Annotated in this window: 97 protein-coding genes (2 of these 97 cut by a window edge); 50 read left to right on the top strand and 47 right to left on the bottom strand. The window is 67.5% G+C overall.

Annotation, left to right across the window (positions count from 1 at the left end; all coding sequences use genetic code 11):
* The 6 genes from LGM56_RS02215 to LGM56_RS02190 all read left to right on the top strand — a co-directional run.
* Nucleotides 1-998: the 3' portion of a polyamine aminopropyltransferase gene (locus LGM56_RS02215; protein ID WP_226202530.1), read on the top strand. Its footprint begins 517 nt before the window's first position; only the last 998 of its 1515 coding nucleotides appear in the window; its start codon lies beyond the left edge, outside the window; its stop codon occupies nucleotides 996-998.
* Nucleotides 998-2617 carry an NAD(P)-binding protein gene (locus tag LGM56_RS02210; RefSeq protein ID WP_226202528.1) on the top strand — a complete coding sequence of 540 codons (1620 nt, stop codon included), beginning with the start codon at nucleotides 998-1000 and terminating at the stop codon, nucleotides 2615-2617. The genes LGM56_RS02215 and LGM56_RS02210 overlap by 1 nt, the downstream gene beginning before the upstream one ends.
* A gap of 123 nt (nucleotides 2618-2740) precedes the next feature.
* The gene (locus tag LGM56_RS02205) at nucleotides 2741-3487 is read left to right on the top strand and encodes an N-acetylmuramoyl-L-alanine amidase family protein (RefSeq protein WP_226202526.1); all 747 of its coding nucleotides are present in this window, start codon (nucleotides 2741-2743) and stop codon (nucleotides 3485-3487) included.
* A 54-nt stretch (nucleotides 3488-3541) separates the two neighbouring features.
* Nucleotides 3542-3931, top strand: a complete 390-nt coding sequence (locus LGM56_RS02200) for a lysozyme inhibitor LprI family protein (protein ID WP_089427009.1) — start codon at nucleotides 3542-3544, stop codon at nucleotides 3929-3931.
* Between the two features lie 98 nt (nucleotides 3932-4029).
* The gene (locus LGM56_RS02195; protein ID WP_226202524.1) at nucleotides 4030-4608 is read left to right on the top strand and encodes a hypothetical protein; all 579 of its coding nucleotides are present in this window, start codon (nucleotides 4030-4032) and stop codon (nucleotides 4606-4608) included.
* 50 nt (nucleotides 4609-4658) lie between these two features.
* Nucleotides 4659-5198 carry a GNAT family N-acetyltransferase gene (locus LGM56_RS02190; RefSeq protein ID WP_226202522.1) on the top strand — a complete coding sequence of 180 codons (540 nt, stop codon included), beginning with the start codon at nucleotides 4659-4661 and terminating at the stop codon, nucleotides 5196-5198.
* On the opposite strand, the gene LGM56_RS02185 is transcribed toward LGM56_RS02190, so the two are convergent.
* Complete coding sequence (locus tag LGM56_RS02185; protein WP_226203228.1) at nucleotides 5193-6113, bottom strand: LysR family transcriptional regulator; 921 nt, start codon at nucleotides 6111-6113, stop codon at nucleotides 5193-5195. The genes LGM56_RS02190 and LGM56_RS02185 overlap by 6 nt on opposite strands.
* Before the next feature lie 153 nt (nucleotides 6114-6266).
* Between LGM56_RS02185 and LGM56_RS02180 the strand changes: the two genes are divergently transcribed.
* Nucleotides 6267-7442, top strand: coding sequence for an FAD-dependent oxidoreductase (locus tag LGM56_RS02180; RefSeq protein WP_226202520.1), 1176 nt, complete (start codon nucleotides 6267-6269; stop codon nucleotides 7440-7442).
* Nucleotides 7443-7468: 26 nt separating this feature from the next.
* On the opposite strand, the gene LGM56_RS02175 is transcribed toward LGM56_RS02180, so the two are convergent.
* From LGM56_RS02175 to LGM56_RS02165, 3 genes are all read right to left on the bottom strand, one after another.
* Complete coding sequence (locus LGM56_RS02175; protein WP_226202519.1) at nucleotides 7469-8815, bottom strand: glutamine synthetase family protein; 1347 nt, start codon at nucleotides 8813-8815, stop codon at nucleotides 7469-7471.
* 152 nt (nucleotides 8816-8967) lie between these two features.
* Nucleotides 8968-9525 (bottom strand): helix-turn-helix domain-containing protein, encoded by a 558-nt coding sequence (locus LGM56_RS02170; protein WP_089496487.1) that lies wholly within the window; start codon nucleotides 9523-9525, stop codon nucleotides 8968-8970.
* Nucleotides 9526-9542: 17 nt separating this feature from the next.
* Nucleotides 9543-10832, bottom strand: coding sequence for an NAD(P)/FAD-dependent oxidoreductase (locus tag LGM56_RS02165; RefSeq protein WP_226202517.1), 1290 nt, complete (start codon nucleotides 10830-10832; stop codon nucleotides 9543-9545).
* A gap of 284 nt (nucleotides 10833-11116) precedes the next feature.
* Here LGM56_RS02165 and codB point away from each other — a divergent pair, with 284 nt between their 5' ends.
* The 3 genes from codB to LGM56_RS02150 are packed head-to-tail and all read left to right on the top strand — an operon-like array spanning nucleotide 11117 to nucleotide 14427.
* Nucleotides 11117-12412 carry a cytosine permease gene (gene codB / locus LGM56_RS02160; protein ID WP_413226732.1) on the top strand — a complete coding sequence of 432 codons (1296 nt, stop codon included), beginning with the start codon at nucleotides 11117-11119 and terminating at the stop codon, nucleotides 12410-12412.
* A 43-nt stretch (nucleotides 12413-12455) separates the two neighbouring features.
* Nucleotides 12456-13709 carry a cytosine deaminase gene (gene codA / locus LGM56_RS02155; RefSeq protein ID WP_089496484.1) on the top strand — a complete coding sequence of 418 codons (1254 nt, stop codon included), beginning with the start codon at nucleotides 12456-12458 and terminating at the stop codon, nucleotides 13707-13709.
* A gap of 40 nt (nucleotides 13710-13749) precedes the next feature.
* A complete protein-coding gene (locus LGM56_RS02150; RefSeq protein ID WP_089496483.1) occupies nucleotides 13750-14427 on the top strand; it encodes a TetR/AcrR family transcriptional regulator in 678 nt (225 codons plus the stop codon).
* Between the two features lie 72 nt (nucleotides 14428-14499).
* On the opposite strand, the gene LGM56_RS02145 is transcribed toward LGM56_RS02150, so the two are convergent.
* Together LGM56_RS02145 and LGM56_RS02140 are read right to left on the bottom strand one after the other, a co-directional pair.
* Entirely contained in the window at nucleotides 14500-14928 is a 429-nt protein-coding gene (locus tag LGM56_RS02145; RefSeq protein ID WP_089496482.1) for a hypothetical protein, read from the bottom strand.
* Between the two features lie 120 nt (nucleotides 14929-15048).
* On the bottom strand, nucleotides 15049-15975 hold the full coding sequence (locus tag LGM56_RS02140; RefSeq protein WP_226202515.1) for a LysR family transcriptional regulator: 927 nt from the start codon (nucleotides 15973-15975) through the stop codon (nucleotides 15049-15051).
* A gap of 113 nt (nucleotides 15976-16088) precedes the next feature.
* Between LGM56_RS02140 and LGM56_RS02135 the strand changes: the two genes are divergently transcribed.
* From LGM56_RS02135 to LGM56_RS02125, 3 genes are all read left to right on the top strand, one after another.
* Nucleotides 16089-16754: a DsbA family oxidoreductase gene (locus LGM56_RS02135; protein ID WP_226202513.1), complete on the top strand. Its 666-nt coding sequence runs from the start codon at nucleotides 16089-16091 to the stop codon at nucleotides 16752-16754.
* A 96-nt stretch (nucleotides 16755-16850) separates the two neighbouring features.
* On the top strand, nucleotides 16851-18023 hold the full coding sequence (locus LGM56_RS02130) for an FAD binding domain-containing protein (protein WP_226202511.1): 1173 nt from the start codon (nucleotides 16851-16853) through the stop codon (nucleotides 18021-18023).
* A complete protein-coding gene (locus LGM56_RS02125) occupies nucleotides 18001-18351 on the top strand; it encodes a DUF488 family protein (protein WP_264170767.1) in 351 nt (116 codons plus the stop codon). Before LGM56_RS02130 ends, LGM56_RS02125 begins: the two co-directional genes overlap by 23 nt.
* A gap of 48 nt (nucleotides 18352-18399) precedes the next feature.
* Here LGM56_RS02125 and LGM56_RS02120 read toward each other — a convergent pair whose 3' ends face one another.
* Nucleotides 18400-19695 carry a nitrous oxide reductase family maturation protein NosD gene (locus LGM56_RS02120; protein ID WP_226202509.1) on the bottom strand — a complete coding sequence of 432 codons (1296 nt, stop codon included), beginning with the start codon at nucleotides 19693-19695 and terminating at the stop codon, nucleotides 18400-18402.
* A 623-nt stretch (nucleotides 19696-20318) separates the two neighbouring features.
* Between LGM56_RS02120 and LGM56_RS02115 the strand changes: the two genes are divergently transcribed.
* A complete protein-coding gene (locus LGM56_RS02115) occupies nucleotides 20319-21056 on the top strand; it encodes a sulfite exporter TauE/SafE family protein (protein WP_226202507.1) in 738 nt (245 codons plus the stop codon).
* Nucleotides 21057-21353: 297 nt separating this feature from the next.
* On the top strand, nucleotides 21354-22733 hold the full coding sequence (locus LGM56_RS02110) for an amino acid permease (protein WP_319000744.1): 1380 nt from the start codon (nucleotides 21354-21356) through the stop codon (nucleotides 22731-22733).
* An 83-nt stretch (nucleotides 22734-22816) separates the two neighbouring features.
* Here LGM56_RS02110 and LGM56_RS02105 read toward each other — a convergent pair whose 3' ends face one another.
* From LGM56_RS02105 to LGM56_RS02085, 5 genes are all read right to left on the bottom strand, one after another.
* Nucleotides 22817-23395: an NnrU family protein gene (locus tag LGM56_RS02105; protein ID WP_226202502.1), complete on the bottom strand. Its 579-nt coding sequence runs from the start codon at nucleotides 23393-23395 to the stop codon at nucleotides 22817-22819.
* A gap of 311 nt (nucleotides 23396-23706) precedes the next feature.
* Nucleotides 23707-24375, bottom strand: a complete 669-nt coding sequence (locus LGM56_RS02100) for a TfoX/Sxy family protein (RefSeq protein WP_226202500.1) — start codon at nucleotides 24373-24375, stop codon at nucleotides 23707-23709.
* Nucleotides 24372-25481: a malate/lactate/ureidoglycolate dehydrogenase gene (locus LGM56_RS02095; RefSeq protein WP_226202497.1), complete on the bottom strand. Its 1110-nt coding sequence runs from the start codon at nucleotides 25479-25481 to the stop codon at nucleotides 24372-24374. Before LGM56_RS02095 ends, LGM56_RS02100 begins: the two co-directional genes overlap by 4 nt.
* 55 nt (nucleotides 25482-25536) lie before the next feature.
* Complete coding sequence (locus LGM56_RS02090) at nucleotides 25537-26991, bottom strand: M20 family metallopeptidase (protein ID WP_089496473.1); 1455 nt, start codon at nucleotides 26989-26991, stop codon at nucleotides 25537-25539.
* Between the two features lie 80 nt (nucleotides 26992-27071).
* Entirely contained in the window at nucleotides 27072-28142 is a 1071-nt protein-coding gene (locus tag LGM56_RS02085) for an NAD(P)H-dependent flavin oxidoreductase (RefSeq protein WP_226202495.1), read from the bottom strand.
* Between the two features lie 433 nt (nucleotides 28143-28575).
* Between LGM56_RS02085 and adiC the strand changes: the two genes are divergently transcribed.
* Both adiC and LGM56_RS02075 read left to right on the top strand, forming a co-directional pair.
* Nucleotides 28576-30108 (top strand): arginine/agmatine antiporter, encoded by a 1533-nt coding sequence (gene adiC / locus LGM56_RS02080; protein ID WP_226202493.1) that lies wholly within the window; start codon nucleotides 28576-28578, stop codon nucleotides 30106-30108.
* A 3-nt stretch (nucleotides 30109-30111) separates the two neighbouring features.
* Nucleotides 30112-32451 (top strand): Orn/Lys/Arg decarboxylase N-terminal domain-containing protein, encoded by a 2340-nt coding sequence (locus LGM56_RS02075; protein ID WP_226202491.1) that lies wholly within the window; start codon nucleotides 30112-30114, stop codon nucleotides 32449-32451.
* 160 nt (nucleotides 32452-32611) lie between these two features.
* On the opposite strand, the gene ftrA is transcribed toward LGM56_RS02075, so the two are convergent.
* On the bottom strand, nucleotides 32612-33586 hold the full coding sequence (gene ftrA / locus LGM56_RS02070) for a transcriptional regulator FtrA (protein ID WP_089496469.1): 975 nt from the start codon (nucleotides 33584-33586) through the stop codon (nucleotides 32612-32614).
* Between the two features lie 110 nt (nucleotides 33587-33696).
* Here ftrA and LGM56_RS02065 point away from each other — a divergent pair, with 110 nt between their 5' ends.
* Together LGM56_RS02065 and LGM56_RS02060 are read left to right on the top strand one after the other, a co-directional pair.
* On the top strand, nucleotides 33697-34116 hold the full coding sequence (locus LGM56_RS02065) for a rhodanese-like domain-containing protein (protein WP_069252181.1): 420 nt from the start codon (nucleotides 33697-33699) through the stop codon (nucleotides 34114-34116).
* A 101-nt stretch (nucleotides 34117-34217) separates the two neighbouring features.
* Nucleotides 34218-34544, top strand: a complete 327-nt coding sequence (locus tag LGM56_RS02060; RefSeq protein ID WP_011354384.1) for a superinfection immunity protein — start codon at nucleotides 34218-34220, stop codon at nucleotides 34542-34544.
* A gap of 15 nt (nucleotides 34545-34559) precedes the next feature.
* Here LGM56_RS02060 and LGM56_RS02055 read toward each other — a convergent pair whose 3' ends face one another.
* The 7 genes from LGM56_RS02055 to LGM56_RS02025 form a co-directional block, all read right to left on the bottom strand.
* A complete protein-coding gene (locus LGM56_RS02055) occupies nucleotides 34560-35735 on the bottom strand; it encodes a cytochrome P450 (RefSeq protein ID WP_226202489.1) in 1176 nt (391 codons plus the stop codon).
* 101 nt (nucleotides 35736-35836) lie between these two features.
* On the bottom strand, nucleotides 35837-36103 hold the full coding sequence (locus LGM56_RS02050; protein WP_089426987.1) for a YodC family protein: 267 nt from the start codon (nucleotides 36101-36103) through the stop codon (nucleotides 35837-35839).
* Between the two features lie 338 nt (nucleotides 36104-36441).
* The gene (locus tag LGM56_RS02045) at nucleotides 36442-37302 is read right to left on the bottom strand and encodes an isocitrate lyase/PEP mutase family protein (RefSeq protein WP_226202487.1); all 861 of its coding nucleotides are present in this window, start codon (nucleotides 37300-37302) and stop codon (nucleotides 36442-36444) included.
* A 175-nt stretch (nucleotides 37303-37477) separates the two neighbouring features.
* Nucleotides 37478-39145: an ankyrin repeat domain-containing protein gene (locus LGM56_RS02040; RefSeq protein ID WP_226202485.1), complete on the bottom strand. Its 1668-nt coding sequence runs from the start codon at nucleotides 39143-39145 to the stop codon at nucleotides 37478-37480.
* 193 nt (nucleotides 39146-39338) lie between these two features.
* Nucleotides 39339-39764 (bottom strand): GNAT family N-acetyltransferase, encoded by a 426-nt coding sequence (locus LGM56_RS02035; protein ID WP_089496464.1) that lies wholly within the window; start codon nucleotides 39762-39764, stop codon nucleotides 39339-39341.
* Between the two features lie 55 nt (nucleotides 39765-39819).
* On the bottom strand, nucleotides 39820-40680 hold the full coding sequence (locus tag LGM56_RS02030; protein ID WP_089426983.1) for a MurR/RpiR family transcriptional regulator: 861 nt from the start codon (nucleotides 40678-40680) through the stop codon (nucleotides 39820-39822).
* Nucleotides 40681-40735: 55 nt separating this feature from the next.
* Entirely contained in the window at nucleotides 40736-41089 is a 354-nt protein-coding gene (locus LGM56_RS02025) for a YgiW/YdeI family stress tolerance OB fold protein (protein ID WP_089462255.1), read from the bottom strand.
* Nucleotides 41090-41321: 232 nt separating this feature from the next.
* On the opposite strand from LGM56_RS02025, the gene LGM56_RS02020 reads away from it, so the two are divergent.
* A complete protein-coding gene (locus tag LGM56_RS02020) occupies nucleotides 41322-41984 on the top strand; it encodes a response regulator (RefSeq protein ID WP_089441911.1) in 663 nt (220 codons plus the stop codon).
* On the top strand, nucleotides 41981-43357 hold the full coding sequence (locus LGM56_RS02015; RefSeq protein WP_226202483.1) for an ATP-binding protein: 1377 nt from the start codon (nucleotides 41981-41983) through the stop codon (nucleotides 43355-43357). Before LGM56_RS02020 ends, LGM56_RS02015 begins: the two co-directional genes overlap by 4 nt.
* A gap of 152 nt (nucleotides 43358-43509) precedes the next feature.
* Here the strand turns inward: LGM56_RS02015 and LGM56_RS02010 are convergent, their stop codons facing one another.
* Nucleotides 43510-43713: a hypothetical protein gene (locus tag LGM56_RS02010; RefSeq protein WP_226202481.1), complete on the bottom strand. Its 204-nt coding sequence runs from the start codon at nucleotides 43711-43713 to the stop codon at nucleotides 43510-43512.
* A 175-nt stretch (nucleotides 43714-43888) separates the two neighbouring features.
* On the opposite strand from LGM56_RS02010, the gene LGM56_RS02005 reads away from it, so the two are divergent.
* The 3 genes from LGM56_RS02005 to LGM56_RS01995 all read left to right on the top strand — a co-directional run bounded on the left by LGM56_RS02005 (nucleotide 43889) and on the right by LGM56_RS01995 (nucleotide 45505).
* Nucleotides 43889-44335, top strand: coding sequence for a MarR family winged helix-turn-helix transcriptional regulator (locus LGM56_RS02005; RefSeq protein ID WP_319000743.1), 447 nt, complete (start codon nucleotides 43889-43891; stop codon nucleotides 44333-44335).
* A 33-nt stretch (nucleotides 44336-44368) separates the two neighbouring features.
* Nucleotides 44369-44737: an antibiotic biosynthesis monooxygenase family protein gene (locus LGM56_RS02000; RefSeq protein WP_089441908.1), complete on the top strand. Its 369-nt coding sequence runs from the start codon at nucleotides 44369-44371 to the stop codon at nucleotides 44735-44737.
* A 567-nt stretch (nucleotides 44738-45304) separates the two neighbouring features.
* Nucleotides 45305-45505 carry a membrane protein gene (locus LGM56_RS01995; RefSeq protein ID WP_041493212.1) on the top strand — a complete coding sequence of 67 codons (201 nt, stop codon included), beginning with the start codon at nucleotides 45305-45307 and terminating at the stop codon, nucleotides 45503-45505.
* A gap of 479 nt (nucleotides 45506-45984) precedes the next feature.
* Here the strand turns inward: LGM56_RS01995 and blaPEN-bcc are convergent, their stop codons facing one another.
* Entirely contained in the window at nucleotides 45985-46923 is a 939-nt protein-coding gene (blaPEN-bcc, locus tag LGM56_RS01990) for a PEN family class A beta-lactamase, Bcc-type (RefSeq protein WP_226202477.1), read from the bottom strand.
* 128 nt (nucleotides 46924-47051) lie between these two features.
* Between blaPEN-bcc and penR the strand changes: the two genes are divergently transcribed.
* Nucleotides 47052-47942, top strand: coding sequence for a beta-lactamase transcriptional regulator PenR (gene penR, locus LGM56_RS01985; RefSeq protein WP_226202475.1), 891 nt, complete (start codon nucleotides 47052-47054; stop codon nucleotides 47940-47942).
* 502 nt (nucleotides 47943-48444) lie between these two features.
* Here penR and LGM56_RS01980 read toward each other — a convergent pair.
* From LGM56_RS01980 to LGM56_RS01955, 6 genes are all read right to left on the bottom strand, one after another.
* Nucleotides 48445-48696: a hypothetical protein gene (locus tag LGM56_RS01980; protein ID WP_011354368.1), complete on the bottom strand. Its 252-nt coding sequence runs from the start codon at nucleotides 48694-48696 to the stop codon at nucleotides 48445-48447.
* A 380-nt stretch (nucleotides 48697-49076) separates the two neighbouring features.
* Nucleotides 49077-51299 carry an amylo-alpha-1,6-glucosidase gene (locus LGM56_RS01975; protein ID WP_226202473.1) on the bottom strand — a complete coding sequence of 741 codons (2223 nt, stop codon included), beginning with the start codon at nucleotides 51297-51299 and terminating at the stop codon, nucleotides 49077-49079.
* A 155-nt stretch (nucleotides 51300-51454) separates the two neighbouring features.
* Nucleotides 51455-60061: an autotransporter-associated beta strand repeat-containing protein gene (locus LGM56_RS01970; protein ID WP_226202471.1), complete on the bottom strand. Its 8607-nt coding sequence runs from the start codon at nucleotides 60059-60061 to the stop codon at nucleotides 51455-51457.
* Nucleotides 60062-60377: 316 nt separating this feature from the next.
* Nucleotides 60378-60599 (bottom strand): hypothetical protein, encoded by a 222-nt coding sequence (locus LGM56_RS01965; RefSeq protein WP_144023086.1) that lies wholly within the window; start codon nucleotides 60597-60599, stop codon nucleotides 60378-60380.
* A gap of 51 nt (nucleotides 60600-60650) precedes the next feature.
* The gene (locus LGM56_RS01960; RefSeq protein ID WP_089496455.1) at nucleotides 60651-61310 is read right to left on the bottom strand and encodes a YdcF family protein; all 660 of its coding nucleotides are present in this window, start codon (nucleotides 61308-61310) and stop codon (nucleotides 60651-60653) included.
* A gap of 234 nt (nucleotides 61311-61544) precedes the next feature.
* Nucleotides 61545-62585: a rod shape-determining protein gene (locus tag LGM56_RS01955; protein ID WP_089496454.1), complete on the bottom strand. Its 1041-nt coding sequence runs from the start codon at nucleotides 62583-62585 to the stop codon at nucleotides 61545-61547.
* Between the two features lie 269 nt (nucleotides 62586-62854).
* Between LGM56_RS01955 and LGM56_RS01950 the strand changes: the two genes are divergently transcribed.
* Nucleotides 62855-65272 (top strand): patatin-like phospholipase family protein, encoded by a 2418-nt coding sequence (locus tag LGM56_RS01950; protein ID WP_226202469.1) that lies wholly within the window; start codon nucleotides 62855-62857, stop codon nucleotides 65270-65272.
* A gap of 59 nt (nucleotides 65273-65331) precedes the next feature.
* Here the strand turns inward: LGM56_RS01950 and LGM56_RS01945 are convergent, their stop codons facing one another.
* From LGM56_RS01945 to LGM56_RS01935, 3 genes are all read right to left on the bottom strand, one after another.
* Entirely contained in the window at nucleotides 65332-65955 is a 624-nt protein-coding gene (locus LGM56_RS01945; protein WP_226202467.1) for an FMN-dependent NADH-azoreductase, read from the bottom strand.
* A gap of 324 nt (nucleotides 65956-66279) precedes the next feature.
* Nucleotides 66280-67410: an ATP-binding protein gene (locus tag LGM56_RS01940; RefSeq protein WP_046548399.1), complete on the bottom strand. Its 1131-nt coding sequence runs from the start codon at nucleotides 67408-67410 to the stop codon at nucleotides 66280-66282.
* A 64-nt stretch (nucleotides 67411-67474) separates the two neighbouring features.
* Nucleotides 67475-68185, bottom strand: coding sequence for a response regulator (locus tag LGM56_RS01935; RefSeq protein WP_039366515.1), 711 nt, complete (start codon nucleotides 68183-68185; stop codon nucleotides 67475-67477).
* 222 nt (nucleotides 68186-68407) lie between these two features.
* Here LGM56_RS01935 and LGM56_RS01930 point away from each other — a divergent pair, with 222 nt between their 5' ends.
* The 7 genes from LGM56_RS01930 to LGM56_RS01900 all read left to right on the top strand — a co-directional run bounded on the left by LGM56_RS01930 (nucleotide 68408) and on the right by LGM56_RS01900 (nucleotide 77952).
* Nucleotides 68408-69322, top strand: a complete 915-nt coding sequence (locus LGM56_RS01930) for a glutaminase (protein WP_011354359.1) — start codon at nucleotides 68408-68410, stop codon at nucleotides 69320-69322.
* Nucleotides 69323-70127: 805 nt separating this feature from the next.
* The gene (locus LGM56_RS01925) at nucleotides 70128-70466 is read left to right on the top strand and encodes a hypothetical protein (protein WP_226202465.1); all 339 of its coding nucleotides are present in this window, start codon (nucleotides 70128-70130) and stop codon (nucleotides 70464-70466) included.
* 59 nt (nucleotides 70467-70525) lie between these two features.
* Entirely contained in the window at nucleotides 70526-70795 is a 270-nt protein-coding gene (locus LGM56_RS01920) for a hypothetical protein (RefSeq protein WP_226202463.1), read from the top strand.
* Nucleotides 70796-70856: 61 nt separating this feature from the next.
* Nucleotides 70857-73649 (top strand): type VI secretion system Vgr family protein, encoded by a 2793-nt coding sequence (locus LGM56_RS01915; protein WP_226202461.1) that lies wholly within the window; start codon nucleotides 70857-70859, stop codon nucleotides 73647-73649.
* A gap of 6 nt (nucleotides 73650-73655) precedes the next feature.
* Nucleotides 73656-76070, top strand: a complete 2415-nt coding sequence (locus tag LGM56_RS01910) for a DUF3274 domain-containing protein (protein ID WP_226202458.1) — start codon at nucleotides 73656-73658, stop codon at nucleotides 76068-76070.
* 5 nt (nucleotides 76071-76075) lie between these two features.
* On the top strand, nucleotides 76076-77692 hold the full coding sequence (locus LGM56_RS01905) for a DUF2875 family protein (protein WP_226202456.1): 1617 nt from the start codon (nucleotides 76076-76078) through the stop codon (nucleotides 77690-77692).
* Entirely contained in the window at nucleotides 77692-77952 is a 261-nt protein-coding gene (locus LGM56_RS01900; RefSeq protein ID WP_226202454.1) for a PAAR domain-containing protein, read from the top strand. The genes LGM56_RS01905 and LGM56_RS01900 overlap by 1 nt, the downstream gene beginning before the upstream one ends.
* Before the next feature lie 683 nt (nucleotides 77953-78635).
* On the opposite strand, the gene LGM56_RS01895 is transcribed toward LGM56_RS01900, so the two are convergent.
* The gene (locus LGM56_RS01895; protein WP_226202452.1) at nucleotides 78636-79649 is read right to left on the bottom strand and encodes a hypothetical protein; all 1014 of its coding nucleotides are present in this window, start codon (nucleotides 79647-79649) and stop codon (nucleotides 78636-78638) included.
* A gap of 375 nt (nucleotides 79650-80024) precedes the next feature.
* Between LGM56_RS01895 and LGM56_RS01890 the strand changes: the two genes are divergently transcribed.
* Together LGM56_RS01890 and LGM56_RS01885 are read left to right on the top strand one after the other, a co-directional pair.
* Nucleotides 80025-80660, top strand: a complete 636-nt coding sequence (locus LGM56_RS01890; RefSeq protein ID WP_226202450.1) for an isochorismatase family cysteine hydrolase — start codon at nucleotides 80025-80027, stop codon at nucleotides 80658-80660.
* Between the two features lie 252 nt (nucleotides 80661-80912).
* On the top strand, nucleotides 80913-81866 hold the full coding sequence (locus tag LGM56_RS01885) for a fatty acid desaturase family protein (protein ID WP_226202448.1): 954 nt from the start codon (nucleotides 80913-80915) through the stop codon (nucleotides 81864-81866).
* Between the two features lie 16 nt (nucleotides 81867-81882).
* Here the strand turns inward: LGM56_RS01885 and LGM56_RS01880 are convergent, their stop codons facing one another.
* From LGM56_RS01880 to LGM56_RS01870, 3 genes are read right to left on the bottom strand one after another with little or no spacing between them, the layout of a single operon-like run.
* Nucleotides 81883-83031, bottom strand: coding sequence for an aromatic ring-hydroxylating oxygenase subunit alpha (locus LGM56_RS01880; RefSeq protein WP_226202446.1), 1149 nt, complete (start codon nucleotides 83029-83031; stop codon nucleotides 81883-81885).
* Nucleotides 83024-84622, bottom strand: coding sequence for a GH3 auxin-responsive promoter family protein (locus LGM56_RS01875; protein WP_226202444.1), 1599 nt, complete (start codon nucleotides 84620-84622; stop codon nucleotides 83024-83026). The genes LGM56_RS01880 and LGM56_RS01875 overlap by 8 nt, the downstream gene beginning before the upstream one ends.
* Nucleotides 84622-85560, bottom strand: coding sequence for a fatty acid desaturase (locus LGM56_RS01870; RefSeq protein ID WP_226202442.1), 939 nt, complete (start codon nucleotides 85558-85560; stop codon nucleotides 84622-84624). Before LGM56_RS01870 ends, LGM56_RS01875 begins: the two co-directional genes overlap by 1 nt.
* Before the next feature lie 95 nt (nucleotides 85561-85655).
* On the opposite strand from LGM56_RS01870, the gene LGM56_RS01865 reads away from it, so the two are divergent.
* Both LGM56_RS01865 and LGM56_RS01860 read left to right on the top strand, forming a co-directional pair.
* Nucleotides 85656-86543, top strand: coding sequence for a metal-dependent hydrolase (locus LGM56_RS01865; protein WP_226202440.1), 888 nt, complete (start codon nucleotides 85656-85658; stop codon nucleotides 86541-86543).
* Complete coding sequence (locus LGM56_RS01860) at nucleotides 86540-87439, top strand: hypothetical protein (RefSeq protein WP_226202438.1); 900 nt, start codon at nucleotides 86540-86542, stop codon at nucleotides 87437-87439. The genes LGM56_RS01865 and LGM56_RS01860 overlap by 4 nt, the downstream gene beginning before the upstream one ends.
* Here LGM56_RS01860 and LGM56_RS01855 read toward each other — a convergent pair.
* Nucleotides 87427-88542, bottom strand: coding sequence for a hypothetical protein (locus LGM56_RS01855; protein ID WP_226202436.1), 1116 nt, complete (start codon nucleotides 88540-88542; stop codon nucleotides 87427-87429). The two genes, LGM56_RS01860 and LGM56_RS01855, sit on opposite strands and share 13 nt — an antisense overlap.
* Before the next feature lie 9 nt (nucleotides 88543-88551).
* Nucleotides 88552-89262, bottom strand: coding sequence for a hypothetical protein (locus LGM56_RS01850; protein WP_089496442.1), 711 nt, complete (start codon nucleotides 89260-89262; stop codon nucleotides 88552-88554).
* A gap of 61 nt (nucleotides 89263-89323) precedes the next feature.
* Between LGM56_RS01850 and LGM56_RS01845 the strand changes: the two genes are divergently transcribed.
* Nucleotides 89324-90784, top strand: a complete 1461-nt coding sequence (locus LGM56_RS01845) for a fatty acid desaturase family protein (protein WP_226202434.1) — start codon at nucleotides 89324-89326, stop codon at nucleotides 90782-90784.
* A gap of 48 nt (nucleotides 90785-90832) precedes the next feature.
* On the opposite strand, the gene LGM56_RS01840 is transcribed toward LGM56_RS01845, so the two are convergent.
* The 3 genes from LGM56_RS01840 to LGM56_RS01830 form a co-directional block, all read right to left on the bottom strand.
* Entirely contained in the window at nucleotides 90833-91564 is a 732-nt protein-coding gene (locus tag LGM56_RS01840) for a ribonuclease T2 (RefSeq protein WP_226202432.1), read from the bottom strand.
* 204 nt (nucleotides 91565-91768) lie between these two features.
* On the bottom strand, nucleotides 91769-92347 hold the full coding sequence (locus LGM56_RS01835; protein WP_226202430.1) for a hypothetical protein: 579 nt from the start codon (nucleotides 92345-92347) through the stop codon (nucleotides 91769-91771).
* A gap of 95 nt (nucleotides 92348-92442) precedes the next feature.
* The gene (locus LGM56_RS01830; RefSeq protein WP_089496439.1) at nucleotides 92443-93846 is read right to left on the bottom strand and encodes an HdeD family acid-resistance protein; all 1404 of its coding nucleotides are present in this window, start codon (nucleotides 93844-93846) and stop codon (nucleotides 92443-92445) included.
* A 339-nt stretch (nucleotides 93847-94185) separates the two neighbouring features.
* Here LGM56_RS01830 and LGM56_RS01825 point away from each other — a divergent pair, with 339 nt between their 5' ends.
* The 8 genes from LGM56_RS01825 (at nucleotide 94186) to LGM56_RS01790 (ending at nucleotide 102231) form a co-directional block, all read left to right on the top strand.
* Nucleotides 94186-94860: a hypothetical protein gene (locus LGM56_RS01825; protein ID WP_226202428.1), complete on the top strand. Its 675-nt coding sequence runs from the start codon at nucleotides 94186-94188 to the stop codon at nucleotides 94858-94860.
* Nucleotides 94861-94925: 65 nt separating this feature from the next.
* Nucleotides 94926-95492, top strand: coding sequence for a helix-turn-helix domain-containing protein (locus LGM56_RS01820; protein ID WP_226202426.1), 567 nt, complete (start codon nucleotides 94926-94928; stop codon nucleotides 95490-95492).
* Nucleotides 95493-95609: 117 nt separating this feature from the next.
* On the top strand, nucleotides 95610-95819 hold the full coding sequence (locus LGM56_RS01815; protein WP_226202424.1) for a hypothetical protein: 210 nt from the start codon (nucleotides 95610-95612) through the stop codon (nucleotides 95817-95819).
* Between the two features lie 97 nt (nucleotides 95820-95916).
* A complete protein-coding gene (locus LGM56_RS01810; protein ID WP_226202422.1) occupies nucleotides 95917-96498 on the top strand; it encodes an HD domain-containing protein in 582 nt (193 codons plus the stop codon).
* 55 nt (nucleotides 96499-96553) lie between these two features.
* Nucleotides 96554-97282, top strand: coding sequence for a class I SAM-dependent methyltransferase (locus LGM56_RS01805; RefSeq protein ID WP_226202420.1), 729 nt, complete (start codon nucleotides 96554-96556; stop codon nucleotides 97280-97282).
* Nucleotides 97283-97578: 296 nt separating this feature from the next.
* On the top strand, nucleotides 97579-98772 hold the full coding sequence (locus LGM56_RS01800) for an efflux RND transporter periplasmic adaptor subunit (RefSeq protein WP_226202418.1): 1194 nt from the start codon (nucleotides 97579-97581) through the stop codon (nucleotides 98770-98772).
* Between the two features lie 2 nt (nucleotides 98773-98774).
* Complete coding sequence (locus tag LGM56_RS01795; protein WP_226202416.1) at nucleotides 98775-100844, top strand: MacB family efflux pump subunit; 2070 nt, start codon at nucleotides 98775-98777, stop codon at nucleotides 100842-100844.
* 13 nt (nucleotides 100845-100857) lie between these two features.
* A complete protein-coding gene (locus tag LGM56_RS01790) occupies nucleotides 100858-102231 on the top strand; it encodes an efflux transporter outer membrane subunit (RefSeq protein WP_226202413.1) in 1374 nt (457 codons plus the stop codon).
* A 42-nt stretch (nucleotides 102232-102273) separates the two neighbouring features.
* Here the strand turns inward: LGM56_RS01790 and LGM56_RS01785 are convergent, their stop codons facing one another.
* Nucleotides 102274-103812: an MFS transporter gene (locus tag LGM56_RS01785; protein ID WP_226202411.1), complete on the bottom strand. Its 1539-nt coding sequence runs from the start codon at nucleotides 103810-103812 to the stop codon at nucleotides 102274-102276.
* Nucleotides 103813-103983: 171 nt separating this feature from the next.
* On the opposite strand from LGM56_RS01785, the gene LGM56_RS01780 reads away from it, so the two are divergent.
* Nucleotides 103984-104889: a LysR family transcriptional regulator gene (locus LGM56_RS01780; RefSeq protein WP_226202409.1), complete on the top strand. Its 906-nt coding sequence runs from the start codon at nucleotides 103984-103986 to the stop codon at nucleotides 104887-104889.
* Nucleotides 104890-104960: 71 nt separating this feature from the next.
* On the opposite strand, the gene LGM56_RS01775 is transcribed toward LGM56_RS01780, so the two are convergent.
* The 6 genes from LGM56_RS01775 to LGM56_RS01750 form a co-directional block, all read right to left on the bottom strand.
* Nucleotides 104961-106100 carry an enoyl-CoA hydratase/isomerase family protein gene (locus LGM56_RS01775; RefSeq protein ID WP_226202406.1) on the bottom strand — a complete coding sequence of 380 codons (1140 nt, stop codon included), beginning with the start codon at nucleotides 106098-106100 and terminating at the stop codon, nucleotides 104961-104963.
* Complete coding sequence (locus LGM56_RS01770; RefSeq protein WP_226202404.1) at nucleotides 106097-106888, bottom strand: enoyl-CoA hydratase; 792 nt, start codon at nucleotides 106886-106888, stop codon at nucleotides 106097-106099. Before LGM56_RS01770 ends, LGM56_RS01775 begins: the two co-directional genes overlap by 4 nt.
* Entirely contained in the window at nucleotides 106885-107787 is a 903-nt protein-coding gene (gene mmsB, locus LGM56_RS01765; RefSeq protein ID WP_226202402.1) for a 3-hydroxyisobutyrate dehydrogenase, read from the bottom strand. Before mmsB ends, LGM56_RS01770 begins: the two co-directional genes overlap by 4 nt.
* An 18-nt stretch (nucleotides 107788-107805) precedes the next feature.
* Nucleotides 107806-109320, bottom strand: coding sequence for a CoA-acylating methylmalonate-semialdehyde dehydrogenase (locus LGM56_RS01760; RefSeq protein ID WP_226202400.1), 1515 nt, complete (start codon nucleotides 109318-109320; stop codon nucleotides 107806-107808).
* A 110-nt stretch (nucleotides 109321-109430) separates the two neighbouring features.
* Nucleotides 109431-111137 carry an AMP-binding protein gene (locus LGM56_RS01755; RefSeq protein WP_226202398.1) on the bottom strand — a complete coding sequence of 569 codons (1707 nt, stop codon included), beginning with the start codon at nucleotides 111135-111137 and terminating at the stop codon, nucleotides 109431-109433.
* Nucleotides 111138-111291: 154 nt separating this feature from the next.
* Nucleotides 111292-112425 carry an acyl-CoA dehydrogenase family protein gene (locus tag LGM56_RS01750; protein ID WP_089429048.1) on the bottom strand — a complete coding sequence of 378 codons (1134 nt, stop codon included), beginning with the start codon at nucleotides 112423-112425 and terminating at the stop codon, nucleotides 111292-111294.
* A gap of 137 nt (nucleotides 112426-112562) precedes the next feature.
* Between LGM56_RS01750 and LGM56_RS01745 the strand changes: the two genes are divergently transcribed.
* The 3 genes from LGM56_RS01745 to LGM56_RS01735 form a co-directional block, all read left to right on the top strand.
* On the top strand, nucleotides 112563-113597 hold the full coding sequence (locus tag LGM56_RS01745) for an AraC family transcriptional regulator (RefSeq protein WP_226202396.1): 1035 nt from the start codon (nucleotides 112563-112565) through the stop codon (nucleotides 113595-113597).
* A gap of 121 nt (nucleotides 113598-113718) precedes the next feature.
* Complete coding sequence (locus tag LGM56_RS01740; RefSeq protein WP_226202394.1) at nucleotides 113719-115296, top strand: NfeD family protein; 1578 nt, start codon at nucleotides 113719-113721, stop codon at nucleotides 115294-115296.
* Nucleotides 115293-115343: the start of a slipin family protein gene (locus tag LGM56_RS01735; RefSeq protein ID WP_039366413.1), read on the top strand. The gene runs 723 nt beyond the window's last position; only the first 51 of its 774 coding nucleotides appear in the window; the start codon lies at nucleotides 115293-115295; its stop codon lies off the right edge, out of view. The genes LGM56_RS01740 and LGM56_RS01735 overlap by 4 nt, the downstream gene beginning before the upstream one ends.

The raw sequence follows: 115343 nt of genomic DNA, 5'->3' as shown, positions 1-115343 counted from the left end.
TCCTGAATGCGTTCGTCGCGCTGTGGACGACGCACCTGTTCCGCGACGAGATCCGCAACGTACGCGGCAAGCTGATGCGCGCGTCGCTCGTGATCGGGCTGCTCGTCGCCGGCTTCGCGCTGTCGGACCGCATCACGCACTGGGCCGAACACGGCGTGTACGGCGACGAGACGATCTATTCGGAAACGACGCCGTACCAGCGCATCGTGCTCACGCAGTGGCACGACGACATGCGGCTGTATCTGAACGGCAACCTGCAGTTCTCGTCGCGCGACGAGCACCGCTACCACGAGGCGCTGATCCATCCGACGATCGAGGCGCTGCCGTGGGCGAAGCGCGTGCTCGTGCTCGGCGGCGGCGACGGCCTCGCGGTGCGCGAGCTGCTGAAGCACCGCAACCTCGAACAGATCACGCTCGTCGATCTCGATCCCGCGATGACGAAGCTGTTCTCCACGTCCGCCCCGCTCGTCAAGCTGAACCAGGGTTCGCTGAAGGACCCGCGCGTGCACGTGATCAACGATGACGCGGTGCGCTGGCTCGAATCGAATGCCGACGTGTACGACGCGATCGTCGTCGACTTTCCCGACCCGACCAACTTCGGGCTCGGCCGGCTGTATTCGGTGCCCGTGTTCCGGTTGCTTGCACGACACCTGTCGGAGAACGGCTACGCGGTGATCCAGTCGACCTCGCCGTATTTCGCGCCGCACGCGTACTGGACCATCATCGCGACGCTGCACGAAGCCGGGCTCAACACGTGGCCGTACCACTGCTACGTGCCGTCGTTCGGCGACTGGGGTTTCGTGATCGCCGGCAAGCGCCGCGACTTCACGGTGCCGACGCACTACGCGGTGCCCACGCGCTGGCTCGACGCGCAGACGGCCGCCGAGATGTTCCACTTCCCGGCCGACATGCCGGCGCTGCCGATGTCGCCGAACGAACTCAACGACCAGCCGCTCGTGCGCCGTTTCGACGACGACTGGAAACACGTGCTGCGCTGATGGACCGCCGCACGTTCCTCGTCGCGTCGGCGGCCGCGTCGCTCGCCGCCTGCGGGCGCACCGGCTGGATCGAGACGACGCCGCAGGTCGGCTACCCCGGCATGCGCGAAGGCCACGCGCTGCGCGACCATGCGACGCTGCCGCCGCCGTCCGGCACGATCGAGACCGACGTCGCGATCCTCGGCGCGGGCGCGGCCGGTCTGTCGTGTGCATGGCAGCTCGCGCGCGCGGGGCACAAGCGCTTCACGGTGCTCGCCGGCCCCGAATTCGGCGGCAACGCGGCCGGCGGCCGCTTCGGCGATCTCGGCTATCCGAAAGGCGCGCACTACCTGCCGCTGCCGTCACTCGAATCCACGCATCTGCGCGACATGCTCGCCGATCTCGGCGTGATCGAATCCGCACCGTTCTCCGCGCGCCCGGTGTACGACGAGCGCGCGCTCGTTCATGCGCCCGACGAACGGCTCTTCATCGCCGGGCAATGGCAGGACGGCATCGTGCCGACGGCCGGCCTCGGCGCCGACGAACTCGCGCAGCAGGCACGCTTCTTCGCGTACACGGACGGGCTGCGCACCGCACGCGGCGCCGATGGCCGCAAGGTGTTCTGCATCCCGATCGCGGAATCGTCGCGCGACCCGCGCTGGCGTGCGCTGGATCGGCGCTCGTTCCGCCAGTGGCTGCTCGACGACGGCTACACCGCGAAGGCGCTGCACTGGTACCTGAATTACTGCTGCCGCGACGATTATGGCGCAGGCTACGAGCATGTTTCGGCATGGGCCGGCCTGCACTATTTCTCGTCGCGCGGCGGCCATGCGGGCGATGCAAGCGACGGCGCGGTGCTGACCTGGCCCGACGGACTGCACACGATGGTGACGAAGCTCGCCGATTCGATCACCGCGCGCACCGGCTCGACCGCATGGTCGCGCGACGGCTTCGCGGTGCGTGCGACCGAACGCGCGGGCGGCGTCGACGTGCTGTGCGCGCGCATCGGCAACGACGGCGCGCTGTCGACGTTCACGCTGAAGGCGCGGCGCGTCGTCTGCGCGATGCCGCTGTTCGTCGCGGCGCGCGTGTTTCCGCAGCTTGCCGCGTACGGCTTCGATCCCGCGCGCGACCTGCCGCCGCGTGCGCCGTGGCTCGTGTCCAACTTCCTGCTCGACGGCATGCCGGCCGAGGAAGCGGGCATGCCGCTCGCGTGGGACAACGTCGTCTACGACGGCGCGGCGCTCGGCTATGTCGTGTCGACGCACCAGATTATTCGCATGTCGCCGCCGACGCGCTCGGTGTTCTCCGCGTACCAGGCGTTGAGCACGCAAGCGCCGGACGACACGCGCCGCTGGCTCGCGCAGGCCCGACCCGACGCGTTGCGCGAACAGGCGGCGATCGACCTGCAGGCCGTCTATGGGCGCGAACTGTGGAAACATGCGACGGCGCTCGAGATCACCGTGCGTGGTCACGCGATGGCGACGCCCGACGTCGGCTTCCTGAGCCGGCCGGGGCTGCTCGCGCTGCGCGATGCCGACGGCCCCGTCGTGTTCGCGCATGCCGATCTGTCCGGGCTGTCGCTGTTCGAGGAAGCGTCGTACTGGGGCGTACTCGCCGCCCGGCGCGTGCTGGCCTGACGGCCGTCCTCCGTCATTGCGGCGCCGCCGCCAGCCGCTATAATCGCCCGACATTCCGACTGCATTGAGCAGGCCGACGTGCCGCGCCGTCCGACGCGCCGTATGCCCTCCTCGACAACAACAATGACGAACCGAACCATCCGACGCCTTCGCCCGTTCGTGCGCGCCGCCGCACGCGTGCTCGCCTGCGCCCCGCTGCTCGGCGCGCCGCTGGCGCTGCATGCGGCCGACTCCGCACCCGCCTCCGGGCGCTACATCGTCGTCGACACCGGCCATACGCCGGCGCGCCCGGGCTCCACCGGTGCGAGCGGCCGCGTCGAATACCTGTACAACCTCGACCTGTCCGCGGCGGTCGCCGAGAAACTCGCCGCGCATGGCGACCGCGTGCTGCGCACGTCGGCCGACGGCCGCGAGATCGCGCTCGATCAACGATCGACGCAGGCGCCCGACGCGAACCTGTTCGTGTCGATCCATCACGACTCGATGCAGCAGCAGTTCATCGACGCGGGCCGGCAGCGCGAATTCCGCGGCTTCTCGGTGTTCGTGTCGGCACGCAATCCGCACTATGCGGAAAGCCTGCGTTGCGCGAAGGCGATCGCCGAGCGACTGGTGGCGGCCGGCGAGCGGCCGTCGCTGTATCACGCGCAGCCGATCCGCGGCGAGAATCGCCCGCTGATCGACCCTCAACTCGGCATCCACCGCTTCGACGATCTCGTCGTGCTGCGCACCGCGCCGATTCCGGCGGTGCTCGTCGAAGCCGGCGTGATCGTCAATCCGGACGAGGAAGCGCGGCTGGCGCGTCGCGAGACGATCCAGAAGCTGTCCACCGCGATCGCGGGCGGCATCGACGCGTGCACGACACCGCAATAAGCAACGATAACGCCCGTCGGGCTCAACGGTTTTCACCCAGTCAGGAGCATCACCATGAAAATGAAGCATCTGCTCGCATCCTGCGCGCTGCTCGCGCTTGCCGTTCCGTTCACCGCCCATGCTGCCGGCTGCGGGAAGCCACGCAGTGCGTTCGACCAGGTGTACTGCACCAGCACGCAGTTCTCGCAGTCCGACCGCGATCTCAACGACGAATACGGCCGCCTGCGCAAGCAACTGAGCGGCGACCAGCAGGCGACGCTGAAGGCCGGCCAGCTCGCGTGGCTGAAGCAACGCGACGCGCAGTGCAGCGAGACGCGCAATAACAGCTACCTCGTGGATATCCAGTGCGCGAACGACATGACGCAGTCGCGGCTGTCGTTCCTGCGCGAGCGTGAGCGCGAATGCTCGAGCACGGGCTGCGTGACGTCGAAGCTCGGCGAGTAAGGGCCTCGCGCGTGCCGTGCCGCGCCGCGAGACGTTTCGCGACGCGGCGCCTCGTGCCCTTGCGAGCCCTGCGCATCGGCACCGAGAAAGGAGCGGCGATGCGACATGAATTCTCCGAAGTCCTCAACGATCTGGTCGACTATTTTCTCGTCGGCGATCTCCTGCTGCTCAAGCGCTTCAAGGAACGGCACGGTCTGCCGGACGACGTCGCATCTGCGTTCACCACGAGCGACAGCGGCGACCGCGCCGTGCTGGAAGGTGTCGTCGTTCCGCTCGCCGGCATCGAGAACCATCCGTACACGGTGATCTTCACGCTGGATGGCGATACACCCGAATTGCTGAGGACGGGAAGCCGCCTGCAGCATCGGCGCGGCGGGTACGTACTGCGCGTCGAACATCGTGCGGTCATGCTCTACACCTGGCGGATCCTCGAACGCTTCAACGACACGGCGGTCAACGCACTGCTCGCGCGTTACCGCGAACCGGGGCGACCCGTGATCGAGATCGACAACGGCTGGTATGAGGTCGAGATCCTTGACGGTGAAGTGCCGCGCGACGGCTGGTTCGAACCTGCGTTCGAATTCGTGCTGAAGAGAACCGACGTGCCGGGCGATGCATCGCAGGTGGATATCAACTACCGCTTTGCGATAGAAGGCACTCTGGATCCGGCGAATTGAATCCCGCGCGCGACGGCGCGACATACGGCAACCGATCAGGCGGCGTACACATGACACCGAACACGATGCACATCGACATCCGCCCTGCCACGCCCGCCGATGCCCCGGCCATCGCCGCCATCCACGTCGCATCGTGGCAGGCCACCTACCCGGGCATCATGCCGGCCGCGTTCCTCGCCGGCCTGTCGGTCGAAAAACGCATCGCTTCGTGGCGCCATGCGCTCGACGCCGGACGGCCGCGTGTCGCGCTTGCGTTCACGGAAGGCGGGCCGATCGGCTGGATCGCGTACGGCTCGACCCGTGACACCGACAAGAATCGCACCTGGGGCGAAATCGAAGCGATCTACCTGCATCCCGCGCATTGCGGGCAAGGCGTCGGCGCGGCGCTCGTCGACCATGCGTGCCGTGCGCTGCATGACACGGGCCATGAATGGGTGTCGCTCTGGGTGCTGTTCAAAAACCATCGCGCACGGGCGTTCTATGAACGCGAGGGCTTCGTCGCCGAAGACGACATCAAGACGTTCGAGATCGACGGCGCACCAATCGAAGAAGTGCGCTACTGGCGCCCATTGCCGAAACGATTGTCATGACGGCATCGCCACCCCTGCCGCCAGACGCGCCTGCATCAGCTGCAGCAACTCGCGGATCTTCGCGTTGACGGAATTGCGGCTCGAATAGGCGGCCAGCAGTTCCAGCGGCGCCGGCGTCATCTCCAGCGGCACACGCACCAGCCGCCCGGCGGCCAGCTCGGCCGCGCATCCGCGTTCGACGAGAATCGCGAAGCCGATCCCGTTCACCGCAGCCAGACCCGCCATCTCGCCGCTATTGACGCGGTACCGGCTCGCGACCGGAATCTTGTGAATCCGCCCGTCGCCGTCGGCGAACTGCCACGGTTGCCCTTTCAGCGTGCTCAGCGTCGTGATGCACGGCAACTGCCTGAGCTGCTCCGTCCGCGTCGGCATGCCGGTGCGCTCGATGAGCGACGGCGCGGCCACGACGACGCCCGGCAGGCTCACGAGCGGCCTGACGACGAACGCGCTGTCGTCCAGCTTGCCGCGATGGACGATGATCGACAGGTCGATATCGTCGCGCAACGTCGACACGCCTGCGAGGCTCGTATCGCAATCGATTTCGACACGCGGATGTCGGCTCGCGAATTCCGCAACGATCGGCCCGAGCATGCGCGGCCCGATTTCGCCGGGTACGCACAGCTTCAGCACGCCGCGCAGCTCCGTCTGCTGCGAGATCAGTTCGAATTCAGCAAGCGTCAGCGCATCGAGCATCGGCTTCGCGCGCTCGTGCAGCAGGCGCCCTGCCTCCGTCATGCGCAGGTGCCGCGTGCTGCGCTCCAGCAGACGCACGCCGAGCCTCGACTCCAGTTGCGCCACATGGCGGCTCACGTTGGAACCGGGTATCGACAGCGCGCGCGCGGCGCTGGCAAAGCTGCCTTCGTCGACGACCGACACGAACACGCGCACCGCGTTCAGATCCAGCTTGCTGCGCATCATTATCCCGTTTCAGGTATCAAAGCTCGCCGATTTTCACGGCTTATCCCGTTCGCGACCGTAATTTACGATGCGGATCCAGTCAAGGCGTGGCCGCCGACGCACGAACCCGCGCCGACGTGAGCACGCACACGAACCTACGGGAGCATCAACATGGATATCGCCATTCTCGGCGCCGGCGTGGCCGGCATGAGCACCGCGCTTGCGCTTGGCCGCCAGGGGCACCGGATACGGCTCTACGAACGCAGGCCGTCCGAGACGACGATGGGGGCAGGCGTCGTGCTCTGGCCGAATGCCGGCTTCGTGCTCGAGCAACTCGGCCTCCTGCCGGACATCGTCGCGGTCAGCGGCCACCTGCACGCGATGTGGTGCATGGACCGGCACGGCAACCCGTTCAAGCGCTTCGATATCGGCGAACTCGACCGCCACATGGGTTTCCCGACGCGCTCGATCTTGCGGCGCGACTTGCAGGCCGTGCTGGCGCGGCACGTCGCAGCGCACGACATCGAAGTCTGCTTCGGTCACAACGCGACAGCCATCGACACCGACACCGATGGCCGCGCGATCGTTCGCTTCGACAATGGCGCGACGATCGCCCCCGATCTCGTGATCGGCGCGGACGGCCGCATGAACTCCGTCGCGCGACGTCATGTGGTCGGCGACGCCACGCCCGTCTATCAGGGATTCGTCAACTGGATCGGCGTCGCGCATAGCGATGTGCCGCTGGTCGACGACGTGTCGATATTCGACTACTGGGGCCAGCGCGAACGATTCGGCATCGTCGCGCTGGACCGGCATCGCATGTACTGGGCAGCGGCCCGGGCCGAGGCTGAAATCGACGATAGCGACGATGCGGCACCGGACGATCCCGGCCCGCTGCTGGAACGGCTCTTCGACGGGTGGCCAGCGCCCATCGCGAACGTGATGCGTACAACACCGCCGGGCACGATCGCGAAGATCCGTGTGCACGATCTCGATCCGGTGGACGTGTGGCACCGCGGCAATGTGCTGTTGATCGGCGACGCCGCGCACGCACCACTCCCCACCTCCGGACAGGGCGCATGCCAGGCGCTCGAGGACGCATGGCACCTCGCCCGTTGTCTCGACGAGCATGGAAAAGGCAACGACCTCGACGCAGCGCTCGCGTCGTTCACGCTGAGACGCACCCGGAAAACCACGGCGATCACGCTACGTGCACGCGAGTTCGCTCACCGGCTATTCGGCAACGACACGCACGACGCTGCTCGACAGGTCGATCCGAGCGCCGAAATCGAAGCGCTCGCGAACGCGTGGGGAGCGGGCCTGCCGATGATGCCGGCGCGGGACTGACAAGACGCGCAAGCGATGGCATTCGATCACAAGAACCACCGATACTCCCGCGCCCCGATTTCATTGCGGAAATCCAGCTCCTCCTGCCGCTTGTTCTCGCAATACACCATCACGAACTCGCCGCCGAGCCCTTCGCGCACGGCCGCGTGCTCCTGCATCGACGCGACGGCCGACAGCATCTCCTTCGGGAAATCGATCCCGCTGCCGCGATCCTCGTTGAGCGGCGCGATCGGTTCGAGCTTCGCGTCGAGCCCGTGCTCCATCCCGGTGAGAATCGCCGCGAGCACGAGGTAAGGGTTCGCGTCCGCACTCGCGAGCCGGTGCTCGATCCGCAGGTTGCGCGCATCCGACTCGGGAATCCGGATGCACGCGTCGCGATCCTCGAAGCCCCAGCTCGCGCGGCTCGCCGCATTCACCATCGATCCGTAGCGCCGGAACGCATTGTGATTCGGCGCGAACACGGGCATGCAATGCGGCAGTAGCGCGAGGCAGCCGGCCACCGCGTGCCGCAGCGGCCGCTGCCCGTCCGCGGCGAGCAGGTTGCGCCCCGCATCGTCGTAGAGGCTCACGTGCACATGCATCCCGCTGCCCGGTGCATGCAGGTACGGCTTGCCCATGAAGCTCGCGCGATAGCCGTGCTGCAACGCGACGCCGCGCGTGCTGCGGCAGAACATCGCCGACCAGTCGGCCGCGCGCAGCCCGTCGTCGCAATGGCCGAAATTGATTTCGAACTGGCCCGGCCCGAGCTCGGCGGTGATCACGGTCGCGTCGATTCCCTGCACGCACGCGACGTCGACCATTTCGTGCAGCACGTCGGAGAAGCGCGACAGGCGCTCGATATGCATGTTCGGCTGATCGTCGCGATCGTCGGACAGGCGGTCGCGCGGATACTTCGGCATCCCCGCTTCGAGCTGCGCGGCGAACAGGTAGAACTCGAGCTCGAACGCGACGACCGGGCGGATACCGCGCCGCTCGAGCCGTTTCAGCACGCGCGCCAGCACCTCGCGCGGCTCGAACTCGACCGGCGCGTCGGTGCCGTCCGTCGTGATCAGCATCTGGCCGAGCGGCTGCTTCTCCCAGGTCACCGGCTTCAGCGTGCCGGGGATCAGCCGGCGCACGGCGTCCGGATCGCCGTCGTTGAAACAGTAGTCGCCGATCTTGTAGAGCCCGCCCTGCGTGCCGAGCAGGATGCAGTTCTGCGGCAGCTTCAGCAGCGAGCCGGCCGCCACCTTCTCGAGCGCATCGATCGGGTAGCGCTTGCCGTAGAAATGCCCGGGCAGGTCGAGGCAGATCAGGTCGACATAACGGATCTCGGGATGCGCCTGCCGGAATGCGCGGACCTCGGCGACCAGCGCGGGAACGACGTCAGCCATGTCTCATCCTTTCCATGTCTTGTATGGCGGTGCCGCGATGCGGCGAACCGGATTCATGCAGCACACTCGACAACAAACGCCGCATTTAAATCAGTACTGCAAACATGCTGCGTGCCGCGATGGCCCGCATCACCGCGCGCCCCGCCGACCACTCAGGTGAATACCCAGATCACGCGCGTCGGCACGTCGGTCAGATTGGCATAACGAAAGCGCTTGTGCGCGGGGAGCTGGAATGCGTCGTTAGGGCCGAGCGTGACGGGCGTATCGTCGCCGTCGACCCAGATCGTCAGTTCGCCTTCGAGCACGAAGCCGCCCTGCTCGTCGCTGTCGTCGACGGGCCGCTCGCCGCTGCTCGCGCCCGGCGCGAGATGGCTTTCGAGAATCGAGAAGCGCGAGCGCATGTTCGGCGAAACAAGGATGTCGGTAATGCCGGCCGCGTAATACACGGTGCGCCGCTCGTCGGGCCGCGTCACCCACGGCACGCTGCGCGGCTTGCTCAGGCTGTAGAAATAGGTGGTCGGCACGCCGAGCGCCTCGCCGATCGCGGTGAGATCCGCCACCGTCGGGCGCGACAGCCCGCGCTCGACCTGCGACAGAAAGCCGACCGAGCGGCCGATCCGTTCCGCGAGATCGTTGAGCGTGACCTTGCGATGCTTGCGCAGGTCGCGAATCAGGATCGCCAGGCTTTCTATCTCTTCCTGTTCATTCATGGTGGGTTCCGGTGCAGTCAGACGGTATCGCGCAGACGGTACCAGGCCTTGCCGATCGCTTCCAGCGGCGCGGCGAGCCGGTCGCCGCCGGGGAAGCGCGGGTTGCGGATGCGCTGGTACTGCGCGAGCAGGCGTTCGTCGCCGAGCACCGCGTCGGCCACCGCGCGCGCACCGGCGAGCGTCGGCAGCACGCCGTGCCCCGAGAACCCCTGCAGCCAGAAACGCTGCCCGCGGCGGCCGATGTCCGGCGTGCGGCGCATGCTGATGTCGATATGGCCGCCCCACGCGTAGTCGAGCGGCACGCCGGCCAGCTGCGGGAACACGCGTTCGAGGTGCGGGCGCGTGGCCGCCGCGATATCGGCCGGAATCCCGCCGAGATACGTGCAGCCGCCGCCGAACAGCAGCCGGTTGTCGGGGCTCAGCCGGAAATAGTCGGGCACGAACTGGTTGTCGATCACGCAACTGTTCTGCGGCAGCAGCGAACGGGCGACGTCGGGTGCGAGTGGCGCGGTGGCGACCTGGTACGTGCCGACCGGCAACAGCCGGCGCGCGAGATCGCGATCGAGCCGGTCGACGTACGCGTTGCAGGCCAGCACGAGCACGTCCGCACGCACTTCCCCGCGCGCCGTGCGGGCAACGTGGCCGCCGGCCGTCTCGCGGCAGTCGAGCACGCGGCTCTGCTCGAAGATGCGGCCGCCCGCGCGCTCGATCGTCTGCGCGAGGCCGAGCGCGAGTTTCAGCGGATTCAGGTGGCCGGCCTCGGGATCGTGCAGCGCCGCAAGGTAACGCGTGCCGCCGATCCATTCGGGCATCTCGTCATGGCCGATCACGCGCAGCCGGTCGTAGCCCCAGCGTTCGGCCGCTTCGTCGCGCGCCTGCTCGAGCATCGCGACACGCCGCGGCCGCACGGCCGCCCACAGGCTGCCGGGCCGGTAGTCGACGTCGAAGCCGTGCCGCGCGGGCAGTTCGCGCACCTCGGCCGCGGCCCAGCGCATGCTGTCCCACAGCAGGCGCGCGCCGTCGCGGCCGAGCGAATCCTCGAGCGGTTGCATGTCGCACGACCAGCCGAGCAGTGCCTGCCCGCCGTTGCGCCCCGACGCGGCCCACGCGACGCGGCTCGCTTCGAGCACGACGACGCGCTTGCCGGCGAGCGCCAGGCGCAACGCCGTATGCAGCCCGCTGAAACCCGCGCCGACGACGAGCACGTCGGCATCGATGCGTTCGTCCAGTTCCGGACGATACGGGATCGGCGCCGGGTAGGTGCCGGCGTAGTAGCTTGCGACGTGACGGTCGGACTGCACGAACATGCGGACTCCCGTGAAAATTACGCCGAGAAATTTCATGAAAAATTAGCACGGCAATTTCACGGAGGCAAGCGGGCAAAAAAACGCCGGATCGGCCGATACACCATACGCGTTGCGCATGAACCGCACTGCCCCGGTGAAGGTTCCTGCCATCCACCCGGACGACATTTTTACGGTTGTAAAAATTTTGGACTGAGAGAATGACGCGCTGAGACAGCGCGCTACCCATCCAAGCACGGCCCCCGCAACCCCTTTCAGACCCAACCCAATCGCTGACGGGAGACAAGATGCCCACGAACCGGGATGCAAGCCCGATGGCCGAATCGGATCACGGAGAATTCTCGCTGAGCGAAGTCCCGCTCGAGAAACGCACCGGATTCCTGTCCATCACGATGGTGTTGTTGAGTTTCACGTTCTTCACGGGAACGATGTTTGCCGGCGGCAAGATCGGTGTCGCCTTCGACTTCGTCAGCATGATCCAGATCGCCGTCATCGGAAACCTGTTGCTCGCCGCCTATGCGGCGTCGCTTGCGCTGATTGCCGCTCGCAGCGGCCTGAACGCGGTACTGATGGGGCGGTTCTGCTTCGGGGAAGTGGGCAGCAAGCTGTCCGATTTCCTGCTCGGCTTCGCCGAACTCGGCTGGTACGCATGGGGCACCGCGACGGTGGCGATCGTCCTGGTCAAGCTGCTGGGTTGGCCGCCCGCCGTGACTACGCCGCTGATGATCCTCTTCGGATTCGGATTTTCGATCACGGCCATCATCGGCTATCGCGGCATGGATGTGCTGTCGCGCGTCTCCGTGCCGCTGATGTTCGTGCTGCTGATGACGTCGATGTGGATCGCCACCCGCGATATCGGCGGCTGGGCCGGCCTCACGCATGTCGCGCCGTCCCAGCCGATGCCGTTCTCGGCCGCCGTGACCATGGTCATCGGCACCTTTGCCAGCGGCGCGACCCAGGCCACCAACTGGACCCGCCTCGCACGCAGTGCGCGCAGCGCCGTCTCGGCCAGCATGATCGGATTCTTCGCGGGCAACGGCCTGATGATCATCGCGGGCGCATACTGCGCGATCGTCTATCAGCAAGCCGACATCGTCGAGGTGATGATGCTGCAGGGCCTGTCGATCGCGGCGGTCGTGATGCTGTGCCTCAATCTCTGGACCATCCAGGGGCCGACGATGTACAACGTGGCGGCCGCCGGATGCCATCTGCTGCGCACCGAACGGCGCCGCACGCTCGTACTGGTGGGTGCGGCGATCGGCATCGTGCTCGCGGTCGGCGGGATGTACGCGTGGCTGATTCCGTTCCTGGTGCTGCTCGGCTCGATCATTCCGCCGGTCGGCGGCGTGATCATGGCGGACTACTGGTACCGCTATCGCGGGCAATACCCGTCGCTCGCCGCCGCCCGCCTTCCGCGCTTCAACCTGGTCGGCCTGGCCGCGTATGCCATCGGCGCCGGACTCGCCTATACCTCGCCGTGGATCGCGCCGATCGTCGGCATCGCGGCGTCCGCCGCCGCCTACATCGTGCTGCTGCAGATTGCCCGCGCGTTCGCGCGCGAGCCGTCCGTTCAGGGTGAATGATTCCGCTGCACACCCTCCCGCTCCCCGAACCACAGGAATCCTCATGAAAATCATCAACGCCAGATTGCGCGGCCGAAGCGGCCTCTTCACGATCGACATCGATGCGGGCACGATTCGCGGCATCGACCTCCAGCCGTCGCCGCTGGCGTCTCAAGGGGACGACGTCATCGATGCGGGCAGCCATCTCGTCATCCCGCCGCTGGTCGAGCCGCATATCCACCTCGATGCGACGCTGACCGCCGGCGAACCCGAGTGGAACATGAGCGGCACGCTGTTCGAAGGTATCGAGCGGTGGGGCCAGCGCAAGGCCACCATTACCCATGAGGATACGAAAGCCCGCGCCCACACCACGATCGGCATGTTGCGCGACAACGGCATCCAGCACGTGCGCACGCACGTGGACGTCACCGATCACACGCTTGCCGCGTTGAAGGCGATGCTCGAGGTCAGGGACGAAGCACGCGATCTCATCGATCTGCAGATCGTCGCCTTCCCTCAGGAAGGCATCGAGTCGTTCGACAACGGACGTGCACTGATGGAGCGCGCGATCGACATGGGGGCCGACGTCGTGGGCGGCATTCCGCATTTCGAGAACACGCGCGACCAGGGCGTGAGCTCCATCCAGTTCCTGATGGAACTCGCGGAGCGCAAGGACTGCCTGGTCGACGTTCATTGCGACGAAACCGACGATCCGCACTCGCGCTTCCTGGAAGTGCTTGCCGAGGAAGCGCGGGTTCGCGGGATGGGCCCGCGCGTCACCGCCAGCCACACGACCGCGATGGGTTCCTACGACAACGCCTACTGCTCGAAGCTGTTCCGGTTGCTGAAGCGCTCGGACATCCATTTTGTTTCGTGTCCGACCGAAAGCATCCACCTGCAGGGTCGTTTCGACACCTTCCCGAAACGACGCGGCATCACGCGTGTCGCGGAACTCGATCGCGCCGGCATCAACGTGTGCTTCGGACAGGATTCGATCAAGGATCCGTGGTATCCGATCGGCAACGGCAACATCCTGCGCATCCTCGACGTCGGCCTGCACGTGTGCCACATGCTCGGCTACGAAGACCTGCAGCGATGCCTCGACTTCGTGACGGAGCACAGCGCCCGTGCGATGTCCCTGGGCGATCGATATGGCATCGCCGTCGGGCGGCCGGCCAACCTGCTGATTCTCGACGCGGATTCCGACTATGAAGTGGTTCGCACGCAGGCCAAGGTGCGCGTGTCGCTCCGTGCCGGGAAGGTCATCATGCAGCGCGCGCCCGAACGCATCACCTATCCCGAAGCGGGCGCGCGTTGAGCGGGCGACGCCGCTGGTCCGACATGCAGGAGGAAGCATCGTGAGGCACCCGTCCGAGCCGACCGCGGGAACGCCCGGCCGGCCTCACGGCCGGCGCGAAGCGCTGCGCGACACGCTCGAGGCGGCCATTCTCGCCGCCGCCGAGGAATCGTTTGCCATTGACGGATTCGAGGGCAGTTCCGTTGCGACGATCGCAGCGGCCGCCGGCCTGTCGAAGCAGAACCTGATGTACTACTTCCCCACGAAGCTGGCGCTCTACCAACGCGTGCTGGACGACGTATTGCGAGACTGGCTCGGCAGGATGCGGGAGTTTGCGGCGCCCGATCGCGAGCCCGCGGAAGCCATGTCGGCCTATATCCGGGCCAAACTCGAATTCTCCAGAAATCGCCCGCATGGATCGCGGGTGTTTGCGCTGGAAATCATCGGCGGGGCCAGGACCTACGGAAAGGAAATTCGCAAACAACTGATTCCGGTGTTGCGCGACGACATCCGGGTGCTCGAACGCTGGATCGACGAAGGCAAGGTCAGGCAGGTCGATGCCGAGCACCTGTTCTTCCTGATCTGGGCAGCCACGCAGGCGTATGCGGATTTCGCTCCCCAGATGCTGCTGGTGCTCGGCAAGCGTGCGCTGGGAAACGACGATTTCGACGCGGCTTACCGCACGATCTCGGATCTGGTGCTCAACGCATTGATCACCGGCGACGGAAAGCCGGATTGACCGCTTGACCGCCTCCGTCGCCCTTCATGCACTGCACCCCGGCGCCGTCGACACGCGCCGGGGAACCGCCGGTCAGTCGTGCTTGTGGCGCTTCTTGTGCTTGTTGCCGTGGTAATGATCGTTGGAACGCGAGTTGTTGCGCGACACGTGGCCGCCCAGCGCCGCGCCCGCGCCGCCGCCCAAGCCGGCGCCGACGAGCCCGCCGGCCGTGCCGCCCATTGCGTTGCCCGCAGCGGCGCCTGCGCCGCCGCCCAGTGCGCCGCCGACGATCGCGCCCGTGCGTTCGCGTTTGTTCGACGTCACCGCACCGCCTGCGCCGCCGCCCACTGCCCCGCCGATCACGGTGCCCGTGCTGCCGCCAATCGCGTTGCCGACCGCCGCGCCGGCGACGCCACCCAGCGCGCCGCCCAGTGCGTTGTTCGTGTCGCCTGCCACGGCCGGCAGCGACACCACCGCCGCCGCACCGACCACCACGGCCATCCCCGCCAGTTTCTTCAACATCTGTCTGCCCTCTCCGCCTTGCGAAATATCGATGCGCAAATCTAGCACCTTTCCGGACAGCCCATCGTAATGAAGCGTTAAATCGGGCAGTGTCGTGACCGGAGCGCGCGAGATCGCGGCCTAGCTCGACGCATCCGAGAACGCGCCGGAGTGCGTGATGCGATGTCGAAGAAATTCAAGCAACGCATGCACTTTGCGCGAGTGGCGGCGATTCGGAAGATAGGCGGCATAAACGCAGACGGTCTGGTCGAGCGGGTTGACCGAGTAGTCTTCGAAAAGACGCGTGAGCCGCCCCGCCATCACATCCTCTTCGACGAGCCATTGGGGAAGCAGTGCGATGCCAAATCCGCTGATCACGGCCTCGCGCAGCACGTCCGAGTTGTTCACCGAAAGTCTGCCGTTGATCTCGACATGCTCGGTGCTGCCTGCGCGAGTGAACGACCAACGCTGCACGGCGGCCTGGTACGCAAAACGCAGGCATTGATGGTCTCCCAGATCGTCCGGAGAAGCGGGCATTCCGTTGCTTTCCAGATAGTCACGACTCGCGACGACATAGCGATGATGTTCCGCCAGGCGATTGACGATCAGATTCGGCTGGTTTGCAGGTGTGCCGATGCGCACCGCAACGTCAATGCGCTCGGTCGCCAGATCCAGATACGAATCCGACAGCACCAGATCCAGCGATACGCGGGGATGCTGCTGCAGGAAGCCGGCGATGTGCGGCCCCAGGCACAGGCGCCCGAAAGTCACGGGCATCGAAACACGCAGCGGTCCAACCGCGTCGACACCCGTGTCGGACACACTCCCGTCGGCTTCGTCGAGGTCCGACAGCACGCGCGTGATCTGCTCCAGATACGCGGAACCGGCATCCGTCAACGTGACATGACGCGTCGTGCGAGTCAGCAACGCGCTGCCAAGAGACTTCTCCAACGCGTCCATCAGGCGCGTCACCGACGAAGTGGCCACCCCCATGCGGCGAGCCGCCTTCGAAAAGCCGCCCGTTTCCGCGACGTCGATGAATGCCCGCAACGCAAGAAGCTTGTCCATGCCATGTCCTTTATCTTTGCGCGCACCGCAATGCTGGTTTGCGATCGGTTCATATTCTTTTACCCTGACGCAAAGCCTAAAGTGCTTGAACCGTCAACGCAAGGAGTCTCCAAATGAATCCGCTCGACATCCAGGTCACGTACGACTTCATCTGCCCGTGGTGCTGGATCGGCCACGCACATCTCAAGGCAGCGCTCCGGGAGGCCAACCTGGCCGTCGCACCGACCGTCAAGTACCTTCCGTATGAACTCAATCCGACCATGCCCAAGGACGGAATCGATCGAAAAGCCTATCGCAGCGCCAAATTCGGCAGTTGGGCACGTTCGCAGGCAATGGATGCCGACGTCACGCTGGCGGGCAAACGCGCAGGGGTCGAATTCAACTACGACCGCGTAGCGGTCACGCCCAACACGCGGCTTGCCCATCGCCTGATGTTCCTCGCTCAGTCCAACGGAGATGCGGCCAGGACCGAAGCACTGTTCGAGGCGGTTTTCTCTGCCTACTTTTCCGACGGACAGGACATCGGCATGGCCGAGGTTTTGGTCAGCCTCGCGGAAAGTACGGGTTTCGACGCTGACGAAGTGCGCAGTTTCCTGGCGACGAACGACGGCGAGCGCGAAGTCGTTGCCGACGAACTGCGGGCCGGGGCGGCCGGCATCCGGTCGGTGCCGACAATCCGTGTGGGCGGCGTTCCGGTTAGCGGTGCACAACCGGTTTCGGTACTCGCTGAAGTGCTTCGGCATGCCACCGGCGACACAACCGCCAAAGCCGCCGTCTGAATCGACACCTGCAGGTGAACGTAAGCGCGCACGCTCGATTCGCGGAATCGGGCATGCGCGCCAAGCACCACACACGCAACTCGTTTGGAGAGACTCATGGTCGCCACCGCAAAAGCCAGGCCGCGCGCACTGATCATCGGCGGCTCGCTCGGCGGGCTCTTTACTGCAACGACGCTGCAAGCCGCGGGGTGGGACGTCGACATCTTCGAGCGCTCCCCGAGTGAACTGGACAGCCGAGGGGGTGGAATCGTGTTGCAGGGTGACGTCCTGTCAGCGTTTCGTTTCGCCGGAATTCAGACCGGCGCCGCGCTCGGCGTGCGGTCGGGCGACCGCATCTACCTGGACCGTACCGATCGCGTCATTCAGCGCAGCTTCATGCCGCAGACCCAGACGTCCTGGAACATGCTCTACGGCACGATGAAGGCGCACCTGCCCGCGCAGGTCTTTCATCCGGGCGAGCGCTTCGTCCGCTTTGAACAGAACGGCGACCGGATCACCGCCTGCTTTGCCAGCGGCCGCATTGAAACCGGCGATCTGCTCGTCGGCGCGGACGGCGCACGCTCCACGGTCCGCGAACAAGTTTCTGCCGGCCTGGCACCCACCTACGCCGGATATGTCGCGTGGCGTGGGCTCGTTCCTGAAGCGGCGCTCCCGGCACGCGCCGCGGATGTTCTCAAGGGAACCTTTGCCTTCCAGCAAGGCCCCGGCCACCTGATGCTCGAATATCTCGTCCCGGGCGAAGACCTGTCGACGCAGGAAGGTCAGCGGCGCTGGAACTGGGTGTGGTACCGGAAGGTTGCCCACGGCGACGAACTCTCATCGTTGTTGACCGACCGCTCCGGGATACGCCACTCGTTTTCGCTGCCTCCGGGCGCATTGAAAGACGAAGCACTCGCCAGCCTGACGCAGGCGTCGAAGGCGCTTCTCGCGCCGACTTTCCAGACGTTGGTTGAAGCCACCCACGAACCGTTCGTCCAGGCCATCCTGGATCTGCAGGTGGAGCAGATGGTGTATGGCAGAGCGATCCTGCTGGGCGACGCCGCCTTCGTTCCGCGCCCTCATACCGCGGGCAGTACCGCCAAGGCAGCCGCCAACGCATTGACGTTGGCCACGGCGCTGCAATCCGCGGATGCCGACATCGATGCAGCCCTGTCGCGTTGGCAGGCTGAACAATTGAGTCAGGGCATCGACATGACCGAATGGGGAATGAACATCGGCGACCGGATCATGGGCATCCCGCGCAGCCATGTCGTCTCGACGAGCGCTTGAGCAACAACCGCCGCACATACCGGCGCGAACCCGTGTGGCGGCGGCAGCGGGCACACGTCGCGAAGCGAAAGCCGCTATCGTCGCGGAACACGGGCAGCGCTGCGCGATCATGTGCTCGGAAGCGGTGTGGTGGCGCTGCTACCGGCGCATCGTGTCCGACTACCTGATCGCGCGCGGCGAAACGGTGCTGCACATCATGGGCCCCCACCGCGTGGAACCCGCGCACCTGACGGCCGGCGCGGTGATCCGGCCTGACGGCACGATCGTCTATCCGGACGCCGGGGACGACGCCACGGCGCCGGGGGCAACCGCGCCCCCGAACGCATAGCGCGGCGCCCCGTTCGATGGCACGGCGGGCAGCGCATCGCGAACCTCGTCAGTTCCGCGCCGACGCAGGCGCGCCATTCGGCTGCATCAGGCTCGTGCGCACCGCCGGCATCCCGGACGTCACCGCGCCGCCGGCCGGAATCGTCCCGGACGGGGACGCGCCGACCGGCGTCGCCAGCGCCACGCCGCCCAGTGAATTGCCGTACGCGACGATATCGGCGGCCGGGCAGTTGTGCGTCAGCAGCGACACCGGCATGCCGGCGATCGACGCGAGCGTCGTGTCGGCCACCGCGAAATGGCAGACGTTCCCCAACGCCCGGAAACCGTCATAGCCCGAGCCCGACACGCGGTTGCCCTTCACGACGACGTACGACACCGTCCCCGACCAGGTATCGAGCTCGATCGCGGCCTGGTGGGTAGGCGGCAGGCCGTTGTTCGCATTCGTGCCGTCCTGGATCGCGCCGACGACGTTGTTCTCGATCACGACGTCCGACACACCGTAGGTCTTCCAGCTATCCTCCTGCGCGACCAGGATGCCGGCCGCCTTCTGCACGCCGCTGACGGTGTTGTTCGAAATCGTCACGGTCCGCCCGCCGACCACGGAGATGCCCCGCCCCCAGTAGTTGCCCGACACCGTATTCCCGTCGATCAGCACGTTGGCGCTGAGGCGGCCGTCACCCTGGTAGCTGACGACGGCGATCATGTCGTCCCCGGTGTTCTTCACCGTATTGCCGCGCACCAGCACGTTGGTCGAGCCGTACGTGGTGTGGATGCCGTCGGCCAGCGTCGCCTCCACGGTGTTGCCCACGATCGCCACGTTGCTGCCGCCGAACACGAAGATCCCGGCGCTGGCGCCACCCTGGATCGTCACGCCGAGCACCTGGACGCCGGTGCCCGTCACCTCGACCTTCGTCGAGGCGGGTGTCGTCAGCCGCGTCGTACCCGTGCCGACCAGCGTGACGCCGACGAGCGTCGAACCGCTGCCGCTCATCATGATGGTCTGATCAGTCGGGTTGGTCGCAACCAGCGTCGCGCCATAGCCGGAGATCACGACGTTCGCCCTGGAGACCGTCAGCGACCGGCCGACGGTGTAGCGTCCCGGCGCGAGCACGAGGCGCTGGCCCGGCTGCAATGCATCGAACGCAGCCTGCAGCGCATCGGCCTGGTCGCCGCCGTTCGCCGTCGGCTGGACGGTCACGGTCGAAAGCGCCGGTGCGCTGCGCGACGGATGCGCATGACGAGCACCGCCCGGCGTGTAGGCGGCCGCCGGCGATGCGGCGAAACAGGCGGTGCAGATCAGACAGACGGCCGTACTCGGACCGACCCCTCGAAACGACTTTTTCATGGTTGTTCTCTCACGCCCGTTCGCCCGCGACGACCGGCCAACGGCTGACGGTCGCGAGGCGTTCGAGCAACGGCGATCGCACGGCGCGTGGCACACGCGGCGCACCATCCCGACTGCGACATTCATTTGCTCCGCCGATGCGGCGGAGCAACGGCAACGAAGCGCCGTCGCGTGGCCGCGATCGACACCCGGTCGCCTGTTCGCCCGCCGGCGCGCATGCGTGTCCCCCGAGAAAAGGCGGCCCGATTCCGACGCGCCGGCACTGCGTGGCCGGAATCGAACCCGTCAACAGGAACTGCGTTCCCGAGCGCACCGGGCGCCGGCTGACCCCCAACCCTGCCGGTTCTTTCCCGCCGCTCATCAACCAGTCTATTTCACGCGCGTCGATCGGCAATCCGACATTGGCCGCGCGACGTCGTAAGACCGCCCGCCCGTCCGCCCGGGCCATCCTCGACCTTGGTCGCGGACGGTGCGGCATCGTCGCTTGCACCGGCCGGGAAGGCTCGCGACGACACTGCGATCGCAGCAGTTCACATCGTCAGCGGTCCTGCATTACCATCATGCGTTCGCCGCCTCTGCCCGCCTCCGGCAGGCGAGCCCCGTCACCTTTCGCTCCCGCTCCGATGCTCGCTCTCGTCATCCTCGCCGGCCTCTGGGCCGGACTGCAGAACACCCTCGCCGGGGGCGGCTCGTTCGTCACGCTGCCCGCGCTGATCGTGTCGGGCATGTCGCCGCTCGCGGCGAACATCACGTCGACGGTCGCGCTGTTTCCCGCGCAGGTCACGACCGGCTGGGCGAGCCGCAAGATGGTGCGCGGCGTCGGCAGGCTGTCGTTTCGCGCGATGTTCATCATCAGCGTGGTCGGCGGTGCGCTCGGCGGGCTGCTGTTGCTGAAGACCCCGTCGTCGATCTTCTCGCGCCTCGTGCCGTGGCTCGTGCTGTTCGCGACGATCGTGTTCGCGTGGGGCAGCTTTTTCCGCAAGCCGAGCGAAGGCACGGCCCACCTCGGCACCGTCCCCGCCGCGCTCTCGCAGTTCATGATCGCGATCTACGGCGGCTATTTCGGCGGCGGGATCGGCTTCCTGATGATGGCCGTACTGACGATGGCCGGCCTGTCGCCGCGCCATGCGATGTCGACGAAGAACGCGCTCGCGGGCGTGATGAACGCATCGGCCGTCGTGCTGTTCCTGACGTCGCCGCACCTGCACTGGGGCAAGGCGCTCGCGCTCGGCGGCGGCGCGATCGCCGGCGGCCTGCTCGGCACCTGGGCGCTGCATCGCGTGAACGAACGCGTGCTGCGGATCGGGATCGTCTGCATCGGCGCGGTGCTGACCGTCGGGTTGTTCGTCAAGCCGATCTGACGCGCGCCCACGCCTGCCGCCGTCGCGGCAATTGATGAGCAAACCGCAAGACGTCTTTCGCATATCTCGTTTGCCGTGACGACGGTGTCCGCCCACAATCCGGGGGTCGTCGTCATCGCCCTCTCGCGGGCACCGACCGGCACTTCGCGGCCGCCATTCCGATTCACCGCCGGCGGCCCGGCACATCGCGTCACACACGCTCCCTCGACATCGGCGCCCATGCGGCGGCAGCACGCTTGCCGCCGCGCGGCCCGATGCGCTCCCGGCCAACGGGCCAACAATAACTAGAGGTAGGAGATGCAGGACAACTCGTTGAGGCAAAGCCTCAAGCAACGGCACATCACGATGATCGCGCTTGGCGGCGTGATCGGCGCGGGCCTGTTCGTCGGCTCCGGCGCCATCATCGCGACCGCCGGCCCCGCGGCGATCCTGTCGTACCTGATCGGCGGCGTGATCGTCACGCTGGTCATGTTCATGCTCGGCGAAATGGCGTCCCGCAACCCCGACAGCGGGTCGTTCTCCACCTACGCCAGCAGCTATCTCGGCGAATGGGCCGGCTTCGCGGTCGGCTGGCTGTACTGGTTCAAGTCGATGATGACGATCACCGTCGAGGCGATCCTGCTCGGTGCGATCCTCCACGATTTCCTGCCGTGGCTGCCCGTGTGGGGCGGCGCGCTGTTCATGCTCGTCACGCTGATCGCGAGCAATGCGTATTCGGTGCGCTCGTTCGGCGAAGCGGAATACTGGCTGTCGTTCGCGAAGGTGACGACGATCATCATCTTCATGGCGCTCGGCGCATCGATCCTGCTCGGCTTCCAGCCGCGCATTCCCGCGCCGGGGCTCGTGAACCTCACGGATCACGGCGGCTTCATGCCGAACGGCATGTCGCCCGTGCTGGCCGGCGTGATGGTCGTGATCTTCTCGCTCGGCGGCAGCGAAATCGCGGCCGTCGCGGCGGGCGAATCCGAGAACCCGAGCAAGAACGTGATCCGGGCGATCAAGAGCGTGATCGTGCGCGTGATGGTGTTCTACGTCGGCTCGGTGTCGATCCTGATCCTGTGCATGCCGTGGACCGACAAGGCCAACCTGAAATCGCCGTACGTGTCGCTGTTCGGCATGGCCGGCTTCACGGGCGCGGCCGTCGCGATGAAGATCGTGCTGTTCGTGTCGTTCATGTCGGTGATGAACTCGTTCCTGTTCTCGAACTCGCGCATGCTGTTCTCGCTCAGCCAGCGCGGCCACGCGCCCGCGATGTTCGGCCGGACCAACGCGAAAGGCGTGCCGATGAACGCGCTCGTGCTGTGTCTCGCGATCTGCGTGTCGATCCTCGGCGTTCACTTCGTGAGCGGCGGCGACCTGTTCCTGATGCTCGCGAAGAGCAGCGGCGCGTTCGTGATGATCGTGTGGATCTTCATCATCGTCGCGCACTTCGCGATGCGCCGGCAGGACAAGCACGCGCCGCGCGATCCGCAGGCATTCCGCGCGTGGTTTTATCCAGTGTCGAACTGGATCGCGCTGCTGGCGCTGGTGGCCGTGCTCGGCTCGCAGGCGTTCAACCCGGATTCACGCTTCCAGTTCTGGTTCACGGTATTGACGGCGCTGGCGATCGTCGCGGCCTATTTCCTGCGCCGCAAGCCGGCACAACTCGGCGAGACGGCCGGCGCGAAGGCGCGCTGATTATTGCTCCAGGCGGACGAGCGGTGCGCCGGTCGGCCGCCGCTCGGTTGCTCGACGTCTCGGTTGCTCAATCTCCTGGCCGCTCAGCCGAACGGCCGTACGCCGATCAGCCAGCCGTGCAGGAACCGCACGAAGACGGCCCACACGACGAGCCCGGCCACGATCGCCACGACGTCGCCCGACAGCCTGCCTACCGGGTAGCGCACGCCATCGCGGCGATCCCGCGCGCGCCACACGACGAAATCGACCAGCGCCCATACGAAGAACGCGCCGAACAGCACGACAGCGTGCAGCGTGCCGTTCGCGAGCAGGTGCGCGATGGCCCACACCGCCACGCCGGCCACCATCGGATGGCCGACGAGCGTCTTGATGCGGTTGCCGGGCACGTAGGACGCGGCGATCAGCACGAAGGCGATCGCGGTCAGCATGCCGGTGAGGTGGCGCACGCCGACGGGCGACACCCACAGCAGCGTCGCGCCCTGGCGCGCGATGCCGTACCCCCAGATGATCAGCACGAAGCCGATGATCGACGCGATCGCATAGGGGCCCTTCCAGCGCTTCTCGCCGATCCGCTCGATCGTCGCCGACCGCCAGCCGTCCGCGACGATCCGGATCGAGTGCACACCGAGGAAGATCGCTAAACCGAGAATCAGGACGAGCATCGGCTGTCTCCGTCTGGAATGATGAGTGGGGGAAGCGCCCCGCGCGGCGTACGATGCGCCGTTCGCGGAGCCGGCGGCGCGGCCGGCGCGGGTCGCGCCAGGCACCGGTGCAACCCGCGCCGATCATAAACGCCGAGGCCGCCGTTGTGAAGCATGGGGGATGTGCGGTGCGGCACGCGCTTGACGCTTTCGTGACTGTGTCCCTCCCCGGCCGCCCTTGTGCCAGCCGGCGCATGTCGCGTGAATCACCGGGCGACGGCCGGGCCGACAAAAAAGAAAAGTCGCGCGGCTTTCGCTTCGCGCGGCCGGCACTATGTTTGCTTGCGCTTCGCCGGGGATTTCGCTGCCGGTTTCGACGTCGGCTTGATAGTTCGCTTCGTTGCCCGCTTGGCTTCCTGTGCAGGCGCTTTCGATGCCGGTTTGGCGGCTCGCTTCGACGCAGGCTTCGCCCCTTGAGCCGGCGCAGCTTTCGGCAGTCCTTTCGATGCCGGCTTGGCGGCTCGCCTCGATGCCGGCTTCGCTTCCTGCGCGGGCGCCGATTTCGATGACGCTTCCGATACCGGCTTGGCCGCCCGCTTCGACGCGGGCTTCGCTTCCTGCGCCGGCTTCGCTTTCGGCACCGCCCTGGCCTTGCGCTTCGGCGGCCCCGCCAGCAGCGCCGCGCGATACGCGCCGCGACACCAGTCGAACAGCGCGCCGGCATCCTCGAGCACGTCGGCCGGCGTTTCGTAATAGCCGTCGAGCGAAACCGTGCGCGTGGGCCGCTCGTACGAGAACGGCCCCATCCGCGCCGCGACGAACGCCGGACGGTTCACGTCATCCACACGCAGGAACAGCGACCCGCGCGACATGAAACCGAACATCACGCCGTCGAGCCGCAGCGCCGCACCGCTGAAGAAGCGCACGACCGTGACGTTGCCAAGCGGCGCGAGCCGATACGCGATCTCCTCGCCGTGCGCCTGTTCCGATTGCCAGCTCATGCGAATGCCCTGCAGCGCTGCGTCCACGCGTCGAGCTCGGCTTCGTCGAAGCCGACCGCCGCCGCGCTCTCGCGAATCTGCCGCCACGTCGCGCGGTCGACCGGTATGCCGCCGGCACCGCGCGCCGTGCGGCTCGCTTCCTCCGGCTCGCCCGGCACCTGCACCGGCGCATCGCCCGCCTGCGGCGACGCCTTCGCCCATGCGACGAACGCATCGGCTTCGCGCTGCGCGTCGGCCGCATCGAACGCGTTCGGGTCGATCAGCACCGACAGCATCCCGTTGACGATCGCGCTCGTCTTCTGCAGCGTGTCGCCGTAGGTCGTATGCCCGCCGACGAGCGCGCCGCCGAAAATCTCGCACATCGCCGCCAGCGCGTACCCCTTGTGCAGCCCGAACGGCAGCAGCGCGCCGAACGGCTGCTCGTGCATCACGGCCGGATCGTCGGTCGGCTGGCCGCGAGAATCGATCAACGACCCGGCTGGCACACGCTTGCCCTGGTTGTACGCGACGCGCGTCTTGCCGTATGCGATCGCGCTCGTCGCGAAATCGAGCAGCAGCGGCGGCCGGCCCGCACGCGGATACGCGGCGCAGAACGGGTTCGTGCCGAAGCGCGGATCGGTGCCGTGCAGCGGCGCGACCAGCAGGTCGCCCGGCACGTTGACGAAATGGAACGACACGAGCCCCGCGCGCGCGCACTGCTCGGCCCAGTGCCCGATGCGGCCGAGATGATGCACGTCGCGCAGCCCGATCGCGCAGATGCCCATGCGTCGCGCGCGGTCGATCCCCTCGACCATCGCCTCGAACGCGATTACCTGGCCGAAGCCGCGACCGCCGTCGATCGTCAGCACCGCGCCGCCGTCGCGCGCGATCGACGCGTGCCCGTTCAGCTGCAACTGCCCTTCCCGCCACGACGCGACGTAGTTCGGGATCATCCCGATCCCGTGCGAATCGTGGCCCGCGAGATTCGCGCCGACCAGGTGATCGGCGACGAGCCTTGCCTCGCGCTCGCTGCTGCCGGCCCGCTCCCAGAGTGCCGCGACGAATGCATGCAGCGGTTCGGCGCGCATGCGCAGCGGTTCGGTATCGGACGTCGGCAGTGCGGTCATCGGCAAGGTTCCGTGAGGGTGGGTCGGACAGTGGTCACTGCTGATCGTCAAGCGCTCAGCGCGCGGTCGCGATCACGTCCGCGACCGCCGCCGTCAGCTTCTTCGCATACGGCACGTGCAGGAATTCGTTCGGGCCATGTGCGTTCGACTTCGGCCCGAGCACGCCGCACACCATGAACTGTGCGGACGGGAACCCTTCCTGCAGCACGTTCATCAGCGGGATCGTGCCGCCAAGGCCCATGTACGCGCAGTCGGCGCCGAAGTGGCGGCGCGACGCGGCATCGAGCGACGACGCGAGCCACGGCGCGAGATCCGGTGCGCTCCAGCCCGTCGCGGCGCCCGCGTCCGGCTTGAACGTGACCTTCGCGTTGTACGGCGGATCGAGTTCGAGCAATTCCTTCAGCTGCTGCACGGCCTGCGCGGCATCGACGAGCGGCGGCAGGCGCAGCGACAGCTTGAACGCGGTGCGCGGACGCAGCACGTTGCCCGCATCGGCGAGCGCCGGCAAGCCGGCCGCGCCGGTGACCGACAGCGACGGACGCCACGTCGAATTCAGCAGCACCTCGCGCGGATCGGTCGTGGTCGGCAGCACCGGCTTGCCGTCCGCGCCGCAGGCCCACGGCAGCCCCTTCCATACGGCGTCGCCGAGAATCGACGCGGCCGCCTCGGCTTCGCGCACGCGGCTGTCGGGAATCTCGCAATGGAACACGCCCGGTAGCAGGTTGCCGTTCTTCGCATCCTCGAGGCGCTCGAACAGCTGGCGCATCACGCGGAAGCTCGACGGCGCGATGCCGCCGAACACGCCCGAGTGCACGCCTTCCTCGAGCACCTCGACCTGCAGGTCGCCGGACACGAGCCCGCGCAGCGACGTGGTGAGCCACATCTGGTCGTAGTTGCCGGCGCCCGAATCGAGGCACACGACGAGCGACACCTGGCCGAGCCGGTCGCGCAGCGCATCGACGTACGGCAGCAGGTCGTAGCTGCCCGATTCCTCGCAGGTCTCGATCAGGCCGACGCAGCGCGGCCGCTCGATGCCCTGCTCGTCGAGCGCGCCGAGCGCCGCGAGGCTCGCGTAGATCGCATAGCCGTCGTCCGCGCCGCCGCGGCCGTACAGCTTGCCGTTCTCGTACTTCGGCGTCCACGGGCCGAGGTCCGCGCGCCAGCCGTCGAATTCGGGCTGCTTGTCGAGGTGGCCGTACAGCAGGATCGTGTCGGTGCTGCCGGAACGCGTGGCGGGCGATTCGAAGAAGATCACCGGCGTGCGGCCGGGCAGGCGCACGATCTCGAGCTTCAGGCCTTTCACGGGCTGGCGCTCGGCCCACTGCGCGGCATCGGTGACGACGCGCTCGAGATAGCCGCGCTTCGCCCAGTCGGGGTCGAATGCGGGGCTCTTCGCGGGGATCGCGATGTAGTCGGTCAGGGCGTGGAGGATTTCATCGTTCCACTTGCGCTCGATGAAGGTAACGAGCTTGTCATGGTCGAGGACGGGGGTAGTGTCGACGGAGGTCATGGTGGGGGTGCCTGGATCGGGCTGACGAAAACCCAGATGATACGCCGATGCTCCCGCGCCGGCGCCCCCTTCCCGGTCGCTCAGACCGCCTGCGGAAACGCGTCGCGCAGCCCCGCCGCGCACGCGAGCGCGTCGCACCACAGGCGTTGCGTCAGTTCGCCCGCATCCGCTTCGCACGCGAGCGCCGCGGCCTCGCCCGACCACAGCAGCGAGAAGTCGTCGCGGCCCTGCCGCTCGAACGCGCCGCGCAGCGGATCGACCGCGGCCGTCGCGAGCGGGAACGCCGGCGCGAGCGCGCTCATCGGCCCCTGCTCGCGCATGAAGCGCGTCAGCAGCCCGCGCGCGGGGCGGCCCGTGTACAGGTTGGTCATGCGCGTGGCGTCGTCGCGCGCGGCGCGCACCGCCGCGCGATGCTGCGCCGAGCGGCCGGCTTGCGGCGTCAGCAGGTAGCCCGTGCCGATCTGCACCGCGCGTGCGCCGAGCGCGAACGCAGCCGCGATGCCGCGCCCGTCGGCGATCGCGCCGGCCGCGATCACCGGCACGCGCACCGCGTCGACGATCTGCGGCAGCAACGCGAACAGGCCCGGTTGCGCGTGGATGTCGTCGGTCAGGAACATCCCGCGATGGCCGCCGGCCTCCGCGCCCTGCGCGACGATCGCGTCGACGCCGCGCGCATCGAGCCAGCGCGCTTCCTCGACGGTCGTCGCGGACGACACCACCCATGCACCCGTGCGCCGCACGCGCTCGAGCAGCGCATCGTCCGGCAACCCGAAATGGAAGCTGACGACGGCCGGGCGCAGTTCCTCGACGACCGCGCACATCGCGTCGTCGAACGGCGCGCGGCCGGGGCCGCCCTTCACGTCGGCCGGATCGAGACCGGCCTCCGCGTAATAACCGGCGAGCGCCGCACGCCAGCGTGCCTCGACTTCGGCGTCGGGCGCCGGCGGCGTATGGCAGAAGAAGTTCACGTTGAACGGCGCGCTTGTGCGCGCCCGGATCGCCGCGATTTCGTCGCGCAGTTGCTGCGGGCCGAGCGCCGCGCACGCGAGCGAGCCAAGCCCGCCGGCTTCGCACACCGCGATCGCGAGCGGGCTCAGCGAACCGACCATCGGCGCCTGGATCAGCGGCAAACGGGAAGGCAGCGTCGTCATCGGAATCGTCCTCGGGGAAGAAGCGGTGGTCGCGTGCGCCGACGGCACGCGTTTAATGCGCCCGATATTAACCGACAAACCCTAACCCCGTTTGCGACGCCATTTACGTCACGAATTGATTTAACCGATTCGGGAAAAATGGATTATCCACATCGGCTTCAGCAGCGTGATCCCACCATCCATGGCCGAGACTAACAAAAACGCCCGCATCCTTGCTGAACGGCCCACCCACACCCAAATTCAAACACCGATTCACTGGTTTCAATGACATTCATCAATATTCAAGTTATTAAATACCGGCGTTTACCCTTATTAAAAACCACCAAGGCGATAACATAAAAACGTTAAATAAAACGACGATTCATGCCGGAATCGTCAACCGGCGCCACCCCGCGCCACCTCAACCGCAACTCGTCTCGTCAAGGAGCGTCGCATGTCCGATGCCAGCTCGTCCTCCTCCCGCGCCGCCGCCCCGTCGGCCGCGGCTTCCGCGCCGAAAATCGGCGTCATTCCCGCCACGCTGATGGTCGCGGGCAACATGATGGGCTCCGGCGTCTTCATGCTGCCCGCGAACCTCGCCGCCACCGGCGGCATCGCGATCTTCGGCTGGCTGATCACCGTCGTCGGCGCCGTGTCGCTCGCGCTCGTGTTCGCGAAGCTCGCGGCGATCGACCCGGCCGCCGGCGGCCCGTACGCGTATGCGCGCAAGTCGTTCGGCCCGTACATGGGCTACCAGACCAACCTGATCTACTGGCTCGCGAACGTGCTCGGCAACGTCGGCCTCGCGGTCGCCGGCCTCGGCTACCTCACGCATTTCTTCCCGGTCCTGAAGGACCCGCTCGTGTTCGCGCTCGCGCAGATCTTCGTGATCTGGCTGTTCACGTACGCGAACATCCTCGGGCCGAACGTCGTCGGCCGCGTGCAGTCGGTCACGACGATCTTCGCGCTCGTGCCGATCCTCGGGATGGCCGTGTTCGGCTGGTTCTGGTTCAGCAAGGACGTGTACTTCGCCGGCTGGAACGTGTCGGGCGCGAGCAGCTTCAGCGCGATCGGCGCGACGCTGAACTTCACGCTGTGGGCGTTCATCGGCGTCGAGAGTGCGTCGGTATCGGCCGGCGTCGTCGAGAACCCGTCGCGCAACGTGCCGATCGCAACCGTCGGCGGCGTCGTGCTCGCGGCCGTCTGCTACGTGCTCAGCTCGACCGTGATCATGGGGATGATTCCGAACAAGGCGCTGCTCGCCTCGAGCGCGCCGTTCGCGGATGCCGCGCGCCTCGCGCTCGGCAATACGGCCGCGAACGCGGTCGCGATCTGCGCGGCGCTCGGCTGCCTCGGCTCGCTCGCGGGGTGGACGCTGCTGGTCGGCCAGACCGCGAAGGCGGCCGCCGACGACGGCCTGTTCGCCGGCGTGTTCGCCCGCGTGAACTCGAAGAACGTGCCGTCCGCCGGCCTCGCGATCGTCGCGCTGATCATGTCGGTGCAGGTGCTCGCGACGATGTCGCCGAGCGCGAGCGAACAGTTCGGCAAGATCGCGTCGATCGCCGTGATCATGACGCTCTTGCCGTACATCTACTCGTGCATCGCGATCAAGGTGCTCGGCTACGGCAAGATGCCGTCGCACCAGTTCACGTTCTATACGATCGTCGGCCTGATCGGCGCCGTCTACGCGTTGTGGGCGATGGTCGGCTCCGATGGCCAGCAGACGCGCTGGTCGCTGATCTTCGTCGTCGCGACGATCGTCTTCTACGAGCTGTCGATCAACCGCCAGCGCGAGATCGAGGAAACCCATATCCATCCGGGCGGCCGCTCGCCGCGCTGGGTGCGCTATCTCGCGCTCGGCGTGACCATTGCCGCGCTCGCCGCCACCTTCTGGATCTCCGTGGGCCGTCACCAGGCCGACACCCTTCACGCGCGCTCGCCGGCCGTTGCCGCGAGCGTCCAGGCAACCCAGCAAACGGGGGATTAAACAATGACTGCTTCCTTGACCCAACCGGCCTTCCGCCGCCTCGGCATGAAGGCGCTGCTCGTGCAGCACGACATCGACGAACGCACGGCCACCGGGCGCGCCGCGACGGCGCTTGCCGAGGAGCTGCGCGCGCGGCTCGTCGACGTCGTGATCGCGACGTCCGCCGACGATGCGTGCGCGGTGGTCGCCGCCGATCCGGCGATCCAGTGCCTGCTGCTCAACTGGGAACTCGGCAACGACGCCGACCATGTGCCCGCGCGGGCCGTGCTCGACGCGATGCGCGCCCGCAACGCGACCGTGCCCGTATTCCTGCTCGCGAGCCGCGCGAGCGCGTCCGCGATTCCGGTCGACGCGATGCGCAAGGCCGACGATTTCATCTGGATGCTGGAGGACACCACCGCGTTCATCGGCGGCCGGATCGTCGCCGCGATCGAGCGCTACCGCGAAACCGTGCTGCCGCCGATGTTCCGCGCGCTCGCGCAGTTTTCCCGCGTGTACGAATACTCGTGGCACACGCCCGGCCACACGGGCGGCACCGCGTTCCTGAAATCGCCGGTCGGTCGTGCGTACTTCGAATTTTTCGGCGAATCGCTGTTCCGCTCCGACCTGTCGATCTCGGTCGGCGAACTCGGCTCGCTGCTCGATCACTCGGGCCCGATCGGTGAAAGCGAACGCTATGCGGCGCGCGTGTTCGGCGCGCATCGCACGTATCACGTGACGAACGGCTCGTCGATGTCGAACCGCGTGATCCTGATGGCGAGCGTGACGCGCAACCAGGTCGCGCTGTGCGACCGCAACTGCCACAAGTCGGCCGAGCACGCGATGACGATGTCGGGCGCGATTCCGACCTACCTGATTCCGTCGCGCAACCACTACGGGATCATCGGGCCGATCATGCCCGAGCGGCTGACGGCCGCTGCCGTGCGCCTCGCGATCGACGCGAACCCGCTCGTGCGCGGCCGCGACGGCATCGACCCGACGCCCGTGCATGCACTGATCACGAACTCGACGTACGACGGCCTCTGTTACAACGTCGCGCGCGTCGAGGCGCTTCTCGGCCAGAGCGTCGATCGATTGCATTTCGACGAGGCATGGTACGGCTACGCGCGCTTCAACCCGATCTATCGCGACCGTCATGCGATGCATGGCGATCCGTCGCAACACGACGCGAGCAAGCCGACCGTGTTCGCGACGCAATCGACGCACAAGCTGCTCGCCGCGCTGTCGCAGGCATCGTTCATTCATGTTCGCGACGGCCGCAACCCGATCGAGCACGCCCGCTTCAACGAGGCGTACATGATGCATGCGTCGACGTCGCCGAACTACGCGATCATCGCGTCGAACGACGTGAGCGCCGCGATGATGGACGGCCCCGGCGGCGAAGCGCTGACCACGGACGCGATCCGCGAGGCCGTCGCGTTCCGCCAGATGCTGGCGCGCCTGCATACGGAATGCGCGGAGAACAACGACTGGTTCTTCAACGGCTGGCAGCCCGATAGCGTCGTCGATCGCAAGACGGGCCGGCGCGTGCGCTTCCACGAAGCGGACGAGACGCTGCTCGCCACCGATCCGTCGTGCTGGGTGCTGCATCCGGGCGATACGTGGCACGGCTTCGGCGATATCGAGGACGACTACTGCATGCTCGACCCGATCAAGGTGTCGATCGTCACGCCGGGTGTCGCGGCGCACGGCGGGCTGATGCCGGTCGGCATTCCGGCGTCGGTCGTCACCGCGTATCTCGACCGGCACGGGATCGTCGTCGAGAAGACGACCGACTTCACGATCCTGTTCCTGTTCTCGCTCGGCGTGACGAAAGGCAAGTGGGGCACGCTCGTCAACACGCTGCTCGACTTCAAGCGCGACTACGACGCGAACGCGCCGCTCGAACAGGCGCTGCCCGAACTCGTCGCGCGTTATCCGGAACGCTACGGCAAGCTCGGCCTGCGCGACCTGTGCGACCTGATGTTCAGCGCGATGAGCGACCTGAAGACGACCGAGATGATGTCGCGCGGCTTCTCGACGCTGCCGAAGCCCGACTACAGCCCGGCCGAGGCGTTCGAGCATCTGGTGCACAACGACATCGAGATGCTGGAGCTCGCGGAGATGGAAGGCCGCACCGTCGCGACGGGCGTCGTGCCCTATCCGCCCGGCATTCCGCTGCTGATGCCCGGCGAGAACGCGGGGCCGGCCGACGGCCCGCTGCTCGGCTACCTGAAGGCGCTCGAGCAGTACGACCTGCGCTTCCCCGGCTTCACGCACGACACACACGGTGTCGAGGTCGAGGATGGCGTGTATCGCATCGCGTGCATCAAGCAGAAGGCGCGCGATACCCGCACACGCTGAGTACGCAATGCAACGCGACGCCGTGCCGCCGCCCGGCGGCGCGCGTCGCCACTTGCAGCCGGCGTCGGCCGCTCAGGCGGCCGGCCTCTCGCGGTGATGCGCGATCTTGCGCCACTGCGGTGTCATCCGAAGAAAAAGTCGACAGGAATCGGTACGGTGCTCAGGCGTCCCGTGCGCTTTCGCCGCGACTCATCCCGCGCCGGTACGCGGCCGGACTCGTCGCCGCGACGCGCCGGAAATGCCGGCGCAGCGACTCCTCGGAACCGAACCCCGCGCGCGCCGCGACCTGCGCGAGCGACAGCGCCGGCTGCGCTTCGAGCATGTCCTTCGCGACATTCACGCGTTCGCGGATCAGCCACGCGAGCGGCGACATGCCCGTTGCATCCGCGAACTGACGCTGCAGCGTGCGGGTGCTCATCGCGGCCTGCGCGGCGAGCGACGCGAGCGTATGCGGCTCAGCCGCGTGCGCGCGCATCCAGTCGATCAGCTTCGCGAGCCGGTCGGTGCCGCCCGGCGCGACCGGGCGCGGCACGAACTGCGCCTGCCCGCCGTCGCGATGCGGCGGCAGCACGAGGCGCTGCGCGACGCGGTTCGCGATCGCACCGCCATGATCGCGGCGCACGAGATGCAGCAGCATGTCGAGCCCCGCCGCCGATCCGGCCGAGGTGATCACCCGCCCTTCGTCGACGTACAGCGCATCGGGATTCACACGCAGCGCCGGATAGCGCGCCTGCAGTTTCTCCGCATAGCGCCAGTGGGTCGTCACCGTGAGGCCGTCGAGCACGCCGGCCGCGGCCAGCACGAACACGCCCGAACAGATCGAGCAGAGCCGCGCGCCGCGACGATGCGCGGCCCGCAGTTTCTTCAGCAGCGGCTCCGGCGGCGGTTCGTCCGGATCGCGCCAGCCGGGAATCACGATAGTGTCGGCGCGATCGAGCGTCGCGAGCCGATAGGGCGCGGCGACCGTGATCCCGCCCGCCGCGCGCACGGGCCCCGGCTCGCTCGCGCAGACCGCGAAGCGATACCAGTCGACCCCGAGCTCGGGGCGTTCGAGGGCGAACAGTTCGACCACGCAGCCGAATTCGAACGTGCAGAGGCGATCGTAGGCGAGCGCGACGACGAGATGATTGAGCATGGCGCGATGTTACCGGAACTTGTCGATCGCGCCACTGCCGCGAAACGCGCCGAACCGCGATACTGCCCCTCATTCCACCGCGTTCCACGCAATCTTCAGGAGAACCTGCCATGTCCTACGTCACCGACGTGCCCGCCGCCGACAGCCCCGCCGCCCTCGCGCATTTCGAGGCATCGCTGCGCTTCGAGACCGATTGCTGGGACGTGCACGACGCGCTCGCATCGGGCACGCCCGATTTCGTGCTGCTCGACGTGCGCGGCCCCGATCAGTTCGCCGCCGGCCACGTGCCTGGCGCGCGCAACCTGCCGCGCCGCAAGATCATCGAGAGCAAGCTCGCCGGCTATCCGGCCGGCACGCTGTTCGTCGTCTACTGCGCGGGCCCGCACTGCAACGGTGCCGCACGCGCGGCGATCCAGCTCGCACGCCTCGGCCGGCCGGTCAAGCTGATGATCGGCGGCGTGACGGGCTGGCTCGACGAAGGTTTCGCGCTAAGCAACGAAGTGCAGCCGGCGGACGCCGAAGCCGGCTGATCGTCATTAAAAACGCAACAATCAATTGCTTGCCCACGGCCTGCACGCAAACGGAAAAAGCGCGATACTCGGTTCCATTGCAGTTCGGATGGAGCAGCAACATGCAGAACGCAGTCCTGATTCAAGTGGCCGGTTCGGTGGCCGCGATTGCGATCTATTTTCTGCCGGCAGTCATTGCCGACCGGCGTGGCCGGCACGACAAGCTGACGGTCGCGATGTTCAACGCGCTGTTCGGGTGGACCGGCATCGGCTGGCTGATGACGCTGTACTGGGCCTGCCAGCCGAACCCGCGCACCGATGTCGCGCAGACGATCCTCGCGAAGCGCCGCGGCATCAGCATGCGGACCTTCTCGACCGGTCTCGTCGAACGCGTGCAGCGCCGCGTTGCCGCCCAGGAGCAATGGGCGGAGAAGCAAGGCTGCCGTTAAGTCCCGCTTTCCCCTTCAGCGTACCGCGTCGAACTTCGGCATCCTGACGTTGGTCGACGCGCGGTAGTCCCACGCCAGCCCGTCGTGCGGCGGTACGCCGCCCGCACGCAGCCACGCCCCGAACGCCCCCGATGTCACCGCCCGTGCGATCCGCTCGCCCGGGCAACCATGCGGCCCCGTGCCGAAGCCGAAATTCGGCCCGTCCGCGCGGCCAGGGGTGAACCGTTGCGGATCGCGATGCACGGCCGGGTCGCGATTCGCGGCGGCGAGCACGACGAGAATCGCGTCGCCCGCTTCGACGCTCACGCCTTCGATCGTCGTGCGCGATGCGACGAAGCGGCGCGTGTTCTGCACCGGTGAATCGAAGCGCCCGACTTCGGCAACGAATGCGTCGAGCGCGGCATCGTCCGGCGTGACGCGCGCGGCGCTCGCCCCCGCTTCCCCGTTCCACGCCACCAGCGTATTGCCGAGCCACGCGGCGCTCGCCTCGCAGGTCTGCGACAGCAACCCGACGAGATTCGCGACCAGCGCGCCGCTCGCCTGCCAGCCCGATGCGCGGGCCGCCTGCTGCACGGCGGCAACGAGCGTGCCGTCGTGCGCCTGCGTCTGTGCGACGCGCGCCGTCATCCGGTCGAGCAGCGCTCGCGCAGCGTCGCTCGCGCGGGCCAGTGCCGCGGCATCCGACAACGGCGACAGCGCGGCGACGAAATCGACGACCTGCGCCGCGATACCGTCGAGCTGCGTCTCGTCGAAGCCGAGCAGATCGGCAACCGCGCAAACGGGCACCGTCATGCACCACGCGTTCAGCGCGCCGGCGTCGCCCGGCGCCGGCAAGCGCCGCGCGGCAATCCGCGCGGCACGGTCGCGCAGCGCCACCGGGTCGATCGGCGCGAACGCCGCGCGCAGCGCCTGCTTCGGCACGTCGTGCCGCAACGCGCCATCGTTCATGCGTACCAGCTCGCCGAACAGCGCGCCGGCCGTCGTGCCGCGCAATGCGGGCGGCACGGGTGCGTCCAGCGGGCGAACCCGGCAGGCCGGATGGCCGAGCACGGCCGTCACGGCGGCCGCGCGGCTCGCGACCCACAGGCCGAGCGTGGCGTCGAACGCGAGCGGCGGCCCGTCGACGAGCGCCGCATAGTAGGGATAGGGATCGCGGTGCGTGACCGCTGCGATGGGATCGGTCGGGTTCATGCAGACAGTATCGGCGCAGTGCGCTGCCGCATGTTTCGGGTTGACGTGAAATGTCGCGGCGCGGGTATCGGGCGTGGCGGCCTCGCGACGACAGCGGATCGTCAGGCAGCCGACCGGTAGCGATGCGACTGCATCCGCATGCGGACGCGCCCGGCCGAAATCGCGCGCGGCTCGGCCACCACCGTGTCGTGAGGGAACATTTCCTGCCGGAATTCGCCGTTTTCGTCGAACCACTGGCAGATCAGCCAGTCGCCGTCGTCGAATACCACCGGCCCGGCATAGGTGACGGTCATGCGCGGCCCGCCCGTCTTCAGCGTCACGACATCGCCGACGCGAAACCTGACGCGTTGATTTTCTCGGTTCGTCATCGCTCTCTCAGCATTTATATATATCGATATTCCCGGCGGACCACCCACTGTCCTTTCGAACGTGCCGCAGATTATCAATCAAATAATCAGCCGGCAACTCCCGCGATCAAAAACATACTGACCGAGGAAATGCAACAATGCGCGGCATCGACGCGCCCGGCGAGCGCCCGATCGCCCGATCCGGCGCGGTTTGTGCGCCGGCGCCGGTCGAACGGGCGGGAATGCGGAGAATAGACGATGTATTTTGCGTCGTCACCGACGTTTAATTCGGACAGGGAATCGCTTGATTATTGTCAAGCAACGTTTCGACTGGAAACGATCCCACGATTTATCTGCGCTCATTTGCCGAACAAATCCGGCGAATTATCGGGTGACGCAAACCAGCGGTTGATATCGCGCCCGGGCACGGCAGCTTGCGTAAATGTAAACGTGCCGTCCTGCGCCATCTCCTTCGCCGCGCGCAGAAAGGCGCCGAGCGCGGCCCGCGCCAACGCGCCGCCGACGCTCACGCGCTTCACGCCGAGCGCCGCCAGCGCATCGAGGCTCAGCAACCCGCCCTGCAGCCCCATCACGACGTTCACGGGCGCGCCGACCGCCTGCGTCACCGCCGCGATGTCGTGCGCATCGGTGATGCCCGGCGCGTACAGCACGTCGGCGCCCGCGTCGCGATAGGCGACGAGCCGCGCGATCGTGTCGGCGAGGTCGTGGCGGCCATGCAGGTAGTTTTCGCAACGCGCGGTCAGCGTGAACGGAAACGGCAGCCCGCGTGCCGCGTCGACGGCCGCCGCGATACGCTCGATCGCCGCTTCGCGCGCGTAGATCGGCGCGTCGGCGCGGCCCGTCGCGTCCTCGATCGAGCCGCCCACCGCGCCGGCCTCGGCCGCGAGCCGGATCGTTTCGGCCACCGTGTCGGGCGCGTCGCCGAAGCCGTTCTCCAGATCCGCGCTGACGGGCAAGCCGCCCGCGGAGACGATCTCGTCGATGTGATCGAGCATCGCGTCGCGGTCGATCGCGTTGTCGGGCTGCCCTTTCGAAAACGCGTAGCCGGCACTCGTGGTCGCGAGCGCCTCGAAGCCGGCCATCGCGAGCAGGCGCGCGGTGCCGGCGTCCCACGGGTTCGGGATGATGAAGGCGCCGGGGCGCGCATGCAGGGCGCGGAAGGCTTCGGCTTGGCGGGCTTGCAGGTCGGAACGGGTCATCGCGGACTCCGGAAGGAAGGTGACGACCGAGCTTACGCCGGTCGTGCACGCGACGTTTCAGCGTTCGCCGAAATGTCGTCGCGCAACGGGGAAAACGGGGCACGCCGACTGTACGCCCGCATCCGCCCACGAGCGGGCCGGCGCCGCCACCTGCCGGTCGCCGGCCCACGGTCGTTCAAGCCGATGCGGCCGGCCCGCCGTCGATGCCGAGCAACACGTCGGTGACGGCTTCGGAGAAGCGCATCGCGCGGCCGTCGATCAGCACGTCGTCCGGATTCGACGGGTCCCGCGTGGCCTTGGGCACGCCGTGCGCAAGCAGCACCCGCGCGCACGCCTCCCAGTCGGCCGCGCCGACCTGCTCCGGTTCGTTGACGGATGCCCACGACAACGTGCCGAGCGCGTCGCTCCCGAACCCGTGCAGGTCGCGCCAGTTCGCGCCATGCGCGAGCAGGAACGCCAGCAAGTCCGCGTCGCCGCGGAACACCGCGTGATTCAGCGCGCTCGCGTCCCAGTCGCCGCCGCGCGCGGCGATCGGCCAGCCCAGTTCGACCATGACCTTCACCGCGTCGCCCGCCCCCCACGCGGCGGCGTCCGGCAGCAACCGCAGCCGTTCAGCGGGCAGCGCGCCGGGCAGTTCGGGATGCCGCGCCTGGATGCGCCGCGCATCGTCGGCGTCGGCGCGCGCGCAGGCCGCCACGAACGCGTCCGCCGCGTCGAGCGCCTCGTCCGCGCCGGCCGCCCGCAACAAGGCCGCGACGTCGGACAGCCCGGTCTGCATCGCCAGCCGGTACGCACTGATGCCTGTCGGCGTTTGCGCGCGGGGATCGGCGCCGGCCGCCAGCAGCGCGGCCACGTGGCGCGCCGAGCAGCGCACGCCGATCGCCCGCAACAACGGTGCGCCCCAGATCTGCGCGAGCCCCGGGCCGGGCGGCTCGTTCGGGTCGCCGCCATGCGCGAGCAGCAGTTCGAGCGCATCGGCATCGCGCATGTCGAACGCGCGCCGCAACGCATTCGTCCCGCTCACCCGCGCGCCGTGTTCGAGCAGCACGCGCGTGCAGGCCGGATGCTCCACCGAGTGATACAGCGATTCGCCGTCGTTCGGGTCGGCGCCGGCTTCCAGCAGCATCGCGGTGAGCACCGGATCGCGATTGACGCCCGCCGCGCCGTACAGCGCCGACAGCGGCCCCGCTTCGTCGGGTTCCGCGAGCGACGCAGGCGGAAAGCGGTTGCCGATCCGCTGGTTCGGATCGGCGCCGGCATCGAGCAGATGGCGCGCGCAGGCGCGCAGCCTGGCCGCGAACTCGGGAAGCTGCCCGAGCCGCGAATGCGTGACGGCGACCAGCGGCGGCAGCTTCAACGCGCCGCCGGCACGCGCGATCCAGCCGGGATCGGCGGCCAGCGCCGCCTTCACGGCGTCGAGGTCGCCGGCCGCGCACGCGATGGTCGGATCGTCCGCGACCAGCTCGGGATGGTCGAGCAACAATTGCGCGGCGACGCGCGGCCGGGGCGCGTCGACGCCGCCGGTCACGTCGCCGCCGTACGCCAGGTCGAGCCAGCGCCGGACCACCTGCGCGCGCGGTTGCCCGGCCAGCGCATGCGTTTCGACGAACGCGCCGAGATCGGCCCATGACGCAAAACCGTACTCGCGCGCGATGCACGATTGCGCGTCATGCAGCCGAAGCCCGAGCGCGAGCGCTTCGTCGTGCGTGTGGTTCGCGGCGGCAGGAAGAAACCGGACAAAGCGTGCGACGGCATCGGCGTCGCCTTGCCGGTACAGGCGCAACAATGCCTTGGCCTGCTTTTTCAGATGATCGGGATGGGCCTTGGGAGGCAGCTTTTTCATGCGGATCCTCGTGCAGTGGATGGCCGAAGGTCCGCAATACCGCCAGCACAAAGGACAGGGGGAAAGCTGAATTCGCTGCGACAGGTGGGTTCAACCCTTTCCGCGGACCCGGAAGCGACCTGCATCGCTGACCGGTATCCTAGGTGACGGCCGGCCGCGACGTCAACCGCGCCGCGCCCTGCGGCGGCGACACTCAGCCCGCGAGCTGCTTCGTCAGGAAAATGCGCGAATGTCCGACCGGATAATCCGGCAGCTCGCCGAAGCGGACATAGCCGCGTTTCTCGTAGAACGGCCGTGCCTGGAAGTCGAACGTGTCGAGCCACGCGCTGTGGCAGCCGCGCGCGACGGCCTCCGACTCGGCCAGATCCATGATGCGCGTGCCCGCGCCCTGGCCGCGCGCGGCCTCGGGCACCACGAGCAGGTCGACATGCAGCCAGCCGTACGCCGTGCTGCCCCACAGGCCACCCACCACCGCGCCTTCGCCATCGGTCACGACCACGGCCAGCGGACGCGCGTCGATCGGGCCCGCCTGGCTTTCGTTGAACCGGACGAGCGGCGCGACGATCTGCTTGCGCACGTTCGCGTCGCCCGCATCCGTCACCTCGTATGTGAACGTCATCGGTTGAATCCGCTTGAATCCTGAATGAGGAAGGGGCGACGCCGCACGCACCGCGTCAGACGACGTACGCGCCCTTCGCGTGCAGTTCCGCTTCCGTGCGCTCGAGCGCGGCGATCGCATCGCTGCCTTCGAGCGCCAGCAACTGCGCGACCAGCGCTTCGGCCATCGCATGCGCGGCCACCAGCGACGGGAAGAACGACGGGCTGTCGTGCGTGAAGATCAGTTGCGCATCCGCGTGCAGTGCGATCGGCGACACCGCGCTGTCGGTGATCGCGACGATCCGGCTGCCCTGCGCCTTCGCGGCCTGCGCGACGCGCGTCGCTTCCTGCGAATACGGCGCGAAACTGACGACGACGGTCACGCTCTGCTTCGCGATCGTGCGCAGCTCCATCTCGAGCGAACCGGCGACGCCATTGAGCAGCGACACGGTCGGACGGAACAGCCGGTAGCCGTACACGAAGCCGAACGCGACCGGATAACACGAGCGAAACCCCGCGACGTGCACGTGCGACGCCTTGCGGATCAGTTTCGCGGCATCGGCGAGCGCGTGCTCGTTCTGCGCGGCGGTGGCCGACAGGTTGTGTTGTTGCGCGGCGAGCAGGTCGTGCGCGAGCGACGCCTGCGCGTCGGGCCGCACGAGCGAGCGCGCCCGCTGCGTGAGCGGCTCGGGGCGCGTGCGCACGCGTGCCACGCACAGGTCGCGCAGCTCGTTCCAGCCGGGGAAACCGAATTGCTGCGCGAGCCGCACGAGCGAGGCGGGCTGCACCTGCGCGCGCTGGGCGACCTTGCGCATCGACGAAGTGGCGACTTCGTCGGGGTGATCGAGCAGGAAGGCAGCGCCCGCCTGGAATTGCGGGCTCAGCTCGGAAAATTGCGCCCGGATCCGGGACGCGAGTTCGTCGAAATTGGCGGCCATCTTGGTGGGAACGGGAACCGGTCGTCCATGGTATCACCGGCCCCGCGCGCACCGGTCAGCGCAGCACTTCGACGTGATCGGCGTCGACCTTCACGCTGCCCGACCATTTGCGCTCGAATTCGCCGGTCACCTTCACTTCGTTCTTGTCGCTGACGGGCTGGCCGGCCGCCCACAGCTTGTGGTCGATCTCGACGCGGATCGTGCCGGTCGCATCGGCGAATTCGTAATCCTCGCCGCCGACATGCTTGACGATGCGGCCCTGCAGCTGCACGTGCTGGTCGTCCTTGCCGTTCGCAAGCAGCTCCTTCACGGTGGTCGTCGTCAGCGTGGACGGCCCCGTGTATTGCGCGTAGACGGCGGCGGGCAACGTGGCGAGCGCAACCGTCAGGATTCTGGCCAGGTGTTTCATGATCGTGGTCCTCTTCTTCGATGTGACGCCGCGCCCCGTTGAACGCGACGGCACCAGATTACGGACCGTAAGATTAAGCAAACCTGAAGGTCGCCCGGAAGCGACGCGGTGCCGCATCGGACGCATGGGAGCGCCCGCCGCGCGCCGCCCACGTTTAAGCTGCGCCTAAGACACGGGCGCTTATCATGGGAACCCCGGGTGCCACGGCGCCCCGTTGAAGAGACACGAATTCATGCGCGTACTGCTCGTCGAGGACGATCCGCTGATCGGCAGCGGGCTCGAACAGGGCCTCAAACAGGAAGGCTTCGCGGTCGACTGGGTGAAGGACGGCGACGCCGCATCGCTCGCGCTGCGCGCGACCGGCTACGGCCTGCTGCTGCTCGATCTCGGGCTGCCGAACCGCGACGGCCTGTCGGTGCTCGCCGCGCTGCGCCGCCGCGACGAAACCCTCCCCGCGATCATCATCACCGCGCGCGACGGCGTGCCCGACCGCATCGCGGGCCTCGACAGCGGCGCCGACGACTATCTCGTCAAGCCGTTCGAGCTCGACGAATTGCTCGCCCGGATCCGCGCCGTGAGCCGCCGCCACGCGGGCCGCGCGCAGACGACGCTCGTGATCGGCCCGCTGCGGCTCGACCCCGTCAAGCACCTCGTCTGGCTCAACGACGACGAAGTGCCGCTGTCGCCGAAGGAGTTCGTGCTGCTGCACGAGCTGATGCGCGACCCGGGCGCGGTGATCTCGCGCGAGCAGTTCGAGGAACGGCTGTACAGCTGGGGCGAGGAGATCGAGAGCAACGCCGTGCAGGTGCACATCCACAACCTGCGCAAGAAACTCGGCCACGACATGATCCGCACGGTACGCGGCGTCGGCTACCGGATCGGTGACGGCGCATGACGCGCATCCAACGCGCGATCGCGCGCTGGCGCAACACGTCGCTGCGGCGGCGCCTGCTGACGTGGCTGATGCCGGCCGCGTGCGTGATCGGCCTCGTCGCGAGCGCGGGCACCTACTGGGGCGCGCTGCGCGAGCTCGACGACCTGCTCGACGACCAGATGCGCAGCATGTCGAAGCAGATCGTCGTCGGCCCGAACGGCGAGCTGTCGTTCAGCAACCACGCCAACGGCAAGCACGGCTTCGAAGCGAGCGACCCCGACGCGGTGCTGCTGCAGGTCTGGCGCAACGGCACGCTCGTGTATTCGACCGACCGCGATTCGAAACTGCCGCCGCCTGAGCAGAAAGGCATCGCGAGCGTCGACGTCGACGGCCAGCCGTGGCGCACCTATGTGACCGAGCGCGGCGGCACGACGATCCGGCTGGCGCAGGCACGCCACGCCCGATGGGAAGCGATCGCGGGCATCGCCGTGCATCTGCTGTGGCCGGTGTTCTCGATGCTGCCGCTGCTCGCGATCGGCCTGTGGTTCGGCATCGGCGCGGGGCTGCGGCCGCTGCGCACGATCGCATCCGGCCTCAAACGCAGGAATGCGAACAATCTGGAGCCGGTCGACGTCGGCTCGATGCCGAACGAAGTCCGGCCGCTCGCCGAAGCGATCAACGACCTGCTCGCGCGCCTCGACCGCTCGTTCACGCTGCAGCGCCACTTCATCGCCGATGCCGCGCACGAATTGCGCACGCCGATCATGGGGCTGTCGATCCAGTCGCAGCTGCTGCGGCGCGCGGCGACCGCCGAGGAACGCGAGCACATCCTCGCGCAGATCCAGGCGGGCACGACACGCCTCGGTCACCTCGCCGAGCAGTTGCTGACGCTCGCGCGCCTCGAGCCCGACGCGCAGGCGGCCGCTTCCGCATCGGCGCCCGTCGATCTCGCCGCGCTGTGCCGGTCGGTGGTATCGGATCGCACGCGCGTCGCCGACGCGCACCGGATCGATCTCGGCGCGATCGTGTCGACGCCGGTGATGACGTCGGGCAATGCGGACACGTTGCGCGTGCTGCTGAACAACCTCGTCGACAACGCGATCCGCTATGCGGGCGACGGTGCGCGCGTCGATGTGTCGGCACGCATCGACGGCACGACGCCCGTGCTCGAAGTCGCCGACGACGGCCCCGGGATCCCGGAAGCCGAACGCAACGACGTGTGGGAGCGCTTCTATCGCGGCGAAGGCGCGCAGGCCGTCACGTCGTCGGGCAGCGGGCTCGGGCTGTCGATCGTCAAGCGGATCGCCGAACAGCATCGCGCGACGGTCGCGCTCGGCACCACGCAAGGCGGACGCGGGCTGACCGTCACGGTGCGCTTTCCGCAGCCGGCCTGACGCGCGGGCGACGCGCGATGCACGGCTTTTCCACAGATTGTGTTGGCAAGCTTGTGGACAACCTTCCATTAACGACACCAAGCCATTGATCGGAAAGGGTTTGCCGGTCGTGCGCGGCAAATGCGCCCGGCCGGGTCAGCTCACCACCCGACTCAGTTGTCGTCGACGATTCGCTCGATCCGCAGGCCGGTCGAGGTTTCGAGGATGATCGCGTGCTGCGACACGTAGCAATTGCGACGCCCCGCCGGATCGTCGCCCGGCCCGGGATGAGTCCGGCTCTCCTCGTAAACGGCGACGGTGCCGCCGCCGCTCGGATTCGCTCCGCCTCGTTCGCCCATGTTCCTGACCGTTCTCACCGGTTTCTCTCCAGGGGCTTTCTTGTTGACCCGCGATCCGACGCCGCAATTGTTACCGGTGCCGGATCGCGTTGTCGGTTGCCCACCCGGTTTCGTTCAGCGACATCCATTCATCAAATTGACAACCAGTTGTCCAATACGTAAAGTAGTTGTCAATTCATCCTGCGTATCGAACATGACGAAATCCGCGAAGTTGACCACCGTCGCACTGTCCGTATTCCGCTTGAACGGCCTGCTGATCGAATGGGGCAACACCTTTGCCGGGCCGCACGGCCTGACCAGTGCACGCTGGCAGGTGCTGGGCGCCATCTCGCTGGCGCCGGAAGCCCCGAACATCCCGCAGATCGCCGACGCGATGGGCATCACGCGGCAGGCGGTGCTGAAACAGATCAACGTGCTGACCGATGAAGGGCTGGTGGAATCGCTCCCCAATCCGGCACACAAGCGTTCCCCGTTGTACGCGCTGACGCCACGCGGCGAGGCGGCCTATCAGGCCGTGGTCGGGCAGTGGCAACAGCATGTCCGCAGCATCGCCGGCGACTTCAGTTCGGCTGACCTGGATGCGGCGATCCGCGTGCTGTCGGCGATGTCCCGCGCGCATGGCGCCGATGCACCGACGTGAGCGCGCAACCGCCCCCCACCCACAGGAGTTCCCATGCCTCATTTCAAGCCGATGGATCCGGCCTTTCCGATCCAGCAACAGATCGCCATCGACGCCGAGCCGGTCGTCCTCGTCAACGTATTCACGCTGGCCGCCGCCGACGAAGCGGACTTTCTCGCCGTGTGGAAGGACGACGCCGAATTCATGAAGCGGCAGCCCGGATTCATCTCGACCCAGTTGCATCGCGCGCTCGGCGACAGTCCGACTTACCTGAACTACGCGATCTGGGAATCGACTGAAGCATTTCGCGCGGCCTTCACGCATCCCGAGTTCGTCGCCAAGCTGTCGGCCTATCCGTCGTCCGCCGTCGCGAGCCCGCACCTGTTCCAGAAAGTCGGCGTGGCCGGTATCTGCACCGCGTGAGGGCACGCGGGAATCGCGGCAACGCGTGGCATTAGCCAGGGTGTTGCGCGTCGCTCGCGCCCCCGGACTTCTCCACAGAAAATGTTGGCAAGCTTGTGGATATCCTGCGCACCGCAACGCTAAGCCCTTGATCTGACGGACTTTGGCACGCGTGATGCAGACGAGGCCCCGGTGATGGCCATCGCACACACCGCTTCGCCGCACTTCGCATCACGACGCCACGACGATGCACGCCGCAATCGGTTCACACGCGCCTGCGCGGCGCCACTTACCCACAGATTTTGTTGGCAAGCTTGTGGATATCCTGCGCACGCCTGCGCTAACCCGTTGATCGGGCTGCGGTTCATGCGCGGCGTCACGGTTGCGGCACCCCACGGCCCGAGCCTGCGTGCAAGCGCACGATCCCGCGCAACAGCAGCGCCTCACCGTCGCCTTGACGCTCGCGCCCGCCACGCGTCAAGATCACGCGAGCCGCACGCGGCCGCGCATCGCCGGCTGCGCGCGACGGCTCAACGGGCCGGCCGTTCCGCCGGCGCCGCACCACGACACCTCACTCCGAGGAAGACCATGGAACACTTCACCGCGTGGCAGCTGGTCGTCTCAATCGTGCTGGTCGCCGTCGTCATCTATCCGTACGTCCGCATCGTGCGGCGCACCGGGCATTCGGGCTGGTGGATCCTGACGATGTTCGTCCCGGTCCTGAACTTCATCATGTTGTGGGTGTTCGCGTTCGCGCGCTGGCCCACCGTCGACGATCGGCAGCCCTGATCGTCGCCAGCGCGGCTGCCAGGCTTGTCCACAGATTGTGTTGGCAAGCATGTGGATAGCCTGCGCATACCGCGACCAAGCGCTTGATCCGAAAGACTTTGTCCGCGCCGCTTCAAATGCGGCACGCGGCCGGGAAAGTGCCGCCCGCACGCCCATTCGCCACATGACCGAGCGCCTTCCGCGCGAGCGAACCGGCTTGTCCACAGATTGTGTTGGCAAGCGTGTGGATAGCCTGCGCATACCAAGGCCAAGCGCTTGATCCGAAAGACTTTGTCCGCGCCGCCTCAAATGCGGCACGGCGGCCCGCGCCACGCCGGATGCGGCCGCGCGCGGGCTTGTCCACACTTTTTGTTGGCAAGCATGTGGATATCCTGAGCATGCGTGACCTAAGTCGTTGATCGCACAACGTTTGATCACGCGGGTCACGGTTGCGGCACGGCATGCACGCGGCTCGCGTCACGCACGTCGTGCCGCCCGCCTCAACCGAATGCCCGGACCACGATGCGTGCGACCGACGCGATCACGTCGTCCTTCGCGCGCGCATCGGCACGCGCCTGCGTGTAGTACACGGCCAGCGCGATCGGCCCACCCGACGGCGACCACATGACACCCGCGTCGTTGGTCGTCCCGTAGTCGCCGGTGCCCGTCTTGTCGCCGACCGTCCACCCGGCCGGCACGCCCGCACGAAGCCGCTTGTCGCCGACCTTGTTGCCGCGCATCCATGCGACGAGCTGCGCACGCTGCGCGGCCGGCAACGCCTCGCCGACCATCAGCACACGCATGCTCGCGGCCATCGCGGCCGGCGTCGTCGTGTCGCGCAGGTCGCCCGGCAGCGCGGTATTCAGTTCGGTCTCCCATCGATCGAGGCGGAACGTGTCGTCGCCGATCGAGCGCGCATAGGCCGTCACCGCCGACGGGCCGCCGAGCAGCTTCATCAGCAGGTTCGCGGCCGAGTTGTCGCTGTACTGGATCGTGGCCTCGCACAGCGCGGCGACGGTCATGCCGTCGTCGACATGCTTGCCCGACACCGGCGAATAGTTGACGAGGTCGGCCTGGGTGTACGTCACGCGCTGTTGCAGCAACGCCGGTCGATCGACGCTCTGCGCCAGCACCGCCGCGCTCAGCATCGCCTTGAACGTGCTGCAGAACGGGAAGCGCTCGTTCTGGCGATGTTCCACGCGCCGGCCGGTCGCGATGTCGATCGCGCATACGCCGAGGCGGCCGCCCGCGCTGCGTTCGAGCTCGGCCAGCATCTGCCCGGCTGCAGCGGGCGTCACGGCCGCCGCCGCAGCCGCGGCTGCGGCCGTTGCGTCGTCCGGCGCCGTGGCCTGCCGCGACGCGCATGCGGCAACGGTCAACGCAAGCGGCGCCGTCGCCGCGGCCAGCAACAGGGTTCGACGTTTCGATGAGTAGGTCATGTCGGTTGTCTCGTGGTGGAATGTGAGCGAAAGGGTGTGGAACGCGCCCGGCCGGCGAGACAGCACTATCGGGACTTTACGGTTGCCTGACAAGCAACGATAATTGAGCGCTGACAAAAGAAATTCTTATGACCAAGCTCCGCCCTCATCTTCCGCTCAATGCGCTGCGCGCGTTCGAATCGTCGGCGCGCCACCTGAACTTCACGCGCGCCGGCCTCGAGCTGAGCGTGACGCAGGCCGCGGTCAGCCAGCAGGTGCGCTCGCTGGAGGAGCGGCTCGGCTGCGCACTGTTCACGCGGCTGCCGCGCGGCCTCGGGCTCACCGACGAGGGACGCGCGCTGCTGCCGGTGCTCAGCGACGCGTTCAGCCGCATCGAGAGCGTGCTCAAGCAGTTCGACGGCGGGCGCTTCCACGAGGTGCTGACGCTTGGCGTCGTCGGCACCTTTGCCCTAGGTTGGCTAATGCCGCGCTTGAAGCAGTTCGGCGATACGCATCCGTTCGTCGAGCTGCGGATGCGGACCAACAACAACGTCGTCGACCTGGCCGCCGAGGGCCTCGACTTCGCGATCCGCTTCGGGGAAGGCAACTGGCCGGCCACGCGCAACGAGCGCCTGCTCGACGCGCCGCTCACCGCGCTGTGCGCGCCGGACATCGCGCGGCGCCTCGCGCAACCGGCCGATCTCGCGAACGAAACGCTGCTGCGCTCGTACCGCACCGACGAATGGCACGGCTGGTTCGACGCCGCGCAGCTCGCGCCGTGGGCGGTCAACGGGCCCGTGTTCGATTCGTCGCGGCTGATGGTCGAGGCCGCGATGCAGGGCGCGGGCGTCGCGCTCGCGCCGGCGTGCATGTTCGCGCGCGAACTGCAGCTCGGCCTGCTCGTGCGGCCGCTCGACATCGACGTGCGCGCCGGCGGTTACTGGCTCACTTCGCTGAAGTCGAAACCGCTCACGCCGGCAATGACGCTCTTTCGCGACTGGATCGTGGCCGAGGCGGCCGCGACGGCGCAGGCCGAATGACACGGCCCGGCTTGTCCACAGAAAGTGTTGGCAAGGATGTGGATATCCTGGGTACCCGGGACCTAAGCCCTTGATCGCGCACGAATTAGCGCGCCGACGCAGACATCGGGCAGCCTCTGTTCACGGGCGTCGCGAGCCGGCCCCCGACGGCCCGATCCTCAACTGTCGCGACGCAATCGATTGCGAGTTATCCACAGAATATGTTGGCAAGCCTGTGGATATCCCTCAAATGCGGCGCGTAACATCCTGATACAAAAGGGGATTCAATATACGGACCTTGCGAGGTCAACCCTGTGGCAGCGCCGGCGCTTTCGCACGGCCCGCGCCGCACCCGGCGCGGGGGCCGGACGGTTCTCCACAGATTGTGTTGGCAAGCTTGTGGATATCCTGCGTACCGGCCACCTAACTCCTTGAGCGCACGGGGTTTTGTGCTTCATCTACAGAATCGGGCAGCCCCGGCGCGGCCCGTGCGGCAGGCGCCGGGGCCGGGGCCATCCGGGCATCAATGCCGGTCGAGCCCGCCGCGCAATTCGCTCGCCTTGTCGCGCAGCGCCTCGTAACCCGAACGCGCATGCTCGGGCAGGTCGGGATCGCCGATCAGCGCGCCGAGCGTTTCGATCAGGCTGAACAGGATGCCCTTCGCCGCGCCGACCGCGATGCTCTGCGATTCGATCGACTTGTGCAGGTGGTCGACCGCCGCTTCCAGATTCTCGAGCTTGTGCTCGCTGTCGTCGGGCCGGTTGTCGGTCGTCATCGTCTACCTCCGCCATCGTTCAAGGGTCATGTCACGATTCTATGCCGCTGCGCGCGAACGTGGCGCGACATCGCGCAACGTTCGCGCCGCGCTAGGGCCTGTTCACGCTAATAACGGGCTTGCGCTGGCCACCAGAAGGGCCGAGCGCAAGGATTGCGACGAAGCGAATACTCGACGTATTCGCGAGGAGCATGACGCGGCGATCGGCCCTTCTGGGGGCCAGCCCCACGAATGATTTTTTCCAAACAGGGGAACGTGCCTTGCCGGCCGCATTGCGGCGTCGCGCGTCGCTTGTTTGGCTCGGCCAAACGGCGCTCCTTGCTTCTTGCACTGCAGCCGGCAAGGCACGTTCGCAAGCCCGTTATTAGCGTGAACAGGCCCTACAGCACCGCGACCACCTTCACTCGGCCCGGCTGCTCCGCCGCCGCGACGACCTGGCCGTCGACGCGGCGGAACGTGAGCGACACGGTTTCGTCACCAACGCGCAACGCGTCGATCCGCAGCCAGTCGACGCCTTCCGGCAGCGTCGGGCGCTCGACGCGCACCTCGTGGCGCGCTGCGTCGATGCTCACGCCGAGGCAGGCCTGCAGCATCATGAACGGCGCACCGGCCGCCCACGCCTGCGGCAGGCAGGCCACCGGATACGCGGTCGGCGGTTCGCCGCGCCGGCGCGGGAACCCGCAGAACAGTTCGGGCAGGCGCATCTCGAAGCTCACCGCCGCCTCGAACAGCGCGCGCAGCAGGTTCACCGCGGCGGTCTTGTCGCCGTAGCGCGCCAGCCCGCGCGCGATCAGCGCATTGTCGTGCGGCCACACCGAGCCGTTGTGATACGCCATCGGGTTGAAGCGCGGCTGGCCGGCCGCGAGCGTGCGGATGCCCCACCCCGTCTGGAACAGCGCCGAGCCGAGCACGCCGGCGACCGCCGCGCCGCGCTCGGCGTCGGGCAGACCGAATGCGAGCAGGTGGCCCGCGTTCGACGCGAACACGCGGCACAGGTCGCCATGACCATCGAGCGCGATGCCGTAGAAATCGCCTTCCGGCATCCAGAACAGCGCGTCGACCTGCTCGCGCAACGTCTTCGCGCGCAACGCATAGCGGGTGGCATCGGCCGCGTGGCCGCGCCGGTGCGAGCACATCGACATCGCATCGAGCGCCGCGCACGCATACGCCTGCACCTCGACCAGCGCGATCGGCCCGTCCGGGAAACGGCCGTCGGCGTGGAACACCGAATCGTGGCTGTCCTTCCAGCCCTGGTTCGCGAGGCCGCGCTCCGACGTGCGCTGGTAATCGAGCAGTCCGTAAGGATTGCGGTCGCACTTGTCGATCACCCATTGCGCGGCACGCTCGAGCGCGGGCCACAGCTCGTCGATCAGCGCATCGTCGCCGGTGCGTTCGACGTAGGCACCCGCGAGCACGATGAACAGCGGCGTCGTATCGACCCCGCCGTAGTACAGCGCGAACGGCACCTCGCCGGTCGCGGCCATCTCGCTGCGGCGGAACTCGTGCATGATCTTGCCGGGCTCCGCGTCGCGGAATGCGGAAGTCTCGCGCGCCTGGTGCTCGGCCAGGAAGCGCAGCACGCCGCGCGCGAGCGACGGCTGCAGCCACAGCATCTGCAGCGACGTGATCACCGCGTCGCGGCCGAACGGCGTCGAGAACCACGGAATGCCCGCATACGGGTACGGCCCCGTGTCGAGCTGCGTCGTGAGCAGCCCGAGATCCGCGAGCGAGCGGTCGAGCCACGCGTCGAACAGCGGATTGCCGGTGTTCACGCGCGCCATCGATTCGCGCCGCGCGCGCATCTCGCGGTGCACGCCGACGAGCGCGGTGCGCAGCGCGACGCGGCCGCATCCCGGCCCTTCCGCATGCGCGGGGCCGAGCGTCGCGTCGACGGTCAGGTAGATCGACACGCAGGCCTGCGCGGCGATCGTCAGCGTGTAATCGGCACGATCGACCGACAGCGCATCGGGCGCCGGCGAGAAATGCACGGTCACGTTGCGCTCGACGCTGTCGAGGCCGTCATAGCGCAGCCGCACCGCGCCCGCGTCGACGCGCGGCGCCACCACGGTGCCGCGCTTCGGGCGCTGTGTGCCGCGCACCTCGAACATGTCCTTGAAATCGGCCGCGAACGACAGCGACAGCGGCACCTCGGCTTCGCTCGCGCCGTAATTCGTCAGCGTCAGCGCTTCGTAAAGCACGTCGCCCGCGAGCACGCGCATCCGCTCGATGTGGATCACGCCCTCGGGCGTTTCGTGGCCGCCGAGCGGCGGCAGCGGCCGGTTCGTCAGGTGGGCGGTGAACGACGCGTTGTCGGCGCTCGTCGCGCCCGACAGCAGCGACGGCGCGCGACCGCCGAAGGTCAGGCGCCACGTCGACAGCACGCGCATGTCGTCGACGAACAGGCCGTCGTCGTGACCGCCGATGTCGCCGAGCGCGTCGCTGACCACGAACGCATCGCCGGATTTCAGCACGTACTGGTTGTTGCGCGCCAGTGCCTGCGGATCGGCTTCAGGCGCGATGAAGGCGGGGCCCGCCGGTGCGATCGGGGCAACAGGCGCGACTTGCGGCGCCTGGGTCGTCGTGGCTTCAGCGTGATTCGGCATCGATGCTCCTGTGTCGGGTCCGCAACGCGCGGCGCGTCGCGTGTTTCGCACAGGATAGGACAGAACGGGGAACGTGCGCAGCGAGGAAAAAGCCGCGACACCGTGCGACGTTGCCGTCGCCGCATGGCGTCGCGTTCAGGCACATCAGTGACCGCTCAGAACTTCCACAGGATGTTGCCGAGTATCGCGTTGTCGCGCACGCCGCTGCCGTACTGGCCGCTGTACGTGAGGCCGAGCGTCAGGCGCTTCGTGATGTTCGCGTCGATGCCGGCCTCGAGCACGGCGCTGTCGCGCGCAATCGGCACGCCCGATACCTGGAACGACGTGCCGCCGTTCGCGAACGTGAACGCCGACGACGGCGTCACGTTGCCGAACGCATGCCGCCAGCCGACCGTCCCGCGTGCGGTGAACGTGCCGCTCGCGATCGAGCCGAGCTGCGACGCGGCACGCACGCCGAGGGTCGAGAAGCCGACGTGCGTCGTCTCGCCGCCGGCGCGCAGCGCGGCCGCGCCACCGGTTTCCGTATAGCCGTCGGTGTGCAGGTTCACATACGCGAGGCCCGCGAACGGTTCGATCGCCACGGGCCCGACCGGCAGCGCGTAGCCGACTTCGCCGAACACCTGCGCCGAATTCGCGTCGTAGCCGGCCGAATCGTGATCGGAGAAGCCCGCGAAGCCCGGCGAACGGTCGCTGTTGATCCGGTACCACGTGTACGACGCGCCGCCGCGCACACCGAGCGCGCCGTACTGCGCGCCGCCGTACAGCGACAGGTAGTAGCTGTTCACCGACGCCGACGAACTCTGGTCGTTGTCGAGGGAGCTGTGCGTGACGCCCGCGGCCAGGCCAGCCCGCCACTTGTCGTTGAGCGCCATGTCGGCACCGGCGATGAAGCCCGTCATGCTGCGGTTGACCGTCGACGCGTTGCCGTCGCCGGTGAGCCGGCTGCGGCCGCCGAACGCCTGCCCCCAGACGACCGGCTGGTAAGGCGTGCCGCCGTAGCAGCCGTCGCGCGAGCCGATCCGGCGTTCCGGCGGCAGCGTCGGGTCGACCGCGCCGGCCGTGTTGTCGCCGCACAAGGCCGCGCCCCCCGACGACAGCGCCGCGAGCGGGCCCGATCCGGGCGCGAGGCCCTGGCGGACACGATCCGTCACCGCGTCGCGCACATAGCGGCTGTCGAGCAGCAGCATGCTCTTCAGGCTCGCCTGCAGTTCGCCGTCCAGCATCCCGTAGGCACGGCGTGCGGTCGTCGCATCGGTCGTCACCACGGCGTCGTACAGCGGGTTGCCGGCGCCGAGCCCGCCGAGCGCGCCCGCGACCGAGCGCTGGTTCGGCGTCGTCGCGACATCGGGAAACGCGGTACCGTTCGAGACCAGCCGCAGGTACACGTGATCCGGATCGTAGCTGAGCGTCGGCGCGAGGAACGCGTAGTTCGCATTCACCTGGCTGAACGTGCCCTGCACGCCCGACCCCGCGGAGAGGATCGTATAGGTCGTGCTCGGCTGGTAGCCGCTCTGGTTCGCGAGCACCTGCACGGTGCCGCCGTTCAGCGTCGCCGTGCCGCTAGCCGCGAGACTGCCGCTTTGCTGCGGCGAGGCCGCGACCTGGAACGTCGAGCCCGGCTGGAACGTGACGTTGCCGCCCACGTTCAGCGCCGCGCCCGGCTGCGACGCGGCCGCCGTCGCGCCGCCCTGCACCACGAGGCCGCCGATCGTGCCGGTGCCCGTGACCGTCGCACCGTTCTGCACGGTCACGGTCGACTGGCCGAGCGAACCGTTGACGGCGAGCGTGCCCGCGCTGACCGTGGTCGGGCCGCTCAGCGTGCTGGCGCCCGTCAGCGTCAGTTGCCCGCTGCCGGCCTGCGTGAGCGAACCGGTGCCGGACAGCACGCTTGCGATCGTCACGTTGCCGGATTGGTTGACGATCAGCGCGCCGTTGTCGACGACATTGCCGGCGATGCTGCCCGACGTGCCGCCGTTGCCGAGTTGCAGCGCGCCGCCGGCCGCGATCGTGGTGCCGCCCGTGTACGTGTTCGCGCCCGTCAGCGTCTGGACGCCGGTGCCGGCGATCGTCACGCCGCCCGCCCCGCCGATCGTCCCGCCGAACGTGCCGTTGCCGCTGCCGTTCAACGTCAGCGCATTGGCCCCGAGATTGACGGTCGCGCCGGCCGCGCCGTTCAACGTACCGATCGTCTGCGCGCCCGTCGCGCCGCTCGCATCGAACGTCGCACCCGCGCCCGCGAGATTCACCGCGCCCGTCGACGCGAGGCTGCCGCCCGCGCCGAGTGCCAGCGTGCTGCCGCCGTTGATCGTCGTGCCGCCCGTGTAGGTGTTCGCGCCCGTCAGTGTCTGCGTGCCGGTGCCGGCGAACGTCACGCCGCCCGCGCCGCCGATCGCACCGCCGAACGTGCCGTTGCCGCTGCCGTTCAGCGTGAGCGCATTCGTGCCGAGGGTCACGTTCGTGCCGGCGCTGCCGTTCAGCGCACCAATCGTCTGTGCGCCCGTCGCGCCGCTCACGTCGAGCGTCGCACCCGTGCCGGCCAGATTCACCGTGCTGCCCGACGCGAGGCTGCCGCCCGCGCCGAGTGCCAACGTGCTGCCGCCGTTGATGGTCGTGCCGCCCGTGTAGGTGTTCGCGCCCGTCAGCGTCTGCGTGCCGGCGCCCGCGAACGTCACGCTGCCCGTGCCGCCGATCGCGCCGCCGAACGTGTTGTTGCCGCTACCGTTCAGCGTGAGCCCATTCGCGCCGAGGTTCACGTTCGTATTGGCCGCGCCGTTCAACGCGCCGATCGTCTGCGCGCCCGATGCGCCGCTCAGGTTGAACGTTGCGCCCGTGCCGGCGAGATTCACCGCGCTACCCGACGCGAGGCTGCCGCCCGCGCCGAGCGCCAGCGTGCTGCCGCCGTTGATGGTCGTGCCGCCCGTGTAGGTATTCGCGCCCGTCAGCGTCTGTGTGCCGGCGCCCGCGAACGTCACGCTACCGGTGCCGCCGATCACCCCGCCGAACGTCCCGCCGCTTCCGTTCAACGTCAGTGCGTTGCCGCCGAGGTTCACGTTCGTGCCGCCCGCGCCGTTCAACGCACCGAGTGTCTGCGCGCCCGTCGCGCCGCTCACGTCGAACGTCGCACCCGTGCCGGCCAGATTCACCGCGCTGCCCGACGCGAGGCTGCCGCCCGCACTCAACGCCAGCGTGCTGCCACCATTGATCGTCGTACCGCCCGTGTAGGTATTCGCGCCCGTCAGCGTCTGCGTGCCGGCGCCCGCGAACGTCACGCTGCCCGTGCCGCCGATCGCGCCGCCGAACGTGTTGTTGCCGCTGCCGTTCAGCGTGAGTCCATTCGCGCCGAGGTTCACGTTCGTGCCTGCGCCGCCGGACAGCGTGCCGAGCGTCTGCGCGCCCGATGCGCCGCTCAGGTTGAACGTTGCGCCCGTGCCGGCGAGATTCACCGCGCTGCCCGACGCGAGGCTGCCGCCCGCGCCGAGCGCCAGCGTGCTGCCGCCGTTGATCGTCGTGCCGCCCGTGTACGTGTTCGCCCCCGTCAGCGTCTGCGTGCCGGTACCCGCGAACGTCACGCTGCCGGTGCCGCCGATCACGCCGCCGAACGTGCCGTTGGTGCTGCCGTTCAACGTCAGTGCGTTGCCGCCGAGGTTCACGTTCGTGCCGCCCGCGCCGTTCAACGCACCGAGTGTCTGCGCGCCCGTCGCGCCGCTCACGTCGAACGTCGCACCCGTGCCGGCCAGATTCACCGCGCTACCCGTCGCGAGGCTGCCGCCCGCGCCCAACGCGAGCGTGCTGCCGGCGTCGATCGTCGTGCCGCCCGTGTAGGTATTCGCACCCGTCAGCGTCTGCGTGCCGGTGCCCGCGAACGTCATGCTACCGGTGCCGCCGATCGCGCCACCGAACGTGCCGCTGGCGGTGCCGCTCAACGTCAGCCCGTTCGCGCCGAGGTTCACGTTCGTATTGGCCGCGCCGTTCAACGCGCCGATCGTCTGCGCGCCCGATGCGCCGCTCAGGTTGAACGTCGCACCCGCACCGGCGAGATTCACTGCACCGCCCGATGCGAGGCTGCCGCCCGCACCGAGCGCCAGCGTGCTGCCGCCGTTGATGGTCGTGCCGCCCGTGTACGTATTGGCGCCCGTCAGCGTCTGCGTGCCGGTACCCGCGAACGTCACGCTGCCGGTGCCGCCGATCACGCCGCCGAACGTACCGTTGGTGCTGCCGTTCAACGTCAGCGCATTCGCGCCCAGGTTCACGCTCGTGCCGCCGATACCGCTCAGCGTGCCGAGCGTCTGCGGTCCCGATGCGCCGCTCAGGTTGAACGTCGCACCCGTGCCGGCGAGATTCACCGCGCTGCCCGATGCAAGGCTGCCGCCCGCGCCGAGCGCCAGCGTGCTGCCACCGTTGATGGTCGTGCCGCCCGTATAGGTGTTCGCACCCGTCAGCGTCTGCGTGCCGGTACCGGCGAACGTCACGCTACCGGTGCCGCCGATCACCCCGCCGAACGTGCCGCTGGCAGTCCCGCTCAACGTCAGCCCGTTCGCGCCCAGATCCACGTTCGTACTGGCCGCGCCATTCAACGCACCGATCGTCTGCGGGCCCGATGCGCCGCTCAGGTTGAACGTCGCGCCCGCACCGGCGAGATTCACCGCGCCGCCCGACGCGAGGCTGCCGCCCGCACCCAGCGCCAGCGTGCTGCCGCCGTTGATCGTCGTGCCACCCGTGTACGTATTCGCGCCCGTCAGCGTCTGCGTGCCGGTACCCGCGAACGTCACGCTACCGGTGCCGCCGATCGCGCCGCCGAACGTGCCATTGGTGCTGCCGTTCAACGTCAACGCATTCGCTCCGAGGTCCACGTTCGTGCCGGCCACCCCGGTCAGCGCGCCGATCGCCTGCGGGCCCGATGCGCCGCTCAGGTTGAACGTCGCGCCCGTGCCGGCGAGGTTCACGGAACCCGTCGACGCGAGACTGCCGCCCGCGCCGAGCGCCAGCGTGCTGCCGCCGTTGATGGTCGTGCCGCCCGTGTACGTGTTGGTGCCGGACAGCGTTTGCGTGCCCGTGCCGGCCACGGTCAGGCCGCCGGTGCCGCCGATCGTGCCGCCGAAATTGCCGCTGGCGGTCCCGCTCAGCGTCAGGCCGTTCGCGCCGAGGCTCACGGCCGCGCCGGCGACGCCGCTCAGTGCGCCGATCGTCTGCGCGCCCGTCGCGCCGCTCAGGTCGAGTGTGGCGCCCACGCCGGCCACGTTCACCGCGCCCGTCGCCGCCAGGCTGCCGCCGGCACCGAGCGCCAGCGTGCCCGCGTTGATCGTCGTGCCGCCCGTGTAGGTGGCCGCGCTCGTCAGCGTCGTCGTCGCCGCGCCGTTCTTCACGAGGGCACCCGCGCCGGTGATGCCGCCGTTCAACGTGAGCGCGTTGCTGCCGCCGAGCGTCAGCGTCGCGCCGGTGCCGAGATTGACCGCGTTGTTGACCGACAGGCTCGCGCTCGTGTCGAGCGTCGCCGCGCCGCCGACGTTCAGCGCGCCGCCGCCGAGCGCCCCGTTGTTGCCGAGCACCAGGCCGCCGCTGTTCAGGTTCGTGCCGCCCGTATAGACGTTCGCGCCCGTCAGCGTCTGCGTGCCGGTACCGGCCAGCGTCAGGCTGCCGGTGCCGCCGATCACGCCGCCGAAGCTGCCGCTGGCGGTCCCGCCCAGCGTCAGCCCGTTGCCGCCCATGTTGACGGCCGTCCCCGCGACACCCGACAGCGCACCGATCGTCTGGGCGCTGGTCGCCGCGCCCAGGTCGAGCGCCGCGCCCGCGCCTGCCAGGTTCACCGCGCCCGTCGCCGCCAGGCTGCCGCCCGCGCCCACCGCCAGCGTGCCCGCGTTGATCGTCGTGCCGCCCGTGTAGGTGTTCGCGCCCGTCAGCGTCGTGGTCGCCGGGCCATTCTTCACGAGACCGCCCGCGCCGGAAATGCCGCCGCTCAACGCGAGCGCATTGCTGCCGCCCAGCGTCAGCGCCGAACCGTTGCCGAGACTGACCGCGTTGGCGACCGACACGCTCGTGTTGGTGTCGAGCGTCGCGGTGCCCGCGACGTTCACCGTGCCACTGCCAAGCGCACCGTTGTTGCCGAGCACCACGCTGCTGCCGCTGTTCAGGTTCGTGCCGCCCGAGTAGGTGCTCGCGCCGTTCAGCGTCTGCGTGCCGGTGCCGGCCAGCGTCAGGCTGCCGGTGCCGCCGATCGCGCCGCTGAAGGTGCCGCTGGCGGTCCCGCCCAGCGTCAGCCCATTGCCGCCCAGCGCGACGTTCGTCCCGGCCACACCGGACAACGCACCGATCGACTGCGCACCGGTCGCGGCGCTCACGTCGAGCGTCGCACCCGCGCCGGCCAGGTTCACCGCGCCGGTCGCCGCGAGGCTGCCGCCCCCGCTGATCGCCAGCGTGCCCGCGTTGATCGTCGTGCCGCCCGTATAGGTGTTCGCGGCCGTCAACGTCGTGGTCGCCGCGCCGTCCTTCACAAGACCGCCCGCGCCGGTGATGCCGCCGTTCAGCGTGAGGGCATTGCTGCCGCCCAGTGTCAGCGTCGAACCGGTGTTGAGGTTGACTGCGTTGTTGACCGACAGGTTCGTGTTCGTATCGAGCGTCGCCGCGCCGCCGACGGTCAGCGCGCCCGTGCCGAGCGCCGCATGGTTGCCGAGCACCAGGCCGCCCGCGTTCAAGGTCGTGCCGCCGGCGTAATTGTTTGCCCCGGACAGCGTCACCGTCGCCGCGCCGTTCTTCACGAGACCGCCGCCACCCGAAACCGTGCCGCTCAGGCCCAGATTGGTGCTGCCGGCAAGCGTCAGCGTCGTGCCGGCGGCGATGTTGACACCGTTCGCGAGCGACACGTTGGCGGTCGCGTCGAGCGTCGACGAGCCGTTCACGTTCACCGCGCCGAGGCCGAGCGCCGTATTGCTGCCGACGGAGAGGTTGCCGCCGTTCAGGTTCGTCCCGCCCGTGTACACGTTGGCGCCGGTCAACGTCTGCGTGCCCGTGCCCGAGAGCGTCACGCCGCCCGTGCCGCCGATCGTGCCCGCGTACGTCGCATTGCCGCTGCCGTTCAACGTCAGCGAATTGCCGCCGAGATTCACGTTCGAGCCGGCCGCGCCCGCCAGCGCACCGACCGTCTGCGTGCCCGACGCGTTGCTCAGGTCGAACGTCGCGCCCGCGCCGCTCAGGTTCACCGTGCCGGATGCCGCGAGGCTGCCGCCCGCACCCAGCGCGAGCGTGCCGCTGTTGATCGTCGTGTCGCCGGTGTAGGTGTTCGTGCCCGTCAGCGTCAGCGTCGCCGCGCCGTTCTTCACGAGGCCGCCGTTGCCGTTGATGGAGCCGGCCAGCCCGAGATTGTTGCTGCCGCCGACCGTCAGCGTCGTGCCCGTGGCGAGATTGACGGTGTTGTTGAGCGTCGCGTTCGTGCTCGAGTCGAGCGTGGCCGAGCCGTTGACGTTCAGCGCACCGGTGCCGAGCGCCCCGTTGTTGCCGACCACGAGGCCGCCTGCGTTCAGGTTCGTGCCGCCCGTGTAGTTGTTCGCGCCGGACAACGTCAGCGTCCCGCTGTCGTTCTTCGTCAGCGCGCCGCCGCCCGATACCGTACCCGACAGCGTGAGCCCGGTCGAACCCTGCACCGTCAGGCCGCCCGCGCCGAGGCTCACGTTGTTGCTGACGTTGAGCCCGACCGCCCCCGCCTGCAGGGCACCGCCGGTGGCCGTGATCGTGCCGGTGCCGAGCGACGCGTTGTCGTTGATGATCGCGACGCCGCCCGCCAGCGTTGCGTCCTGCGCGGTCGACGCGCCGTTGATCGTCCAGTTGCCGCTCTGGACATCGACGTGATTGAAGTTGATGTAGTTGTTGGCCGCGATCGTGCCGTTCGCGCCAGCCCCCTGCTGCAGCTTGAGCGTGTTGTCGCCGCCCGCGCCGCCGTCGACCGTGCCCGTCGCCGCGACGCCGAGCGTGATCGGGCCGACCGTGATGTTCAGTGCGCCCCCGGTGCCGCCGGCCGTGTTGACCGACGAGCCCGTCACCGCGGTGAACGAGTTCGTGCTGTTCGCACCCATCGACACGCTGCCGTTGATCGTGCCCGAGTTGACGAACGAGTTGCCCGCCCCGGGCGTGCCGTTCGAACCGAGCGACACGCGGCCGGTGATCGTCCCGCTGTTCGTCATGTTGACCGTGGCGCCGCCGTACGCGGCGACCACGGGCGCGTCCGCACCGACGAGTGTCGCGCCGACCAGCGCGTTCGAGCCGATCGTGCCGGTGTTGGTGATGTTCGACGTGCCGCCGGTGCCGTTCTGGACCGACAGCGCCATGCCCGTCACGCCGCTGATCGCCACGCCGGTCGAGCCGTTCATCGTGCCGTTGTTGGTGACGGTGGTGCCGGCGCTCGCCGCCGCGTTGCCGATCACCGTGCCGCTCGACAGCACGCCGAGCCCGGTGCCGAGCGCCGACGGGTCGATCGTGCCGTTGTTGGTCAGGTGGGTATTGCTCCCCGTCAATGACAGTGCGGTGCCGCCGACGCCGAGCAGTACGCCGAGGCTCGAGCCGGCATTGACGGTCGCGTTGATGTTGTTCGCGCTGTTCGAGTAACTCGGCGCAAGCGGGTTGGCGACCCCGGAGCAGGTCACCGTCGTGCCCGCGGTGGTACAGGTCGCATAGGCGGGCACGATACCGGCGCCGGACAGCGCCAGAAAAACACCCGTCGGCAATAACAATTTCGGAAACGGTTCGCCGGATTTTTTCGAACGCGCAAGATTCATGCTTTCCCTCGTTATGTTATTGGAATTGGCATTACCGTGAAATCGAACAGCCGGCCGCAGAAAATCGCGGACAAAAGCGTGCCCCCCGGCTGTCGCGACGCGACGTCGGCTAATTCATGGACGAATCTTTAAATGGCCCTGGCAGGCGGGCGTGAAACTAGCCGAATGACATGTCGGTGGCCCCTGTTTTTCTGCAGCGATTTTCTGGTTGATTTGATTCCCGCCCTGCTTTTGTCAGACAAGGCTAGTTCAAAAAAACAGGCTTTACCAGTCGATCTTTACCTTTGCATATCGGGGTGCGGCGAACGCGTATTTTTTACTTATCGGAGCGCTTCAGACAGGCAATTCTGGATGCCGCTTGCCAGCTGATTTGATATTCATCAAAAAATACCGGAACCGCCGCATCGGTGAAAATACCGATACCGGCGTGATTATCACAATGCTTTATTGCAGTGCAATATCCGCGAGCCCGAAAGATATCGACACGAGATAATCCCCACGTCGTCACGCATCCGACAAAAGAAAGCAGATCCGGCATTTAACCGATCCTTTCGATTTCCGTCGCGTATCGGTCGAACACCATCCCCCGTTACGCGAACAGGCTCATCAGATAAAGCATCGGCCGAAACGAAACCGGTCGCGCATCGGGGTTCACCCACAGCCGCACCGCATACACCGCGTAGGCCGGCACTTCCCGCCAGCTCGAGTAGACGTCGCGCAACTGGAAACGGCGCGGATACGCAGCGGAGATGTCCGCCCGCGCGATGCCGACGCGCTCGAACGCGAGGCGCGCCCGCGCGAGGTGGTAATACTGGCTGACGATCACCACGCGCGACACGCGATGCGCCTGCAGATAGGCGAGCGTGTGCTGCGCGGTCGCGAGCGTGTTGTCGCCCTGGTCGTCGACCGCGATCCGGTCGGCCGGCACGCCGCGCGCCACGAGATAGTCGCGCATCGCGGTCGCCTCGTTCAGCCCCGGGCCGTCGATCGCGCCGCTGACGAGGAACGCCGGGCACTGCCCCGTGCGGTAGCAGCGCACACCCACGTCGAGCCGGGCGGCGAGCACGGGCTTCGGCGCGCCGGCCTCGTCGAGCGCGTTGCCGAAGATCACGGCGACGTCGGCCCGCTCGCTCGGCATTCGCATCCCGGACGCGACGAGCGCAACGGCCGCGACGATCCAGAGGCACGCGACGACGGCCAGCAGGCGGCCCAGGCGGGCAAACACGCCCCGTTTGGTGTGGTTTTTCAAGGTTTTCGGTCTCTCAGGTCGTCGGGCGTAGCGGCTTGCCCCGCCCCGGACGGGCGCGTCACGCTAGCACGGTGCGCGTTCGGGTGTCCACGCGACGGACCGATGCCGGACGGCGGACGGCCTTCCTGAAAGTCGACCGGAGACACCTACCCGGCGACGCGGGTACGCATTACGGAGATCGAATGGATGCACATGCGCGCGCCGCTCGGCGACTCCCGGCCGGCACGACCCGGATCAGTCGACCTGGCACATCGTGAGCCGCCCCATCGCCTCGCCCGCGCCGCGCACCGCGCAGGTGGCCGGCTCGTCGGCGATCCGGGCGACGAGCCCCGTCTCGTCGAACAGCAGGCGTTCGATATCCGCGAGCAGCGCGCCGCCGCCCGTCAGCACCACGCCGCGATTCGCGATGTCGGTCACGAGCTCGGCCGGCGCGTTCTCCAGCACCGACTTCACCGCGCCGATCACCTGCTTGAGCGGCGCGGCCAGCGCGTCCGCCACGTCGTGGTTGGACAGTTCGATCGAGCGCGGCAGCCCGTCGCCGACACCCCGACCGACCGCGCGCGTCGACCGGCGCGGCACCGCGCTGGTGGCCGAACCGATCGTCTGCTTCACGTGTTCGGCCGTCTGTTCGCCGAGCAGCACGCCATACAGGTTGCGCACATGGTTGACGATCGCCTCGTCGAACTGGTTACCGCCCACGCGAATCGCCTCGCGGTAGACGATGCCGCCGAGCGCGATCACCGCGACTTCGGTCGTCCCGCCGCCGATATCGACGACCATCGAGCCGACCGGCTCGGTCACCGGCAGGCCCGCGCCGAGCCCGGCCGCCAGCGATTCCTCGATCAGTTCGACCTCCGATACACCCGCGGCAAAGGCGGCCTCACGGAGCGCGCGGCGCTCGACGGCCGTCGCGTCGGACGGCACGCACAACGTGACTTCGACGCGGCGGCCGAAGCGCGAACGCGTGCGCGACATGTCGATGAAGCTGCGGATCATCTGCTCGGCCGCGTGCGCGTCGGCGATCACGCCGTGCCGCATCGGCCGCACGGCTTCGAGATGCCCCGGTGCGCGGCCGAGCAGCGCCTTCGCGAGCTCGCCGACGGCCTCGAGCGTCGGCCGGGCGTCGGTCGCACCGGCACCGGCCTTGCGGAAGCAGACGACCGACGGCTGGTTCAGCACCACGCCGCGTTCGTGCGTATAAATCCGCGTACTCGCCGTTCCAGGGTCGATCGCAACGGGTTGCGCAAACAACTTTCCGAACAGCGGTGTCGACATATCAAACCTTTGTAATCGAACGGACCCGGGCAGCCGCGCTGCATTTCGCGGCGCGTCCATGCCGCCCCATCACGAACTTAGCGGCAAATCGTTCCGATACTTTAGGCAATTCCGATGATTTTTTCGCGAAACAATTGTCAAAAGTGCCGGCCGGGACACCTCCGGCTACGCAACAGCCTCTCGCATTGCGCCTGTAAAACACGGTAATCTCTCGGTCTTGCCTGCTCCCGGCAGGCCTCAGACGCCCGATCACGCCAGGTATTTCCTCCATGACAGCGACCGTTTCCTTCCGCTGGGCGCGGGTGCGCCCGCTTTGCACGACGCTCGTCGCCCTCTGGTGCTGCACGGTCGCCGCGCAACCGCTGCCGGTCGCCGACTCCGCCGCCGCGGTCACCACCGCCCCGATCGCCGCCCCGGTCGCTGCCGTCAGCACGCCGGCTGCCACGCCCGCCGCATCCGGGCACACCTGCGAAGCCGACGGCGGCCCGGCCGGCCGCCCGTCGATCGGCCTCGTGCTGTCCGGCGGCGGCGCCCGCGGCTACGCGCACCTCGGGGTCCTGAAGGTACTGGAAGACAACCGCATCCCGATCGACTGCATCGCGGGCACCAGCATGGGCGCCGTGGTCGGCGGCCTGTACGCGAGCGGCATGGCCGCCGGCGAGATGCAGAAGCGGCTGTCGGAGGTCAACCTCGCGGACATCGCGTTCGACGTGACGGAGCGCGCGGACCTGCCGCAAACCAGCCGGGAGGACGAGCGCCTGTACATCAACGGGCTGACGCTCGGCTTCGGCAAGAAAGGCGTGAAGGTGCCGGTCGGCCTCGTGCAGGGCAACCGGCTGCAGGCGCTGCTCGCGAACTGGACGGCCGCCGTGCCGACCAACCAGCCGTTCGACCGCCTGCCGATCCCGTACCGTGCAGTTGCGACCGACCTGCAGACGGGCCAGATGGTGGTGCTCGACCACGGCTCGCTGCCGCTCGCGATCCGCGCGAGCATGGCGATGCCGGGCCTGTTCGCGCCGGCCGAGATCAACGGGCGCGCGCTCGTGGACGGCGGGCTCGTCAGCAACCTGCCCGTCGACACCGCGCGGCAGATGGGCGCGAACGTCGTGATCGCGGTCGACATCGGCTCGCAACTGCGTCCGCTCGACGCGCTCGCGTCGCCGGCCGACGTGATGCAGCAGATGGTCGGCATCCTGATCCGCCAGAACGTGACCGCGCAGCGCAAGCAGCTCGACGCGCAGGACGTGCTGCTCACGCCGGACCTCGGCTCGCTCGCGTTCACCGATTTCCAGAACGCGAAGCAGGCGATCGCCGCAGGCGCTGCCGCCGCGACCGCGGCGCTGCCTAAGCTGAAGCGCTTCGCGCTCACGCCGGAACAGTACGCGGCCTACAAGTCCGCGCACGCGCAGCCGCTGCCGCCGCCGATCCGGATCACGCGCATCGACATCAAGACCTCCGGCGGCGTGCCGAAGCAGGTCGTCAGCAACGCGCTGCACGTGAAACCCGGCGACACCTACGATCCGGACACCGTCAGCCAGGATCTGCTCGGGCTCACGACGGGCGGCAACTTCGAGAGCGTCACGCAGCAGATCGTGAGCCACGGCAACGAAAACGTGCTCGAGATCGACGCGCGCGAGAAATACTGGGGGCCGAACTTCCTGCTGTTCGGGCTCGGCATGTCGAGCAGTTCGACCGACGAGGGCGGCTTCCGCCTGCACGTCGGCTACCGGCGGCCGTGGCTCACCGAATCCGGGCTCGAATTCCGCGCGGACACGACGATCGGCAGCGACCTGCAATCGGCGCGCATCGAGTTCCGCCAGCCGCTGTCGATGGCCTACGGCGTCTATCTGTCGCCGTACGCGGAATACCAGCGCCGCTACGCGAACCTGTACGACGACACCGGCGACGTGAAGATCACGCAGTACCTGATGCAGACCGCACGTGCCGGCCTCGATTTCGGGCTGCCGATCGGGCGACTCGGCGATTTCCGGATCGGCCTCGGTTACGTGACCGGGCACGGCTCGCCGACCTACAACGTGCCGTTCGACGACGGCAACGGCCAGACGCTGCTGTGGCCCAGCTTCACGTCGCAGGCGCTGACCGCGCGCGCACGGCTCGTGATCGACCAGCTCGACGATCCGCTGTTCCCGCGCAAGGGCTATTTCACCGAGCTGCGCGTCGAACGCTCGCTGGTGTCGCGCAACGGGGGCTCGGCGTCGGACTTCGACGACAGCATCAACACCGCGCCCTACACCGAGATCTACGGCAAGGCGATGGTCGCGCAGCAGTTCGGCCGGCACAGCGTCAGCGCGACGATCGAAGGCGGCAAGAGCATCGGCGGCACCAACCTGATCAACGCATTCAATTTCACGCTCGGCGGCTTCCAGCATCTGTCCGCGTATGCGGCCGACCAGTTGAACGGCAACGAGCTCGCGTATGCGCAGGTGACCTACATGAACCAGTTGATGACGTTCAACGCGTCGCCGGTCAAGGCGCTGTCGGTGGGCGCCAGCGCGGAAGTCGGCAACGTCTGGTCGAGTGGCCAGAAGGTCGGCGGCGGCGCGCTCAAGCAGAGCTATACGTTCTTCACGAGCCTGTCGACCGCGTTCGGGCCCGTGTACATCGGCGTCGCGCTCGCGCCCGGCGGCCGCCGCAACTTCTACCTGCAGCTCGGCCGCACGTACTGAGCCGTGCGCGGATGCCGCTTCGGCGGCATCCGCGTCTCCATCGCGCCGCCCGGCCCGGGTCAGAATGCCGCGGCCATCGCGACCGCGCGGGCTCGCGCCCGTTCGATGCTGTCGCTGGCCCGCGCGCCCCACGTGTGTTCGACGGTCAGGCTCCTGACCTCGCTCACGCCGATGAACCTCAACCAGAATTCGATGTAGTCGGCCTGATGCCGGAAACCGGGATTGTCGGCGCCCGCACCGGGTTCCCGGCTTTGCCCGCGAACATGGATCACCAGCGCGCGCGGAATCTCCAGCAACGGCGCGTACGCCGTGCCATCGAACGTAAACAGCATGTTCCGCTGGCTGACGAGATCGATCAGCTGCTTGAGCTTGTACGGATAGCCGAAATTCCACATCGGCACGCCGACGACGATCCGGTCCGCCGCCTGAAAACGCTTCACGAGCGACTGGATGCGCCGCCAGATCAACTGCTCCGCGTCATCCATCGGCGCGTTCGCGACGCCCTTGTACTTGGCGCCGATCGCCTCGCTGTCGAAGTCCGGCAAGTCCTCCTCCCAGACATTCAGCGTATCGACGTCGATCGTGGCGCCCGTCTCACGGTACGCATCGACAAAGGCATTGGCGACCGCGATCGAAGCCGACCTGGCGCCGCGGGGAGAAGACACGATATTCAACAGCCGCATGATGGGTGACCCGGACAGGAATGCATGAACAAGGGAGCGGCCATCGTGGCGGCCCCGGCTTCATTGCTGCGTCGCGGGCCGACCGCCTGCGCTGTCAGGGATCGGCCCGCCGATATAGTTGCAATTGCAATCGTAAAGCAAAGCGCGTACGCGTGGCAAACGAATCGCCACGCGATGGCGGTGTGGGGAGGCATCGAGACGGGGAAGGTACGGCGGGAACGGCCGGCGACGCGCGCGAGTCCGGCGCGCGCCGCTGTGTGCTGTCGTGGTGTCGTGCTGTCGTGCCGTTGTTGCTGTCGGGCTCGGCGCCCGCGCGGTGTATCGCTAGACCGGCCAGCTGATCTCGAAGCGCGCGCCGCCAAGCTCGACGGGATCGACGACCGCGATCCGGCCGTTGTGCGCATGGAGCACCTGTCGCGTGATCGACAGGCCGAGGCCATAGCCGCCGGTGCGGCGGTCGAGGCGCACGAATGCGTCGAAGATTCGCTCGCGTTCGCTCTCCGGCACGCCGGGGCCGTCGTCCTCGACGAAGATCCCGATGTTGCCGTGCACGAGCGAGATCCCGACGACGATCCGCGATTTCGCGTACTTGCTCGCGTTGCGCAACAGGTTGCGCATCGCATACGACATCAGCCGCCGGTCCATCTTCACGCGCAGGTCCGATGCGATCGCGATGCGCGACTCGATCGCGCGCTCCGGATACAGCAGCTGCGCATCGCTGACCTGATGCTCGAACCACGCGACGGGGGCCGTCATCTCGAGATTCGACTGCAGCGAGCTGTATTCGAGCCGCGCATACGTGAGGCTCATGTCGATCAGCTCTTCGAGCTCGGTCACGTCCTGCGCGATGCTCTCGAGCGCGCCCTGGTATTCGGCCGCGGAACCCGGTTCGCGCAGCATTTCGAGCGCGAACCGCACGCGCGCGAGCGGCGTGCGCAGCTCGTGCGAGATCCCGTTCGTCAGATCGCGCTGCGCGGCGATCAGCCGTTCCATGCGCATCGCGAGCGCATTCAGCGTCCGCGCGAGCGGGCCGATGATCACGCTGTGCGATTCGCGCGCACGCGTGTTGAAGCGTCCGCCCGTGAAGTCGATCGCGCGCTCGCGCACCATCACGAGATCCGACCACACGGGCCGCATCCATCGATACGCCGCGAGCGCGGGTGCGGCAAACACGAAGACGAGCACGATCCAGATATCGCCGGGCAGCGAGTCGAACGCATGCCACACGACCTGCGGCGACAATTCGACGCACAGCGCGAGCGCCGGCACGAGCGCGGTCAGCAGCACGAGGCCGAGCAGATGCAGGTACGTGCGCACGTAAAGGCGCGACCAGCTCGGGATGCGGTCGGCGCGCGTGTCGGTCCACGCGCGGCGGAAATGCAACCAGCGCCACTTGACGTAGCGCAGCGTCGGCAGCGGCGGTGCATCGGGGTGCGAACGGGTTCGTCGGATCATCTCGGCTCCCGGCCGGCGGGTGGAGTGCCCGCGCGGAACGTGACGGCGTCGTGCGACCGCCGCGTCATTCCCACGCGTGCTTGCTGAATTGATAGCCCTTGCTGCGGATCGTCTTGATCCGCTGCGGGTTGCTCGCGTCGTCGCGCAGCTTGCGGCGCAGCTTCGAGATGCGCCCGTCGATCGTGCGGTCGAGGCCGTCGAATTCGACGCCGCGCAACTGCAGCATCAGGTCGTCGCGGCTGACGACTTCGCCCGCATGGCAGACGAGCGCCCACAGCAGGTCGAATTCGGCCGACGTCAGGTCGGGCGTGCTGCCGTCGGGCAGCACGACGGAGCGGTCGGTGCGGTCGATCGAGAACTTGCCGAACGCGTAGCGCTCGGGCTGCGGCGCGGTGCTCTCGGTCACGCGCGCGGGCGCGCGGCGCAGCTGGGCCTTGATCCGCGCGAGCAGGATGCGCGGCTCGACCGGCTTGTGCACGTAGTCGTCCGCGCCGAACTCGAGGCCGAGCAGTTCGTCGAATGGCTCGTCGCGCGCCGTCACCATGATGATCACGCCGTCGTACTGCTTGCGTGCCTCGCGGCAGATTTCGAAGCCGTCCTTGCCCGGCAGGTTCACGTCGAGAATGACGAGATCGGGACGAATGGACAGGATCGCCGGCACCGCGGCGTCACCATGCAGCACAGTGTCGACTTCATAGTCGTTCTTGCGCAGGTAGCCGGCGATCAGCGTGGACAGGCGGGTGTCGTCTTCGACGAGCAGGATGCGAAAAGACATGGGCAGCGGTCGGGTCATCGGGGAAGCCGCGGCGGCGGCGCCGGCGGGGTGCCGGACGCCGGCCATTGGCCGAAACGTACCGCATGATACTGCGGCGGCCGATTGCCTGTTCAGAGGTCTTGAAAATAAGGGCTCGATATCGTCCGAGCTTGACGAATCGGCGCCGGGACGGTTCCATACGGGCTCGCCGGAATCCGGCCACTCACCTACCCGCCTGACTTGATGAATTACCAGACGATCCTCGAACGCATCCACACCGAACTCGCCCCCTGGATTGGCCAGGGCCGGGTTGCCGACTACATCCCCGAACTCGCGAAAGTGCCCGCCGACAAGTTCGGGATGGCCGTCGTGACGCTGGACGGAAACGTTTGCACGGTCGGCGATGCGTACGAGCGCTTCTCGATCCAGAGCATCTCGAAGCTGTTCGCGTGCACGCTCGCGTTCCAGCTGCTCGGCGACGAACTGTGGGAACGGGTCGGCCGCGAGCCGTCCGGCAACGCGTTCAATTCGCTGGTCCAGCTCGAGAGCGAGCGCGGCAAGCCGCGCAATCCGTTCATCAACGCCGGGGCACTGGTCGTCACCGACGTGCTGTGCCGCCGCTTCGTGAAGGCCGAGACGGCGCTCGTCGAATTCGTGCGGCGGCTGATCGGCGCGAACGACATCGACTACGATTCGCGCGTCGCGCAATCGGAACTGCAGCACGCGGAGCGCAACCGCGCGATGGCGCACTTCATGGCGAGCTTCGGCAACATGCAGATGCCGCCCGACACGGTGATCGACGCGTATTGCCGCCAGTGCGCGATCACGATGAACTGCGTCGAGCTCGCGCGCGCGGCACTGTTCCTCGCGAACGGCGGTGTCGCGCCGGTCACCGGCGAGCGGATCGTCGATTCGAGTTCCGCGAAGCGGCTGTCGGCGCTGATGCTGACTTGTGGCACCTACGATGCGGCGGGAGATTTCGTGTATCGCGTCGGGCTGCCCGCGAAAAGTGGCGTCGGCGGCGGGATCGTCGCGGTGCTACCGGGCGAGATGGCCGTATGCGTGTGGGCGCCGGGGCTCGATGCGAACGGGAACTCGTTGGCCGGCACGTTGGCGCTGGAATGGTTGACGACTTATTCGGGAAGGTCGATTTTTTGAGGCGGCGGGGTCAGGCGAGCGCCACCTGGCGCAACGGCGGCAGGTGAATATCGGCACGTCATTTGGCAGCAATCGACCCAAAGGGGACAATTACGACCACCCTGGACGGAGCTTCAAAATCAGAGCTCGTCGCCGCACGTCGAATGTATGATTATTCGAGCGCTCGGTAGCCTTGATTCAGCAATCGCCGACATATCCAGGCGCTCCCATAGCGAGCGCTATAGATGTTCTTCGCCACGAAGAGTATTAAAGCCGCAATCAAAGGGGCCGGACGGCCGAAGGAACAGAGGAGACCGGAGACGGCATCGACAGCGGCCATCCGCCCTCCTTGAACAACTAATCCTTCGGAGTATGCCCAGATTGTGCCGAATATCAGGGCAGACCAGTTGAAACCGAGCTTCACGCGCTGCTCCGGCATTGTCGGATGGATCATTAAGGTTGACGGCATCGTAGATAGGGAATTGATTACGGCGATATGTCGGTTATCGCCCTGGAAACGACGTTCTTTAGACGTCCTGTCGCGAATGATCCAACACTGGACGGACGTTGTGGACAATCCTCACCTCGCTGTCGACTGGCCGCACATAGCCCAACCGAGCCACGGAGCAACCCTAAAGCTGGCGGACCGGCTTCGACCACAACCTTGAAGTAACTTCAGAGGTCAACGTTGAGCGAGGGAATTTCGAAGTAGAGTGAATCTCGACAATTGACGTAACAAAGCTTGACGTTCTGTCTGGAGTTCCCGGCCTAGAATGACGACACCGAATCGTCATATGATGTGATGCACGAATTGCGCGATGGATAAATGATCTCCGCGGACTACCCGTTCGAAGACGTACCAGTGCAGTATCGCGAACGGCCCGTATTCGTCATGACGTCGCCAACGCGGCTGCACGTAACGTCGGTCGCCGCTGATTTTTCCCGATACGGTCCTGCGGTCCGCTGTTTCCTTTCGCCGTTTGACGCGTTGTTGGAAATGCTCTTCTTGCGGCGGAAAGACCTTAATGCGGTCGAAGCCGTAGCGCGTTCAAGTCTTTTGCCGTTGAATTTTATTCGAGTCGGTTCCGGCAACGGCCGTTCGCTGTGCATTTGGGGGGGCTTACGCACGACCAACGGTTGGTGGCGCAAGCCGACGGCCAATTAATCCGTGTAGTTCGCGTCCAGGCACCGCAATGGCGAATGAGGCCTAGATGCTTGGAGAAGATGGCGATCGACAGCGGGACTTGGGCAGCGTTGAATCAATTGCATGAACGCGCCGGACTATTTGCCTGGTGCGATACGCTACAAATTGTGCATCAGTGGTTCGCTGAACCGGCCGCAGCGGAGCCGGCGTTGCAGCGGAGCGTCACGGCGCTCGAAGCGATTGAATCGATAGTGGTCCCCGTTGATCGCGGTGAACAAGTGGCTCTGTTTGACCCGGAATCGGGCCAATGGCATTTCGTGCCGCGTGACACGGTCAAATTAACAAACTGAGAGAATCCGCCCAGGCCGGGACGGACTTACAGGATGTAAATAACACCGGAAGGGGCTTTCCGTGGGCATTCGAGACACTTTCAACAATTTCGCGACCGGGGCGGTCGACTGGAATAAGCGCCCGGTCAGCCTGAATTTTGGTCAGGCACAAGGTGCGCTGGGCCATTTGCTCGCGCTCCAGCATGGGCGCATCCATGAAGGGCTGATGACGGGCATTCACGGAGCGCTCACGTGCGCCTCGCCCCGTCACCACCTCGCCCCTAAACTATTCATCGGCATGCCCGTCTCCGTCCAGGTCGCCACCGACCGCGGACACCAGCACTGCATCAACGCGATCATTCGCGATGTTCAGACGGGCCAAAGCGACGGTGATCTGTGCGTGTACCAGCTCACGATATGCGATGCCTTGTCGCTCATGGACCGGCGCACCAATTCACGCCTCTTCCGCAAAACAAGCGTCGTCGACGTGCTCGCCATCATGCTCAATGAATGGCGACAGCGCAGTCCCGCGCTCGCCCGTGCGTTCGAGTTCGATCTGTCCAGCCTCAATCGCAGCAGCTACCCGGCACGCGAATTGACCCGCCAAGTCAACGAATCGGATGCGAAGTTTGTGCGCCGCTTGCTACGCCGCGAAGGTATCACCGTGTTCGCTCGATCCGGTCCGATCAAGGGCGCACACGGCACGCCCAACGAGCCCCCTGTCCATACGCTAGTTTTCTGCGACGATCCAATGCACCTGCCCGAAGCAACGGCGGGCACCGTACGCCTGCATCCGCGCGATGCAGGTACTGAGGAACGCGACACCATCACCTTGTTTGCCCAGCACCAGCAGCTTGTCGCCGGCGAAGCCAGCCGGCTGTCTTGGGACTACAAGACGACCCGCATCGACGAATCGGGCGCAACCCTGAATCTCGACCAAGGCGAGGCAGGCAACGACCTCGCCAAGTTGCTCGCCGATGTGATCATCGACATTCCCCACGCGGGCGACTCTTGGGCTGACCTCGACCGGCTCACCCAGGCTCGCATCCACGCCCATCGATTCGCCGCCGAACGCGTCGACGGCGTCAGCAGCGTGCGCGACCTCGCCGTCGGGGCATATATCACGGTCACGGGCGACCTGGAACTCGACATGCTACCCGTCGATCAGCGCCAGTTCGTCGTTACCTCGATTCAGCACGATATCTGGAACAATCTACCCAAGGGGCTGAGCGAGCGCGTCCAAGCCTTGTTTGCCGCCAGTCGCCATCTGTCTCAGCAGGCCCCGTCGATAGAGGCAGCTGACGGCCACGATACTCGCTACGAAAACACCTTCACCGCCGTGCGCCGCGGCGTGCCGCTCACCCCAGCGTACGATCCCGCGATCGATCTGCCGCACGTTCATCCGATCACCGGCGTCATCGTCACGCACGATGGCGAAGACGTGGTCTGTGACAAGGATGGCCGCGTGTATGTCCAGTTCCAGGGCCTCAATCCGGCAGATCACGCGCATGCCGATGGTGTCGGCACCAACGGCGACGCCGGCGACAGCGTGCCGATACGCGTCTCCACCCTGCTCGCGGGAGCTGGATTCGGCGCCACCTTCCTGCCGCGCGCCGGCATGGAAGTCATCATCGATCATATCGGAGGTGACCCCGATCGCTTGATCGTCACGGGGGTCGTACCTAATGGGGCGAACCCGCCGGCTGCGTTCACCCACACGGGGACATTGCCCGGCAACCGCCACGTGTCGGGCATCAAAACCCAGGAGGTAAAGGGGAACCGCTACAACCAGCTCCGCCTCGACGACACGCCGAATGAGATCAGCGCGCAGCTGGCAAGTGAGCACGCTCATACTCAGTTGAATCTCGGAGATCTGACCCACCCTCGCGAGAATGGCCAAGGGCAAGCGCGCGGTGAAGGCGCAGAATTGCGCACTGACGCGGCCGCAGCCGTGCGCGCGGCACGCGGAATCCTGCTCACTGCTTATGCACGCACGCGCGCGAGCGGCGACCAGCTCGACCGCGACGAACTTATCGCCCTGCTCGGCGAATGCTCGGAGCTGTTCAAGTCGCTCGGAGACTACGCCGGCCAGCATGGTGGCCAAAGTGCCGACACAGCCGGTCAGCAAGCCGTCTCCACTGCTTTTAAAAACTGGACCGCGGGCGATAGTCGCCAAGGCGCGCCTCGCTCCAATGTCGCGACATCATCAGACGCGCCCGCCTTGCTGGCGATTGGCGCACCAAGCGGTTCGGTCAACCTGACGCCCAAAACCCACGTCACCTACGCTGGCGAGAACGTCGACCAGGTGGCACAGCAGCACATGCAGCTCGTGAGCGGTCAGCGGCTAAGCGCAATGGCCGGCCAGGGCATTCATTTGTTCGGACGTGGAAAAGGCGTTGTCGCGATCGCCGGAGAGGGGCCCGTTACGCTGCAGGCCCAGCAAGACAACCTAACGGCTGTCGCGAAGCTCGGCATCCAGATCACCGCGACCGATGGGGAAGTAGTGATCAGCGGCAAGTCACTTCGACTCGTCGCTGAGGACGGCAGCTACTTGAAGATCGGCGGCGGTATTCAGGGCGGCTCGAACGACGCTTTCACTATGCACACTGGTGGCCACGATTTCCTTGACCCTGCCACAGACCACGTCGCACCGCCGACCTTCAGTCAGGCCGGCACAGACCAGAAATTCCGCTTGCGTCATCCCGCCATCGATGGCGATTCCACCGTGCACGCCGTGCCTAATCGGCCCTATAAGATCACCCTGAACAGCGGCAAAGTAATCCAGGGTGTCTCGGATCACGAGGGGCTTACCCAACTGGCCGACAGCGACGCTATGCATATCGCTCACATTCAGGTCTTCGACGCACAGGAATAACACGTCATGCCAACCTCTTCGTCGCCGAATGTAGTCGCTGAGCGAAAAGCCGTCACCCAGACGGGCCGGCCCGCTGACGCTGCCCTCGATGTCAATGTGCCCCGCCGCTTCCCTTGTGTCACGATCCTCATTCATGGTGTCAACGATCTCGGCACCGACTTCGGCACGGTCGAAGGCGGCCTCTGCGAGGGCCTGAATGAACGGCTCAACCGCCCCGATCTAAAGGCCGCCGAATACAAGCACGGCCGCATGGCCAACGACGACCCGAAAGCAAAACCGGTTACCGCCAAGGACCTCATGGCAAACCTCGACGACGTGCTTTATCGGCGGCAGGAGGACAAAGACACCCTCAGTCCGCTCATCCCCTTCTATTGGGGCGTACGCGAAAGCGGCAAGGATCTACCGCAGGACCCGGCCAAGCAGACCATCAATGGTCAGTACGTCGATAAATTCGGCAACCGGCTCGACGTGCATCGCGCCAAGAATGGTGGCTTTTTCGCCAATGCGACAACCGATATCCCTGACATGTTCGGCACACACTTCCTCGGGGGAAGCACCACCGCCATCATGAACGGGATACAGAACGATCCGACTCACCCGCTCTACGAAGCCCCGGATCGTCATTACATGGTGTTGGCCGCCGTTCGACTCGCGGCTCTGATCCGGCAAATCCGAATCATCAATCCCGATGAAACCGTCAACATCATTGCACACAGCCAAGGCACCCTGATTTCCCTCCTCGCCCAGGCGTTCCTGATAAACGGGCTCGATCCAAACTCCTGCGGCGTAGGCGATCGACCTGCCGATACGCTGATTTTGATCGATTCGCCCTATTCGCTCGAACAGGAAACCATGGAGCGCTGGACGCAGAGCGGCGACGAGCAACAGACGTCCTACGCGCGAGTCAAAACCCTCGCCAACCTGACCCAGCTAGTGGCGCAGGCCAAACACAGCGCACCGTCACTAGATACGCTTTGTGCCGTCGACGCTCAGGGCAAGGTGGTGCGCGACAACTTCGGTGTCACCGGAGCCAAATGGACACCGACGAAGGCGGTGCGCCTGGCCAGCAAACCGAACGACGATGTCCTCGGCAATGCGGCACTCGTGTTCGCAGAGCGCGACAATCGAGGCAAGGTCTACCTCTACTTCTGTCCTGAGGATGCCACCGTGGCATTGACTGGGGTCAACGGAATGGGGGCGGCCGGCCTGCCTGATTCGATGAGTGTGCGTGCCTCGCGCAGCGGAGCGAAAGCGGAGTCGGTTCCTTTGCTATCGAACGCTTTTCGACAGCGCATTTTTACGCGCCGTTTGCGCAACGGGCAGCCGGTTCTTGTCGGCAACGCACCCGGCCCGTTCACATTGCGGCTAAAGGGTGAGAGCGCCCATGGCACCTCCGGGTATGTCGAAACACATTGGAAGCGTGCTGAAATCCCGGTCGGAACCGTCCGAACCATTAACGGCGAAGCACTTCCGCCGCCATTTCCGCCGGAACTACAAGGCAACGTGATTCCTGGCACTGAGAAAACGCGGCTTGATGGCAGCGCAAGCGAAACTGAACCGGGTAAGCAGGCGCTCGATCAACTCGAGGCAGAGGTCGCCGTGAGCACGAATAGCGGCGCCGGCGCGCTACAGCAAGTAGCGCAAACAGTCGCTTGGCCGTCCTTCACGATCGGCGGCCGGGTACCGGACAGCCGCGAGGTCGAAAGCATGCTGAATGCAAACCAGGCTCTCGACAATCAGTGTCGGGTCTTGCGCGTGCAGCCCGTCTTCCCACCGCATGGGGGCAAGCTACAGGTGTTGCGTACCGAGACACCCAATGAGGCGAAAGTACGCCTGATGAATCAGCTGCAGCCCGACAGCTCTTATCACTCCGCCGTGATGAGTGGTCGACGCAATCATCGCTGCGCAACCGCGTTCGATGTGTCTGTCGGTCAGGGCCGTGTTCTCGACGATCCAATTTTGGCCAAGCTGCTCCGTTCAATCGCTGACTGGCGCATACCCTTCGCGAGCATCACAAAAGGCGCGGCACTCGATCGATACAATCAGTTTGACCATACAACACGCGCAATCGTCGAGGCGACTTGTCAGTACTATGGGGACGGGACGTTCCCGCCAGATCGCCTAGTACCCAAAAAGCCGCCGGAGCAGGTTGTCAGCGAAATCTATCAACAGCAACAGGATTTCAAAAAGCAGGAAGAACAGCGCAAGAAGCAGGAAGAACAGCGCTTGGAAAAAGAGCGCATCGACCAGCGCAACCAGCAGCTGAAGGCCCAGGCCGACAAGGTAAAGTCGACGATCAAACAGGACATGGACCAACTTCAGCAACGCCTTGGACAAGGGGCCGACGCCGCTCGACAGGGCGTCAACCAGGCCGTCGAACAGGGCAAGCAGGCCGTCAAAAATTTGTTCGATAAACTCTGAATGCGATGAATTCCACTGCTTCCAAGCGCCTGTCGGGCGGACATCTGGTGGTCGCGTTGGTAATGTGCCTAGCGCTGGTCTGGAGTATTGCGCTCAAATTGGCCACAATGAACGGCTATATCTCCTGGGAAACGATATCGATGAACCAACGGGCGCTGTTGTGGCTGTTACCGATCCTGCTGCTCGCCGGCATGATCGCGACCGGATACACCATCTGGACGCGCCGGCATGCACCAGGCCAGTCCGACCCAGCCGCAGTACAGGCGGCGACCGTTTCCGACGGCGCAACGACAGCTGCGGCGGCACACGATCCGCGATTTACGCTGGAGGTGCGGCGCCTCGGTGTCACCGTCGACCGGTTCCGTCAACGAGCCCTGTTGATGCGTCTCGATGAAGTCGGCCAGAAAGGCAAACTCCTGCTGCAGGACCCAAAGGAGTATCCGTGGTCGAGCGAGACGCGCGATTCGCAAGGACGTCAGCGCGAAAACAACGTATTCGGATATGCGCTGCGTGGCTGGCTCGGCTTTTGGCCAATCCCGGTTATCGTCGCCGGGCCGCCGAGAGACGATAGCAATCCAGGTGCCGATCGCATGGCAACCCACATAGGAACTGCCGACAACGGCGCTGGAATCGGGAATCCTATTTATATTCGTCTCGACGAGGTCCAGACCGAGCACGGTGACGACGTTGTGGCCCGCGTGTTTGATGTCTTTGAACGTCATCCGGACCTGCCAGCAGTCGTCCTGTTAGTCGAGGATGGGCTCAACACTCGCGCGTACATGCGAACGCCAGGCGAGGATCTCGCGCAGTCGGATACTGACGGCAATTTCGTCCCGAAGCGACCGGACAGTTTCGTGGCGCTGCTTGTGACACGCAAGGATCGGGTGGATCGACTGATCCGGCCATACGTGACTGATGCGCCGGCCGCGATCGACAGTTCGAAGACGCAGTACGACGTGATCAAGCTGTGGAACTACTTCTGGCACCAGCAGGATCAGTATCGAAAGGACCATCGTAACGAAATGCCGTGGGACTACTGGCAATCAAAGCTGCCGGAGTTCTGGAAAACCACACAGTTGAAAGTGCCCGAAGGGTTCAAGCCGAATCCCTGGGTGCCCGTGCCGTGGACAAACTGGCAGTTGAAAGAGTACGACGATTGGCCGGTACTGGCGTATCTGCATCGCCCGGTGCGCATCGACCTGAGCGACGGTCACGGCGAACCGCTGAAAAAGGGTGAGCGCATCGAGAAGATCAAAACGGGCTGGCAGGACGCATTGCAAACCGTTACTCCCGAGAGTCAGCCGAGTCGGATGTTTTACGACACGGGTGCGTCATCCAGCCAACTCCCGCTATTGGTGCAGGCGCTGCACGACAACCCGCAGCATATCGATTTGGACGACCCGAAAGACGCGTTCGACATGCAACGTCGCATCGGCGGCGACACCGGTACCAGCTCCACGTGGGTCCAGCTCGCGTTGGCGTTGATGATGAATTACCAGGACGGCAAAACCAGCGCGCTCGTGAACCTACGCGATCCGCTACACGCCACGATCGTGATGCTGAGCCCCCCGGACGCGGCAGCCCGGCAGGCCCATCCTCAGGACTTCAGCTGGGCTTTCTGATGAGCGAGAAACCTTACGTCCTAGAAGGCGATGGGCATAGCCATGGCGGAAGAGTCCTGTCGGGCGCACCGCATTCGCGAATCAAGGGCCGAGCGATCGCTCGTCTGCACGATCCCGCGATCTGCGAGATTCACGGGCCGACGACGATCGTGAAGGTATCCGGTCGCGGCCGCTTCGATGGTCAACCAGCCGCGTGCGACGGCGACGAACTGGCCTGCGGGGCGCGACTGATTGCGAGTCAATCGAACACCGGCGGCTAACGCTAGACCCGTTCGGAAGAGCGGGGCTAGCGCCACGCTGCCGTAGACCGAAGCAAAGTTGTCACCGTTTGCGAAGTAAAAATGTCACTTCGCCGCCTCGGACCGGCGATGAGGGGCGAAACCGTCGTGAATTCATGAGGTCGCACGTTGCGAATTAAAATTGTCACCGACCACGGCCTTGCGGAGCCCGGTGTCAACTCCCGCGAGGCGCTGTTGCAGCGCCAGCGCTCCCACATTAACGCCTTCGGGCTGTCTGCATAGTAGATCCGACGTCTCTGTTTCATTGCAACACTCCTTGCTGCTATGCAGCCTCAAGTGTGTTGCATCGACGGGTTGAATCCGCGGCCGAACCCGGTCGTCGAAGGCCGCGCGGCACTCGCCCACTTGGTCGGCGCCCAGATGACATAGTCGGTTTATATTGCCGGAGTGCCAGCACTATGGCTTTGGAATGGTTGACGACTTATTCGGGAAGGTCGATTTTTTGAGGCGGCGGGATTAGTCGAGCGCCACCTGGCGCAACGGCGGCAGAGTCATATCGGCGCGTGCGCTTGATGGGGAATTCGGCCATCGGCTGCGCTCGACCCAACTGGGCCGCACAACACGCCGACTTCCAAAAGGCCGTTTCCGACGGTAAAACGGTCACTCGCATGCAGGCCGATGTCGATTCGGTGCAAGCCGAGCCGCTAGAAATTGCGCGCCACGCCGACCATGAACATGTCCTGGTCCTTGTCGTTGCCGGTTGCGACACGATTAAAGCGTAAGCTCGCCGCCCAATCGTTCGTTACCTGATAGGTCACCTGCGCGCTGAGCAAGGCATTGAGTCTCGTTTTACTCGCGACCTCGTCCCGATCATGCGAGAGATACGGGCCCACACCTGCCGAAAGCGTCCATTTGCTCTTGATCGGCGCGACATACCAGAATTGCGCCGCCACGCCTCTTCGGCCGGCGACGCCGTTATTGCCTTCGTAGACGAAGCTCGCCGAATAGGCCCACGCATTGCCGAGCGGCCGCTTGACTTCGACCATATACCCTTTTTCGATCGGCACTTGGGGACGGTTCGTCTGCGATGTCCCGGCCCAAACGCCGACCTGCGTCTTGCCGTCCGAAAAAGCCGGGCCAGGATCGCCGCCAAAATCCGAGCCGATGCCGAAGAGCACCGCGTCGGAGTTGAATCCGTCGATCATCTGCACGTGGTTGTACTGCACCTTGAGGAAGAAGCGGTTGGGGACGACGTAATACCGCACCGCTGCCGAGGCGCGCACGCCCCATCGCTTTTCATTGCGCGGCTGGTCGTCGACATGTGTCGTGTCCATGCTGAAATACGGCCCCGCCGACAACTCGAGCGCCAGGCGATCGCCGACCGGCCAACGAAACGAACCTATGGCGGCGAAGCCGTCACGGTGGTGATCGAGGGGATGCCCCTCGTTCAGATACGCGAGGTAGACCGAGAGGTAGTCATTCAAGACGTCGCCGAAGCCGACTTCGTAGGCACGCCAATGCATATCGCCACCGTTGGTCGCGCGTCCGTCGCCATACACCGCATAGGCGTTGATCGTTCTTTCCGATGGCTTGAACCCGGTCGGCACGCTCGAAGGAGCGTCCTCGGCGTACGCGAGGCCTGCGCCTGCCAGACATCCCAGACCGACGATCGAGCTTGCGAGGACCAAGCGCGAATAGATGCGACGGCACTGTCCCATTTGGACACCCCCTCACCTTGGTAACCGCGATTTCTCGGGCAAGATGACGACGATTATAGGCAGCCTCGGGTAAGAGGGGTAATAGGGGCAATCCGCACAACTTCGGCCGCTGCTCCTTATAGGCAAAAGTCGGGCGGCCATGATCCGATCCGTCGTCATCGCTGAATTCCGGATTCAGCGATCGACTATCGTCGGAGACGATGAAGGCGACCGCCAGTACATTGCCGGCAGGCAGGCATGCGACGCCGGCGTGACGGTCACCGGCTCGCAGCACGATAAAACGCTCCTACGAAAATCGCATCGGCAGCGTCCCCGATTTTCCGGTACAAATCGGGGACGCTGACATTCCCCGCGGGCTATCGGAGACTCTCGTTCATGACTCGGCAACACGCACCGGATATCGCAACGACCACCCGCACGACTCCCGGCGACAGCCCGTCCGCGCCGATTCCCGCCATCGTGCCGTCGAGCACCGCGCTGCTCGTCATGCATTACCAGACCGACATCCTCGGCCTCTTTCCGTCCGTCGCGCCCGAATTGCTCGCCAATACGCGCCGGCTCTGCGATGCGGCGCGGGCCGGCGGCATCGGCGTCTGGTTCGCGACCCTCCGGTTCAGCCCCGGTTATCCGGAAGTCAGCCCGCGCAACAAGAACGGCCAGGGCATCAAGCAGCTCGGCCTCTTCATCAACGACGGCCCGTGCCCGGAGCTCGGCCGGCAGCCCGACGAGCCGCTGATCGTCGCGCACCGCGCCAGCGTGTTCTACGGCACCGATCTGCAGGCGCGGCTGGTCGAGCAAGGTGTCGATTCACTGATCATGGTCGGCATCGCGTCGACGGGCGTGATGCTGTCGTCGATCGCCCACGCGGGCGATGCGGACTTCCGCTTGTATACGGTCAAGGACTGCTGCTACGACCCGGACCCGGTGGTTCACGAGCATCTGTTCGCCACCGCCTTCGAATCGCGCACGACGGTGCTGTCGCTCGCGGACGCGTTGCGGCTGCTCGAGTAAACAAGCGGTCGCGCGGGCGATGCGAAAGACCGGCAGGGACTGCGCGCCGGGCTCGCACGGCCCGACGGTGTCGTCGAGAGAGCCAGTGGCGATGCGTCGAACGTCGACGAAGCCGCGCACGCGGCCATGCGATGGTTCGGCACACCCTGCGCCAGGCGTTGAACGCTACCTCTCTTCGTCTGAAGAATCCGGTGTATATTGCCGCCGATACGCCTGCACGCGCGCCATCGACGGTGCGCCCGACCTCATCGAATGCCTACGCCATCCGCCCTGCCGACGCCTGCCGAACTGAACCGCACGCTGCCTTTCGCAGCCGGCGCACGGCCATGGCGGCTCGTCCGCTATGCGTGCATCGACTGGCTCGGCATCCTGCTGTGCTGGGCCGCGATCCGCTTCGTGCCGAATCCGTTCGTCTATGTCGCGGCCGTGCTGCTGATCGCGGGCCGGCTGCAGGCATTCGGCGTGATCCTGCACGACGCCTGCCACCTCCCGATGCGGCGCATGACGCTACCGCTCGCGCTCGTCGAAGTACTCGCCGGCTGGACGATCGGTTCGTCGATCGCCGCGATGCGCTATCACCACCTGCGCCATCACCGCGCGGTCGGCACCGCCGAGGATCCGTACCTGCACCGCCTGGCCGCGCGCGGCGGCTGGGTGCAGCGCGTGATGATGCTGCGCGGCGCGCTGCTGCCGGTCTGGTGGCCGCTGCGCGCGCTGATGGCGCCGCTCGCGATCGCGTGGCCGGCGTTCCGGCCGTGGTATGCACGCGGCTTCATGCAGGACCGCTCGCGCCAGGATTTGCGCCGTCACCCTGAAGTCATCGCCTGCGCGCGCGCCGACCTGCCGCATTGCGCGGGCTATCTGCTCGCGATCGCGGCCGTCGTGCACTGGGATCTGCCGTTCTTCACGTACTACGGACTGCCGTGGATCGTCGGCGGCATCATGAACGCGAACCGTGTGCTGCTCGAACATCAGCACGTCGAGATCGACGAACGCACGCCGGAATCGATCTGGCACATGACACGCACGATGACATTCGGCTGGATCGGCAAGCTCGTGCTGTATCCGCGCAACATCGGCTATCACCAGGTGCATCACGCGTATCCGGCGCTCGCGCTCGAACATTTGCCGGCCGTGCACCGCTACCTGACGGACGGCACCGCGTTCGCGCCGCCCGCATCCGGCCAGACCGGCCCCGCGCACTAGACACACCGCGCGGCGTCTACAGCTCGAACCGCATCACCTTCTCGCCGCACTGCGCGGCCGGCAGCGGCTCGCCGCGTTTCACCGCATCGAGCAGCCGGTCGATCGCGACGTGCACGATGTCGGCGCGCACGTTGTGCGGACGGAAGTCAGGCGCGTTGTCGAGGCCCTGCCGGTGCGCGCGCATGATCCGCACGTCCTGCTGGATCACGAGGTGCGTGTACAGGTTCAGCAGCGGCCGCAGCGCGCGCAGCATCCAGCGCGGCAGCCGGAAGCGATAGGCGATGTACGTATAGACGCGCGAGCGGCGCGCATCGATCGGCGTGATCTGGCTGACGATCAGGAAACCGGAACGTTCACCCCACAGGTAGTCGCAGCGCGTCACGTTCGGCGCGATGAAGCGGTCGACGTGCGCGAGCGGCACGCGATCGGGGTTCGTGAGCCAGTCGAGACAGAAGCCGATCTTGTCATCGCCGTCGTGATAGGTGACGGCCACGCTGTCCCGTGTCGTCGCGACCGTCGCTTCCATCGCCTGGCCGCGGCTGCTGCGAAAGATCCCGTCGTGCACGAACACCGTATGCGGCACGTCCATGAAATTCTGCGCGAGCATCGCGATGTCGCCGTCGAACGTGTTCACCATGTAGTACGACTGCCACGGCGTGACATCGCGGAACGGCATCCGGAAAATCGCGCGCGCCGACGGATCGCCCGCGCCGAGGTACACCCACACGAGCCCGTCGAGCAGTTGCACGGGCAGCGTGCGCTGCCGGAACGGATAGCGGCCGGGCAGGCCCGTCGGCTGCGTGCCGTCGATGCTCGGCACATGGACGACCTGCCCTTCGCCGTCGTAGCGCCAGCCGTGATACGGGCACACGAGCGTGTCGCGATCGACCTTGCCGGCCGACAGCCGCGTGCCGCGATGCACGCACTGGTCGATCAGCGCGGCGATCCGGCCGTCGCGCTGCCGGAACAGCACGATGCCGGTATCGAGGATCCGCACGCCGAGCGGCTTGTCGCGCGGGAGTTCGCGTTCGGTGCACGCGACGAACCATTGCTCGTGCAGGCCATCGGCCGGCGGCGCATGCTCGTGCGCCGCCGCCGCATCGCGCGACGGGCAGTCGTGCCCGCATCCGCGTGGTTCGATCATGTCGTTCATCGCGTCAGTCATTCGTCATCGCCAGCAGCGCGCCGGCCACCGGCAACCGCGTCACGAGTGCGCATGGCTTCACGTCGCCCGCGCGGATGCCGGCCCGTTCGGACGCCTGCTGCTGCAGGTCGCCGAGCCGCGCCGGCGATCGGCCCAGTACGCGCACGCGCAGCGGGCCGAGCTGGCCGAGGCGGCGTGCGTGCGCGTAGTGGAACGCCTGCACCAGTTCGGCTTCGACGGCTGCGCACATTGCGTCGGCTGCATCGGTGCCGATGTCGCCGGCAACGCACAGCACGTAGTGCGGCAGCCCTTCGTTCGCCACGCACGGCACGATGCATGCGCCGACTTCGCTGTGTTGTCCACGCGCGCGGTTCAGCGCGGCGGCCGCAAGCTGTTCGTCGAGCTTCTCGCCGACGAGATCGACGCTCGCCGCCGCGCGCCCGACGAACGCAATGCGCGGCGTGCGCGCGGTCATGCCGACCACGCACACGCGATCGCCGAGCGCATAGCGATACAGCCCGCCGCCCGTGGTCAGCAGCACCTGCACGTCGTCGCCGGGGCGCAGCCCTTCGACGTCGCACACGCTGCCGTCGTCGCGCACGAATTCAAGGTAGTGACTGCCGATCGCGAGCGGGCAACCGTCGCCCGTGCCGAACGGAACGCTCGCGACACCTTCCGTCGCGAACAACCCCTTCGGCAGCCATTGCGCCTGCGGAAACCGCACGCGCAACGCGTCGGCGTAATGCTTGCTCGGGCCGTCCAGCCAGCAGCTCACGGCGGCCAGGCGCGGCCACAGCGCACGGCAATCGCCCGCCTCGATCGCACGGCGCAGCGCGGCGCGGCGGTCGGCCGGCAGCGATGCGTCGACCCACGCGAGATCGCGCGCGCTGTCGGCAGCGTCGCGATCGAACAGTGGGCGCAGCACGCTCGTCAGGAACGTCGGGCTCCATACGCTGATGAATGCGAGCGCTTCATCCGCAACGAGCGCACGCAGCGTCTCGCGTCGCCACGTCGCTGCGTTACCGGTCAGCGGCGGCACGAGCAGCGTCGACGCGAGCGCGGCCGCGCTGCTGTCGCCGAGGTAGTCGAGATCGCTCGCCGAGCCGACAGGAATCCCGTTGGGCGCGACGCCGGGCGCCTGCAGCGGCGGCGACATCGACCAGTACGCGCGCCCTTCGCCGAGCGCCGGACAGGCGCGATACATGTCGGCCAGCCATACGATCATCGCGGCCTGCAGTTCGCGCAGGAACGCGGGCGTATAGGGAATCAGCTTCTGGCGCGCGGTGCTGCCGCTCGTGCGTTCGAGGAACACCGGACGCTCGGCGGTCAGCACCGGTTCCGCTTCGTGCGACACGCGATCGAGCCACGGCAGGAAATCGGCAGCCGCATGCACGGGCACGCGCTCACGAAACTGCGCAGGGCTGTCGATCCGGTCGAAGCCGAACCGGCGTCCGAATGCGGTATCGCGGTTCGCGGCGAGCAGCGCCGTCAGCCGCCGCGCCTGCGTGTCGCCCGGTGCGTCGAGGCCGGCTTGCCAGCGATCGACGTCCGGCTGCGCGGCGCGTGCGAACGTGCGCCATGCGTCGGCCGGGCTGCGGGCGAAGATATCCATCAGAAATAGGTCTTGTCGAGTTGCGCGAGATCGTCGGGCAGCCGGCGCGGCGGCGCGAAAATCGTGAGCCAGCCGTACCACAGCGGCCGTGTCTCGCGCAGGTCCGACACCGCGTGCATGTCCTGCCAGCGCAATGCGGGGCGGCGATGATGCGTGAGGTTGTAGTTGAAGTTCAGCAGCAGCCAGCGCACGGGTGTCGGCGCGCGCATGTTGTACGTGCCTTCGACGACGTCGAGCGGCGTGCGCATGTGGTACACCCATTGCAGCGACGACCACGAGAACGCGAACGCGACATACGCGAGCAGCACCGCCGACGCCGACCATTCGAGCAGCCAGCCGGCCAGCAGCCAGGCGCCGACCGCGGCAAGCGTTTCGTAGCGGATGCGGCGGAAGTCGGCCGTCGTGAATTCCTTGAAGGCGGCCGCGTAGGTGTTGTCGTCGCCGCGCGCGGCGAGCCGCTGCATCGTGCGACCGGGCACCAGCGCAAGCACGAAACTGCCGACGAAACTGCCGAGCCAGATGCCTCCGAGGATCGCCGCGTAGTATTCGATGCGCTTGCGCAGCAGCGATTCGTCCGCGGTCGCGAAATCCGCGCGCTCGGCGCGCGTGCGGTTGCGTACGTGATGGCCGAGATGGTTCACGTGAATGAGTGTCGCGGCCGCGCCGAACATCGTGGACGCCCACCACATCATCATATAATTCGCGATCGGCCGGCGATGCCCGAACCCGTGGAAGGTTTCGTGCATCATCGAGAACACGCCCTGCATCACGAGGCAGAACGGCACGAGCACGAGCCACTTGATCGCGCCGGCGCCGGTATGTGAGAGCCAGGTGAGCGCGCCGGCCCACACCACGCTCTGCAGCGCGAGCACGAGCAGGTTCGCCCGGTCGTAACGTCGGGTCTGCGCGGCGGCGGCTTGCGCGCTCGGTCGGTTCATGGCTCGGAATGGCGGTTGTTTGCACGGGAGGATACAACAGATGCGTCAGCCGCCGGTAACGGCCCGCGGCCCGTCCCTGGCGGGGCGGAACTAGCATGCGGCCGTTTCGCCACCCGAGCACCGACAGCCCCGCGTCGCGCATGCCGACCCGCGACGTGCGCTTCGCGATCGACGAACGCATTCCGCGCTTCTGGTATCGCGGCACGTGCCATGTCACGCGCTTCTTCGACGCGTTTTCCGTGATGTTCCCGCTCGGCGAGCGCTTCTTCATCGAAAGCGTGCGGCCGTTTCGCGACCAGGTGGGCGGCGATGCATCGCTCGCGGCCGACGTCGACGCGTTCGTGCGGCAGGAAGCGTCGCATATCCGCGTGCACCGGCGCTACAACGCACGCCTCGCGTCGCAGCACGTGCCGGTCGACGCGCTCGAGGCGCTGCTCGAAACACGCCAGCGCAATGCCGCGCGACAGGTGGCGCCCGTCACGCGGCTCGCGCTGACGGCGTGCCTCGAGCACTACACGACGATCCTCGCGCACCGCCTGCTGAGCGACCCGGCGATCCTCGACGGCGCCGACCCGACGATGGCGGCCGTGTGGCGCTGGCATGCGATCGAGGAAACCGAGCACAAGACCGTTGCGTTCGACGTGTTCACGGCGGCCATGCCGAACGCGGTGCGGCGCTATGTCGTGCGCTGCGCGGCCATGCTCGGAATCTCCGTCTACTTCGTGATCGACCTGATCTATTTCGTGCACCGCCTCGTCGCCGTCGACGGGCAGACCTGGAACCTGCGCGGCTGGCTGCAACTGCTGCGCTGGCTGTTCGTCGCGCCGGGCATCTTCACGCGCGTGATGCCGATGTGGCTGTTCTGGTTCTCGCCGCGGTTCCATCCCGACCGCCTCGACAGCGATGCGGCATTGCGCGCGGCACGCGCCGCACTCGAACCGTATCTGGCCACTGCCGAACCCGAGCCGGAGTCACACGCATGACACGCGCGCCGTGGACGCCCGACGGGTTCGACGACTGGCGGCGCCACTATCCGACGACGCCGTTCACGCGTGCCGTGCCGAACCTCGACCGGACCGACGCGTTCATCGAAGGCTGGACACGGCGCGCCGCCCGCCTGCCGCTGACGACGACGGTCGTGCTCGTCGCCGGGCTGTATTCGGAATGGCTGCCCGGCTGCAATCGCGGCGCGCGGCAGACGCTCGGTGCGGCCGGCTATCGCGTGCTGACGGTGCCGGTGCGTTCCGCGCGCGGCGTGTTTGATCAGGGCGCGCATATCGGTGCATACCTGCGCAAGCACCTGCCGGCCGGCGGCGAATTCGTCGCGCTTGCGCACAGCAAGGGCGGCATCGACACGCTCGCCGCGCTCGTCGTCGACCCGGCGCTGGCGGCGCGTTGTGCCGGCCTCGCGCTGATGCAGCCGCCGTGCGGGCCGTCCGCGATCGTCGATACGATCTTCCGCCACGGCATGCCGTCGCACGTGGCCGCACCGTGGCCCGACCGCATCGCACGCCGCATGCTGCGCACGCGCTGGGCCGACGCCGGCACGCGCGACATCAGCAGCCGGCGCGATCCGCGCGTCGGCGCAATGCTTGCCGCGCTGCCGCGCGACCTGCATCTCGTGCACGGCGTGAGCTGGTCCGTCGAGGCGTCCACGCGCTTCGATTCGCATCACGGGCGGCTGAACGGGCATCGTCCCGGCTGCGCGCACGACGGACAGTTCTATCTCGACCACCAGGTGATGGCCGGCATCCCGCAGGTCTGCCTGCCGCGGCTCGACCACGGCCAGCCCGTACTCGGCGGGCTCGGCTTCGACGCCGGCCGCTTCTGGCTCGCGTTCGCCGACCTGCTGCACGTCACGCGCGCTCAGACGAGGTAGATCTCGAAACCCGGCACGCGGCCGGCCAGCAGGCCGTCGATCGGCGCGACCGGCTCGCCGGTCGACAGCGTATAGAGATCCATCGGCGTACGCGTCGCGTGGTAGCGCGCGAGCGCCGGCCCGAGCGGATCGCCGTCGTACAGGCACAACTGCATCAGCGCATGGCTATTGCGCACGCGCAACCACGCGGCATCGAGCAGCGCAGCGAACACGGACGGATCGCGGTCGCGCACCTGCAGGTGCGTCAGATAGACGTCTCGCAACGGCTCGCCGGGCGCCGCGATACGCGGGCGGCGCAATGCGGGTGCGACCGCATTGAATGCGACACGGACCGCCCGCAGCGGCAACGGCAGCCGTTCGAGCACGATCCGTTTGATCTCGCCCGCATCCCACGGCGCGACGCAGCCGACCAGGTTGTCGTGCGCGTCGAGCGCCAGCAGGAACGCGTCGATGCCGAACGATGGCCACGTGTCGAGCCGTCGCGCGAATTCGTCCGCGGAGAACACGCCGCCGAACGGCTGGCGGCGCGATTCTGCATCGAGAAACGCGCGCAGTGCGTCCGCATGATGCGGCTGCGCATCGACGATCCGCACGCCCGGCACGCAACGCGGCACCGACGACAGCCCGCGCTGCGCGTAGATCGACACGTTCTCGTAGCCAAGCCAGTGCGTGAAACGCAGCCGGTTCTCGCGCCGCGAGCGGACCAGCGACTGCACCGCGAGCCGGTTATCGCGGATCATGCAGCAATACGCATGCTGCACGCCGGCGTCGGCGCGCAGCGTCGCGAAGCGCGCGCGCACCGAGTCGGTCCACTCGCGCGACAGCCGCCGGTCGTGCATCAGCCGCAGGTCGCCGAGATAGGCGACCGGCTGCGCGCGCTCGCCGAGATAGCCGTCGCGCACGACGAGGCTCGCAAGCCCCTTCAACGACGCACGCTCATCTTCCGCGAGCCAGACCTCATGATGCGGCGCGTGGCAGCGATGCAGCGCGAAGTAGTCAGGCGCACGATCGAAGCGCAGCGGCAGGCTGCCCTGCATCGCATGACGGGACTGGAAATCGAGAATGCGCGCGTTGTCGGCCGATTGCGCGAGACGGATCCGCATGCGCGTGGCTCACACCCCGTCGAACAGCCGGCGCGCAAGCGGCCGCAGGTTCGACGCCGACAGTTCGCACAGGCACACGAGTTCGTCGCCCTGTGCGTAGCCGGGATTGCGTGCGAGGAAGTAGTCGACGTCGGCCAGCCGCCGGTGCGCGGCCGGCACCTCCGCGAGCACGGGCGCAAGCCGGCCCTGCGGCGTGTCGAACGACAGCAGGCCGGTGGCGGAGTCGTACGCGTGCCCGTAGCGGCTCGCGGCCAGGTAATCCATCAGGTCCTGCGTGACCGGAGCGGTCAGGTGATCGGCACGCGGCGCGTAGTCGCGCGCGAACGCGCGCAGGTAGCGATAGGTGCGATGCCCCTTGCAGATCAGGAACCAGTACAGCGGCACGGCGGGTGCCTGCCGCCACACGTCGCCCGCGTGGCGGATCCACGCGAACGCGAGATGCTGCGTGCCCCAGTGCGCGGGATCGATGATCGTGTCGCCGGAAAAGATCACGCGGATCGACGCGTCGCGCCAGCGTGTCTCGTACTGCTTGAGCGTCGAGAAGCCCTGGATCGCGCCGCCGCCGTCGCGCAGCACGATGCAGTGCGTCTTGTCGCCGAGGTCGCGGTCGAACTGCGCACGAACCGTGTCGCAATAGGACGCCGCATACAACGAGAACATCCGGTCGATGTCGTCCGGGCCCAGGGCCGCACGTTCGACGGCGGTGGCACGCAACTCCATCGGGTACTCCTGCAAGACTGAACAGCTTGCTATGATAGCCCGTTACTCGCCTGCTCCCGCCATGTCCAACGCCGGTTCCCGCCTGGATGCGAACGACGCGCCGATCGCCCGGCCATGGCGGCTGCTCGTCGCCTATCTCGTCGTGACGGGCGCGTTCTACTCCTTCGTCACGCACCTGCCGCTCGGGCCGGTCACGATCATTCCGGCGAGCACACTCGATCGCGCGGTTCCGCTGCTGCCCGGCACCGTGCCGCTTTACCTCAGCTACCTGTTCGTGATGCCCGCGCTCGTGTGGCTCGGGCGTGGCCGTGCATGGCTGCTGCCGGCGCTCTTCGCAGGCACGCTCGCGGCCGGCATTTGCCTCGTGTGCCATCTGCTGCATCCGACCGCCGTCGCATGGCCGCCCGCTCATGACGGCTGGATCGCGTGGCTGCAGCGGATCGACACGCCGCTTGCCGCGTCGCCGAGCGGGCACGTCGCGCTGCCGGTCGCGATCGCCATCGTGCTGCTGGCGCTGCGGCAACGGTCAGCCGTGCTGTTCGCCGCGTGGAGCGCGCTGCTGATGGTGACGGTCCTGACCACCGGCCAGCATCGTGCCGCCGACGTCGCATGGGGCGGCGCGACCGGTATCGCGGCCGGCGCGCTCACGCTCGCGCTGCTGCGCACCAAAGTCGACCTGCGCACGATGGCGGCCGCGCTGCTCGAATGGGCGTGCATCGTCGTGGCGATCCGGGTGGCCACCGCGCTCGGCGCGTGGTACCTGTATGCGCTTGCCGTACTCGTCGTCGCGACGCGGCAGCATGCGCTGTTCATCCTGTATCACGACGCGACCCACTATCACCTCACGCGCCGCCGCGGTTTCAACGACTTCCTGATCAACGTCGCGATCGGCGTGCCGGGGCTCGTGCCCATCGAGTTCTACCGGCCGCTGCATCTCGCGCATCACCGGCATCTCGGCACCGCGCAGGACCCGGAGCGGCAGTTCCTCTATCACGACCAGCCGTGGCAGTTCCGGCCGCTCGACGCATGGCCGCTTGCGCGGCAGTTCCTCGGCGACCTGCTCGTGCTGAACATGGTGCGCAACATGGCGGCATTCCGGCGCGCGGGCGGACAGAACACGCGGCTCGGCCGGCCGTTCCTGGCAGCCGCGGCGGTGTGGGGAGTCATCGTCGCGCTGCTCGTATGGGCCTGTACCGTGCAGACGATCCTGCTGGTCGCCGCGCTGTGGTTCGTGACGCTGCTCACGCTGTCGGTCCTGCTGCAGAAGATCCGCAGCATGGCCGAGCACAGCGGCGGCCCGCACGCGACGCCCGGCTGGGCCGACTGGACGTATTCATGGCGAACGGGCTGGATCGGCCGCGTGTTCGTGTGGCCGTATCACATCAACCTTCATCTGCAGCATCACCGGAATCCGGCGGTGCCGTGGCATGCACTGCCCGACGCGATCGACGAACACGAGCCGCAACTCGACGCACCGGAACTGGCCCGGCTGCTGTGGTCGGGCCTCCCGCCGAAGCCGTAACAAGCGACGGCGCGCCCGATGTCGCGCGCACCGCCCCTTCCTTCCCCGTTACTTCGCGATATACACACCCGACGTCGGGCACGTGCCCTGCGTATTGCCGTCCGTCACGAGCGAGGCGGCGCTCGGGAACTGCGTGGTCGCATTGGTCTTCACCGCGATCCACGCTTCGGTGAAGTAGCTGACGCCGTTCGTCTTCGTGCACTTCAGCGACACCGCGCTGCGCGTGTGGCTGCCGAACGCGCCTTCGAACGCCGACAGCAGTTGGTTACGCGTGACCGTCTTGCCCGCGTTCGCCTGCAGGAATGCGTTGAACGACGTGTTGCCGAGCCGGCTGATCATGCCGGATGCCTGGTTCCAGTACGCATCGGGCGATGCCGAATTCGAGCAGGTGCCGTGCTTGAACCACTCGTGCTTGTCGAGGCACGACGCGACGCCCGGCATGTACGTCGACAGCGTGTTGCGGGTCGCGCTGCTGATCGGGTACGCGTCCATGCTGCACCACTGGTGCGCGTTGTCGAGGTCGATGTCGTTCTGCGGCACGCCGCAGTAGAACGGCTGGTTGCCGTCGTAGTTGTTCGGCCACAGGCCATGCAGTGACAGGCTCGTTGCCGCGTACGTGCCGGCGAGGTTCGTGCATTCGGGCGTGTCGTGCGACGCGCAGAAGCCGGGCTCCCACGACGCGGCGAGCAACAGGTAGTCGTAGCTGGTCTGCGCGGTGGCGTGCAGTGAAGCGGAAGCGACGGCGAGTGCGGCAGCGGCGCGGGCGAGCGTCTTGAGCATGGCGTTTCCTCGGAAAAGGCTTGCGGTCGCGGGATGCGCCGCAAGGTTGTCGAATATCTGTCCGCGATTGTTGCCGATGCAACGTGGCACGAATGTGAAGGTGGACGAAAGAAGTCGGGCGGCGCGGGTGCAGATACCCACCGTCGCGTCGCGCGCTGCCTCACACGGCCGACACGTGCCGCCATACTGGCGGCACGCCGCCCGTCACGACCCGGCGCCCAGCTGCGTGCACGCGCGCGTGATCGATTCGGGGCCTTCGAGCGCGAGGATCTGCCACACGCCGATGCTGACGCGCTGGCGCGCCGCCGTCGACGCATCGGTCAGCAACGCCTCGACGCGCGGTGCAGCGTCCGGCGCCTGCTGCTTCAGCGCCGCGTGATGCCGCGCGCGCGACGCCGGTTCGGATTCGTAGACGTCGCACAGACGCACCATGCCGGCGAGACCGGCGAGGTCGTCATCCTTGTCGATCGCGCGCGGCTCGACCGGCGCGAGCCCCTTGCGCTCCGCCGCCGGCAGCTTGTTGCGCGCGCCTTCGTCGATCGACGTGGCGGAGGCCGGCGGCAGGCCGCCGATCGCCGCGACGATCCGGCTGCCCGCGGCGATCATGTCGCCCTGGCACTCGATCTTCTCGGCGGCCGCGACGTTCGAGCAGAACGACACCGACATGCGGTACACGTCGTCGCTCATGCGCGGCACCTCGTCCGCGCTCGCCTGCGCGAAGCCGGCGCTCGTCAGCGCCAGCGCGGCGGGAATCAGGATGCGGAAGGCTCTCGTCTTGTTCATTGTTGTTTACGTTGGGGGGTCTCGTGGCGGGCAACCTCGCGCGGCCGCACGGTGGCGGCCACAGTGACGCCGGGCCCGCGTCCGGCGGCATGCGCTCACTTCATCGACGCTGCCTCCGGTCCGCCGGGCGACAGCGCCGCGTGGTCCTGCTCGCGCCACGTGCGGCGCGACGTCATGATCGCCTTCACGGCCGAGCGCGCGACCTTCCACCACGCGAACGGCCGCGGGTCGGCGAGCATGCTCAGCGCGCGCGCATAGTCGAGCGTGAGCCCGGGCGTCCAGGCCATCGTCACCGCGCGCTTGCGGATCTGCGCGGCGACCCACAGCTCCGGCGTGAGCAGCAGCCGCACGAACGCGCCCCACCCGGCCCGCGCGCCCTTCAGCCGCCACACCGCGCCGTCGAGCGCGGCTTCGAGCGCGTTCGACACCGTGCTCGAGCAGTTGCGATGCGTGAGGTTGTACGTCACGTTCTGCCGGTACGACGTCCAGAAGGCATCCAGCTTCGACGGATCGTAGTTGCGGATCCGCACGCGCACGGTCGACGGGCACCACGCCTTCGATTCGGTCGCGTAGTCGGGCTGGAACAAGCCCGGTACGTCGTTTTCGCGGGTCGCGCGCAGGATGCGCGTGAATTCGTCCGGAGAACGATCGATTTCGACGCCCGGATACAGGCTGATATAGACGCCCTCGGGCGACTCCAGCGCCGCGTGCCCGGTGGAGATCACACCGTTGACGTCCACGGCCGCGATATAGCGGTCGATCACCGGATAGCGCTGCGCTTCGGCCTTCGACGTGCCGGTCGGCGTCCACACGTGCACGGTGAGCGCATGCTCGCCGTCGGCCGGCGGGCCGTCCCATTCGGATTGCGCGAAATGCGGCCGGTCGCGCGCGTCGTCGAGATCGGGCGCGAGCGCCGGCGCCGGCGACGTCGCGAACGCCGGATTGCGCGTCAGCCGCCGCACGCGCGCGGCGAGGCTCAGCATGTGCATCCCGCCGAACATCAGCAGCAGCCCGAGGCAGTACGGCACGGTACCCACGTAGTGCGTCGGATACGGCTGGTAGAAAAAGATCGCCAGCAGGATCTCAACGACGCCCCATGCGAATGCGACGTTCCAGCGGCGATAGCGCACCATCCACGCTGCAGTGCACTGCAGCAGCCCGTCGACGAGGAACAGCGTGCCGAAGATCATCGACAGCAGGAAATGGCCATGGTGATGCCCCGCGAACACGAGCCCGGCGGCGACCACGACCACGATCCCCTTCACGTAGCGCAGGATGCGCTGCCCGCCGACGCCGCTGCCGGCCACGGCAAGCGTCGCGAGCCCCTCGATCAGGAACAGCCACGCAAAGATCTGAATCGGGAAGTGCAACGCGCCGTCGAGCGCATCGACGAAGATCACGACGCCCGCGACGACCCACACCCAGCCGAGCACGGTCAGGCCGCGCCAGCGGGTGCGCAAGTATTCGATGCCCAGCAGCAGCAAGACCAGTCGTACCATCGCGTGCTCTCGTCATTTTTTTTGGATACGCGCGGGTCACGCGTTTCCTGTCGTTTCGACCGTGCCTCGTGCAGAGTGCTAGCCGAAAAGCGGTAATTCGTACCGGCGCGTCATGCCTCGACATGACCGTGGGTGGCCGGTATCCCTCCGCACTGGCCGAATAATAAGATATGGCGGAGACGGTTGAAAGCGGCGGCGACAACGTCGTCGGCACGGCACGGTCAGGGGCCATCGACTGCTGCCACGGCAGATTTCCCGTTCGACAACGCGCAGTGGATCCGCCAGAATCCCGCTACGAGGGCATCGAAAGAACCGAACCGCACAAGACGGGACAAGACCATGACCATATCGATCGCACGCCGGTGCTGGCACGCCGCCTTGATCGCGGGCTGCATCGCGCTGCCGGGCTGCCACGAACCACCAGTACACACGGAACAGCCGCCGCCCGAGGATCCGTTTTTCAAGTCGGGGCTGGTTCGGGAACAGCCGTACGATGAAGCGGTATCCGGCTTCATGGTCACGAAAGACCATGCGAAGCTGATCGTGCTGGGCCGCCCCGTCCACTTCGTCCTCGATCTGCCCGACTCGCTGCGATCCGCCATGTCGGCAAGCTACCGGACATCATTGCGTTGGTCGTTCAACGGATTCCGGGCGGTGGGCGGCCATGTCAAAGGCCATTTCCGCGTCGTGCTGCCGGACGGCGCTTCAGCAATCGATCGGGTAACGGCGGCCGCGCATGGGTTTGTCGTCGTACACGACGGTCTCGCGCTCGAAGGCAGCATCGCCGGAATGCGTTACGCCACCCAAGGCTTCGAGATACCGCCCAAGGTGGCAGCGCAGCTGCTCGACCGGCCCTACACGATTGATGCCCGGCATGTGACGGAGGCCGTGGCAATCATGAATCTCGCGATCGAACCCACGCCGATCACGGCCACCGCCGACGGCGATCTTGTCCTCGGCGGCGCCGCGCTGGTCCCTGTCGAACTCGTCACGATTCAGGCGCCAACGGAATGACGATTCCCTCCATCGCCGCCGCAACGCGGCGCGAGCGCGATGCGCACCCCGAACGGAGCACCACCATGACCGCCTCACCGCTTCACGCCCCGCCGCTCGGCCCGCAACTCAAGCGCTGGCGCGCGCTGCATCGCGTCAAGCAGAGCCATGCGGCCGAGCTGTTCGGCGTCGCGCAATCGACGATCTCGCGCTGGGAAGCCGGCCGCCAGCAGATGTCGCCCGACGAGCGCGCGACCGCCGAGCGGCTGCTCGCCGCGCGCCTCGATTCGGCCGGCGATCACGCGCTCGCGCGGCTCGTCTCGGGCAGCGCGGGCCGCATGCACCTCGTGTGCGACCTCACGCACCGCCTGCTCGCTTCTTCTCCGGCGCGCGCGGCCGAATTCTCGCAACCGCTGTCGATGCTGCTCGGCACGTCGCTGTGGCGCTACGCAACGCCGGAGATCGTCCGCATGGAAACCGCGCTCGACACGCTCGGCTGGCATGACCACGCGGGGCCGCCGAGCGTCGAATTCGACACCGGTGCGAATGCATCGCGCGTCGTACCGATCCGCGGCAGCATGTGCCGGTGGACGCGGATGACGCTGTCGGACGGCTCGGCCGTGCGGCTCGTGGAGACGCTCCAGGATGCGTGATTGCCGGGTCGCGATGAAGCACCGCATACCGGCAACGGTGCGGCAACCTTCAACGTGTCCGGCATGCCACGCAACCAATACCAACGTGAATGGCAGCACGCCCAAGGGAGATGCCACATGTCGACGCTTGTCATGCGAGAACTCGTGATCGTCGCGTTCCTTCTCTATACGGGCGCCGCCGTGCTGGTCGCGCTTCGCTCGGGTGTGGCCAACGCCGGCGGCAGGCGGGTGGCGCGCCGCAGCAGCCCCTGGCTGTTCCGCCTGATCGTCGGTATTCAAACGGGCTTCTTCGCGCTGTTCTGCTGGGCCGGACTTTTTGTGAAGTAGCGGCGCGGCAAAGCGCCCCCCGCCACGCATATTTCATGCGTGGACGACCCGCGCCCACCCGCATTACGCTAGGCGGCTCATCGCAAGGACGCCGACCATGACCCCCGATACGATCCACGTGCGGCTCGCTTTCCTGCGCGAAGCCGAACGCCTGAAGGATGTGCTGCGCAGCGGCCACACGTCGTCCGGGCGCGCGGAAAGCACGGCCGAACACAGCTGGCGGCTGTGCCTGATGGCGCTCGTGTTCGCCGACGCGCTGCCCGGCATCGACACGCTGAAGCTGCTGAAGCTGTGCATCGTCCACGATCTCGGCGAGGCGCTGCACGGCGACATTCCCGCGATCGAGCAAGCCGCGCACCCCGACAAAAGCGCGCAAGAACGCGACGACCTGCTGACGCTGACCTCATCGATCGATCCCGCGCGGCGCGACGAGATCGTCGCGCTGTGGGATGAATACGACGCGGCGGCGACGCCGGAAGCACGCGCGGCGAAGGCGCTCGACAAGCTCGAGACGATCCTGCAGCACAACCAGGGCAGCAACCCGCCCGATTTCGACTACGCGTTCAATCTCGGCTACGGCCGCCGCTACACCGACGCCGCGCCGCTGTTCAGCGCGATCCGCGACATCGTCGACGCCGACACGCAACGCCGGATCGACGCGAGCGGGCAGCGCGCGTAAGCTCGCGGGATCGGGCGTGCGGCACCGCGCACCCTGCCCGCACGAGGCGCTACGCATGACGCAGAACATCTACGACGACCCGGCCTTCTTCGAAGGCTACAGCCGCCTGAACCGCTCGATTCACGGCCTCGACGGCGCACCCGAATGGCCCGCGCTGCGCGCGCTGCTGCCCGGCCTGCGCGGCCGCAACGTGCTCGACCTCGGCTGCGGCTACGGCTGGTTCAGCCGCTGGGCGGCCGACCAGGGCGCGGCAAGCGTGCTCGGCATCGATGTCTCCGAGCGCATGCTCGAACGCGCGGCCTCGACCGCCGCGCACCCGGCGATCACGTACCGCCGCGCCGATCTCGAAACGCTCGCGTTGCCCAACGCCGCGTTCGATCTGGCCTACAGCTCGCTCGCCTTCCACTACGTCGCGCACCTCGACACGCTGCTGCGCACGATTCATCGCGCGCTCGTGCCCGGCGGGCGGCTCGTGTTCTCGATCGAGCACCCCATTTATACGGCGCCGCGCCGGCCCGGCTTCGTCGTCGATGCGCAGGGCAACCGCGCCTGGCCGCTCGACGGCTACCAGCATGAAGGCGAACGCGTGACCGACTGGCTCGCGCCGGGCGTCGTCAAGCAGCACCGCACGCTCGGCACGCTCGTGAACCTGCTGATCGGCAGCGGCTTCACGCTCACGCATCTGGACGAATGGGGACCGACGCAGGCGCAGGTCGATGCGCTGCCCGCGCTCGACGAGGAACGCGACCGGCCGATGATGGCGCTCGTCGCGGCGCAGCGCTAACGCACGTCAGCGCACGCCGCGACACGCACGCGGCCCCTCGCCCGCCGCGCTCACCGACCGCGGCTATCGCGCCGCACGGCCTCCGCTCCGGCGCGGCGTTCGCACAATTCAGCACAATTTCCACACGATTTGGCGTGATGTCCTCGCTTACCATGAGCGGCTGATTCGACTCGGCACGCCCGCGCGATGCGTACGCGGATGCCGTCGCGGGCAACCTGCCCGACAGGCGACGCCGACCGGATCGTCCCGCCCGGCCGCACGCATCGCCGGCACTGCCTGATCCTCGCCGCACGCTCATGACTCAGAAGACCCATCGCCGCCGGCGCATCGTGCTGGCTACCCTTGCCGTCGTGGCGATCGCCGCCGGCGTCACGCTGAAGGCGTGCGCGCCCGACAAGCATCCGCAATACCTGTCCGCGCCCGTCTCGCGCGGCGATCTCGAGAACGCGGTGCTGGCGACCGGCGCGCTTCAGGCCTTCAAGCAGGTCGACGTCGGTGCGCAGGTGTCGGGGCAGCTGAAATCGCTGAAAGTCAAGCTCGGCGACAAAGTCACGAAGGGCCAGTGGCTCGCCGAGATCGATCCCGTGATCTCGGAAAACGCGCTGCGCCAGGCGCGCGCCAGCGAAGAAAGCCTGCGCGCGCAACAGCAATCGACCGCCGCGCAACTCACGCAGGCGGAACTCGCGTTCAAGCGCCAGCAGGCGATGCTGCCCGACGATGCGACCTCGCGCGAATCGTTCGAGGCCGCACGCGCGACGCTCGACGTGCAGCGTGCGACCCTCGCGTCGCTCGCCGCGCAGATCCGCTCGGCCCGCATCCAGATCGAGACCGCGCAGGCGAACCTCGGCTACACGCGCATCGTCGCGCCGATCGACGGCGAGGTCGTCGCGGTCGTCACGCAGGAAGGCCAGACCGTGATCGCGCAGCAGCAGGCGCCGGTGATCCTGAAGCTCGCCGATCTCGACACGATGACCGTGAAGGCGCAGGTGTCGGAAGCCGACGTGATCCGCGTGCGTGCCGGCCAGACCGCGTATTTCACGATCCTCGGCGAACCGGACAAGCGTCACTACGGCAAGCTGCGCGCGATCGAGCCGGCGCCGCAGAACTATGCCGAAGCGCAGAGCCCGCTCGGCGGCGGTGCGGGCGGCGGCACGAAGCCGAATTCGGCCGTGTTCTACAACGCGCTGTTCGAAGTGCCGAACCCCGAGCATCGGCTGCGCATCTCGATGACCGCGCAAGTCAACATCGTGCTCGGCAACGCCCGCAACGCGCTCAGCATTCCGGCCGCCGCGCTCGGCGAAAAACGCAAGGACGGCACCTACGCGGTGCGCGTGCTGCGCGCCGACGGCAGCACGGAAACGCGCAGCATCCGCATCGGCATCAACAACAACGTGCGCGTCGAAGTCCTGGCCGGCCTGAAGGACGGCGACCGCGTCGTGATCGGCGAAGCGGCCGGTGACGACCACGCGCCGCTGGCGGACGTGGTGTGACGATGAGCCAGCCCCTGCTGAAACTCGCTGCCGTCACGCGACGCTTTCCGGCCGGCGACAAGGATGTCGTTGTCCTGAACAACGTCAACCTGTCGATCCACGCGGGCGAGATCGTCGCGATCGTCGGCGCGTCGGGCTCCGGGAAGTCGACGCTGATGAACATCCTCGGCTGCCTCGATCATCCGAGCGAAGGCACCTACACGGTCGGCGGCCGCGACACGCACATGCTCGACAGCGACGAGCTCGCGCAACTGCGTCGCGAGCATTTCGGCTTCGTGTTTCAGCGCTACCACCTGCTGCCGCACGTCGACGCCGTCGCGAACCTCGAGATGCCCGCGATCTATGCCGGCACGCCGCGCGCCGAACGGCACGCACGCGCACGCGAACTGCTCGCACGCCTCGGGCTCGCGGATCGTGCGCACCATCGGCCCGGACAACTGTCCGGCGGCCAGCAGCAGCGCGTGAGCATCGCGCGTGCGTTGATGAACGGCGGCCAGGTGATCCTCGCCGACGAACCGACCGGCGCGCTCGACACGAAAAGCGGCCAGGACGTGATCCGCATCCTGCACGAGCTGAACGCGCTCGGCCATACGATCGTCATCGTCACGCACGACCAGGCCGTCGCGCGCCACGCGAAGCGCATCATCGAGATCAGCGACGGCGAGATCGTCGCCGACCGGCCGAATCGGCACTATGCGGAAGCGCTCGCGGAAGCGGGCGTCGACGCAGCGGAAGCAGTACAAGCGACCGAAGCGGAAGCCAGCGCACTACCCGCCCGTGATCGCCACGACACGTTACCGCCGCCCGCACCGGTCGACACCGAGGCGCACGCCGATACCGAACCCGGCACGCGCACGCAACGCTTCGCCGCCGGCTCCGGCCGCTTCGCCGAGGCCTGCCGGATGGCATGGATCGCACTCGTGTCGCACCGGCTGCGCACGCTGCTGACGATGCTCGGCATCATCATCGGCATCACGTCCGTCGTGTCGATCGTCGCGATCGGCGAAGGCGCGAAGCGCTACATGCTCGACGAGATCGGCAGCATCGGCACGAACACGATCAACCTCTATCCGGGCACCGACTGGGGCGACAGCCGCGCCGACGCGATCCAGACGCTCGTGCCGGCCGACGTCGCCGCGCTCGCCGAGCAGCCGTACGTCGACAGCGCGACGCCCGAAACGTCGCGCACGCTGCTGCTGCGCTACCGCAACGTCGACGTGAACGCGCTCGTGAGCGGCGTCGGCGACCGCTTCTTCCAGGCCCGCGGGATGCGCTTCGCGCTGGGTGTCGCGTTCGACGAGGACGCGGTGCGCCGCCAGGTGCAGGTGGCCGTGATCGACCAGAACACGCGCCGCAAGCTGTTCGGCGCGACGCGCAACCCGATCGGCGAAGTGATCCTGGTCGACAACGTGCCGTGCGTCGTGATCGGCGTGACGGCCGACAAGAAGAGCGCGTTCGGCAGCGTGAAGAGCCTGAACGTGTGGGTGCCGTACACCACCGCGAGCGGGCGCCTGTTCGGGCAGCGTTATCTCGACAGCATCACCGTGCGCGTGCGCGACGGGCAGCCGAGCGCCGCCGCCGAGAAAAGCCTCGAAAAGCTGATGACGCAGCGTCACGGCCGCAAGGACTTCTTCACGTACAACATGGACAGCGTGGTGAAGACCGTCGAGAAGACCGGCCAGTCGCTCACGTTGCTGCTGTCGCTGATCGCGGTGATCTCGCTCGTCGTCGGCGGGATCGGCGTGATGAACATCATGCTGGTGTCGGTCACCGAGCGCACGCGCGAAATCGGCATCCGGATGGCGGTCGGCGCGCGCCAGTCCGACATCCTGCAGCAGTTTCTCGTCGAGGCCGTGCTCGTCTGCCTGCTCGGCGGCACGATCGGCATCGCGTTGTCGTTCGGGCTCGGCGCGCTGTTCTCGATGTTCGTCGCACAGTGGAAGATGGTGTTCTCGGCCGGCGCGATCGTGACCGCGTTCGTCTGCTCGACGCTCACCGGTGTGATTTTCGGTTTCATGCCCGCGCGCAATGCATCGCGGCTCGATCCGATCGATGCGCTTGCGCGCGATTGAAGAAAGACCTGTCATGACGCATTCCTCACCGCTTCACCGCCTGGGCGCAGTCACGTGCGCGGCCGCGCTGCTCGCCGGCTGCGCCGGCGCGCGCCACGAACCGCTGCCCCCTGTCGCGATGCCCGCGAACTGGGAGGCACCGGTTTCCGCCAATGCACCGGCCACCTCACGCGACTGGTGGCGCAGCTTCGGCGACCCGCAACTCGATGCGCTGATCGACGATGCGCTGCGCGCCAACAACGACCTCGCGATCGCGGCGATCCGCGTGTACCGCGCGCAACTGCAAGCCGGGCTCGCGGATACGAACCTGACGCCGAACGTGTCGGTCGGCGCGAACGGCGCCGTGTCGCGCACGCTCGATACGCACCGGATGAGCCGGACGAGCGGCGTGACCGGTTCGCTCAGCTATGAAATCGACCTGTGGGGCCGGCTGGCCGCGCTGCGCGACGCCGCGCGCTGGGAAGCCGACGCGACGGCCGCCGATCTCGAAGCCGCGCGGCTGTCGCTGATCGGCACGACGGCGTCGCTGTACTGGCAGATCGGTTATCTGAACCGGCAGATCGCGCTCGGCGACGCGAACATCGCGTATGCAGTCCGCACGCTCGCGGTCGTGCGGTCGCGGCACACGGCCGGCGCCGTGTCGGGGCTCGATCTCGCGCAGGCCGAACAGAGCCTCGCCGCGCAACGCGCCGCGCAGACGCAACTGATCCAGCAGCGCACCGAGAATCGCCACGCGCTCGCGATCCTGTTCGACCGGCCGCCGCAGCAGCGCGCGGCCGAGCCATCCGCACTGCCCGTCGCGGCGCCGCCGGAAGTCGTGGCCGGCCTGCCCGCGAGCCTGCTCGGCCGGCGTCCCGACCTGCGCGCAGCGGAATTCCGGCTGCGCGAATCGCTGGCGCAAGTCGACGCGACGCGCACGAGCTTCTATCCGACCTTCACGCTGACCGGGCAGGCCGGTACGTCGAGCACGAGCCTCGAGCGCGTGCTGATGAATCCGGTCGGCACGCTCGGGCTCGGCCTGGCACTGCCGTTCATCCAGTGGAACACGATGCAGCTGCAGATCAAGGTGTCGAAGTCGCAGTACGAGGAAGCCGTCGTCGGGTTCCGCCAGAAGCTCTACACGGCGCTCGCGGAAGTCGAGAACGCGCTGTCGGCGCGTGTGCAGCTCGAACGCGAAGCCGAGCAGCGCGCGCTGTCGCTGACCCAGGCGCAGCGCGCCGAACAGCTGGCCGCCGCGCGCTTCGCGGCCGGCGCGACCGCCGTGCAGCCGTGGCTCGACCAGCAGCAGCGGCTGCGCGACGCGCAAAGCGCCGACGAACTGACGCGCCTGAACCGGCTCAACAACCAGATGACGCTGTACCGCGCGCTCGGCGGCGGGATGTCCTGACCGAAGCGCGCACCGGGCCGGCCGCGCCGATCAGGCGCGGTGTCATTCACACACGGGCGCTCTGCGCCGCGCCGGCGCAAACGCCACCGCGCTCGCCGTCGCGAGCACGGCCACGCCCGCCGCGCCGTACACCATCACCCAGCCGAATCCGTGCACGAGCGCCGCGTGCAACGCCGCGCCGCTCGGGTCGGCCTGCGCGAGCGCCGGTGCGATCTCGTGCAATCCGTCCGTGCGGCCCGACGCAATCTCCTGCGCGAGCCGGCGCAGCGCCGCATCGCCGATCGTGCCCGCGACGCCGCCCTTCAGGCTCGCGACGATCCCCGCGAGCAGCACGAAACCCATCGCCGCGATGTTCAGCGCGAGCGAGATCATCCGCGCGCTCATGTCGATGCCCGACGCCATCCCGGCCCGCGAGCTCGGCACCGCACCCGTCGTCGTGTTGGTCACGGGGGTATTCGTGAGCCCGAGCCCGATGCCGGCGATCACGCAGCCGGACAGCATCGTGATCCAGCTGGCGTGGTCGGCCGCGCTGCCGATCCGCATCAGCGCGAACCCCGCGGCGATCGTGAACAGGCCGCCCGGGATCACGACGCCCGGCCCGTAGCGCAGCGCGAGCCGTTCGCCGAACGGCGGCGCGACCAACGTCGGCAACGTGTACGCGAGCAACGCGAGGCCGGCCGTCACGCTGTCGTAGCCGAGCGCGACCTGGAACCAGATCGGCAGGTAGATCATGAACGGCCAGAAGCTGAAGTTCATCCCCATCGAACCGAAGATCGCGCCGGTGAACGCGCGAATCCGGAACACCGAGAAATCGAACATCGGCCGCGCACTGGCGCGTTCCGCGATGAAGAAGCCGGCCAGCGCCAGCACGGTCGCGCCGAGCACGCCGAGGCCGGCCGCGCTGGTCAGCCCGAGCGCCGCGCTTTGCGTGATGTAGAACGCCAGGCCGAGCACCGCGAGCGACAGCGTGACGATGCCTGCGACGTCGAGCCTGCCCGCGTGCGGATCGCGCGACTCCTGCACCGCGCCGCCGATCAGCACGAGCGCGACGGCCGCGAGCGGCGCATGGACGAGGAACACCCACGGCCAGCTTGCCAGCGCGACGATCGCGCCGCCGACGATCGGCCCGAACCCGAGCCCGATGCCGAACACGATCCCCCAGATCCCGAACGCGCGGCCGCGCTCGCGGCCCTCGCGGAACTGGTGCGACAGCACCGCAATCTGGCAGATCAGCATCGCGCCGCCGCTGGCGCCCTGCAGCAGCCGCCCCGCGACGAGCACCGGCACGTTCGGCGCGAGCCCGCACAGCAGCGACGTCGCGCCGAACAGCACGGTGCCGATCACGTACACGCGCTTGCGGCCGAACCGGTCGGCGAGCGTGCCGGCGGCCATCAGCACGGTCGTGCACGCGATCGTGTACGCGTTCATGATCCACTGCATGCCGTTGAAATCGCCATGCAGCACGTGTTCGAGCGTCGGCAGGATCACCGGCACGCTCGAGATTTCGAGGCCGAACATCAGCGACGTGAGACAGACGGCCGCGAGCGCGACCGCATTCCTGCGGGAGTCGGATTGCGTCATGCGTATTGCGCCGCGACCCGGCAACGGGCCGCGCGCCTCCAGGTAAGAGGGATGCTCCGCGTGCGGCCGGCGACGCACGCTGAACAGGAATCGGTACTATAGTGAGAATCTTCATCCCCATTGACGCACGGATTTCTCCAGACTGGGGAATTACAGGACTCAATCCCGCCCATGACCGACAGACTCGACGGTGTAACGACCTTCGTCCAGGTAGTGGAATCGGGCAGCTTCGCGCTCGCCGCGGAGCGCCTCGATATGACGCGTTCGGCCGTCGGCAAAGCGATCGCGCGGCTCGAGAAGCGGCTCGGCGCGCGGCTGCTCCAGCGCACGACGCGCAGCCAGAGCCTGACCGACGACGGCCAGGCGTACTACGACCGCTGCGTGCGCGCGCTCGCGGAGCTGGAGGCGGCCGAAGCCGACCTCGACTGCGGCCGCAACGAGCCGCGCGGCAAGTTGCGCCTGAGCGTGCCGCTCGCGTTCGGGCATCACTGCGTGACGCCCATCGTGCTCGACCTCGCGCGCACCTTTCCGCATTTGCGGATCGACGTGTCGATCACCGACCGTTTCGTCGATCTCATCGAGGAAGGCATCGACCTCGCGGTGCGGATCGGCACGCTCGCGGACAGCACGAGCCTCGCGGTGCGGCGGCTCGGCACGCAATACGGCAGCCTCGGCGCGGCGCCGTCGTATCTCGCCCGCTACGGGATGCCGAAGACGCTCGACGACCTGAAAGACCACCGGACGATCGCGTATTCACGCTCGGGCGTGGTTCAACCTTGGGACTTGCGTGCGCTGGACGGCTCGACGGTGCGGGTCGACATGCCGCACCAGCTCAGTTTCGACGACGTGCAGGCGATCGCGGCGGCCGGTGCGTCGGGGTTCGGGATCGCGTGGCTGCCGAGCTGGCTGCTCGATCATTACGTGAAGCGCGGCGAGATGACGGTCGTGCTCGACCGCTGCTTCGTCTGCGAAGGCGACATCCACGCGATCTGGCCGAAGACGCGCTACCTGCCGCGCAAGACGCGCTGCGTGATCGACGCGCTCGCGCAGGCGGTGCCGCCGATGATCGAACGGTGAGGTGAGACGGGATGGGATGGGATGGGATGGGATGAAATGAATCCGACGCGCCGCGGGGGCGCGTCGGAGCATCACGCCGCGCCGAGATCGGCCAGCGGATGCGCGAACAGCTTCCACGGCGACGTCAGGAAATGCCGCACGCGTTCGGCGCGCAGCTCGACGAGCGACGCGGGTGCCCAGCGCGGCTTGCGATCCTTGTCGACCAGATGCGCACGCACGCCTTCGCAGAAGTCGCCTTCCTCGATCGCGCGCGCGACGATGCCGAGCTCCATCCGGAACGATTCGGCCAGCGTCATCTGGCGGCCGCGCAGCAGTGCCTCGCGGGTCACGCACAGCATCGTCGGCGAGTGGCCGGTGAGCGCATCGAGCGTCGCCTGCAGCCATTGACGGTGCTCGCGCGACAGCTCCTCGCGTGCAAGATCCTGCGTCAGCGTCGCGACGATCCGCTCGACGGTCGAGCGCTTGTCGAAGTGACGCACGATCCACGGCATCTGGCTGTCGAGCGCCGCGTGCGGCACGACGTTGCACGGCGGCTCGAACACCTTGCGCAGCAACGGCAACGCATCGCCTTCCCACTTGACGCTTTCGATGCGCGTCTCGAACGTGTCGAGCCACGCGGACGGCACGCACAGATCCGCGAGTTTCGCCGTAAGTGCGTCGGCGCCCGACAGCATCGCGCCGGTCAGCCCGACGTACAGCTCGAGTTCGGCCGGCATGCGCGACAGGAAATGCGTCGCGCCGACGTCGGGCACGAGGCCGATGCGCGTCTCCGGCATCGCGATCTTGCTGCGCTCGGTCGCGACACGCAGCGCCGCGCCCTGTGCGAGGCCCATGCCGCCGCCCATCGTCACGCCGTCCATCAGCGCGACCACCGGCTTCGGGAACGTATGGATCGCGTAGTCGAGCCGGTATTCGTCGACGAAGAACGGCAGCCAGGTTTCGCGCTGCGCGACCATCCGGTACAGCGCACGCACGTCGCCGCCTGCGCAGAAACCCTTCTCGCCCGCACCGCGCAGCACGACCGCGACGATCTGGTCGTCGTGACGGCAGCGCTCGAGCAGCGCGGCCAGCTCGCCGATCATCGGGTACGACAGCGCATTGAGCGCGGCCGGCCGGTTCAGCGTGATCAGCGCCACGCGGTTCACCACGCGGAACAGCACCTCCGGTGCGTGCTCCGCGAACGCGTCGTGATTCGTCACCGGCGTGCTCATCGTTGCGGCTCTCCGTCGTTGTGCCACTGCGGCGCGCGCTTGCCGAGGAATGCAGCCACGCCTTCGCGCGGATCGTTCGTGTCGAACAGGTCGACGAAACGTTCACGCTCGACCGCGAGCGCCGCGCCGCGCGGCACGCCGCAGCGCGCGAGGCCGATCAGCTCCTTGCTGTAAGCGACCGCATGCGGGCTCTGCCGGGCGACGTTGCGTGCCAGCGCCAGCGCGGCATCGCGCGATGCGCCCGACTCCACGACGTCCTCGACGAGGCCGATCCTGAGCGCCGTGGCCGCATCGACACGCGCGCCGGTCAGGATGATCTTCTTCGCCCAGCCTTCGCCGACGAGCCAGGGCAGCGTCTGCGTGCCGAGGCCGCACGGCAGCAGGCCGACCGACGGTTCGGGCAGCGCCATCTGCGCATGCGTCTCCGCGATCCGCAGGTCGCACGCGAGCGCGCATTCGAGCCCGCCACCCATCGCGTAGCCGTTGATCGCCGCGATCGTCACGACGCGCGCGTCGTGCAGCGCCTCGAACGCCGCGCCGAACCGCGACGCCATCGCGCGTGCCACCGCGCGGTCGCCTTCGGCGAACGTGTTGAGATCGGCACCCGCGCTGAAGAACTTCGGGCCGTCGCCGGTGATCATCAGCGCGCGCACGCGCGGGTTCGCATTCAGTTCGGCGACGGTTTCCTGCAGTTGCCGCAGCCCGTCGGCGGTAAAGGCGTTCGCGGGCGGACGCTTGAGCGTCGCGCACGCGATCGCGCCGTCGTCGACGTAGTCGAGTTCGATCATGAGGCGTCCTTCTTCGTTGCCGGTTGGTACAGGCGGATCACCGCCGAGAAATCGAGCTGGCCGTCGCCGCGGCTGCTCATCGTCTGGTACAGCTGCTGCGCGAGCGCGCCGAGATAGACGGGCTGGCGCGCCTGCTTCGCGGCATCGTTCGCGAGGCCGAGATCCTTCAGCATCAGGTCGGTGCCGAAACCGCCCGAGTAACCGCGCGACGACGGCGCGGTTTCGATCACGCCCGGATACGGGTTGTACGTATCCGAACTCCAGCAGCGGCCCGTCGACGTGTTGACGATGCCGGCCAGCACCTTCGGGTCGATGCCGAGCGCGACGCCGAGCGACATCGCCTCCGACACGGCCGCCATCGAGATGCCGAGCACGAGGTTGTTGCAGACCTTCGCGACCTGCCCCATCCCCGTCGCGCCGCAGTGGACGATGTTCTTGCCCATGCCCGCGAGCACCGGCTTCACGCGCTCGAAATCCGCATCGCTGCCGCCGACCATGAAGGTCAACGTGCCGGCCGCCGCGCCGCCGGTGCCGCCCGACACGGGCGCATCGACGAACGCGCCGCCGTGCTCGCGCACGAGCGCGCCGAACGCCTGCGCGCTCGCCGGGTCGATCGTGCTCGAATCGATCACGGTCGCGCCCGCGCCGAGGCCGGCGAGCACGCCGTTCTCGCCGGCGAGTACCGAGCGCACGTGCGGGGCGGCCGGCAGCATCGTGATGACGAACGTCGCGCCCGATGCCGCATCGCGCGGCGACGCGGCCACCTGTGCGCCGGCGTCCTGCAGCGCGCGCAATGCGTCGGCGCTCAGGTCGAACGCATGTACTTCATGGCGTGCTTTCAGCAGGTTCAGCGCCATCGGCGCGCCCATGTGGCCAAGGCCGATAAAACCGATTTTCATGTTCGTGTCCTCCGCCGCTCAATGCAGCCGGATCGTCGTATTCACCGGGCCGGCCGTCGTGTCGTCGTCGAACCAGCGCGCGGTGACCGTCTTGGTCTGCGTGTAGAACTGCACGACCTGCTTGCCGTACGGGCCGAGATCGCCGAGCTTCGAGCCGCGCGAACCCGTGAAGCTGAAGAACGGCACGGGCACCGGAATCGGGATGTTGATGCCGACCTGGCCGATGTCGATCTCGCTCTGGAACTTGCGCGCAGCCGCGCCGCTCTGCGTGAACAGGCCCACGCCGTTGCCGAACGGATTCGCGTTGACGAGCGCGATCGCGTCGTCGAGCGTGTCGGCTTCCATCACGACCAGCACGGGCCCGAAGATTTCATGCGTGTAGACCGACATGTTCGTCTTCACGCCCGAGAAGATCGTCGGGCCGACGAAATTGCCCTGCTCGTAGCCGGTCACCTTCACGTCGCGACCGTCGAGTTCGAGCTTCGCGCCTTCCTTCACGCCCGCGTCGATCAGCGACAGGATGCGTTCCTTCGCGGCCTTCGACACGACCGGCCCGACGTCCGTGCCGGCTTCCGCGCCCGCATTGACCTTCAGCGCCTTTGCCTTCGCGACGATATCCGGCAGCCAGTCGCGCGCGTTGCCGACGAGGACCGCGACCGACGTGGCCATGCAGCGCTGGCCGGCCGCGCCGAAGCCCGCGCCGACGAGCGCGTTGATCGCCTGCTCGCGGTTCGCATCGGGCAGCACGACGGCGTGATTCTTCGCGCCCATCATCGACTGCACGCGCTTGCCGTGCGCGCTGCCGAGGTTGTACACGTGCGTGCCGACCGCCGTCGAGCCGACGAACGAGATCGCCTTCACGAGCGGATGCGTGCAGATCGCGTCGACGACTTCCTTGCCGCCGTGCACGACGTTCAGTACCCCTTTCGGTACGCCGGCCTCGACCGCGAGTTCGACGAGCTCCATCGTCGACAGCGGATCCTGCTCCGACGGCTTCAGCACGAACGTGTTGCCGCACACGATCGCCATCGGGAACATCCACAGCGGAATCATCGCGGGGAAGTTGAACGGCGTGATGCCCGCGCACACGCCGAGCGGCTGGCGCAGCGTGTAGGTATCCACCCCGCCCGCGACGTTCTCCGCGAACTCGCCGAGTTGCAGCGAACCGATCGAGCACGCGTGCTCGACCACTTCGAGGCCGCGGAAGATGTCGCCTTCGGCATCGGGAATCGTCTTGCCCTGCTCGGCCGTCAGCGTCTTCGCGATGCGCTGCTGGTTCGTGCGCACGAGATCCTGGAACTTCAGCATGATGCGCATGCGCGCGGCGATCGGCGTGTTCTTCCACGTCGCGAAGGCGGTGTGCGCGGCCTGCACGGCCGCGTCGACTTCCGCGACGGTCGCGAACGGCACGCGCGCGAGCACCTGCTGCGTCGCCGGGTTGACGATGTCGCGCCACTCGTTCGTGGCGGACTCGACGAAGGCGCCGTCGATCAGCAGCTTGACCGTCGGCACGTCTTTCGAATTCGCGTTCATCGATCCAATCTCCTGGCAGAGGGCCGCGAAGCGCGATATCGCCGCGCGGCCGGTTCAATTCGGCTGCGGGCGGCGGCCGCGGAATGCGGCGCGCACGGCCCGCGGTCACGTCACTTCAGTTCGGCGGCGAAATCCTCTTCCCAGTATTCGCCCGGCATCCGTTCACTGGCATCGTCGCCGCGCTCGATCTCGCGGCGACGCAATTCGACGCGGCGGATCTTCCCCGAGATCGTCTTCGGCAGCTCCGCGAACTGCAGGCGGCGAATGCGCTTGTACGGCGCGAGCTTCTCGCGCGAGAAGCGGAAGATGTCCAGCGCGAGTTCGGGGCTCTCCTCGTAGCCCTGCCGCAGCGTGATGAAGGTCTTCGGCACCGACAGCCGCACGGGGTCGGGGCTCGGCACGACGGCCGCCTCGGCGATCGCCGGATGCTCGATCAGCACGCTTTCGAGTTCGAACGGGCTCAGCCGGTAGTCGGACGACTTGAACACGTCGTCCGCGCGGCCGATGTACACGTAGTAACCGTCGTCGCCGCGCATCGCGATGTCCGACGTGCGGTAGTGGCCGTCGCGCATCGCGTAGGCCGTCGCGTCGGGGTTGTTCGCATAGCCTTTCATCAGCCCGACCGGGCGCGTGACGTCCGCGCCGATCGGCAACGCGACCTCGCCTTCGGTCACCGGCGTGCCGTCCGGGTCGAGGAGCTCGATCCGGTAGCCCGGCAGCGGCCGGCCCATCGAGCCCGCGACGACCGGCTGGCCCGGCGAGTTGCCGATCAGGCAGGTCGTCTCGGTCTGGCCGTAGCCGTCGCGGATCGCGATGCCCCACGCCTTCTTCACGCGCTCGATGATCTCGGGATTCAGCGGCTCGCCCGCGCCGACGATCTCGCGCAGCTTCACGTCGAACGACGCGAGCGGCTGCTGCACGAGCATGCGCCACACGGTCGGCGGCGCGCACAGCGTCGTCACCTGGTATTTGACGAGCGCATCGAGCACGACCTTCGGCTCGAAACGCGCGTAGTTGAAGGCGAACACGCACGCCTGCGCATTCCACGGCGCGAAGAAGCAGCTCCACGCGTGCTTGGCCCAGCCCGGCGAGCTGATGTTCCAGTGGATGTCGCCCGGTTGCAGGCCGACCCAGTACATCGTCGACAGATGGCCGACCGGATAGGTACGGTGCGTGTGCTCGACGAGCTTCGGCTTCGACGTCGTGCCCGACGTGAAGTACAGCAGCATCGGATCGTTCGCGTGCGTGATGGCGTCCGGCTCGAAATCGGCGCTCGCCGCATAGCCGTCGTTCATCGCGAGCCAGCCCGCGCGCGGCGCGCCGGCGACGATCTTCTGCGCGAGGCCGAGATCCGGCTGTTCGAACTTGGCGGTTTCGTTCTCGTCGACGATCGCGTATTTCGCGCCGCCGATCTGCACGCGATCGCGTACGTCGTCGGGCGACAGTTGCGTGGTGGCCGGCAGCACGATCGCGCCGAGCTTCATCGCGGCGAGCATCGCGTCCCACAGCTCGACGCGGTTCGGCAGCATCAGCAGGATCCGGTCGCCGCGCACGACGCCGATCGAGCGCAGCCAGTTCGCGATCCGCGACGAACGCTCGGACATCTGCGCGAACGAATACGGATCGCCCGTGCCCGTCGCCGCGTCGACGATCCACAGCGCGAGCTGGTCGTTGCCGCGCGCCATCGCGTCGAAGTAGTCGAGCGCCCAGTTGAATGCGTCGAGCACCGGCCACTCGAACTCGCGGTACGCGGTCTCGTAGTCGGTGCGATGGCGCAGCAGAAAGTCGCGCGCGTCCAGGAATGCCTGTACCGTCATCGTGTCCTCCAGTCTCCATGCGTCGAACCGGGCATGCGCTGCAGCCCATGCCCGGTTGCCTCCGTTGCGGCGCACGGTCACGTCGTTGCGTGCCGCGTTCGCCGCGCTGCCCTCGTGCCCCGCGCGATGTCGTCGCCGGGGTAACCGCCGCGGCTCAAAGCTGCCGAGCGATCACCATCCGCTGCACTTCGCTGGTGCCTTCGTAAATCTGCGTGATGCGCGCGTCGCGATAGTGACGCTCGACTTCGTAATCGACCAGGTAACCGTAGCCGCCGTGGATCTGGATCGCGTCCGAGCACACGCGTTCGGCCATCTCGGATGCGAACAGCTTCGCCTGCGACGCTTCCGACAGGCACGGCAGCCCGGCGGTGCGCAGCTTCGCCGCGTGATGCACGAGCAGGCGCGCGGCGTTGATCTGCACGGCCATGTCGGCGAGTTTCTGCTGGATCGCCTGGTGCTCGGCGATCGGCTTGCCGAACTGCACGCGCTCGCCCGCATAGCGGCGCGCCTTGTCGAATGCGGCGCGCGCGATGCCGAGCGCCTGCGCGGCGATGCCGATGCGTCCGCCCTCGAGGTTCGACAGCGCGATCTTCAGGCCTTCGCCGCGATTGCCGAGCAGGTTCTCTTCCGGAATCGCGCAGTTCTCGAACGTGATCGGGCACGTATCCGACGCGCGGATGCCCATCTTCTTCTCGGGCTTGCCGACGATGAAGCCCGGCGTGTCGGTCGGCACCAGGAACGCGGAAATGCCGCGCTTGCCGGCTTCCGGGTCGGTCATGGCAAAAACGATCGCCACGCCGGCACGCTGGCCGTTGGTCACGAACTGCTTCGCGCCGTTCAGCACCCATTTGCCGTCGCGCAACTCCGCACGCGTGCGCAGGTTGTTCGCCTCGGAGCCGGCGTGCGGCTCGGTCAGGCAGAACGCGCCGATCACGCGGCCGGACGCCATGTCGGCCAGCCAGCGATCCTTCTGCGCCGGCGTGCCGAAGCCGAGGATCGGCCCGCAGCCGACCGAGTTGTGCACGCTCATCATCGTCGCGCACGCGGCGTCGCCGGCGGCGACCTCTTCCATCGCCAGCGCGTAGGCCACGTAGTCCGTATACGAGCCGCCCAGCTCCTGCGGCACGATCATCCCGAGCAGGCCGAGCTCGCCGAGCTGCGCGACGATCGCGTCGGGCAGGTGCGCGTCGTGGTCCCACTGCGCCGCGTTCGGCGCCAGCATCTCGGTGGCAAACGCGCGCGCGGCGTCGCGGATCATCCGCTGGTCTTCGGTGTAAAGCTCGTCCATGGTGCTGCTGTCTCCCGCGGCCGCCGGGCGCGACCGTCCTTGCGTTTCGATGCAACAAGTGTAGGCAAGCCCGCGCGACTGTTCGATGCTCGCGTCGCTCATTTACACTGAGCGTTTTTGCCACACCGGCGGCACGGATGAAGCAGGAAGACAAGGGAACCGTCGCGATCAGCCTCGTCGCTTACAGCGTCGCGCTCGCGACCCGGCGCGGCGTCGCGGCCGAGCCGCTGCTCGCGCAGGCCGGCATCGCGCCCGCGCTGCTCGGGCAGCCGCGCGCACGGGTGTCCGCGCAACAATACGGCGCGCTGTGGAACGCGATCGCGCGCACGCTCGACGACGAGTTTTTCGGGCAGGATCGCCACCCCATGCGCAGCGGCAGCTTCATCGCGATGAGCCAGGCGGCGCTGTCCGCGCGCGACGGCCTGCACGCGATGGCGCGCGCGGTGAATTTCATGCACTGCGTGCTCGACGATCTGCACGCGGAGCTCGACGCGACTCCGCAGCGCGTGCGGTTGCGCTTCGTGCACCGCAACAACGGCGCGACGCCGGCGATGTTCACGTACGCGACCTATTTCATCATCGTGTACGGGCTCACCTGCTGGCTGATCGGGCGGCGCATCCCGCTGCTGCATGCGAGCTTCCGCTGCGACACGCCACCCGCCGACCACGAATACCCGTCGATGTTCTGTGACGACATGCGCTTCAACGAGCCCGATTCGTATGTCGATTTCGATCCCGAATTCGCGACGCTGCCGGTCGTGCAAAACGCGAAGACGCTCAAGGCGTTCCTGCGCAACGCGCCGGCCAGCTTCATCGTCAAGTACCGCAACCCGAACGCGCTCGCGCAGCGCGTGCGCGCGGTGCTGCGCGGGATGCCGCCCGCGGCGTGGCCGGGCGCCGGCGGGATGGCCGCGCGGCTGCATGTGGCCGAGGCCACACTGCGCCGCAAGCTGCACCAGGAAGGCCACGCGTACCAGTCGATCAAGGACACGCTGCGGCGCGATCTCGCGTTCGAGGCGCTGGCGGACCCCGCGCGCACGATCGCCGATGTCGCCGCCGCGACCGGTTTCGCGGAACCGAGCGCGTTCTACCGCGCGTTCCGCAAATGGAGCGGGCGCAGCCCCGCCGACTACCGCGACGAAGTGCTCGCGCGGGACGGCGGCGCGAGCTGAAGCCGGCCGGCACGGCTGTCGCTTCGCGCTTTGTGCCGAAACCGCCTAATCTTTAAGCATCGGGCCCAGGCCCTTTCCGCCAGCCGGACGGCACGCGGCCGCGCGCCGCCCGGACGCCGCGATGCACTTTCATCGTCACGGGCCGTCGCCGGCGCCTGCCACGCCCGGCGGCCACCCTCGTCACCCGCTGTCCGCGCGGGTCGCGCGCGCCGCGCTGTTCGCGGCGCTGCTCGTCGTGTGCGCCGCTGTCGCTGCACCGTCGCCTGCCGAAGCCCCCGCCGCCGCCCGCCCGGTGGTCGTGATCCCGATCAACGGCGCGATCGGCCCGGCCAGCGCCGATTTCATCGTGCGCTCGCTCGACCGCGCGGCCCGCCAGCACGCGCCGCTCGCGATCCTGCAGCTCGACACGCCCGGCGGCCTCGACACGTCGATGCGGCAGATCATCAAGGCCATCCTCGGCTCGCCGGTGCCGGTCGCCGCGTTCGTCGCGCCGGGCGGCGCGCGGGCCGCGAGCGCGGGCACCTACATCGTCTATGCCAGCCACTTCGCGGCAATGGCGCCCGGCACCAATCTCGGCGCGGCGTCGCCCGTGCAGTTCGGCATCGGCGGCGCCGCGCCGCCGGGCGGGAATCCTGCGGCACCGCGGATGCCGGGCGGCACCTCGGGGGCGTCGGGGGCGTCCGATGCGGCCGCTTCGCAAGCCGCGCTGCCGACCGATACGCAATCGACCGAGATCCGCAAGGCAATGCAGGACGCCTCCGCGTATATCCGCGGCCTCGCGCAACTGCGCGGGCGCAATGCCGAATGGGCCGAGCGCGCGGTGCGCGAGGCCGTGAGCCTGTCGGCGAGCGAGGCGCGCGCGCAGCATGTGGTCGACCTGATCGCGCAGGATCCGGCCGATCTCGCCCGCCAGCTCGACGGCCATAGCGCGACGACCACCGCCGGCACGGTGCGGCTCGCGACCGCGCATGCGCCGCTCGTCGTGGTCGAGCCCGACTGGCGCAGCCGCTTCCTGGCGATCATTGCCGACCCGAACGTCGCGCTGATCCTGCTGACGATCGGCATCTACGGCCTGTTCTTCGAGTTCGCGAACCCCGGCTTCGTGCTGCCGGGCGTCGCCGGCACGATCTGCCTGCTGGTCGGGCTGTTCGCGATGCAACTGCTGCCGATCAGCTATGCGGGCCTCGGCCTCGTGCTGCTCGGTCTCGGCTGCCTGGTCGCCGAGGCGTTCCTGCCGACCTTCGGCGTGCTCGGGTTCGGCGGGATCGTGTCGTTCACGATCGGCGCGCTGATGCTGATCGACACCGACGTGCCCGGCTACGGGATTCCGTGGCCCGTGATCGCGAGTCTCGCGCTCGGCGGCGGGCTGCTCGTCGCGGGCGTATCGAGCGTCGCGCTGCGCGCGCGCCGCCGCCCGGTCGTGACGGGCGCCGAGGCGATGGTCGGCAGCATCGGCGAGGTGCTCGACGACGGCCTGCTGGCCGACCAGCCGCACGCTGCGGCCGGCGCCGCGCCGTCCGCCGCCGGCTGGGCGCGCGTGCGCGGCGAGCGCTGGCGCGTGGCCAGCAGTGCGCCGCTTGCCGCGGGCTGCCGCGTGCGCGTCACCGGCCGCCACGGGCTGCTGCTCACCGTCGCCCCGCTCTACGACGTGCCGGGGCAGGAACCCCATCGAGAACAACACCAGGGAGAACCTTCATGATCGGTTTCACGTTCGGCTTCAGCAGCATCCTGATCGTCTTCGTCGTG

The organism is Burkholderia sp. AU38729 (assembly GCF_020419725.1).
In the GTDB taxonomy this organism is placed as follows: domain Bacteria; phylum Pseudomonadota; class Gammaproteobacteria; order Burkholderiales; family Burkholderiaceae; genus Burkholderia.
Note: the sequence above shows the minus strand (reverse complement) of the source record. Positions and strands in the feature narration are given on the sequence as shown.

Bases quoted from the DNA above. Each gene is read 5' to 3' on its own strand.
- LGM56_RS02190 (WP_226202522.1), top strand. From the start codon at position 4,659: ATGACACCGAACACGATGCACATCGACATCCGCCCTGCCACGCCCGCC.
- LGM56_RS02210 (WP_226202528.1), top strand. From the start codon at position 998: ATGGACCGCCGCACGTTCCTCGTCGCGTCGGCGGCCGCGTCGCTCGCC.
- LGM56_RS02015 (WP_226202483.1), top strand. From the start codon at position 41,981: ATGACGCGCATCCAACGCGCGATCGCGCGCTGGCGCAACACGTCGCTG.
- LGM56_RS02175 (WP_226202519.1), bottom strand. From the start codon at position 8,815: ATGGCTGACGTCGTTCCCGCGCTGGTCGCCGAGGTCCGCGCATTCCGG.
- codA (WP_089496484.1), top strand. From the start codon at position 12,456: ATGAAAATCATCAACGCCAGATTGCGCGGCCGAAGCGGCCTCTTCACG.
- LGM56_RS02180 (WP_226202520.1), top strand. From the start codon at position 6,267: ATGGATATCGCCATTCTCGGCGCCGGCGTGGCCGGCATGAGCACCGCG.
- LGM56_RS01980 (WP_011354368.1), bottom strand. From the start codon at position 48,696: ATGACGACCGACAACCGGCCCGACGACAGCGAGCACAAGCTCGAGAAT.
- blaPEN-bcc (WP_226202477.1), bottom strand. From the start codon at position 46,923: ATGACCTACTCATCGAAACGTCGAACCCTGTTGCTGGCCGCGGCGACG.
- LGM56_RS01945 (WP_226202467.1), bottom strand. From the start codon at position 65,955: ATGCGGCTGTTGAATATCGTGTCTTCTCCCCGCGGCGCCAGGTCGGCT.
- LGM56_RS02050 (WP_089426987.1), bottom strand. From the start codon at position 36,103: ATGACGAACCGAGAAAATCAACGCGTCAGGTTTCGCGTCGGCGATGTC.
- LGM56_RS01955 (WP_089496454.1), bottom strand. From the start codon at position 62,585: ATGTCGACACCGCTGTTCGGAAAGTTGTTTGCGCAACCCGTTGCGATC.
- LGM56_RS01805 (WP_226202420.1), top strand. From the start codon at position 96,554: ATGACGCAGAACATCTACGACGACCCGGCCTTCTTCGAAGGCTACAGC.
- LGM56_RS02000 (WP_089441908.1), top strand. From the start codon at position 44,369: ATGCCTCATTTCAAGCCGATGGATCCGGCCTTTCCGATCCAGCAACAG.
- LGM56_RS02020 (WP_089441911.1), top strand. From the start codon at position 41,322: ATGCGCGTACTGCTCGTCGAGGACGATCCGCTGATCGGCAGCGGGCTC.
- LGM56_RS01770 (WP_226202404.1), bottom strand. From the start codon at position 106,888: ATGATCGAACTCGACTACGTCGACGACGGCGCGATCGCGTGCGCGACG.
- LGM56_RS01870 (WP_226202442.1), bottom strand. From the start codon at position 85,560: ATGAACCGACCGAGCGCGCAAGCCGCCGCCGCGCAGACCCGACGTTAC.
- LGM56_RS01950 (WP_226202469.1), top strand. From the start codon at position 62,855: ATGACAGCGACCGTTTCCTTCCGCTGGGCGCGGGTGCGCCCGCTTTGC.
- LGM56_RS02125 (WP_264170767.1), top strand. From the start codon at position 18,001: ATGTCGTCTCGACGAGCGCTTGAGCAACAACCGCCGCACATACCGGCG.
- LGM56_RS01825 (WP_226202428.1), top strand. From the start codon at position 94,186: ATGACCATATCGATCGCACGCCGGTGCTGGCACGCCGCCTTGATCGCG.
- codB (WP_413226732.1), top strand. From the start codon at position 11,117: ATGCCCACGAACCGGGATGCAAGCCCGATGGCCGAATCGGATCACGGA.
- LGM56_RS01775 (WP_226202406.1), bottom strand. From the start codon at position 106,100: ATGAGCACGCCGGTGACGAATCACGACGCGTTCGCGGAGCACGCACCG.
- LGM56_RS01965 (WP_144023086.1), bottom strand. From the start codon at position 60,599: ATGCCGGATCTGCTTTCTTTTGTCGGATGCGTGACGACGTGGGGATTA.
- LGM56_RS01815 (WP_226202424.1), top strand. From the start codon at position 95,610: ATGTCGACGCTTGTCATGCGAGAACTCGTGATCGTCGCGTTCCTTCTC.
- LGM56_RS02085 (WP_226202495.1), bottom strand. From the start codon at position 28,142: ATGACGACGCTGCCTTCCCGTTTGCCGCTGATCCAGGCGCCGATGGTC.
- LGM56_RS01940 (WP_046548399.1), bottom strand. From the start codon at position 67,410: ATGATCCGACGAACCCGTTCGCACCCCGATGCACCGCCGCTGCCGACG.
- LGM56_RS01750 (WP_089429048.1), bottom strand. From the start codon at position 112,425: ATGGACGAGCTTTACACCGAAGACCAGCGGATGATCCGCGACGCCGCG.
- penR (WP_226202475.1), top strand. From the start codon at position 47,052: ATGACCAAGCTCCGCCCTCATCTTCCGCTCAATGCGCTGCGCGCGTTC.
- LGM56_RS01935 (WP_039366515.1), bottom strand. From the start codon at position 68,185: ATGTCTTTTCGCATCCTGCTCGTCGAAGACGACACCCGCCTGTCCACG.
- LGM56_RS02135 (WP_226202513.1), top strand. From the start codon at position 16,089: ATGAATCCGCTCGACATCCAGGTCACGTACGACTTCATCTGCCCGTGG.
- adiC (WP_226202493.1), top strand. From the start codon at position 28,576: ATGTCCGATGCCAGCTCGTCCTCCTCCCGCGCCGCCGCCCCGTCGGCC.
- LGM56_RS02065 (WP_069252181.1), top strand. From the start codon at position 33,697: ATGTCCTACGTCACCGACGTGCCCGCCGCCGACAGCCCCGCCGCCCTC.
- LGM56_RS01840 (WP_226202432.1), bottom strand. From the start codon at position 91,564: ATGCTCAAGACGCTCGCCCGCGCCGCTGCCGCACTCGCCGTCGCTTCC.
- LGM56_RS01830 (WP_089496439.1), bottom strand. From the start codon at position 93,846: ATGGTACGACTGGTCTTGCTGCTGCTGGGCATCGAATACTTGCGCACC.
- LGM56_RS02170 (WP_089496487.1), bottom strand. From the start codon at position 9,525: ATGAATGAACAGGAAGAGATAGAAAGCCTGGCGATCCTGATTCGCGAC.
- LGM56_RS02195 (WP_226202524.1), top strand. From the start codon at position 4,030: ATGCGACATGAATTCTCCGAAGTCCTCAACGATCTGGTCGACTATTTT.
- LGM56_RS01745 (WP_226202396.1), top strand. From the start codon at position 112,563: ATGAAGCAGGAAGACAAGGGAACCGTCGCGATCAGCCTCGTCGCTTAC.
- LGM56_RS02200 (WP_089427009.1), top strand. From the start codon at position 3,542: ATGAAAATGAAGCATCTGCTCGCATCCTGCGCGCTGCTCGCGCTTGCC.
- LGM56_RS01930 (WP_011354359.1), top strand. From the start codon at position 68,408: ATGAATTACCAGACGATCCTCGAACGCATCCACACCGAACTCGCCCCC.
- LGM56_RS02115 (WP_226202507.1), top strand. From the start codon at position 20,319: ATGCTCGCTCTCGTCATCCTCGCCGGCCTCTGGGCCGGACTGCAGAAC.
- LGM56_RS02030 (WP_089426983.1), bottom strand. From the start codon at position 40,680: ATGGCCGCCAATTTCGACGAACTCGCGTCCCGGATCCGGGCGCAATTT.
- LGM56_RS02035 (WP_089496464.1), bottom strand. From the start codon at position 39,764: ATGACGTTCACATACGAGGTGACGGATGCGGGCGACGCGAACGTGCGC.
- LGM56_RS01895 (WP_226202452.1), bottom strand. From the start codon at position 79,649: ATGGGACAGTGCCGTCGCATCTATTCGCGCTTGGTCCTCGCAAGCTCG.
- LGM56_RS01740 (WP_226202394.1), top strand. From the start codon at position 113,719: ATGCACTTTCATCGTCACGGGCCGTCGCCGGCGCCTGCCACGCCCGGC.
- LGM56_RS02090 (WP_089496473.1), bottom strand. From the start codon at position 26,991: ATGACCTCCGTCGACACTACCCCCGTCCTCGACCATGACAAGCTCGTT.
- mmsB (WP_226202402.1), bottom strand. From the start codon at position 107,787: ATGAAAATCGGTTTTATCGGCCTTGGCCACATGGGCGCGCCGATGGCG.
- LGM56_RS01795 (WP_226202416.1), top strand. From the start codon at position 98,775: ATGAGCCAGCCCCTGCTGAAACTCGCTGCCGTCACGCGACGCTTTCCG.
- LGM56_RS02120 (WP_226202509.1), bottom strand. From the start codon at position 19,695: ATGAAAAAGTCGTTTCGAGGGGTCGGTCCGAGTACGGCCGTCTGTCTG.
- LGM56_RS01900 (WP_226202454.1), top strand. From the start codon at position 77,692: ATGAGCGAGAAACCTTACGTCCTAGAAGGCGATGGGCATAGCCATGGC.
- LGM56_RS02060 (WP_011354384.1), top strand. From the start codon at position 34,218: ATGCAGAACGCAGTCCTGATTCAAGTGGCCGGTTCGGTGGCCGCGATT.
- LGM56_RS02185 (WP_226203228.1), bottom strand. From the start codon at position 6,113: ATGCGCAGCAAGCTGGATCTGAACGCGGTGCGCGTGTTCGTGTCGGTC.
- LGM56_RS02110 (WP_319000744.1), top strand. From the start codon at position 21,354: ATGCAGGACAACTCGTTGAGGCAAAGCCTCAAGCAACGGCACATCACG.
- LGM56_RS01905 (WP_226202456.1), top strand. From the start codon at position 76,076: ATGAATTCCACTGCTTCCAAGCGCCTGTCGGGCGGACATCTGGTGGTC.
- LGM56_RS01890 (WP_226202450.1), top strand. From the start codon at position 80,025: ATGACTCGGCAACACGCACCGGATATCGCAACGACCACCCGCACGACT.
- LGM56_RS01880 (WP_226202446.1), bottom strand. From the start codon at position 83,031: ATGACTGACGCGATGAACGACATGATCGAACCACGCGGATGCGGGCAC.
- LGM56_RS02095 (WP_226202497.1), bottom strand. From the start codon at position 25,481: ATGACCGCACTGCCGACGTCCGATACCGAACCGCTGCGCATGCGCGCC.
- LGM56_RS01970 (WP_226202471.1), bottom strand. From the start codon at position 60,061: ATGAATCTTGCGCGTTCGAAAAAATCCGGCGAACCGTTTCCGAAATTG.
- LGM56_RS01790 (WP_226202413.1), top strand. From the start codon at position 100,858: ATGACGCATTCCTCACCGCTTCACCGCCTGGGCGCAGTCACGTGCGCG.
- LGM56_RS02145 (WP_089496482.1), bottom strand. From the start codon at position 14,928: ATGTTGAAGAAACTGGCGGGGATGGCCGTGGTGGTCGGTGCGGCGGCG.
- LGM56_RS02140 (WP_226202515.1), bottom strand. From the start codon at position 15,975: ATGGACAAGCTTCTTGCGTTGCGGGCATTCATCGACGTCGCGGAAACG.
- LGM56_RS02040 (WP_226202485.1), bottom strand. From the start codon at position 39,145: ATGAAAAAGCTGCCTCCCAAGGCCCATCCCGATCATCTGAAAAAGCAG.
- LGM56_RS01785 (WP_226202411.1), bottom strand. From the start codon at position 103,812: ATGACGCAATCCGACTCCCGCAGGAATGCGGTCGCGCTCGCGGCCGTC.
- LGM56_RS01860 (WP_226202438.1), top strand. From the start codon at position 86,540: ATGACACGCGCGCCGTGGACGCCCGACGGGTTCGACGACTGGCGGCGC.
- LGM56_RS01845 (WP_226202434.1), top strand. From the start codon at position 89,324: ATGTCCAACGCCGGTTCCCGCCTGGATGCGAACGACGCGCCGATCGCC.
- LGM56_RS02105 (WP_226202502.1), bottom strand. From the start codon at position 23,395: ATGCTCGTCCTGATTCTCGGTTTAGCGATCTTCCTCGGTGTGCACTCG.
- LGM56_RS01755 (WP_226202398.1), bottom strand. From the start codon at position 111,137: ATGACGGTACAGGCATTCCTGGACGCGCGCGACTTTCTGCTGCGCCAT.
- LGM56_RS01865 (WP_226202440.1), top strand. From the start codon at position 85,656: ATGCGGCCGTTTCGCCACCCGAGCACCGACAGCCCCGCGTCGCGCATG.
- LGM56_RS02205 (WP_226202526.1), top strand. From the start codon at position 2,741: ATGACGAACCGAACCATCCGACGCCTTCGCCCGTTCGTGCGCGCCGCC.
- LGM56_RS01875 (WP_226202444.1), bottom strand. From the start codon at position 84,622: ATGGATATCTTCGCCCGCAGCCCGGCCGACGCATGGCGCACGTTCGCA.
- ftrA (WP_089496469.1), bottom strand. From the start codon at position 33,586: ATGCTCAATCATCTCGTCGTCGCGCTCGCCTACGATCGCCTCTGCACG.
- LGM56_RS02165 (WP_226202517.1), bottom strand. From the start codon at position 10,832: ATGTTCGTGCAGTCCGACCGTCACGTCGCAAGCTACTACGCCGGCACC.
- LGM56_RS02075 (WP_226202491.1), top strand. From the start codon at position 30,112: ATGACTGCTTCCTTGACCCAACCGGCCTTCCGCCGCCTCGGCATGAAG.
- LGM56_RS01910 (WP_226202458.1), top strand. From the start codon at position 73,656: ATGCCAACCTCTTCGTCGCCGAATGTAGTCGCTGAGCGAAAAGCCGTC.
- LGM56_RS01855 (WP_226202436.1), bottom strand. From the start codon at position 88,542: ATGCGGATCCGTCTCGCGCAATCGGCCGACAACGCGCGCATTCTCGAT.
- LGM56_RS01835 (WP_226202430.1), bottom strand. From the start codon at position 92,347: ATGAACAAGACGAGAGCCTTCCGCATCCTGATTCCCGCCGCGCTGGCG.
- LGM56_RS01885 (WP_226202448.1), top strand. From the start codon at position 80,913: ATGCCTACGCCATCCGCCCTGCCGACGCCTGCCGAACTGAACCGCACG.
- LGM56_RS02045 (WP_226202487.1), bottom strand. From the start codon at position 37,302: ATGACCCGTTCCGACCTGCAAGCCCGCCAAGCCGAAGCCTTCCGCGCC.
- LGM56_RS01920 (WP_226202463.1), top strand. From the start codon at position 70,526: ATGGCGATCGACAGCGGGACTTGGGCAGCGTTGAATCAATTGCATGAA.
- LGM56_RS02005 (WP_319000743.1), top strand. From the start codon at position 43,889: ATGACGAAATCCGCGAAGTTGACCACCGTCGCACTGTCCGTATTCCGC.
- LGM56_RS02130 (WP_226202511.1), top strand. From the start codon at position 16,851: ATGGTCGCCACCGCAAAAGCCAGGCCGCGCGCACTGATCATCGGCGGC.
- LGM56_RS02025 (WP_089462255.1), bottom strand. From the start codon at position 41,089: ATGAAACACCTGGCCAGAATCCTGACGGTTGCGCTCGCCACGTTGCCC.
- LGM56_RS01780 (WP_226202409.1), top strand. From the start codon at position 103,984: ATGACCGACAGACTCGACGGTGTAACGACCTTCGTCCAGGTAGTGGAA.
- LGM56_RS01810 (WP_226202422.1), top strand. From the start codon at position 95,917: ATGACCCCCGATACGATCCACGTGCGGCTCGCTTTCCTGCGCGAAGCC.
- LGM56_RS01760 (WP_226202400.1), bottom strand. From the start codon at position 109,320: ATGAACGCGAATTCGAAAGACGTGCCGACGGTCAAGCTGCTGATCGAC.
- LGM56_RS01995 (WP_041493212.1), top strand. From the start codon at position 45,305: ATGGAACACTTCACCGCGTGGCAGCTGGTCGTCTCAATCGTGCTGGTC.
- LGM56_RS01850 (WP_089496442.1), bottom strand. From the start codon at position 89,262: ATGGAGTTGCGTGCCACCGCCGTCGAACGTGCGGCCCTGGGCCCGGAC.
- LGM56_RS01820 (WP_226202426.1), top strand. From the start codon at position 94,926: ATGACCGCCTCACCGCTTCACGCCCCGCCGCTCGGCCCGCAACTCAAG.
- LGM56_RS01800 (WP_226202418.1), top strand. From the start codon at position 97,579: ATGACTCAGAAGACCCATCGCCGCCGGCGCATCGTGCTGGCTACCCTT.
- LGM56_RS02055 (WP_226202489.1), bottom strand. From the start codon at position 35,735: ATGAACCCGACCGATCCCATCGCAGCGGTCACGCACCGCGATCCCTAT.
- LGM56_RS01975 (WP_226202473.1), bottom strand. From the start codon at position 51,299: ATGCCGAATCACGCTGAAGCCACGACGACCCAGGCGCCGCAAGTCGCG.
- LGM56_RS01925 (WP_226202465.1), top strand. From the start codon at position 70,128: ATGATCTCCGCGGACTACCCGTTCGAAGACGTACCAGTGCAGTATCGC.
- LGM56_RS02100 (WP_226202500.1), bottom strand. From the start codon at position 24,375: ATGAGCTGGCAATCGGAACAGGCGCACGGCGAGGAGATCGCGTATCGG.